At 60.9% G+C, this 115,343-nt stretch carries 94 protein-coding genes (1 of these 94 running past the window's edge); 49 read left to right on the top strand and 45 right to left on the bottom strand.

Features of this window, described 5'->3' with window-relative positions:
- The 25 genes from gyrA to PMI16_RS03100 all read left to right on the top strand — a co-directional run.
- Positions 1–1,918, top strand: partial view of a DNA gyrase subunit A gene (gene gyrA, locus PMI16_RS03220; protein ID WP_007876354.1) — the 3' portion only. Its footprint begins 758 nt before the window's first position; only the last 1,918 of its 2,676 coding nucleotides appear in the window; its start codon lies beyond the left edge, outside the window; its stop codon occupies positions 1,916–1,918.
- A 171-nt stretch (positions 1,919–2,089) separates the two neighbouring features.
- Positions 2,090–3,187 carry a 3-phosphoserine/phosphohydroxythreonine transaminase gene (gene serC / locus PMI16_RS03215; protein ID WP_007876353.1) on the top strand — a complete coding sequence of 366 codons (1,098 nt, stop codon included), beginning with the start codon at positions 2,090–2,092 and terminating at the stop codon, positions 3,185–3,187.
- Positions 3,188–3,322: 135 nt separating this feature from the next.
- Positions 3,323–4,396, top strand: a complete 1,074-nt coding sequence (gene pheA / locus PMI16_RS03210; RefSeq protein ID WP_193365712.1) for a prephenate dehydratase — start codon at positions 3,323–3,325, stop codon at positions 4,394–4,396.
- An 18-nt stretch (positions 4,397–4,414) separates the two neighbouring features.
- Positions 4,415–5,521 carry a histidinol-phosphate transaminase gene (gene hisC, locus PMI16_RS03205; RefSeq protein ID WP_007876350.1) on the top strand — a complete coding sequence of 369 codons (1,107 nt, stop codon included), beginning with the start codon at positions 4,415–4,417 and terminating at the stop codon, positions 5,519–5,521.
- A gap of 12 nt (positions 5,522–5,533) precedes the next feature.
- Positions 5,534–6,430, top strand: coding sequence for a prephenate dehydrogenase (locus PMI16_RS03200; RefSeq protein ID WP_007876348.1), 897 nt, complete (start codon positions 5,534–5,536; stop codon positions 6,428–6,430).
- Between the two features lie 99 nt (positions 6,431–6,529).
- A complete protein-coding gene (gene aroA, locus PMI16_RS03195; protein ID WP_007876346.1) occupies positions 6,530–7,861 on the top strand; it encodes a 3-phosphoshikimate 1-carboxyvinyltransferase in 1,332 nt (443 codons plus the stop codon).
- A gap of 35 nt (positions 7,862–7,896) precedes the next feature.
- The gene (gene cmk, locus PMI16_RS03190) at positions 7,897–8,559 is read left to right on the top strand and encodes a (d)CMP kinase (protein ID WP_007876344.1); all 663 of its coding nucleotides are present in this window, start codon (positions 7,897–7,899) and stop codon (positions 8,557–8,559) included.
- 194 nt (positions 8,560–8,753) lie between these two features.
- Positions 8,754–10,469 carry a 30S ribosomal protein S1 gene (gene rpsA / locus PMI16_RS03185; RefSeq protein WP_081493360.1) on the top strand — a complete coding sequence of 572 codons (1,716 nt, stop codon included), beginning with the start codon at positions 8,754–8,756 and terminating at the stop codon, positions 10,467–10,469.
- Between the two features lie 13 nt (positions 10,470–10,482).
- Positions 10,483–10,788, top strand: coding sequence for an integration host factor subunit beta (locus PMI16_RS03180; protein ID WP_007876341.1), 306 nt, complete (start codon positions 10,483–10,485; stop codon positions 10,786–10,788).
- 242 nt (positions 10,789–11,030) lie between these two features.
- Complete coding sequence (locus PMI16_RS03175; RefSeq protein ID WP_007876339.1) at positions 11,031–11,357, top strand: LapA family protein; 327 nt, start codon at positions 11,031–11,033, stop codon at positions 11,355–11,357.
- An 11-nt stretch (positions 11,358–11,368) separates the two neighbouring features.
- Positions 11,369–12,544, top strand: a complete 1,176-nt coding sequence (gene lapB, locus PMI16_RS03170; RefSeq protein ID WP_007876338.1) for a lipopolysaccharide assembly protein LapB — start codon at positions 11,369–11,371, stop codon at positions 12,542–12,544.
- Positions 12,545–12,576: 32 nt separating this feature from the next.
- Complete coding sequence (locus PMI16_RS03165; protein WP_007876335.1) at positions 12,577–13,953, top strand: UDP-glucose dehydrogenase family protein; 1,377 nt, start codon at positions 12,577–12,579, stop codon at positions 13,951–13,953.
- 4 nt (positions 13,954–13,957) lie between these two features.
- Positions 13,958–14,887, top strand: coding sequence for a D-glycero-beta-D-manno-heptose-7-phosphate kinase (gene rfaE1 / locus PMI16_RS03160; RefSeq protein WP_007876333.1), 930 nt, complete (start codon positions 13,958–13,960; stop codon positions 14,885–14,887).
- Positions 14,888–15,029: 142 nt separating this feature from the next.
- Positions 15,030–15,404, top strand: a complete 375-nt coding sequence (locus PMI16_RS03155) for a ComEA family DNA-binding protein (protein ID WP_007876331.1) — start codon at positions 15,030–15,032, stop codon at positions 15,402–15,404.
- A gap of 326 nt (positions 15,405–15,730) precedes the next feature.
- Positions 15,731–16,699, top strand: a complete 969-nt coding sequence (locus PMI16_RS03150; protein ID WP_007876329.1) for a sensor domain-containing diguanylate cyclase — start codon at positions 15,731–15,733, stop codon at positions 16,697–16,699.
- Positions 16,700–16,754: 55 nt separating this feature from the next.
- Positions 16,755–18,200 (top strand): mannose-1-phosphate guanylyltransferase/mannose-6-phosphate isomerase, encoded by a 1,446-nt coding sequence (locus PMI16_RS03145; protein WP_007876327.1) that lies wholly within the window; start codon positions 16,755–16,757, stop codon positions 18,198–18,200.
- Between the two features lie 117 nt (positions 18,201–18,317).
- Positions 18,318–20,345, top strand: a complete 2,028-nt coding sequence (locus PMI16_RS03140) for a DNA polymerase III subunit gamma/tau (protein WP_007876325.1) — start codon at positions 18,318–18,320, stop codon at positions 20,343–20,345.
- 93 nt (positions 20,346–20,438) lie between these two features.
- Positions 20,439–20,765, top strand: coding sequence for a YbaB/EbfC family nucleoid-associated protein (locus PMI16_RS03135; RefSeq protein ID WP_007876323.1), 327 nt, complete (start codon positions 20,439–20,441; stop codon positions 20,763–20,765).
- Between the two features lie 67 nt (positions 20,766–20,832).
- On the top strand, positions 20,833–21,135 hold the full coding sequence (locus PMI16_RS03130) for a YciI family protein (RefSeq protein WP_007876321.1): 303 nt from the start codon (positions 20,833–20,835) through the stop codon (positions 21,133–21,135).
- Positions 21,132–21,728 carry a recombination mediator RecR gene (gene recR, locus PMI16_RS03125; protein ID WP_034379011.1) on the top strand — a complete coding sequence of 199 codons (597 nt, stop codon included), beginning with the start codon at positions 21,132–21,134 and terminating at the stop codon, positions 21,726–21,728. The genes PMI16_RS03130 and recR overlap by 4 nt, the downstream gene beginning before the upstream one ends.
- A gap of 134 nt (positions 21,729–21,862) precedes the next feature.
- Entirely contained in the window at positions 21,863–23,107 is a 1,245-nt protein-coding gene (locus tag PMI16_RS03120) for a CaiB/BaiF CoA transferase family protein (protein WP_007876318.1), read from the top strand.
- 85 nt (positions 23,108–23,192) lie between these two features.
- On the top strand, positions 23,193–24,230 hold the full coding sequence (locus PMI16_RS03115; protein WP_007876317.1) for an ABC transporter substrate-binding protein: 1,038 nt from the start codon (positions 23,193–23,195) through the stop codon (positions 24,228–24,230).
- A 140-nt stretch (positions 24,231–24,370) separates the two neighbouring features.
- A complete protein-coding gene (locus PMI16_RS03110; protein WP_007876316.1) occupies positions 24,371–25,180 on the top strand; it encodes an ABC transporter ATP-binding protein in 810 nt (269 codons plus the stop codon).
- A 42-nt stretch (positions 25,181–25,222) separates the two neighbouring features.
- Positions 25,223–26,074, top strand: a complete 852-nt coding sequence (locus tag PMI16_RS03105; protein ID WP_007876313.1) for an ABC transporter permease — start codon at positions 25,223–25,225, stop codon at positions 26,072–26,074.
- Positions 26,075–26,304: 230 nt separating this feature from the next.
- On the top strand, positions 26,305–26,685 hold the full coding sequence (locus PMI16_RS03100; RefSeq protein ID WP_007876311.1) for a DUF3597 domain-containing protein: 381 nt from the start codon (positions 26,305–26,307) through the stop codon (positions 26,683–26,685).
- 86 nt (positions 26,686–26,771) lie between these two features.
- Here the strand turns inward: PMI16_RS03100 and tal are convergent, their stop codons facing one another.
- The 5 genes from tal to pgi all read right to left on the bottom strand — a co-directional run bounded on the left by tal (position 26,772) and on the right by pgi (position 33,117).
- On the bottom strand, positions 26,772–27,713 hold the full coding sequence (gene tal, locus PMI16_RS03095) for a transaldolase (RefSeq protein WP_007876309.1): 942 nt from the start codon (positions 27,711–27,713) through the stop codon (positions 26,772–26,774).
- Between the two features lie 55 nt (positions 27,714–27,768).
- On the bottom strand, positions 27,769–28,998 hold the full coding sequence (locus tag PMI16_RS03090; RefSeq protein WP_007876307.1) for an AGE family epimerase/isomerase: 1,230 nt from the start codon (positions 28,996–28,998) through the stop codon (positions 27,769–27,771).
- 71 nt (positions 28,999–29,069) lie between these two features.
- Positions 29,070–29,924, bottom strand: coding sequence for an SIS domain-containing protein (locus PMI16_RS03085; RefSeq protein ID WP_007876305.1), 855 nt, complete (start codon positions 29,922–29,924; stop codon positions 29,070–29,072).
- Between the two features lie 23 nt (positions 29,925–29,947).
- A complete protein-coding gene (gene zwf / locus PMI16_RS03080) occupies positions 29,948–31,417 on the bottom strand; it encodes a glucose-6-phosphate dehydrogenase (RefSeq protein ID WP_007876304.1) in 1,470 nt (489 codons plus the stop codon).
- 53 nt (positions 31,418–31,470) lie between these two features.
- Positions 31,471–33,117, bottom strand: a complete 1,647-nt coding sequence (gene pgi / locus PMI16_RS03075) for a glucose-6-phosphate isomerase (protein ID WP_034379009.1) — start codon at positions 33,115–33,117, stop codon at positions 31,471–31,473.
- Positions 33,118–33,379: 262 nt separating this feature from the next.
- On the opposite strand from pgi, the gene edd reads away from it, so the two are divergent.
- The gene (gene edd, locus PMI16_RS03070; RefSeq protein ID WP_007876302.1) at positions 33,380–35,230 is read left to right on the top strand and encodes a phosphogluconate dehydratase; all 1,851 of its coding nucleotides are present in this window, start codon (positions 33,380–33,382) and stop codon (positions 35,228–35,230) included.
- Entirely contained in the window at positions 35,227–35,850 is a 624-nt protein-coding gene (gene eda, locus PMI16_RS03065; protein ID WP_007876301.1) for a bifunctional 4-hydroxy-2-oxoglutarate aldolase/2-dehydro-3-deoxy-phosphogluconate aldolase, read from the top strand. The genes edd and eda overlap by 4 nt, the downstream gene beginning before the upstream one ends.
- Positions 35,851–35,969: 119 nt before the next feature.
- Here the strand turns inward: eda and lgt are convergent, their stop codons facing one another.
- Together lgt and PMI16_RS03055 are read right to left on the bottom strand one after the other, a co-directional pair.
- Positions 35,970–36,782, bottom strand: coding sequence for a prolipoprotein diacylglyceryl transferase (gene lgt, locus PMI16_RS03060; RefSeq protein WP_007876300.1), 813 nt, complete (start codon positions 36,780–36,782; stop codon positions 35,970–35,972).
- Between the two features lie 39 nt (positions 36,783–36,821).
- Positions 36,822–37,730: a LysR substrate-binding domain-containing protein gene (locus PMI16_RS03055; RefSeq protein WP_007876298.1), complete on the bottom strand. Its 909-nt coding sequence runs from the start codon at positions 37,728–37,730 to the stop codon at positions 36,822–36,824.
- A gap of 169 nt (positions 37,731–37,899) precedes the next feature.
- Here PMI16_RS03055 and ilvD point away from each other — a divergent pair, with 169 nt between their 5' ends.
- Together ilvD and PMI16_RS03045 are read left to right on the top strand one after the other, a co-directional pair.
- A complete protein-coding gene (gene ilvD, locus PMI16_RS03050; RefSeq protein ID WP_007876296.1) occupies positions 37,900–39,570 on the top strand; it encodes a dihydroxy-acid dehydratase in 1,671 nt (556 codons plus the stop codon).
- Positions 39,571–39,757: 187 nt separating this feature from the next.
- Positions 39,758–40,078: a c-type cytochrome gene (locus PMI16_RS03045; protein ID WP_007876294.1), complete on the top strand. Its 321-nt coding sequence runs from the start codon at positions 39,758–39,760 to the stop codon at positions 40,076–40,078.
- Between the two features lie 151 nt (positions 40,079–40,229).
- Here the strand turns inward: PMI16_RS03045 and PMI16_RS03040 are convergent, their stop codons facing one another.
- On the bottom strand, positions 40,230–41,372 hold the full coding sequence (locus tag PMI16_RS03040) for a branched-chain amino acid ABC transporter substrate-binding protein (RefSeq protein WP_007876293.1): 1,143 nt from the start codon (positions 41,370–41,372) through the stop codon (positions 40,230–40,232).
- Positions 41,373–41,693: 321 nt separating this feature from the next.
- Here PMI16_RS03040 and PMI16_RS03035 point away from each other — a divergent pair, with 321 nt between their 5' ends.
- The 3 genes from PMI16_RS03035 (at position 41,694) to rpiA (ending at position 45,237) form a co-directional block, all read left to right on the top strand.
- On the top strand, positions 41,694–42,203 hold the full coding sequence (locus tag PMI16_RS03035) for an Lrp/AsnC family transcriptional regulator (RefSeq protein ID WP_007876291.1): 510 nt from the start codon (positions 41,694–41,696) through the stop codon (positions 42,201–42,203).
- A 564-nt stretch (positions 42,204–42,767) separates the two neighbouring features.
- Complete coding sequence (locus tag PMI16_RS03025) at positions 42,768–44,531, top strand: cation:proton antiporter (RefSeq protein WP_007876289.1); 1,764 nt, start codon at positions 42,768–42,770, stop codon at positions 44,529–44,531.
- Between the two features lie 34 nt (positions 44,532–44,565).
- On the top strand, positions 44,566–45,237 hold the full coding sequence (rpiA, locus tag PMI16_RS03020) for a ribose-5-phosphate isomerase RpiA (protein WP_007876287.1): 672 nt from the start codon (positions 44,566–44,568) through the stop codon (positions 45,235–45,237).
- A gap of 545 nt (positions 45,238–45,782) precedes the next feature.
- Here rpiA and PMI16_RS03015 read toward each other — a convergent pair.
- The 3 genes from PMI16_RS03015 to argA form a co-directional block, all read right to left on the bottom strand.
- On the bottom strand, positions 45,783–48,533 hold the full coding sequence (locus PMI16_RS03015; protein WP_007876285.1) for a M16 family metallopeptidase: 2,751 nt from the start codon (positions 48,531–48,533) through the stop codon (positions 45,783–45,785).
- A 251-nt stretch (positions 48,534–48,784) separates the two neighbouring features.
- Positions 48,785–49,060, bottom strand: a complete 276-nt coding sequence (locus tag PMI16_RS03010) for an oxidative damage protection protein (RefSeq protein ID WP_007876284.1) — start codon at positions 49,058–49,060, stop codon at positions 48,785–48,787.
- Between the two features lie 118 nt (positions 49,061–49,178).
- Positions 49,179–50,507, bottom strand: coding sequence for an amino-acid N-acetyltransferase (gene argA, locus PMI16_RS03005; protein WP_007876283.1), 1,329 nt, complete (start codon positions 50,505–50,507; stop codon positions 49,179–49,181).
- A 144-nt stretch (positions 50,508–50,651) separates the two neighbouring features.
- Here argA and hrpA point away from each other — a divergent pair, with 144 nt between their 5' ends.
- Both hrpA and dcd read left to right on the top strand, forming a co-directional pair.
- Entirely contained in the window at positions 50,652–54,728 is a 4,077-nt protein-coding gene (hrpA, locus tag PMI16_RS03000) for an ATP-dependent RNA helicase HrpA (RefSeq protein ID WP_034379031.1), read from the top strand.
- Between the two features lie 105 nt (positions 54,729–54,833).
- The gene (gene dcd / locus PMI16_RS02995; RefSeq protein ID WP_007876281.1) at positions 54,834–55,400 is read left to right on the top strand and encodes a dCTP deaminase; all 567 of its coding nucleotides are present in this window, start codon (positions 54,834–54,836) and stop codon (positions 55,398–55,400) included.
- A gap of 89 nt (positions 55,401–55,489) precedes the next feature.
- Here the strand turns inward: dcd and PMI16_RS02990 are convergent, their stop codons facing one another.
- Positions 55,490–56,413, bottom strand: coding sequence for a LysR family transcriptional regulator (locus tag PMI16_RS02990; protein WP_007876280.1), 924 nt, complete (start codon positions 56,411–56,413; stop codon positions 55,490–55,492).
- 186 nt (positions 56,414–56,599) lie between these two features.
- Here PMI16_RS02990 and PMI16_RS02985 point away from each other — a divergent pair, with 186 nt between their 5' ends.
- Entirely contained in the window at positions 56,600–57,178 is a 579-nt protein-coding gene (locus tag PMI16_RS02985) for a chromate transporter (protein ID WP_034379029.1), read from the top strand.
- The gene (locus PMI16_RS02980) at positions 57,175–57,699 is read left to right on the top strand and encodes a chromate transporter (RefSeq protein WP_007876278.1); all 525 of its coding nucleotides are present in this window, start codon (positions 57,175–57,177) and stop codon (positions 57,697–57,699) included. Before PMI16_RS02985 ends, PMI16_RS02980 begins: the two co-directional genes overlap by 4 nt.
- 147 nt (positions 57,700–57,846) lie before the next feature.
- Here PMI16_RS02980 and PMI16_RS02975 read toward each other — a convergent pair whose 3' ends face one another.
- Positions 57,847–58,116 (bottom strand): hypothetical protein, encoded by a 270-nt coding sequence (locus tag PMI16_RS02975; RefSeq protein WP_007876277.1) that lies wholly within the window; start codon positions 58,114–58,116, stop codon positions 57,847–57,849.
- 57 nt (positions 58,117–58,173) lie between these two features.
- Here PMI16_RS02975 and PMI16_RS02970 point away from each other — a divergent pair, with 57 nt between their 5' ends.
- Together PMI16_RS02970 and PMI16_RS02965 are read left to right on the top strand one after the other, a co-directional pair.
- Positions 58,174–60,993 carry a hypothetical protein gene (locus PMI16_RS02970; protein ID WP_007876272.1) on the top strand — a complete coding sequence of 940 codons (2,820 nt, stop codon included), beginning with the start codon at positions 58,174–58,176 and terminating at the stop codon, positions 60,991–60,993.
- Between the two features lie 5 nt (positions 60,994–60,998).
- Positions 60,999–61,628, top strand: coding sequence for a hypothetical protein (locus tag PMI16_RS02965; RefSeq protein WP_007876271.1), 630 nt, complete (start codon positions 60,999–61,001; stop codon positions 61,626–61,628).
- A gap of 93 nt (positions 61,629–61,721) precedes the next feature.
- On the opposite strand, the gene PMI16_RS02960 is transcribed toward PMI16_RS02965, so the two are convergent.
- Together PMI16_RS02960 and PMI16_RS02950 are read right to left on the bottom strand one after the other, a co-directional pair.
- Positions 61,722–63,986, bottom strand: a complete 2,265-nt coding sequence (locus PMI16_RS02960) for an arginine/lysine/ornithine decarboxylase (protein WP_007876265.1) — start codon at positions 63,984–63,986, stop codon at positions 61,722–61,724.
- A gap of 362 nt (positions 63,987–64,348) precedes the next feature.
- The gene (locus PMI16_RS02950) at positions 64,349–64,852 is read right to left on the bottom strand and encodes a dihydrofolate reductase (RefSeq protein WP_007876263.1); all 504 of its coding nucleotides are present in this window, start codon (positions 64,850–64,852) and stop codon (positions 64,349–64,351) included.
- A 454-nt stretch (positions 64,853–65,306) separates the two neighbouring features.
- On the opposite strand from PMI16_RS02950, the gene PMI16_RS02945 reads away from it, so the two are divergent.
- The 4 genes from PMI16_RS02945 to PMI16_RS02930 are packed head-to-tail and all read left to right on the top strand — an operon-like array spanning position 65,307 to position 72,150.
- Entirely contained in the window at positions 65,307–66,854 is a 1,548-nt protein-coding gene (locus PMI16_RS02945; protein WP_051994569.1) for a glucan biosynthesis protein G, read from the top strand.
- Positions 66,827–69,391, top strand: coding sequence for a glucans biosynthesis glucosyltransferase MdoH (gene mdoH / locus PMI16_RS02940; RefSeq protein WP_007876255.1), 2,565 nt, complete (start codon positions 66,827–66,829; stop codon positions 69,389–69,391). The genes PMI16_RS02945 and mdoH overlap by 28 nt, the downstream gene beginning before the upstream one ends.
- Entirely contained in the window at positions 69,388–70,638 is a 1,251-nt protein-coding gene (locus PMI16_RS02935; RefSeq protein WP_007876253.1) for an efflux RND transporter periplasmic adaptor subunit, read from the top strand. The genes mdoH and PMI16_RS02935 overlap by 4 nt, the downstream gene beginning before the upstream one ends.
- Before the next feature lie 24 nt (positions 70,639–70,662).
- Entirely contained in the window at positions 70,663–72,150 is a 1,488-nt protein-coding gene (locus PMI16_RS02930) for an efflux transporter outer membrane subunit (RefSeq protein WP_007876252.1), read from the top strand.
- 61 nt (positions 72,151–72,211) lie between these two features.
- Here PMI16_RS02930 and PMI16_RS02925 read toward each other — a convergent pair whose 3' ends face one another.
- The 9 genes from PMI16_RS02925 to PMI16_RS02885 form a co-directional block, all read right to left on the bottom strand.
- On the bottom strand, positions 72,212–72,451 hold the full coding sequence (locus PMI16_RS02925) for a hypothetical protein (protein WP_007876250.1): 240 nt from the start codon (positions 72,449–72,451) through the stop codon (positions 72,212–72,214).
- A gap of 165 nt (positions 72,452–72,616) precedes the next feature.
- Entirely contained in the window at positions 72,617–73,315 is a 699-nt protein-coding gene (gene aqpZ / locus PMI16_RS02920) for an aquaporin Z (RefSeq protein WP_007876247.1), read from the bottom strand.
- A gap of 401 nt (positions 73,316–73,716) precedes the next feature.
- On the bottom strand, positions 73,717–74,511 hold the full coding sequence (locus PMI16_RS02915) for a thymidylate synthase (RefSeq protein ID WP_007876246.1): 795 nt from the start codon (positions 74,509–74,511) through the stop codon (positions 73,717–73,719).
- 191 nt (positions 74,512–74,702) lie between these two features.
- Complete coding sequence (locus tag PMI16_RS02910) at positions 74,703–75,635, bottom strand: 3-keto-5-aminohexanoate cleavage protein (protein WP_007876243.1); 933 nt, start codon at positions 75,633–75,635, stop codon at positions 74,703–74,705.
- Between the two features lie 518 nt (positions 75,636–76,153).
- Positions 76,154–77,134 (bottom strand): 3-hydroxyacyl-CoA dehydrogenase, encoded by a 981-nt coding sequence (locus tag PMI16_RS02905; protein ID WP_157212507.1) that lies wholly within the window; start codon positions 77,132–77,134, stop codon positions 76,154–76,156.
- Complete coding sequence (locus tag PMI16_RS02900) at positions 77,115–77,897, bottom strand: SDR family oxidoreductase (RefSeq protein WP_007876239.1); 783 nt, start codon at positions 77,895–77,897, stop codon at positions 77,115–77,117. Before PMI16_RS02900 ends, PMI16_RS02905 begins: the two co-directional genes overlap by 20 nt.
- 36 nt (positions 77,898–77,933) lie before the next feature.
- A complete protein-coding gene (locus tag PMI16_RS02895; RefSeq protein WP_007876237.1) occupies positions 77,934–80,456 on the bottom strand; it encodes a branched-chain amino acid ABC transporter ATP-binding protein/permease in 2,523 nt (840 codons plus the stop codon).
- Positions 80,457–80,571: 115 nt separating this feature from the next.
- Positions 80,572–81,447 carry a branched-chain amino acid ABC transporter permease gene (locus PMI16_RS02890; protein ID WP_007876235.1) on the bottom strand — a complete coding sequence of 292 codons (876 nt, stop codon included), beginning with the start codon at positions 81,445–81,447 and terminating at the stop codon, positions 80,572–80,574.
- Positions 81,448–81,604: 157 nt separating this feature from the next.
- Positions 81,605–82,879: an ABC transporter substrate-binding protein gene (locus tag PMI16_RS02885; RefSeq protein ID WP_007876233.1), complete on the bottom strand. Its 1,275-nt coding sequence runs from the start codon at positions 82,877–82,879 to the stop codon at positions 81,605–81,607.
- A 438-nt stretch (positions 82,880–83,317) separates the two neighbouring features.
- Between PMI16_RS02885 and PMI16_RS02880 the strand changes: the two genes are divergently transcribed.
- Positions 83,318–84,025, top strand: a complete 708-nt coding sequence (locus PMI16_RS02880; RefSeq protein ID WP_034378994.1) for a GntR family transcriptional regulator — start codon at positions 83,318–83,320, stop codon at positions 84,023–84,025.
- On the opposite strand, the gene PMI16_RS02875 is transcribed toward PMI16_RS02880, so the two are convergent.
- Positions 83,976–84,227, bottom strand: coding sequence for a hypothetical protein (locus PMI16_RS02875; RefSeq protein WP_007876230.1), 252 nt, complete (start codon positions 84,225–84,227; stop codon positions 83,976–83,978). The genes PMI16_RS02880 and PMI16_RS02875 overlap by 50 nt on opposite strands.
- A 299-nt stretch (positions 84,228–84,526) precedes the next feature.
- Between PMI16_RS02875 and PMI16_RS02870 the strand changes: the two genes are divergently transcribed.
- Together PMI16_RS02870 and PMI16_RS02865 are read left to right on the top strand one after the other, a co-directional pair.
- Complete coding sequence (locus PMI16_RS02870) at positions 84,527–85,729, top strand: serine hydrolase domain-containing protein (RefSeq protein WP_007876228.1); 1,203 nt, start codon at positions 84,527–84,529, stop codon at positions 85,727–85,729.
- Between the two features lie 114 nt (positions 85,730–85,843).
- Complete coding sequence (locus PMI16_RS02865; RefSeq protein ID WP_007876227.1) at positions 85,844–86,485, top strand: DedA family protein; 642 nt, start codon at positions 85,844–85,846, stop codon at positions 86,483–86,485.
- A 134-nt stretch (positions 86,486–86,619) separates the two neighbouring features.
- Here the strand turns inward: PMI16_RS02865 and PMI16_RS02860 are convergent, their stop codons facing one another.
- The 8 genes from PMI16_RS02860 to folD form a co-directional block, all read right to left on the bottom strand.
- On the bottom strand, positions 86,620–87,690 hold the full coding sequence (locus tag PMI16_RS02860; protein WP_007876226.1) for an asparaginase: 1,071 nt from the start codon (positions 87,688–87,690) through the stop codon (positions 86,620–86,622).
- Between the two features lie 247 nt (positions 87,691–87,937).
- Positions 87,938–88,978, bottom strand: coding sequence for a GGDEF domain-containing protein (locus PMI16_RS02855; protein ID WP_007876225.1), 1,041 nt, complete (start codon positions 88,976–88,978; stop codon positions 87,938–87,940).
- A gap of 549 nt (positions 88,979–89,527) precedes the next feature.
- The gene (gene lpxO, locus PMI16_RS02850) at positions 89,528–90,427 is read right to left on the bottom strand and encodes a lipid A hydroxylase LpxO (protein WP_007876224.1); all 900 of its coding nucleotides are present in this window, start codon (positions 90,425–90,427) and stop codon (positions 89,528–89,530) included.
- 242 nt (positions 90,428–90,669) lie between these two features.
- The gene (locus PMI16_RS02845) at positions 90,670–91,977 is read right to left on the bottom strand and encodes a D-amino acid dehydrogenase (RefSeq protein ID WP_007876223.1); all 1,308 of its coding nucleotides are present in this window, start codon (positions 91,975–91,977) and stop codon (positions 90,670–90,672) included.
- Between the two features lie 149 nt (positions 91,978–92,126).
- On the bottom strand, positions 92,127–92,666 hold the full coding sequence (locus PMI16_RS02840; protein WP_007876222.1) for a hypothetical protein: 540 nt from the start codon (positions 92,664–92,666) through the stop codon (positions 92,127–92,129).
- Positions 92,667–92,677: 11 nt separating this feature from the next.
- Positions 92,678–93,097: a DNA polymerase III subunit chi gene (locus PMI16_RS02835; RefSeq protein ID WP_007876221.1), complete on the bottom strand. Its 420-nt coding sequence runs from the start codon at positions 93,095–93,097 to the stop codon at positions 92,678–92,680.
- Positions 93,098–93,343: 246 nt separating this feature from the next.
- Complete coding sequence (locus tag PMI16_RS02830; RefSeq protein WP_007876220.1) at positions 93,344–95,431, bottom strand: M3 family metallopeptidase; 2,088 nt, start codon at positions 95,429–95,431, stop codon at positions 93,344–93,346.
- 8 nt (positions 95,432–95,439) lie between these two features.
- Positions 95,440–96,285 (bottom strand): bifunctional methylenetetrahydrofolate dehydrogenase/methenyltetrahydrofolate cyclohydrolase FolD, encoded by an 846-nt coding sequence (gene folD, locus PMI16_RS02825; RefSeq protein ID WP_007876219.1) that lies wholly within the window; start codon positions 96,283–96,285, stop codon positions 95,440–95,442.
- A gap of 183 nt (positions 96,286–96,468) precedes the next feature.
- On the opposite strand from folD, the gene gshA reads away from it, so the two are divergent.
- Positions 96,469–98,073 carry a glutamate--cysteine ligase gene (gene gshA, locus PMI16_RS02820; RefSeq protein WP_007876218.1) on the top strand — a complete coding sequence of 535 codons (1,605 nt, stop codon included), beginning with the start codon at positions 96,469–96,471 and terminating at the stop codon, positions 98,071–98,073.
- A 113-nt stretch (positions 98,074–98,186) separates the two neighbouring features.
- Here gshA and PMI16_RS02815 read toward each other — a convergent pair whose 3' ends face one another.
- The 12 genes from PMI16_RS02815 to PMI16_RS02760 form a co-directional block, all read right to left on the bottom strand.
- A complete protein-coding gene (locus tag PMI16_RS02815; protein WP_007876217.1) occupies positions 98,187–99,407 on the bottom strand; it encodes an aminotransferase-like domain-containing protein in 1,221 nt (406 codons plus the stop codon).
- 148 nt (positions 99,408–99,555) lie between these two features.
- Entirely contained in the window at positions 99,556–100,605 is a 1,050-nt protein-coding gene (locus PMI16_RS02810; RefSeq protein ID WP_007876216.1) for an ABC transporter substrate-binding protein, read from the bottom strand.
- An 81-nt stretch (positions 100,606–100,686) separates the two neighbouring features.
- Positions 100,687–101,853 (bottom strand): NAD(P)/FAD-dependent oxidoreductase, encoded by a 1,167-nt coding sequence (locus PMI16_RS02805; RefSeq protein ID WP_007876215.1) that lies wholly within the window; start codon positions 101,851–101,853, stop codon positions 100,687–100,689.
- On the bottom strand, positions 101,850–103,259 hold the full coding sequence (locus PMI16_RS02800) for an FAD/NAD(P)-dependent oxidoreductase (protein WP_007876213.1): 1,410 nt from the start codon (positions 103,257–103,259) through the stop codon (positions 101,850–101,852). Before PMI16_RS02800 ends, PMI16_RS02805 begins: the two co-directional genes overlap by 4 nt.
- Positions 103,256–103,570: a (2Fe-2S)-binding protein gene (locus tag PMI16_RS02795; RefSeq protein WP_007876211.1), complete on the bottom strand. Its 315-nt coding sequence runs from the start codon at positions 103,568–103,570 to the stop codon at positions 103,256–103,258. Before PMI16_RS02795 ends, PMI16_RS02800 begins: the two co-directional genes overlap by 4 nt.
- Positions 103,567–104,373, bottom strand: coding sequence for an ABC transporter permease (locus PMI16_RS02790; protein WP_007876208.1), 807 nt, complete (start codon positions 104,371–104,373; stop codon positions 103,567–103,569). The genes PMI16_RS02795 and PMI16_RS02790 overlap by 4 nt, the downstream gene beginning before the upstream one ends.
- Positions 104,374–104,388: 15 nt before the next feature.
- Positions 104,389–105,267 (bottom strand): ABC transporter permease, encoded by an 879-nt coding sequence (locus PMI16_RS02785; protein WP_007876206.1) that lies wholly within the window; start codon positions 105,265–105,267, stop codon positions 104,389–104,391.
- Positions 105,260–106,336, bottom strand: coding sequence for an ABC transporter ATP-binding protein (locus PMI16_RS02780; protein ID WP_007876201.1), 1,077 nt, complete (start codon positions 106,334–106,336; stop codon positions 105,260–105,262). The genes PMI16_RS02785 and PMI16_RS02780 overlap by 8 nt, the downstream gene beginning before the upstream one ends.
- 92 nt (positions 106,337–106,428) lie before the next feature.
- Complete coding sequence (amaB, locus tag PMI16_RS02775; RefSeq protein ID WP_007876199.1) at positions 106,429–107,949, bottom strand: L-piperidine-6-carboxylate dehydrogenase; 1,521 nt, start codon at positions 107,947–107,949, stop codon at positions 106,429–106,431.
- A 349-nt stretch (positions 107,950–108,298) separates the two neighbouring features.
- Positions 108,299–109,183, bottom strand: coding sequence for a transcriptional regulator GcvA (gcvA, locus tag PMI16_RS02770; RefSeq protein WP_007876197.1), 885 nt, complete (start codon positions 109,181–109,183; stop codon positions 108,299–108,301).
- 135 nt (positions 109,184–109,318) lie between these two features.
- Positions 109,319–110,725: an FAD-binding oxidoreductase gene (locus PMI16_RS02765; protein WP_007876195.1), complete on the bottom strand. Its 1,407-nt coding sequence runs from the start codon at positions 110,723–110,725 to the stop codon at positions 109,319–109,321.
- Positions 110,715–111,791 carry a DUF1338 domain-containing protein gene (locus tag PMI16_RS02760; RefSeq protein WP_007876193.1) on the bottom strand — a complete coding sequence of 359 codons (1,077 nt, stop codon included), beginning with the start codon at positions 111,789–111,791 and terminating at the stop codon, positions 110,715–110,717. The genes PMI16_RS02765 and PMI16_RS02760 overlap by 11 nt, the downstream gene beginning before the upstream one ends.
- Here PMI16_RS02760 and PMI16_RS25670 point away from each other — a divergent pair.
- The 3 genes from PMI16_RS25670 to PMI16_RS02750 form a co-directional block, all read left to right on the top strand.
- Positions 111,790–112,113, top strand: coding sequence for a hypothetical protein (locus PMI16_RS25670; RefSeq protein WP_157212506.1), 324 nt, complete (start codon positions 111,790–111,792; stop codon positions 112,111–112,113). The genes PMI16_RS02760 and PMI16_RS25670 overlap by 2 nt on opposite strands.
- A 97-nt stretch (positions 112,114–112,210) precedes the next feature.
- The gene (aceE, locus tag PMI16_RS02755) at positions 112,211–114,907 is read left to right on the top strand and encodes a pyruvate dehydrogenase (acetyl-transferring), homodimeric type (RefSeq protein WP_007876191.1); all 2,697 of its coding nucleotides are present in this window, start codon (positions 112,211–112,213) and stop codon (positions 114,905–114,907) included.
- 146 nt (positions 114,908–115,053) lie between these two features.
- The coding region (locus PMI16_RS02750) for a biotin/lipoyl-containing protein (RefSeq protein ID WP_007876190.1) at positions 115,054–115,343 on the top strand (290 nt) is incomplete at its 3' end.

Raw genomic sequence — 115,343 nt, 5'->3', positions numbered from 1 at the left:
TGAAGGCCGTACCGCGATCATCGTCGACGAGCTGCCGTATCAGGTCAACAAGAAGGCCTTGCTGGAACGTATCGCAGAACTGGTGCGCGACAAGAAGCTGGACGGCATTTCCGACCTGCGCGACGAGTCCGACAAGTCCGGCATGCGCGTCGTCATCGAACTCAAGCGCGGCGAAGTGCCCGAGGTCGTGCTGAACAATCTGTACAAGCAGACCCAGCTGCAAGACACCTTCGGCATGAACATGGTGGCGCTGGTGGATCGTCAGCCCAAGCTGCTGAACCTGAAGCAGATGCTGGAGTGCTTCCTGTCGCATCGCCGCGAAGTCGTTACCCGCCGCACCATTTTCGAACTGCGCAAGGCGCGCGAACGTGGTCACGTGCTGGAAGGTCTGGCCGTTGCGCTGGCCAACATCGACGACTTCATCGCGATCATCCGCGCGGCGCCGACGCCGCCGGTCGCGAAGACCGAACTGATGGCGCGCGCCTGGGATTCGTCCATGGTGCGCGAGATGCTGGCGCGCACCGGCGCAGAAAACACCGGCGGCATCAATGCCTTCCGTCCGGAAAATCTGCCGACGCACTACGGTATCCAAAACGACGGCCTGTACAAGCTGTCCGACGACCAGGCGCAGGAAATCCTGCAAATGCGTCTGCAACGTCTGACCGGTCTGGAGCAGGACAAGATCGTCAACGAGTACAAGGAAGTCATGGAGCAGATCGCCGACTTGCTGGACATTCTGTCCAAGCCGGCTCGCGTTACTGCCATCATCACCGACGAACTGAACGCCGCCAAGAACGACTTCGGCATCGGCGCCAAGGACGAGCGTCGTTCGACCATCGAACTCAACGCCACCGACCTCGGCACCGAAGACCTGATCACGCCGCAAGACCTGGTCGTGACCTTGTCGCACACCGGCTACATGAAGTCGCAACCGGTCTCCGAATACCGCGCGCAAAAACGCGGCGGCCGCGGCAAGCAAGCCATGGCGACCAAGGATGACGACTGGATCGATCAGCTGTTCATCGCCAACACGCACGATTACATCCTGTGCTTCTCCAACCGCGGTCGCATGTACTGGCTGAAGGTATGGGAAGTGCCGCAAGGCTCGCGCAATTCGCGCGGCAAGCCGATCGTCAACATGTTCCCGCTGCAAGATGGTGAAAAGATCACGGTCATCCTGCCGGTCTCCGGCGAGAACCGTACTTTCCCTGAAGACCGTTACGTCTTCATGTCGACCAGCCTCGGCACCGTCAAGAAGACGCCGCTGTCCGACTTCAGCAATCCGCGCAAGGCCGGCATCATCGCGGTCGACCTCGACGAAGGCGACTTCCTGATCGGCGCTGCGCTGACTGACGGTCAGCACGACGTCATGCTGTTCTCCGACTCCGGCAAGGCAGTGCGCTTCGACGAAAACGATGTGCGTCCGATGGGCCGTACGGCACGCGGCGTGCGCGGCATGAACCTGGAAGATGGTCAGCAAGTCATTGCCTTGCTGGTCGCTGAGAACGAACAGCAATCCGTCCTGACGGCAACCGAAAACGGCTTCGGCAAACGTACGCCGATCACGGAATACACCCGTCACGGTCGCGGCACCAAGGGCATGATCGCGATCCAGACCAGCGAGCGCAACGGCAAGGTTGTTGCTGCGACATTGGTGGAAGCCAGCGATGAAATCATGCTGATCACCACCGGCGGCGTGCTGATCCGTACCCGTGTCGCGGAAATCCGCGAAATGGGTCGTGCGACACAAGGCGTGACGCTGATCGCAGTGGAAGACGGCACCAAGCTGAGCGGTCTGCAGCGTGTGGTTGAGTCTGATGCCGAAGAAGACAAGGCCGAAGACGACGTCGAAGGTGCAGTTGATGCCGAAGGCGGTGATGCAGCTGCCGCCGGCGAAGGCGACGCACCTGCGGAATAAGCCGGGCTGAACAGAAAATGACCGGCTGATGGCCGGTCATTTTCATCCTGCTGCGTTTGTTTATTTGTTTCGCCAGCTTGTTCTGCCTGTTTGTTCGGTCTTCTGTTCCTGTCCTTCCTGCTCGTATTCTTGTATCGTTGCTTGGTCTTTTCTTTATTTTTACCCTGGATCATGGTCTACAATTTTTCCGCTGGCCCGGCCGTATTGCCGAAAGAAGTGTTGCAGCAAGCTGCTGACGAAATGCTGGACTGGCACGGCAGCGGCATGTCCGTGATGGAAATGAGTCATCGCGGCAAGGAATACATGTCGATCATCGAAGCAGCATTGCGCGATATGCGCGAGCTGTTTGCGGTTCCCTCCAATTACAAGATCCTGTTTTTGCAAGGCGGCGCCATCGCCGAGAACGCCATCATTCCGATGAATCTGGCGGCGCTGCGCGGCAAAACCGGCGTTGCCGATTACGTCAACACCGGTTCGTGGTCGACCAAGTCGATCAAGGAAGCGCGCCGCTATTGCGAGGTCAACGTCGCCGCATCGTCAGAGGCTGAGAAATTCGCCAGCATTCCTGCGCGCGAGTCGTGGAAGCTGTCGCGCAACGCCGCCTACGTTCACCTGTGCACCAACGAGACCATCGACGGCGTCGAGTACCAGTTCACGCCGGACGTCGCTGCCGACACCGACAATGCGCCTATCGTGGCGGACATGTCGTCGCACATTCTGTCGCGCGCGGTGGATGTCTCCAAGTACGGCGTCATCTACGGCGGCGCGCAAAAGAACATCGGTCCGGCCGGCCTGACCATCGTCATCGTGCGCGAAGACCTGCTGGGCCATGCCTTGCCGATTTGCCCTTCCGCGTTCGACTGGAAGATCGTGGCCGACAACGATTCCATGTACAACACGCCGCCGACCTACGCGATTTACATCGCCGGCCTGGTGTTCCAGTGGCTCAAGCGCCAGGGCGGCGTGGTCGAGATGGAGCGCCGCAACATCGCCAAGGCGGACTTGCTGTACAACTATCTGGATAGCACCGAATTTTATACAACCCGCATTGCCAGGGATTGCCGCTCGCGCATGAACGCGCCGTTTTTCCTGCATGACGACGCACTGAACGAGACATTCCTGACCGGCGCCAAAGAGCGCGGTCTGCTGCAGCTGAAAGGCCACAAGTCGGTCGGCGGCATGCGCGCATCGATCTACAACGCGATGCCGATAGAAGGTGTTGAGGCGCTGGTGGCGTATCTCCGCGACTTCGAACAAACTCACGGCTAAGAGGCCGCTGCAAAACAAATCTGGCGTCGTTGCAACGTCTTGCCGTGCTGACGCACTGTCTGCGATGCTGCGCCTGGCCAGCTTTGCTTTGCAATAGCCTCTTGATGAGGCAAACGCGTAATAAGAAAGACCATGATGAGTGACGATAAACTCTTGCCCCTGCGTCAGAAGATCGACGCCATCGATGCGCAAATTCTCGATTTGCTGAACCAGCGCGCCCGCGTTGCGCAGGAAGTCGGCCACGTCAAGGCCGAGACCAACGCGCCGGTGTTTCGCCCCGAGCGTGAAGCCCAGGTGCTGCGCAAGGCTGCCGAGCGCAATCCCGGTCCGCTGCTCGGTACCGATATCCAGACCATTTTCCGGGAAGTCATGTCGGCTTGTCGCGCGCTGGAAAAGCGCGTCGTGGTTGCTTATCTCGGCCCGGAAGGCACCTTCAGCGAACAAGCCGTGTACCAGCAGTTCGGTCATGCGGTCGAGGGTTTGCCCTGCGTTTCGATTGACGAAGTATTCCGCGACGCTGAAGCCGGCACTGCCGATTTCGGCGTGGTGCCGATCGAGAATTCTTCCGAAGGCGTGATCAACCGGACGCTGGATCTGTTGCTGCAAACCACGTTGCGCATCAGCGGCGAGATTTCGATTCCCGTGCATCACAGCCTGATGACCAAAAATGGCGGCATGCAAGGCATCACGCGCATCTGCGCGCACTCGCAGGCGCTGGCGCAATGCAACGCGTGGCTGAATCAGAACTATCCGACCATCGAGCGTCAGGCCGTGGCGTCGAATGCCGAAGCTGCGCGCATGGCTGGTGAAGATATCACCGTGGCCGCCATCGCCGGCGAAATTGCGGGGCAGAAGTACAGCCTGCAAACCGTCAACGCGCATATCCAGGACGATCCGCACAACCGCACCCGTTTTGCCGTCATCGGCCGCCTGCAAACGGCGCCGTCGGGACGCGATCAGACCTCCATCGTACTGTCGGTGCCGAACAAGGCCGGCGCCGTCTACAACTTGCTGGCGCCGTTGGCCAGGCACGGCGTGTCGATGACGCGCTTCGAGTCGCGCCCGGCGCGCATGGGGGCGTGGGAATACTATTTTTACGTCGATCTCGAAGGTCACGAACAAGACGAAAAAGTCGCCAAGGCGCTGGCCGAATTAAAAGAGAACGCTGCTTTCTTCAAGCTGCTGGGCTCCTATCCTTTCACCGTTTAAGTCATACTAAGGTTCATTATGTCCACACAATTTGGTCCGGAATATGTGCGCGCGCTCGCGCCGTACCAGGCAGGCAAACCGATCGCCGAAGTCGCGCGTGAATTCGGCCTGGAAGAAAGCAAGATCATCAAACTGGCATCCAACGAAAACCCGTTGGGCATGCCTGAGTCGGCCAGGCTGGCCATGCAGAAGGCGGTCGCCGATATCGGCCGCTATCCCGATGCCAACGGCTTCGACCTGAAGGCGGCCATCAGCGCCAAGTACAACGTCCCGCAAGACTGGATCACGCTCGGCAACGGCAGCAACGACATCCTGGAGCTGGCGGCGCATGCCTTCGTGCAGCCGAAGCAATCGGTGGTCTACGCGCAATACGGCTTCTTGGTCTATGCGCTGGCGACGCAAGCGGTCGGTGCGCGCGCGATTGAAGTCAAGGCCAGGGATTTCGGCCACGACTTGTCAGCCATGGCGGCTGCCATCGCCGACGACACGCGCCTGATCTATATCGCCAATCCGAACAACCCGACCGGCACCTTCTTGCCGCCGGCGGAGCTGGATGCCTTCCTCAAGGCTGTGCCGCAACACGTGGTGGTGGTGATCGACGAGGCCTACAACGAGTATTTGTCGGCCGATCTGCAATACGAGTCGACCGACTGGGTGCGCACCTATCCGAACCTGATCGTCTCGCGCACCATGTCCAAGGCTTATGGCCTGGCCGGTTTGCGCGTCGGCTTTGCGATTGCGCAGCCGGGCGTGACCGATTTGCTCAATCGCATCCGCCAACCGTTCAACGTCAATTCGCTGGCGCAAGCAGCCGCGGTCGCTGCGCTCAACGACAAGGCATTCCTGCAAAAGAGCGCCGAGATCAATGCGCAGGGCTACCGGCAACTGATCGCCGCGTTCGACGTGCTCGGCCTGAAGTATGTACCGTCGTACGGCAACTTCGTGCTGGTCAAGGTGGGGGATGACGACGGCGCCGGTGCGCGCGTCAACCTGGCCTTGCTGAAGAAGGGCATCATCGTGCGCCCGGTCGGCAACTACGGCTTGCCGCAATGGCTGCGCATCACCATCGGCCTGCCCGAAGAAAACGCTGCGTTCATCGACGCATTGAAAGTCGTTCTGGGCTGAAGGCTGAGCATAGTGAAGAAAATTGTTGTCTTTGGCGTCGGCCTGATCGGCGGTTCGTTCGCACTGGCCTTGAAAAAGGCCGGTGCCGCAGAACATGTGGTCGGTGTCGGCCGTAGCGAAACATCGCTGTTGCGTGCAAAGGAACTGGGCATCATCGATGAGCTCAGCACCAATGTTGCCGATGCCGTGCAAGGTGCGGATCTGATCATGCTGGCGGCGCCGGTCGCACAGACCGGTGCGATTCTGGCAAGCATCGCGCCACATCTGCAACCGGGCACCGTCGTGACGGATGCCGGCAGCACCAAGGCCGACGTGGTTGCCGCCGCGCGCGAAGCATTGGGCGACAAGATCGCGCAATTCGTGCCGGGACATCCGATTGCAGGTCGCGAGCAAAACGGTCCGGACGCGGCCTTGGCGGATCTGTACGTGGGCAAGAAAACGGTGATCACTTCCTTGCCGGAAAACACCGAGCAGGACATCGACCGCGTGGCGCAATCCTGGCAGGCCTGCGGGGCGCTCATTCATCGCCTGACTCCGCAAGAGCATGACGCCGTCTTTGCGTCGGTCAGTCATTTGCCGCACTTGCTGGCGTATGCGCTGGTGGACGACATCGCGTCGAAGCCGCACGCGCCTGTCCTGTTTCAATACGCCGCCAGCGGTTTCCGCGACTTCACGCGCATTGCGGGTTCTTCGCCGGAAATGTGGCGCGATATTTCGCTCGCCAATCGCGCGGCCTTGCTGCACGAGCTCGACGCGTATCTGGTCCAACTGATCCGCATGCGCAAGATGCTGGTCGAGCGCGACAGCGAGGGCCTGGAAAAAATTTACGCAAATGCCCAGCAGGCACGGCACAATTGGTCTGTAGCCATCGAAACGGCCGAGCGGCAAAGCAAAGAGGGCGGCGACTAAGCTGCTTGTCAACAGTATTTGCCGCCATTGCCGGCCCGAAGTACTTCCGCTGTCAGTCCGTTATTAATTCGCTATTAACCTTGTGAGCAACGAATTCCGATGAAGCAAGCCTCCTATCCACATCACATCGATCTGGCGCCTGTCGCCCACGTACAAGGTACGGTCAAGTTGCCGGGCTCCAAGAGCATCTCCAACCGCATCCTTCTGTTGGCGGCCTTGTCGCGCGGTACGACGAAAATCATGGATCTGCTGGCCTCCGACGATACGCTGGTGATGCTGATGGCCTTGCAGCAGCTTGGCGTCAAATGGGAGCAGGTCGACGGCACGCAGGATTACATCGTGCATGGCGTGGACGGCGCGTTGCCGGTGCATCAGGCGGATTTATTCATGGGCAATGCCGGTACGGCGATTCGCCCGCTGACGGCGGCGCTGGCGGTCATCGGCGGCGACTACACCTTGCACGGCGTGGCGCGCATGCACGAGCGTCCGATCGGCGATCTGGTCGATGCCCTGAACGACGTCGGCATGCAGATCGAATACACCGGCAACGCCGGCTATCCGCCGTTGCATATCCGCCGCGGCATGCTCAACGCACATCGCATGAAGGTGCGCGGTAATGTGTCGAGCCAATTCCTTACGGCGCTGCTCATGGCTGCGCCCTTGATGGCGAAGAGCGAGCCGATGACGATCGAAGTCGTCGGCGAGCTGATTTCCAAGCCTTACATCGAAATCACCCTGAACCTGATGCGTCGTTTCGGCATCGAAGTGCAGCGCGACGGCTGGCAATCGTTCACGGTTGCGGCCGGACAGCACTATCAAAGTCCGGACGTCATCCACGTCGAAGGCGACGCTTCTTCCGCGTCCTACTTCCTGGCGGCCGGTGCGATTGCCGGCGGACCGATCAGGGTGGAAGGCGTCGGCAAGGACAGCATCCAGGGCGACGTGCGTTTCGTCGAGTCGCTGCGCCAGATGGGCGCGACCATCACCATGGGCGACAACTGGATCGAGGCCTCGTCCAATGGCGTGCTGAAAGCCATCGATACCGACTTCAACCACATCCCCGACGCCGCCATGACGATCGCGGTGGCGGCCTTGTACGCCGACGGCACCAGCGTCCTGCGCAATATCGCCAGTTGGCGCGTCAAGGAAACCGACCGTCTGGCCGCCATGGCGACCGAACTGCGCAAGCTCGGCGCGACCGTGGAAGAGGGCGCCGACTACCTCAGCGTGACGCCGCCGGCGCAGCTGACGCCCGCGACCATCGATACCTATGACGACCATCGCATGGCGATGTGTTTCTCCCTGGCATCCCTGGATGGCGCGGCGCGCCAAGGCACGCGCGTGCGCATCAACGATCCGAAATGCGTGGCCAAGACTTTCCCGGATTACTTCCGGGTGTTTCAGCATATTGCCGAACAGACACTGATTTGATTGAGCAGAATTTTGACTAAAAAGCGGGGATTCCCATGAACGCGGCAACTATTCCCGTCATTGCCATCGACGGCCCGACTGCCTCGGGCAAAGGTACGGTGGCGCAAAAAGTAGCGCAGCATCTCGGCTTCCATTACCTGGACTCGGGGGCCTTGTATCGGCTCACGGCCTTGTCCGCGATTCGTCGCGGCGTTGCCATGAATGATGAGCATGGCCTTGCCAAGAGTGCGGAGCATTTGCATTGCCATTTCGACGGCGGCCATATTTTTCTCGCCAATGAAGACGTCACGCAGGCGATCCGGGCGGAAGAGGTGGGCAACACGGCTTCGAAAATTGCCGTTCTGGCAACGGTTCGTCATGCCTTGTATGGCTTGCAGCTCAGTTTTCGCAAGGCACCGGGACTGGTTGCCGACGGCCGCGACATGGGCACGGTGATCTTCCCGCATGCCCCCTTGAAGGTCTTTTTGACCGCCAGCGTCGAAGCCAGGGCGCAAAGACGCTATAAGCAATTGATTGACAAGGGTTTTCCTGCTAATATGGAAGACCTCTCGAAGGATTTGAGGGAGCGTGACGCACGGGATATGAATCGTGCGTCGGCGCCTCTCAAGCCGGCGGAAGGGGCATATCTACTGGATACATCCGACATGACAGCCGATGAGGCGGTCAAGCAGGTGCTCAGTTGGTATACAGCTTTATAAGCGCGTTATAAGCATTTGTTGTTGTTTTATTTGTTGTTTTTGTAGCCCATTGGTGCTCGCCAGATGCAAAGTCCGGCGAGTGTTGATAAACCTAAACCCAATATTCATCGCCCTTTGCGTGCATCGTTAGCAGTCTGAGCAATCTGACGTAAGCGAATCGCGACCGGATACTGGCCAACACCTTTCTTAAATCTATGTCTACCACTACTGTCCTGGCTCCTGGAGCCGCTGGCGCTGATGCATTTGCAGCGCTGTTTGAAGAATCGCTGTCACGTCAAGACATGCGTTCTGGTGAAGTCATTTCGGCTGAAGTCGTCCGCCTCGACCATAACTTCGTTATCGTCAACGCCGGTCTGAAGTCCGAAGCCTTCATTCCTATCGAAGAATTCAAAAATGACAACGGCGAACTCGAAGTCAACGTCGGCGATTTCATCTCCGTTGCGATCGAATCGCTGGAAAACGGTTTCGGCGACACTATCCTGTCGCGCGACAAGGCCAAGCGTCTGGCATCGTGGCTCTCGCTCGAAAAAGCGATGGAGTCCGGCGAGATCGTCGTTGGTACTGTCAATGGCAAGGTCAAGGGCGGTCTGACCGTTCTGACCAACGGTATTCGTGCCTTCCTGCCAGGTTCGCTGGTGGATACACGTCCGGTCAAGGATACAACGCCTTTCGAAGGCAAGACCCTGGAATTCAAGGTCATCAAGCTGGATCGCAAGCGCAACAACGTCGTGTTGTCGCGTCGCGCCGTCATCGAAGCATCGATGGGCGAAGAGCGTCAAAAGCTGATGGAAACCCTGAAAGAAGGCACTGTGGTTACCGGTGTCGTCAAGAACATCACCGACTACGGCGCGTTCGTGGATCTGGGCGGCATCGACGGCCTGCTGCACATCACCGACCTGGCATGGCGTCGTGTGCGTCACCCATCGGAAGTGCTCACAGTCGGTCAAGAGATCACTGCCAAGGTCCTCAAGTACGATCAAGAGAAGAACCGCGTTTCGCTGGGCGTCAAGCAACTGGGCGACGACCCATGGACAGGTCTGTCCCGTCGTTACCCGCAAGGCACACGCCTGTTCGGTAAGGTCACCAACCTGACAGACTACGGCGCATTCGTCGAAGTCGAGCAAGGTATCGAAGGCCTGGTGCACGTTTCCGAAATGGACTGGACCAACAAGAACGTCGCGCCTAACAAGGTTGTTCAGCTGGGCGACGAAGTTGAAGTCATGGTTCTGGAAATCGACGAAGAGCGTCGCCGTATCAGCCTGGGCATGAAGCAATGCAAGCCGAATCCTTGGGATGATTTCGCGATCAGCCACAAGAAGGGCGACAAGGTCAAGGGCGCCATCAAGTCGATCACCGACTTCGGCGTGTTTATCGGCCTGACCGGCAACATCGACGGCCTGGTTCACCTGTCCGACCTGTCCTGGACTGAAACCGGCGAAGAAGCTGTCCGCCGCTTCAAGAAGGGCGACGAGCTGGAAGCCGTCGTTCTGGCAATCGACGTCGAGCGCGAGCGCGTTTCCCTGGGCGTCAAGCAACTGGAAGGCGATCCGTTCAACAACTTCGCTGCAATGAACGACAAGGGCGCACTGGTTACCGGTACCGTCAAGTCGGTCGAGCCTAAGGGCGCAGTGATCCAGTTGTCCGACGAAGTCGAAGGCTACCTGCGTGCATCCGAAATCTCGCGCGACCGCGTTGAAGATGCGGGTACCCACCTGAAGGTCGGCGACAGCGTTGAAGCACTGGTCATCAACATCGACCGCAAGGCGCGCAGCATCCAATTGTCGATCAAGGCAAAGGACAATGCCGAGACCCAAGAAGCAATGCAAAAGATGTCTTCGGACTCCAGCGCTGCTTCCGGCACCACCAGCCTGGGTGCACTGCTGAAGGCAAAGCTCGACAACAAGAACTGATCAGTCGAGCATAATGACCAAGTCTGAGCTGATCGCTCGCCTGGCCGAGCGTTATCCGCAACTTGTCGCCAAGGATGCGGATTACGCGGTCAAAACCATCCTCGATGCAATGGTCGATGCACTTGCAACCGGCCAGCGTATCGAGATCCGTGGTTTTGGCAGCTTTGCGTTAAATCGCAGGCCGCCTCGCATCGGTCGCAATCCCAAGTCGGGCGACAAAGTGATGGTGCCGGAAAAGCGCGTACCTCATTTCAAGCCCGGCAAGGAATTGCGTGAGCGTGTCGACGCCATGGTGGGGCAACCCATCAAGGAAGACTAAGTTGTTGCGCCTGCTGCAGGGCAAGCGGGACCGTTGAGCGCATCAAGTTGTATGGAGTGTAAATAGCGCTTAACAAATTAAACGGCATCTTTGGATGCCGTTTTTTTTCACGTACAATTTCAACTCTGCCGTATTGGCGATCCGATTGGATGTGTTTCCTGTCGTTTGGTCGCCCGTGCAGCATGCTGTACCTTATCGCCAAGCCATCGAGGCCGGCCAATACATCAAAAAGGATTAGCGCCATGAAGATAATTTCAAGACTGATTGCGGCCATCCTGTTTATTCTTTTCTTTTTCTTTGCGCTGAAAAACACGCAAGAAGTCACACTGCATTTCTTCCTCGGCTATGAACGCACCGATCCGCTGGTGCTCGTGTTGCTGGTCTGCTTCGTCGGCGGCGCCATTCTCGGCGTGCTGGCCATGACGCCGATCGTGTTCCGTCATCGTCGCGAAGCCTCCAGGCACAAGAAAACCGTTTCGACGCTGCAGAAAGAACGTGAAGCCCAGCAACTGGCGCAAATCCAGCCGCCGCAGCCGGACAGCGTCGTTCCTCCCCAGCATCTCATCTAAAAAAGACTTCTATGGAATTTGAATTCTGGTGGCTGCTCGGCATCCCCGTGTTTTTCGGTCTCGGCTGGATTGCGGCGCGTGTCGATATCAACCAGTTGATTTCCGAATCGCGTACCTTGCCGCGCGGTTATTTCAAGGGATTGAATTTCCTTCTGAACGAACAGCCGGACAAGGCGATCGATGCGTTCATCGAAATCGTCAAGCTCGACCCGGAAACCGTCGATCTGCATTTTGCGCTGGGTAACCTGTTCCGCCGCCGCGGCGAGACCGAGCGCGCGATTCGCGTTCACCAGAACCTGCTGGCGCGCCCCGACTTGCCGGCGGAGCACAAGGCGCATGCGCAGTACGAACTGGGGCAGGATTACCTGAAAGCCGGCCTGCTGGATCGCGCGGAAGAAACCTTCCATCTGCTCAACGACACGCAATACGGCGCCCAGGCCGGCCGCGCCTTGCTGGAAATCTACCAGCGCGAAAAAGAATGGGCGCGCGCCATCAAAGCCGCGGAGACCCTGCAAGCTTCCGGCGCCGGCGGGCGACAGAAAGAAATCGCGCAGTTTTATTGCGAACTGGCGGAGGACGAACTGGTGCACACCCATCCCGACGCCGCCATGAACATGCTGGAAAAAGCGCTGGCCACCGATCGCAAGAGCGTACGTGCCAACATCTTGCTGGGCGATGTGTATCTGGCCAAGGGCGACGTCGAAGCGGCGTTGCTGGCCTGGCGCCGCGTCGAACACCAAAGCGTGCCGCATGCCGCCCTGGTGGCGCAGCGTTTGCTTGATGGTTATCAGGCGGTAGGTCGCATGAAGGAAGGTTTGAATCTGCTGCGCGCCTATCAGGCGGAAGCGCCCTCCATCGATTTGCTGGAAGTGGTGTTCAAGGCAGTGCTGGAGCTGGAAGGCGTGGACGCTGCCAATCAGCTGGTCAGCGATGAGTTGCGCAGGACGCCGACCCTGCTGGGGCTGGATAAATTCCTGGAGGCGCGCATGCTCAATGCCCCGGCGGAAATTCGTCCCGAGCTGTCCGTGGTCAAGACGCTGGTGCACAGTTATACGCAAAAGCTGGCCAGATACCAGTGCACGCATTGCGGCTTCAAGGCGCGCCAGTTCTACTGGCATTGCCCGGGATGCAATCATTGGGAAACCTACCCGCCGCGCCGTACCGAAGAACTGAATGTAATGAACTAGGGCGCTCCGGCGCTCGCATCCGTAGGAATACTATGAAAATTACCATCATCGGCACCGGCTATGTCGGGCTCGTCACCGGCGCCTGCCTGGCGGAGCTGGGCAACGACGTGTTTTGTCTCGACGTCGACCAGTCCAAGGTCGACATTCTCAACAATGGCGGCATTCCTATCCATGAACCCGGCCTGGAAGATGTCGTGGCGCGCAACCGCGCGGCCGGCCGCCTGACGTTTTCGACCGACGTCGCCGCCAGCGTGGCGCATGGCGACGTCCAGTTCATCGCGGTAGGCACGCCGCCCGATGAAGACGGCTCCGCGGACTTGCAGTACGTTCTGGCGGCTGCGCGCAACATCGGCAGGCACATGACCGGTTTCAAGGTCATCGTCGACAAATCGACGGTGCCGGTCGGCACGGCTGACCGCGTGCACGCTGCGGTTCAGCAGGAGTTGGAGCAGCGCGCGGTGAAGGATGCTGCGTTTTCGGTGGTCTCCAATCCCGAGTTCCTCAAGGAAGGCGCGGCGGTCGAAGACTTCATGCGTCCGGATCGCATCGTCATCGGTCACGACAACACGCCGGAAGGGCAACGGGCCTATTCGACGATGAAGAAGCTGTACGCGCCGTTCAACCGCAATCACGAACGTACTTACTGGATGGATGTGCGTTCCGCCGAGTTCACCAAATACGCGGCGAACGCCATGCTGGCCACGCGCATCTCGTTCATGAACGAACTGGCCAATCTGGCGGACAAAGTCGGCGCCGACATCGAAGCCGTGCGTCACGGCATCGGCTCCGATCCGCGCATCGGCCACAGCTTCCTGTACGCCGGTTGCGGCTACGGCGGCTCCTGTTTTCCGAAGGACGTGCAGGCGCTGGAGCGCACGGCGCGCGACTATGATCAGGAGCTGCATATCCTGCGCGCCGTGGAGCAGGTCAACAACAACCAGAAGCATGTGCTCGGCAAGAAAGTCGTGACGCGTTTCGGCGAGAACCTGCAAGGCAGGCATTTTGCAATCTGGGGGCTGGCGTTCAAACCGAATACCGACGACATGCGCGAAGCGTCTTCGCGCGTCTTGCTGGGCGAGCTGATCGAGCGCGGCGCCACTGTCGCCGTGTATGATCCGGTGGCCATGAAGGAAGCCAGGCGCGTCCTGGCGCTGGATTTTGCCGGCAACGACGAGGCGCTGTCCCGCATACGCTTCTGCGAAACCCCGATGGACGCCTTGCAAGATGCGGATGGCCTGGCCATCGTGACCGAATGGAAGGCGTTCAGAAGTCCGGACTTCGACCAGCTCAAGGCCAAGCTCAAGACGCCGGTTATCTTCGACGGCCGCAATCTGTTCGAACCGCAAGTGATGGCCGATATCGGCGTTGAATATCACGGCATCGGCCGCTCCATTCTGACCAAGGCATAAGTTCATGGCGACAACACTTCCTTCCACCGACAACGCCCGCATCCTGATCGTCGGCGACGTCATGCTGGACCGTTACTGGTTCGGTGAAGTCAATCGCATCTCGCCTGAGGCGCCGGTGCCGATCGTGCGTGTCGAACGCCGTGAAGAACGCCTGGGCGGCGCCGCCAACGTGGCGCGCAATGCCGCGACCCTCGGCGCGCAAACCGGCCTGTTGGGCGTCATCGGCCAGGATGAGGCGGGCGCCGTCGTCGAAGGCTTGCTGACCGAACTCGGCATCGACAGCTATCTCAACCGCGATCAGGCCATCTCGACCATCATCAAGTTGCGCGTGATCGGCCGTCAGCAACAGCTGGTGCGCGTCGATTTCGAAGATGCGCCGACCGACACCGTGTTGCGCGACAAGCTGACGCAATACAACGCGCTGGCCGGCAACTACGACGTCATTATTCTGTCCGACTACGCCAAAGGCAGCCTGGTCAATGTCGCCGACATGATCGGCGTCGGTCGCAAGCTGGGAAAACGCATCCTGGTCGATCCCAAGGGCGATGACTTCTCTCGCTACAAAGGCGCTTCCATCCTGACACCCAACCGTTCCGAACTCATCCGGATCGTCGGCAATTGGAAGACCGAAGACGAACTCACCGCCAAGGCCCAAAACCTGCGTCGGGCGTTGGAACTGGAAGCGCTGCTGCTGACGCGTTCCGAAGAGGGCATGACGCTGTATCTGGAGAACGAAGTCGTGAATTTCCCCGCCGTTGCGCGCGAGGTATTCGACGTCTCCGGCGCCGGCGACACGGTGATTGCGACGCTGGCCGTGATGCTCGGCAACGGCGTCGCCTTGCCGGAAGCGGTCAGGATCGCCAACCAGGCCGGCGGCATCGTGGTCGGCAAGCTGGGCACGGCGACCGTCACGCGCGAAGAGCTTTCTCTCTAATTTATTTCAGGTTTATTTCGTTTCTATTTTGTCAACTTTTGTTCCGAGGCATCGTTAAATCATTCAGCCAGCCGATTTTGCTCGCTGACGTTGTACTCAATGATTTATTCAATGACTTAACGCTTACCTCGAAAGGAACATCATGTTGAAAAAAATCTTGCTGGCAATCTGCGTATTTGCCATGAGCGCCGGCCTGGCATTTGCCCAGGCTGACGTCAACAAGGCGGATCAGGCCGGACTGGACGGCATCAAGGGCATCGGCCCGGCGATGTCCAAGCGCATTCTCGATGAACGCAAAAAGGGCGACTTCAAGGACTGGACCGACTTTGAAACCCGCGTCAAAGGCGTCGGCGACAAAAGTGCAAACAAGTTGTCCGACGCCGGCCTGACGGTGAACGGCCAGCCGCGCAGCAAGTCGCTGGTTACCAGCAAGGGCGAGGCGAAGCCTTTCCCCAAAAAGATGAAGGAGCAGGAAGCCAAAGCGGACAAACCGGCCCCTGCCGCCGCCAAGAGCTGATGGCGCGCCATCCTGCAGCACACTGAACTTGCTCGTCGATAAACCCCGCTTTTGCGGGGTTTTTTGTTTTGGCGCGGGTAAGTCGTCATCTGGCCCGATGGCCGCTTGCGAATAAAAATAATCGGCATTACAGTCATAGAGCCTGTTAACAATTAATAAAAAGCTTTGATTTGCCGATATGGCAATGATCCGTACGGCAATTGCGCGTCATTGCATGAATGCGCGACGGACAAGGCGGAGGAAAAGGCGCCGGCAACGCGGTGCGTGCTTGCGCCGCAATTCTGCATGTCAACGAGTTCTGTCAATGACTGGGCAAAAAAGGACTTATGAAAATCGCTGATATTCCCGTTGACGAGCAGGCGCGCGTCGCCGAGTTGCATTCCTTGCACATTCTGGATACCCCGCCCGAGGAACGCTTCGATCGCCTGACCAGACTGGCGCGCCGTTTGTTTGCAGTGCCGATTGCCGTGGTGAGCCTGGTGGATGCCAAGCGGCAGTGGTTCAAGTCGCGTATCGGCGTCGAGCCCCATGAAACAGGCCGCGATGTGTCGTTCTGCGCGCATGCGATCTTGCGCGATGATGTCATGGTGGTGAGCGATGCCCTGGAAGATCCGCGGTTTCAGGATAACCCGCTGGTCGTGGGCGATCCGTTTGTCCGCTTCTATGCGGGATGTCCGATCCGCAGTCCGCAGGGGCACAAACTGGGAACCTTGTGTCTCCTCGATACGATTCCGCGCGAATTCAACGACGATGACCGGATCATGCTGGCCGACCTGACGCGCATGGTCGAGCAGGAAATGGCGGCGGTGCATCTCGCGACCATGGACGAACTCACCAAGCTGTCCAATCGCCGCGGGTTTGAATCGCTGTCCCAACATGCCCTGAATATGTGCAAGCGCCTGGGCCGGCCGGCGTCCTTGCTGTATTTCGACCTCGATCTGTTCAAGCAGATCAATGACCGCTTCGGCCATGCCGAAGGGGATCGGGCGTTGGTCAATTTCGGTCGGATCCTGATGGCCAATTTCCGCGAGTCGGACGTGATCGGCCGTCTCGGCGGCGACGAATTCGCCGTGTTCCTGACCAATACCGCGGGGCAGGAAACCGCGACGGTGCTCGCCCATCTGGACGCCGCGATCAATGAATACAATCATGCCGGCAAGCGCGGTTACGACCTGCTGTATAGTGTCGGCTTCGTTGAATATAATCCGGCCATGCATGATACGATTGGTGACCTGATGAACAGCGCCGATGCCCTGATGTATCAGCACAAGAAGCGTCGTCGCGAAGCGCCGTGATTCTCTTTGCCCGAGACGCGGGGACATCTGCCTCCCAATAAACAGCGATAGAGTAATGACATATCTGCAGCCAGTAATTCTCTCAGGCGGTTCCGGTACACGCTTGTGGCCGCTTTCCCGCGAACAATATCCCAAACAACTGTTGCCGCTGGTCGGCGCCGATACGATGCTGCAGGCGACTGCCTTGCGTATCCAGGACGGCGGCGACGACTATGCGTTGATTGAGGAGCCTGTTGTCGTCTGCAATGAAGAATACCGTTTCATCACTGCCGAGCAATTGCGCGCGGTGGGGCGTCCGAGCAAACATATCGTACTGGAACCGTTTGGACGGAATACTGCGCCGGCGCTGACGCTGGCGGCTTTGCTCGCGCATCGGGACAAGGGCGATCCGATTTTGCTGGTGATGCCGGCAGACCATGTCATCCGTGATGTCGATGCCTTTCAGGCCGCGATCAGGAAAGGCATTCCTCACGCAGTTGCAGGCGCCATGGTGACATTCGGCATTGTCGCGGATCATCCCGAAACCGGTTACGGCTACATCCGGCGCGGCAAAGCAGTGGACGGTGCATATGCCATCGACAGCTTTGTGGAAAAACCGGATGTCGCCACGGCCCAGCGCTACATCGATGCGGGCGATTACCTCTGGAATAGCGGCCTGTTCATGATGCGCGCCAGCGTCTGGTTGCGCGCAATGGACCATTTTCAGCCGGCCATGGCGGAGGCTTGCCGCACCGCATTCGACGGCGGCAGGCAAGACCTCGACTTTTATCGTATCGACAAGGCTGCCTTTGAAGCGTGTCCGGCAGACTCCATCGACTACGCCGTCATGGAAAAACTGGCTGGAGCATCGGCACTTGGCATTGAAGGCCGCATCATTCCGTTGGCGGCAGGATGGTCCGATGTCGGCGCATGGGATGCGCTGTGGGAAGTGTCCGAGAAAGATGCCGCGGGCAACGTCGCGCGTGGCGACGTCATGCTGGTTCAGGCTTCGAATAACCTGGTGTTTGCACAGGAACGTCTGGTTGCCTGTGTGGGCATCGATAATCTGGTGATTGTCGAGACCTCCGACGCCGTCATGGTTGCCGATAAAGGCAATATGCAAGAGGTCAAGCAGATTGTTGCCCGGTTGAAGGAGCAGGAGCGCGGCGAAGCCGTGACGCATCGCAAGATTCACCGTCCCTGGGGCTGGTATGACTCCATCGACGCCGGCGAGCGTTTCCAGGTCAAGCGCATTGTGGTCAATCCCGGTTGTACGCTGAGCTTGCAGATGCACCATCATCGCGCCGAGCACTGGATCATCGTCAAGGGCACGGCGCGCATTACGCGCGGCGAAGAGGTTTTCCTGCTGTCCGAAAACCAGTCGACTTATATTCCGCTGGGCGTTACGCACCGGCTCGAGAATCCCGGCAAGTTCCCGTTGGAAATGATCGAAGTGCAGTCGGGCAGTTATCTGGGGGAAGACGATATCGTCCGCTTTGAAGACACCTACGGCCGGAAATAATCCGCTTCTCTCCCAACGCTATCAGGTCCGACAAGCCAATTCCGCGATAGTCGGTTAAGACGGGCCCGAAATAGAATAAAATGCCCGTCTGACCCAACGCCTAAGCCCCCTAAGTTTATGTCCTACCAAGTTCTCGCCCGTAAATACCGCCCCCGCAGCTTCGATACGCTGGTCGGGCAGGAACACGTCGTGCGGGCGCTGACACATGCGCTGGATCAGCAGCGGCTGCACCATGCCTACCTGTTTACCGGTACTCGCGGCGTAGGCAAGACCACGCTCTCGCGCATCCTGGCCAAGTCGCTCAATTGCCAGGGCCCGGACGGCAACGGCGGCATTACCGCGCAGCCCTGCGGCGTGTGCGAGGCCTGCGTTGCCATCGATGCCGGCCGCTTTGTCGACTACATTGAAATGGATGCCGCCTCCAACCGCGGCGTCGATGAAATGGCGCAGTTGCTGGAGCAGGCGATTTACGCGCCGTCCAACGCTCGCTTCAAGGTCTACATGATCGACGAAGTGCACATGCTCACCAACCACGCCTTCAACTCGATGCTGAAGACGCTGGAAGAACCGCCCGAACACGTCAAGTTCATCCTGGCGACGACCGATCCGCAAAAGATTCCCGTGACCGTGCTGTCGCGTTGCTTGCAGTTCAATCTGAAGCAAATGCCGCCGGGCCACATCATCAGCCACCTGGACAACATCCTCGGCCAGGAAAACATCGAATTCGAAGCGCCGGCGCTGCGCCTGCTGGCACAAGGCGCACACGGCTCGATGCGCGACGCGCTGTCGCTGACCGACCAGGCGATTGCCTACGCCGCCGGCAAGGTCACGCTGGAAGCAGTGCAGGGCATGCTCGGTGCGCTCGATCAGTCGTATCTGATCCGCGTGCTCGACGCGCTGGCGGCGCAAGACGGCGCCGCCTTGCTGTCGGTTGCCGATGAAATGGCCACGCGCAGTTTGTCGTACAACGCTGCCTTGCAGGATCTGGCAACGCTGCTGCATCAGATCGCTCTGGCGCAAACGGTGCCGGCTGCGCTGGCGGAAGACGTGCCGCAGCGGGAAGACATCGTGCGCCTGGCGTCGCAATTCAATCCGGAAGAAGCGCAGCTGTTTTACCAGATCGCCGTCCACGGCCGCAACGAATTGGGTCTGGCTCCGGACGAATACGCCGGCTTCAGCATGACCTTGTTGCGCATGCTGGCGTTTCGTCCGGTTGCCGCAGGTGCGGCCGGTGCCGTGGGCAGTGCGCCGGCAGCGCCCGTCGCGAGACCGACAGCCGCACCGGCCCGGTCCACGCCCGCAGCCGCTCCCCTGAGCGCAGCGCCGCAAGTGGCGACGGCCAGTGCGCCCGTTTCGCGTCCGCCAGCCTCCTCGGTCCCGGCAGCAGGTCCCGCCAACTCGGCGCGCGCCGCCGCATTGGAAGCCGCCCGTGCCGCCTCGGGCAAGAGTGCGCCGCGTCCTGCGGCAGTTGCTTCCGCGCCGATGCCGGTTCAGGCCGCTCCTGTCGCTGCCCCGACACCTGCGCCGGCAGCCATGTCCGACGACACGCCGCCCCCCTGGGATGAAGAGCCGGCCGGCGCCGACGCTCAAAAAAAAACTGAACAGTATTCAGCCGACAGCGTAAACGCTGCGGCCTCAGTGGCAATTTATACTGCAGCCGACAACGCGGAAGACGCCATTGTCCTCGCGCCGCCGGTTGCGCCCGCCAGTACGATCACTCCCGCGATGCAGGCCCAGACCGCGCAGGTGGCTGCCGAACTCGGTTGGGACGGCAACTGGCCGCATCTGGCCGCCGACTTGCCGCTGCGCGGCATGGTGCAGCAGATGGCGCAACAGAGCGAACTGGTACGATGCGAACTGACCGGAAATACCGTTTGTTTCCATTTGCGCATCCCGGTAGAAACCTTGCGCGCCTCCGGCAACGTCGACAAACTGGCGTCCGCCCTGGGTGAGCGTTTCGGCAAGAGCGTCAGGGTGGAAACCGAAATCGGCCTGGTGGCGCACACCGCCAACGCCAAAGCCGAAGCCGATCGTGCCGACCGGCAACGCGAGGCGGAAAAGACCGTGCAGAACGATCCCTTCGTGCAAGTCATGATGCGCGAGTTCGGCGCGTCCATCGTGCCGGGGTCGATCCGGCCGCTGTAACGGACAATACACGGACAGGCGGAAGGCGCCGATGTGCCATTTCCGCCACGGCATGCGAAAGATGAATCAACTTAGTTACCAAGGAGTACGACCATGATGAAAGGCCAACTGGCAGGCTTGATGAAGCAGGCTCAAGCGATGCAGGACAACATGAAAAAGATGCAAGAGCAGCTTGCATTGATCGAAGTCGAAGGACAGTCGGGCGCAGGACTGGTCAAAGTCGTGATGACCTGCAAGAATGACGTCAAGCGCGTCTCTATCGATCCTTCGCTGCTGGCTGACGACAAGGACATGCTGGAAGATCTGGTTGCCGCCGCCTTCAACGACGCAGTGCGCAAGGCCGAAGCAACCTCGCAGGAAAAAATGGCGGGCATGACTGCCGGCATGCCGTTGCCGCCAGGGTTCAAGATGCCGTTCTAAACCCGTATCGGTATGATGTGGCAACGCGCTGTCGATGCGGCAGTGCTTGCTTTCTGAAGGAGGCATCATGTTCGTTATCTCGATTACCTATACCAAGTCGGCAAGCGAAATAGACGCGCTGCTGACTGCGCATAAGCAATTCCTGAACGAACAGTATGCCGACGGCGTGTTCCTGATGTCGGGCCGCAAGGTGCCGCGCAGCGGCGGCATCATCATCGCCGACGCTACCGACCGCGCCGAAGTCGAAGCCATCATCGAAACCGACCCGTTCTACATCGGCGGCGTCGCAGAATATGAAATCACCGAGTTCGTTCCATCCATGACGGCCGAAGCGCTTTCCGTCTTCCGGCATATCTCAGACAGAAATTGAAAACCCCGTCCAGTCTTACCCTTCTTACGGAATCCCTGCGCACCCTTCCAGGCATCGGTCCCAAATCGGCGCAGCGCATGGCCTACCATCTGCTGCAGCATGATCGCGACGGCGCCCTGCAACTGAGCCGCGCGCTTGCCCAGGCGGCCGAAACGATCCGCCACTGCGCCTTGTGCAACACCTTCACCGAACAAGTCATCTGCGACACCTGCCAGGACGGCGAGCGCGACACCACCGTGTTGTGCGTGGTCGAAACGCCCGGCGATCAACTGATGATCGAGCAGACGCTGACCTTCAAGGGTTTGTATTTCGTGCTCATGGGGCGCCTGTCGCCGCTGGACGGCATCGGTCCCAAGGACATCCATCTGGAAAAACTGATCACGCGCGCCACCGACGGCGTCGTGGCGGAAGTGGTGCTGGCCACCAATTTCACCAACGAGGGAGAAGCCACGGCCCACTACATCAGCGAAACGCTCAAGGCGCGCGGCCTCAGGGTCAGCCGTCTGGCGCGCGGCGTGCCGGTGGGCGGCGAACTGGAATACGTCGATGCAGGCACCATTGCACGCGCCATGCTGGACCGGCGCGCAACGTAGTTCGAACATGCAGCAGAAGCAAGGCACGACATAACAAAGCAGGAGAGGAGATTCGGGACACGCCGGCATCGGAAGCAAATGAGATCGACTCCAGTCGATACCCTGGCCGCAGCCACTGTCCCGACAATAAAAGTATGGAAAAGAAACCCACAAGCGGCCCCTTGGCCGGCATCAAGGTACTCGAACTCGGCACGCTGATCGCCGGCCCGTTCTGCTCGCGCATGCTGGCGGAATTCGGCGCCGACGTCATCAAGGTCGAAGCGCCCGAAGTCGGCGACCCGCTGCGTCAGTGGCGCGTGCTCAAGGACGGCACTTCGCTGTGGTGGTCGGTGCAGGCGCGCAACAAGAAAAGCCTGACGCTGAACATGAAGGATACTCAGGCGCAGGACATCGCGCGCCGTCTCGCGCTGGACGCCGACATCATCATCGAGAACTATCGTCCCGGTGTATTGGAAAAGTGGAACCTCGGTTACGAAGCGCTCAAAAAATTGAATCCCGCCACCATCATGGTGCGCTTGTCCGGCTATGGCCAGACGGGTCCGCTCAAGGATTTGCCGGGCTTTGGCGCCATCGGCGAATCGATGGGCGGCATTCGTTATGTCTCCGGCCATCCCGATCGGCCGCCGGTGCGCATCGGCATTTCCATCGGCGACTCGATTGCCGCCTTGCACGGCGTCATCGGCGCGATGATGGCCTTGCGCCATCGCGACGTCACCGGCGGCCGCTGGAACGGCAAGGACGGCGAGCTGTGCGTGGCAGGGCAGGGCCAGATGGTCGACGTCGCGTTGTACGAATCGGTGTTCAACATGATGGAGTCGCTGGTGCCGGAATTCGACCAGGCCGGCGTGGTGCGCGAACGCACGGGCGGCGCCTTGCCCGGCATCGTGCCGTCCAACACCTACACCACCGCCGACGGCAAGAACATCGTCATCGCCGGCAACGGCGACGCCATCTTCAAACGCCTCATGATCGCCATCGGTCGCAACGACATGGCCGACGATCCGCAACTTGCGCGTAACGACGGCCGCGTGCCGCGCACCGAAGAAATCGACCGGGCCATTCAGGCCTGGTGCGATACCCGGACCATCGACGATGCGCTGGCCATCCTGCAGGCGGCGGACGTCCCGGTCGGCAAGATTTACTCGGTGCGCGACATGATGACCGACCCGCAATTCCTGGCGCGCAACATGTTCGAGCAACACGCCTTCGCCGACGGCACGCCGATCAAATTGCCGGCCGTCACGCCCAAATTGTCGGAGACGCCGGGCGGCACGAAATGGATAGGTCCAGGGCTCGGCGAGCATAACGCTGAAATCTTGCGTTCGCTGGGGTATGATGACGCACAAATTACGCAGTTGCGGCAAGACAAGGTCATCTGAAGACCGTCATTCCAGGACGGCCTGAAGTCAAGCAACAAGTCAGCGTAAGCAAGCACAAATAAGCACGCTCATAGGAGGAGACCGCATGAAGTTCAACCTGAAGCAATTCGCCATCGCCCTGGCCCTGTTCCTGGCCGGCTACCTGACCTTCAATAGCAATCTGTTCGCGCAGACGCTGGAAAAACCGAAGGTATCCATCGCCGTCGGCGGCAAGAACCTGTTTTACTATCTGCCGTTGACCGTGGCCGAGCAACTGGGTTACTTCAAGGATGAAGGCCTGCAAGTCGAAATCTCCGACTTCGCCGGCGGCGCCAAGGCGCTGCAGGCCATGGTGGGCGGCAGCGCGGACGTGGTCTCCGGCGCTTACGAGCACACCATCAACATGCAGGCAAAGAACCAGTCCATCGTCGCTTTCGTCTTGCAAGGCCGCGCACCGCAAATCGTGTTCTCGGTCAACAACAAGACCATGCCGAACTACAAGACCATCGCCGACCTGAAGGGCAAGAAGATCGGCGTGACGGCGCCGGGTTCCTCGACCAGCGTCATGGCCAGCTTCGTTCTGGCCAAGGCCGGGCTGAAGCCGACTGACGTGTCCTTTATCGGCGTCGGTGCAGCGGCAGGCGCCTTGTCCGCCATCCGTTCCGGCCAGATCGATGCGATCGCCAACCTGGATCCGGTGATCGCCATGCTGGAACAAAAGGGTGAAATCAAGACCATCGCCGACACCCGCACGCTGAAGGACACCAACGAGGTCTTCGGCGGCCCGATGCCGGCAGCGACCTTGTACGCGCCGGAAGCCTTCATCAAGAAATATCCGAACACCACGCAAGCGCTGACCAACGCCATGGTGCGCGCGCTGAAATGGATCCAGAAGGCGGGTCCTTCCGACATCATCAAAGCCGTTCCGGAAAGCTATCTGCTGGGTGACCGAGCGCTGTACATTGCAGCCTTCCTGAAGGTGCGCGAAGCGATTTCTCCGGATGGCGTCTTCCCGGATGCCGGCCCTGCGATTGCCTTGAAGACGCTGCAAGCCTTCGAGCCTGACCTGGCCAACAAGAAGATCGATTTGTCCAAGACCTACACCAACGATTTCGTCAAGAAGGCCAACGCCAAGTACAAGTGAGCGACCTTCATCAGTGACAACACACGGGCGCCTTCGGGTGCCCGTCTGCAATTTGCAGTCCCGTATATCGTATCCATCATCTTTGTTTTGATGCTTTCTCTCAACGCACCAACATTCGGCCTGGCCGGAAAATCCTCGCTATGACGCCAGCACTTTTTCTCGACGACATTACCTGCACCTTTGTTTCCAAGGACGACCGCACGCAACGCTACACCGCCGTCGCCAACACCACGCTGGCGATCGCGCCGGGCGAGTTCGTCTCCGTCGTGGGACCGACCGGTTGCGGCAAATCGACTTTGCTCAATGTCGGCGCCGGCTTGTTGCAACCATCCTCGGGCAGCATCAAGATCTTCGGCGAAGAGCTGGCCGGCATCAACAAGCGCGCCGGCTACATGTTCCAGGCCGAAGCGCTGATGCCATGGCGCAGCGCGCTGGAGAACGTCATCGCCGGCCTGCAATATCGCGGCATGGATGATCGCGAGGCGAAAGAGCTCGGCGAACAATGGCTGGCGCGCGTCGGCCTCAAAGGCTTCGGCGACCGCTATCCACATCAATTATCGGGCGGCATGCGCAAGCGCGTGGCGCTGGCGCAAACGCTGATCATGGATCCGGACATCATCCTGATGGACGAACCGTTTTCCGCACTCGACATCCAGACCCGTCAGCTGATGGAAAACGAAGTGCTCGATCTGTGGAACGCCAAGAAAAAAGCCGTGCTGTTCATCACGCATGACCTCGACGAAGCCATCGCCATGTCCGACCGCGTAGTGGTGCTGTCGGCCGGGCCGGCCACGCATCCCATCGGCGAATTCACGATCGACCTGCCGCGTCCGCGCGACGTCGCCGAGATTCGCACGCATCCCCGTTTTGTCGAACTGCACCAGCAAATCTGGTCGGTCCTGCGCGACGAAGTGCTCAAGGGATATCAGCAACAAAAAACCGCGGCCTGAGTCCTCAGCCGGCCGACACAGAAAACTGAACAAAGAATCGTCATGTGGAAACTCCTCAAACCAAGTCATAAAAATCTGCGCTTCTGGCAACTGCTGGTGCTGGTCGTCGTGCTCGGCGTCTGGCACATCGCCACGCGCAATGAGCAGACCGCGTTCTTCTTCGGCGAACCGCTGAAAGTCGCGGTGCGCATCTGGCAATGGTTCACCGTCGGCAGCGGCTCGCTGGAAGTCGGCTTCGGCGACACCACCTTCTTTACGCTGACTTTCCCGGCAGAGATTTATTCGCACCTGCTGGTCACGCTGACGGAAACGGTGCTGGCCTTCGGCATCGGCACCGTGCTGGGCCTGGGCATCGGTCTCTGGCTGGCGCTGTCGCCGGTGGCGTCGGCCATCCTCGATCCTTACGTCAAGGCCGCCAATTCGATGCCGCGCGTGATCCTGGCGCCGATCTTTGCGATGTGGTTCGGCCTGGGCATCTGGTCCAAGGTCGCGCTGGCGGTGACGCTGGTGTTCTTCATCGTGTTCTTCAACGTCTATCAGGGCGTAAAGGAAGTCAGCCCGGTGGTGCTCGCCAATGCGCGCATGCTCGGCGCCAACGCGCGCCAGCTGTTGCGCACGGTCTATCTGCCGTCGGCGACGTCGTGGGTGTTTTCCAGCTTGCATACGTCCATCGGCCTGGCCTTCGTCGGCGCGGTGGTGGGCGAGTACCTCGGCTCGGCGCGCGGCGTCGGTTATCTGATTTTGCAGGCGGAAGGCAGTTTCGACATCAATACGGTGTTTGCCGGCATTGTGGTGCTGACGGCCTTTGCGCTGGTGCTGGACGTCGCGGTCGGCGTGATCGAAAAGCGCCTGATGAAGTGGCAGCCTAAATCGGGCGAGACCGAAAAGCTGTAATCGCGCATACGACCGGTGGACAGTAATTTGGTGAAAGAAAAGAGGCGGATATCCTGCCTCTTTTTATTTATGTTTCGCGAAAAGCTGCGGGCACGATTGAAGTTCTTCGGCATGCACGCTACTTGTCATTGCGTTACAAAATGCGCAGGAACTTCACCTGAACAGGGCTCTCTCAGCTGGCTGTTGTCTCTTCGGGCAACAGCTTTGTTTATCCCTTTCAGGAGAACGCCATGGGCATTCTGAGTACTATTTTCAGCAAGATATTTCCTTCTTCTCATCCCACCCAGAATGATGCCGCTAATACCACCGCGCCTGCATCGGACACCGGCGTCGTCGCGGGACAGGTAACACCCCTGGTCGACGTGGAAGCCATCCTGAACGACATGGCCGCGAAGAATCCGCAGAAACTGAACTGGCAGACTTCCATCGTCGACCTGATGAAGTTGCTCGATCTGGACAGCAGCCTTGCTGCACGCAAGGAACTGGCAACGGAATTGCTGTATCAGGGCGACACCAACGATTCGGCTGCCATGAACATCTGGCTGCACAAGCAGGTCATGGCCAAGCTGGCGGAGAACGGCGGCAAGGTGCCGGATGCGCTGAAGAACTAAAAGTCGGTAGCGCGATCATTCCTGGCAATAAAAAAGAGGCGTTGTTGCGCCTCTTTTTATTGGATTGATTTCCGAGCGTAGATGCGTTACATGGCAGAGCGCATCTCATCAATCATTCTGTTCAGCGTGCTGGTGTCTGCGCAGAACAGGCGGATGCCTTCCGCCAGTTTTTCCGTCGCCATGGCGCTGTCGTTCAACTGGAGGCGGAAATCCTTTTCCGAAGTCGGTGGAGGATGGCCGCCTTGATCTTGCGCCGCTTCGCGGGTCAGCTTGCGTGTCACCGGCTCGTTGCTTTCGGTGAGTTTTTTCAACAGATCGGGGCTGATCGTCAGCAAGTCGCAGCCTGCCAGTTCGAGGATTTGCGATGTATTGCGGAAGCTCGCGCCCATCACCTCCGTCTTGTAATCGAAATAGCTGTAGTAATCGTAAATGCTGCGCACCGACTGCACGCCAGGATCGTCGGAACCGGTGAATTCCGTGCCTTCTGCCTTCTTGTACCAATCGTAGATGCGGCCGACAAAGGGTGAAATCAGGCGGACTTTGGCTTCTGCGCAGGCGATTGCCTGCGGTATCGAAAACAGCAAGGTCATGTTGCAACGAATGCCCTCGCGCTCCAGGACTTCGGCCGCGCGGATACCTTCCCAGGTGGAGGCAATCTTGATCAGCACGCGCTCTCTGGGGATGCTGGCGCGGCCATATAAATCGATGAGCTTGCGGCCTTTGTCGATGGTGGCCTTGGTGTCGAACGACAGGCTGGCGTCGACTTCGGTAGAAACGCGGCCAGGCACGATCTTCAGAATTTCTACGCCGAACGCCACCAGCAAATGGTCCATGATCTCATGCTGATTCCAGCGGTTGTCGTGCACCGCCTTTTCCAGCAGAGGCTTGTATTCATCCTTCTTCACCGCTTTCAGGATCAGTGAAGGATTGGTGGTCGCGTCACGCGGCGCAAATGCCTTCATGGACTCGAAGTCGCCGGTGTCGGCAACGACCGTGGTGTACTGCTTGAGCTGTTCTAACTGGTTCATGGCAGGCGATCTCTTGTGAATGGGCCAAATGGCATTTTACGTAAATTTTCGGGTGCTATCGCTTTTTCGGCAATGGCGCACCGACAGCATTCAGCGATTCCAGATAAGCGCCGAGCGGATGGTAGAAGTCGGTCTTGCCGTGCGGCGGTTTTTCGGGGCCGTAGCGCGTGTTGTCGCGTTGCAGGATGCGGTACCAGCCGCCGCGCTCCTGATCGATCAGGTGCTGCATGCTGTATTGCCAGAGTTGGTCGTAGACTTCCCAGTAGATCGCCTCGCCGGTGCGTTGCGCCAGCAGGGCTGCGGTGGCTAGCGATTCGGCCTGCACCCAGAAATACTTGTCGCCGTCGCATACGCTGTTGTCGGGTGCGATGCCGTAGAACAACCCGCCGTGTTCTTCATCCCAGGCGACGGGAATCGTGACGTCGAACAAGGCGCGCGCGCGCGGCGCCAGCCAGCTCGCGTCATCCTGCAGATGCTCGGCATGGCGTTCGAGGATCAGCAGCAGCTTGGACCATTCCGTCATGTGGCCCGGCTGGTAACCCCAGGGGCGGAACATGTTGGTGTTGTCGTGGCGGTTGTATTCCCAGTCGATCTTCCAGTCGGCGGTGTAGTGTTCCCAGATCCAGCCGTTGGCGAGCGCCGCCTGGCGCACGGTGATGTTGCGCGCCAGCCGTTCCGCGCGATGCAGGAAGCGGATGTCGCCGGTGGCTTCGTAGGCTGCCAGCAAGGCTTCGCAGCTGTGCATGTTGGCATTCTGGCCGCGATAGGACGACACCACGCCTTCGGGCGTCGCTTCGTCGGCGTAAAGGCCGTGCTGTTCGGACCAGAACAGCTTTTCCATGTGATCGAAGGTGGCATCGATATGCGCCCGAGTTTCTTCCACGCCGATGTCATAGGCATGTGCATACGCCAGCAGCACGAACGCCAGGCCGTAGCAATGTTGCGTGCGGTCGACCGGCACGCCGTCCTTGAGCACCCAGGCGTAGCCGCCGTAACTCGGTTGCCGGTGCTGTTCCTGCAAAAACTTCAGGCCGTGGCGCACCGCATCGCGGTGCATTTCCTTGTCGGTGAAGCGATATGCCAGCGCATGGCAAAACACCATGCGCGTGCTGTTGACCAGATGGCGGCTGTTGTCGTACACGCTGCCGTCATCATTGAGATAATGAAAGAAGCCGCCGGCCGGATCGAACGCATGCTGCGTGAAAAAATCGATGTCGCGTTGCAGGCGCTGATGCAGGAAGGCCGGCTCGCGGAAGGAAGTTGTCGGTGTCGTTGCAGAAGTCATGGCCAAGCTCAACGAAAGATCGATGGAAAGAGGGCGGGAAATTCGCCCTCAAGAGTAAAGGAAAGATTCGCTCAACGGAAGAACGAATCGAACTGCATGTCGAATTTTTGCAGGGATTTTTGTGCGTTCTGCATCTTCTTGCGGAATTCCGGACCGCGGCGCAGGGCCAGGCCGACCGCGAGGATGTCGATCACCACCAGATGCGCCAGGCGCGCCGAGATAGGCGTGTAAGGGTCGATGTTGAAGCTCAGGTCGATCGGCACCAGCACGGTCGCCAGTTCCGCCAGCGGCGTGCCGCTCGGCCCCAGCACGATGATGTCGGCGCCGCCCTTGCGCGCCAGCTGTACGCTGCGCAGCAGCGCCGCATTGCCGCCGCGCTGCGAGATCGCCACCACCGCGTCGCCGGGCTTGAGCAGCGATGCCGCGATACTGTGGATGTGCGGGTCGGAATAAGCAACGGTCGGCACGCCCGAGCGGAAGAATTTGTGCTGGGCATCGTTGGCGACAATACCTGAAGTGCCCTGGCCGTAGAATTCGATCTTGCTGGCGCGCGTCAGGACGTCGAGCGCCAACTGGATGGCGTCGGGATCGAGATGATTGCGCAAGTCGAGCAGGGTGTTGATCGAGCGGCTGCAGATTTTATTGACGAGGTCGATCGCGAGGTCGTCCTGTCCCAGCGACTCGTTGGCACCGGGCAGGGCGAGCGCCAGGCTTTGCGCCAGCTTGAGTTTGAAATCGTGCCATCCCTCGTAGCCGATGGCGCGGCAAAAACGGATCACGGTCGGCTCCGACACTTCGGCATTCTTGGCCAGCGCCGTCAGGTTCTCTTGCAGCGCAAGCTGCGGATTGGCGAGGATGGCAGCCGCGACCTTCTTCTCCGATTTGGAGAGCGAATTGATATGCGTGCGGATGGAGTCGAGTAGCATGGGGCTTCTGTTCAGTCTGTAAATTAAACTTCCGGCAGCGCTTCTTCGCGCCATTGCAAACCGTCGCGGCCGATCAGCGCGCTTGCCGCCGCCGGGCCCCAGGTGCCGGCGCTGTAGGGGATAGGATCGCTTTCTTCCTGATCCCAGTGTTCGAGGATGGGCTCGACCCATTCCCATGCCGCTTCCAGTTCGTCGCTGCGCATGAACAGCGTCAGCTGGCCGCGCAGCACGTCGAGCAGCAGGCGCTCGTAGGCTTCCATGCGCGGCGTCTTGAATTTTTCGCGGAAATCCAGTTCCAGTTCGACCGGCTTCAGGCGCATGCCGTCGCCCGGCGTCTTGGCCATCAGGTTCATGTGCAGGCCTTCGTCCGGCTGCAGGCGGATCACCAGGCAATTCGGCGTGCTGCTGTTGTTCTGCGTGAAGATCGAATGCGGCACGCTCTTGAAGCGCACCACGATTTCCGCCAGCTGGTCGGCCATGCGCTTGCCGGTACGCAGGTAGAACGGTACGCCGGCCCAGCGCCAGGTATCGATCTCGGCCTTGACCGCGACAAAGGTCTCGGTGCGCGAATCGGGATTGGCGTCTTCTTCCTTGCGATAGCCCGGGACGGCGACGCCGTTGACGTGACCGGCGCGATACTGGCCGCGCACGACGTTCATCGCCAGCGTGGTCGGCGTGAAGCGCTTGAGCGAACGCAGGACCTTGAGCTTTTCATCGCGCACGGAATCGGCCGAGTTGGATACCGGCGGTTCCATGGCGACGATACACAGCAGTTGCAGCAAATGGTTTTGCAGCATGTCGCGCAGCGCGCCGGAGGTATCGTAATAGTCGAAGCGGCCGCCCACGCCGAGTTCTTCGGCGATGGTGATCTGCACGTCGGAAATCCACTCGCGGCGCCACAGCGGTTCGAACAACACATTGCCGAAACGCAGCGCCAGCAAATTCTGCACCGCTTCCTTGCCGAGGTAGTGATCGATGCGGAAGATCTGCGATTCGCTGAAGTAACGGCCGACTTGCGCGTTGATGTCCTTGGCGCTTTCGAGGTCGTGGCCCAGCGGTTTCTCCAGCACCACGCGGGCGTTCGGCGTCGCCAGTCCGGCTTGCGACAGGTTGTCGCAGATCATCGAGAACAGCGTCGGCGGCGTCGCCAGGTAGAACACATGTGAGATCGCCGGATCGTTGCGCAGGGCGGCGACCAGGTTCTGGTAGGTCGCGGTTTCCTTGGCGTTGAGCGACACGTACTGGATGCGGCCGCAGAAGCGCAGCCAGACATCGGCGTCCATGGTCGCGCTGCTGATGTGCGGCTTGGCGTTCTGTTCGACGATCTGCAGGAAGTCTTCGTTGCTCTTGTTGTCGCGGCCGATGCAGATGATGCGCGCGGTCGGCACGAGATCGCGCGCGCGGTCGCGGGCGTACAGCGCCGGCAGCAGTTTGCGCATCGCCAGGTCGCCGGTGCCGCCGAATAAAACCAGGTCAAAATCCGAAATAGCCATAGCAGTCTTCTTGTCTCAGTCAGTTGTTCGTAAATAATGTTCGGTTTTCCGCTTCAGGACAAAGCCTGTTTCGCCAATGCGATCAGTGCATTGGTCGAGCAATCGTGGCGCGCCGGCACGGCTTCGCCGGACAGCTCGGACTGGATGGTCTTGGCCAATACCTTGCCCAGTTCCACGCCCCATTGATCGAAGCTGTTGATGCCCCAGATGGTGCCCTGGACGAAGGTCTTGTGCTCATACAAGGCGATCAGTGCACCCAGCGTCGCCGGCGTCAGCGCATCGAGCAGCAGCGTGTTGCTCGGACGATTGCCGTTGAAGGTCTTGTGCGGCAGCAGGAAATCGATCTCGTCTTCCTCCACGCCTTGCTTGCTCAGGTCTGCGCGCACTTCTTCGGCTTGCTTGCCGCGCATGAAGGCTTCCGACTGCGCGAAACAGTTCGCCAGCAGCACCGCGTGATGGCCGGGCAAGTCGTGCGTCGGTTTGAGCACGGCGATGAAATCGATGGGCGTGATATCGGTGCCCTGGTGCAGCAATTGGAAGAACGCATGCTGGCCGTTGGTGCCGACGTCGCCCCAGATGAACGGACAGGTCGCCACGCCGACCGCCGTGCCGTCGCGCGTGATGCGCTTGCCGTTGCTTTCCATCTCCAGCTGCTGCAGATACGCAGGGAAGTGGCGCAGGTCGTGGTGGTAGGGGGCGATCGACAGCGATTCGCTGTTGAAGCAGTTGCGGTTCCAGATACCGATCAGCGCCTGGATGACCGGCATGTTTTGTTCCAGCGGCGCTTCGCAGAAATGCTTGTCCATCGCATGCGCGCCGGCCAGCAGGTCGCTGAAGTGCTTGAAGCCGATCGCCAGCGCAATCGACAGGCCGATCGACGACCACATCGAATAGCGTCCGCCGACCCAGTCCCAGAACGGAAACATGTTCTCGGGATCGATGCCGAAGGCGCGCACGGCGTCGGTGTTGGTCGACACCGCGACGAAGTGCTTCGCCAGCTCGGCCTCGCCTGCGCGCTGCAGGAACCAGTTGCGCGCCGAGCTGGCGTTCATCATGGTTTCCTGCGTGGTGAAGGTTTTGGAGGCGACGATGAACAGTGTTGTGTCGACGTCAACTTGTTGCAGCACCTCATCCAGGTCATGGCCGTCGACGTTGGAAACGAAATGCATTCTCAGGCGCGGATGGGCGAAGGTGCGCAGCGCCGTGCAGGCCATTTGCGGTCCCAGATGCGAGCCGCCGATGCCGATGTTGACGATGTCGGTGATCGCCTTGCCGCTGCGCCCCAGCCACTGGCCATCGCGCACGCGCTCGACAAAGCCGTGAATGCGATCCAACACGGCATGAACATCCTCGCCGATGTGCTGTCCATCTACTTGCAGGCTTTGGCCGCGCGGTGCGCGCAGGGCCGTGTGCAAGACGGCGCGGTGTTCGGTGAAGTTGATCTTGTCGCCATTGAACATGGCGGCGCGTTGCGTTTCGACGCCACGCTCGCGCGCCAGCTCGAACAGCAACTTGAGCGTAGTATTGTCGACACGGTTCTTGGAGTAATCGAACAGGATGCCGGCGGCCTTCACGGTCATGTGGTCGAAGCGCTTGGCGTCGGCGGCGAACAGGTCGCGCATGTGCCGCTCGCGGACGTCGACATGGTGAGACAAAAGTGCCTGGAAGGCTGCGGTCGCTGTGAGTGCTGTGTGCGGCATATTCTGCAATCTTGGCTGAAAGTGGAAGGATCGAGAAGAATCTTTACTATACATGAATTACTGATTTTATAGTAATTTCACTACAATACTCGCCGCGTCATTCAGCCTTGAAATCGACTTGTAACGCAGTTGTCATAGGTTAGTAAGGAAAATCGGCAATTGGTTTCATTTGTAGTTCATCCCAATAAAACAAGTAAAAGAAGAAGTTTTATTTAAAGTTTTGTAGTAAAATTACATTTGTCAACGCTATCAGGAACCCAACATGTCTCTCAACGCTACCTTAGCCAGCGTCACGCGACGCATCGCCGAACGTAGTCGGCCTTATCGCACTGCCTATCTGGCGCGCCTCGATGCTGCGCGTCATGAAGGAGTACAACGCGGTGCGCTGTCCTGTACCAATCTGGCGCACGGCTTCGCCGCATTTCCCGCCAACGACAAACTGAAACTGAAACAGGATCGCGCGCTGTCGGTGGCGATCGTCTCGTCCTACAACGACATGTTGTCGGCACATCAACCTTTCGAACGTTTCCCGCAAATCATCAAGGACGCCATCCGCGAAGACGGCGGCGTGGCGCAATTCGCCGGCGGCGTACCCGCCATGTGCGACGGCATCACGCAAGGCCAGACCGGCATGGAGCTGTCGCTGTTCTCGCGCGACGCCATCGCCATGGGCACCGCAGTGGCGCTGTCGCACAACATGTTCGACGCCGCGCTGTACCTGGGCGTGTGCGACAAGATCGTGCCGGGCCTGCTGATCGGCGCACTGCATTTCGGCCACATTCCTGCCGTGTTTGTTCCCGCCGGTCCGATGACCAGCGGCATGACCAACAGCGAAAAGGTCAAAATCCGCCAGTTGTATACGGAAGGCAAGATCGGTCGCGCCGAATTGCTGGAAGCCGAATCGAAGTCCTACCACGACGCCGGCACCTGCACCTTCTACGGCACCGCCAACAGCAACCAGATGCTGATGGAAGCCATGGGCCTGCATCTGCCGGGCGCCGCCTTCATCACGCCAAATACGCCGATGCGCGACGTGCTGACCGCCGCTGCCGCCAAGCAGGCGCTGAAGATCACCGCACAAGGCCGGCAATACACGCCGGTCGGCCGTCTGGTCGATGAAAAATCCATCGTTAATGCCATCGTTGCCTTGTTGGCAACAGGCGGCTCCACCAACCACACGCTGCACCTGGTCGCCATCGCCAAGGCCGCCGGCCTGGTGATCGACTGGGATGATTTCTCCAAGCTGTCCTCGGTGGTGCCGCTGGTGACCCGCATTTATCCGAACGGCACCGCCGACGTGAACCACTTCCACGCCGCCGGCGGCACCGGTTTCGTGCTGCGCGAGTTGATCGACGCCGGCCTGATGCACGACGACGTCATGACCATCCTCGGCCAGGGCCTGCGCGCGCATTGCACCGAGCCGTTGCTGGAAGACGGCAAAGTGACCTGGAAGGCGACGCCGAAGGACAGCGGCGACGACACCGTGCTGCGTCCTGCAACCAATCCTTTCTCCGCCGATGGCGGCCTGAAACTGTTGCAAGGCAATCTGGGCCGTTCGGTCATCAAGGTTTCCGCGGTCAAGCACGAGCATCGCGCCGTGCAGGCGCCGGCCATCGTGTTCCACTCGCAGGAAGCCTTCATGAAGGCCTTCAAGGCCGGCGAGCTTGACAAGGATTTCGTCGCCGTACTGACGTTTCAAGGGCCGCGCGCCAACGGCATGCCGGAATTGCACGCGCTGACGCCGGCGCTGGGCATCCTGCAAGACAAGGGCCGTCACGTCGCGCTGGTGACCGATGGCCGCATGTCGGGCGCATCGGGCAAGGTGCCGGCGGCGATCCACGTGACGCCGGAAGTATTGGCCGGCGGACCGTTGGGTTTTGTGCGCACCGGCGATATGATTCGTCTGGATGCCGAAGCCGGCATCCTGGAAGCGCTGGTGTCGGAAGCCGAATGGGCTGCGCGCGTATCGGATACCGCCAACCTGGCGGGCAACCAGACCGGCATGGGCCGTGAATTGTTCAGTGTCTTCCGCGCCAACGTGAGCGCGGCGGAAGAAGGGGGCACCAGTTTCGGCCTGCCACCAATCTTGGAAAATGAGAAAGCGACAGTATGAATATCCTGGAAATCATGCGTACTTCGGCGGTCATCCCTGTGATCGCCATCGACAAACTGGAACATGCCGTGCCGCTGGCCAAGGCGCTGGTCGCAGGCGGCATCCGCGTGCTGGAAGTGACGCTACGCACCGAACACGGCTTGCCGGCGATCCGCGCGATTGCCGATCAGGTGCCGGGCGCCATCGTCGGCGTCGGCACGCTGACCAGCCCGGAAGAATTCGCCGCCTCGCGTGATGCGGGCGCCGTGTTCGGCGTTTCACCGGGCCTGACGCCGGCGTTGATCGCCGCGGCCAAATCCAGCGGCCTGCCGTTGCTGCCGGGCGTGATGACGCCATCGGAAGTGATGGCGGCGCGCGAAGCAGGTTTCCGCCAGTTGAAGCTTTTCCCGGCGGTGCCGGCCGGCGGCATCGGCATGCTCAACGCGATTGCCGGCCCTCTGGCCGACGTCACCTTCTGCCCGACCGGCGGGATCTCGCAAGAGACCGCGTCGCAATTCCTGGCGTGCAAGAACGTGGCTTGCGTCGGCGGTTCCTGGCTGACGCCGAAGAACGCCATCGAGATCGGCGACTGGAACAAGATCACAGCACTCGCCAAAGCCGCCAGCGCGCTGCGTCCTTGATCGATTTCACGGTTTGAGGGAATGCTGTTCCGGCGGCATTGCTTCAAAAAGCACAATGCCCTTGCTGTCGCCGGCAAGGGCATTGTCGTTTTCGGGTCCGGGTGGTTTCTTCGCAGCCGTCAGGCCGTCGACATTGCCGCGCTTTTTTTCTTGTAAGCGACAATCAACAGCACAATGCCCAACACGATCATCGGCACCGACAGCATCTGCCCTGCCGAGATGGTGATGCCACCGAAGCTGACGTTGTAATCGGGCGTGCGGAAGTATTCGGTGAAGAAGCGCGCGCAGCCGTACAGCAGCGAGAACATGCCGGCAACCGCCATGCGCGGACGCGGCTTGCGGGCAAAGAACCACAGGATGATGAACAGCAGGATGCCGTCCACCAGCATCTGATAAATCGGCGACGGATGGCGCGGCAGGTTGTCGACGTTGGGCCAGATCATTGCCCATGGCAGCGACGGATCCGCCAGGCGACCCGGCAGTTCGGCGTTGATGAAATTGCCCAGGCGGCCGGCGGCGTAACCGAGCGGCACCATCGGCGCGATGAAGTCCATGATATCCATCAGATGGCGGCCGCGCTTGCGGCCCCAGATGTACATGGCAATCAACACGCCGAGGAAGCCGCCGTGGAAGGACATGCCGCCTTTCCACACCGCGATGATGTCGGCCGGGTTGGCGAAGTAGTAACTCGGGTTGTAGAACAGCACCTCGCCGAGACGTCCGCCGATCACCACGCCCAGCACGCCATAGAACAACATGTCGTCGAGGTCTTCCTTCTTCCAGCCGACGGCGGCGATGTGCGGCTGCTTGATGCGCAGGCGGCCCAGCGCGATGAACTGCGCAAAGGCCAGCAGATACATCAGGCCGTACCAGTGCACCTGCAGCGGGCCGATGGAGAAGGCGATCGGATTGGGCATCGGGTGTATCAGCATGTGAACTCTTTCAGAACGAATATTGGGAAACCTATAGCGTTACGTCGCCGGCGGCGTCGCCACCATGTCGAGAAACGCGCGCAACACCGGTGAAGCACTGTCGCGCCGCCAGGCCAGCCCGGTTTCGATCAGGGGCGTCTTGCCGGTCAGCGGGCGGTAATCGACGCCGGGGCGCTGCAGGTTAGACACGGATTGTGGCACAAGTGCCATACCCATGCCAGCCGACACCAGGCCGACGATGGTTTGCATCTGAATCGCCTCCTGGCCGATGTGAGGCGTCACGCCGGCATCGCGGAAGCAGCTCAGGATGGTGTCATGAAATGCCGGCGAGATGCGGCGCGGGAAGATGATCAGCGGCAGCTCGCGGATGCTTTTGAGCGCAATCGCATTCTTGCCGCGCACCACGCCGCTCGGGATTGCCGCCACCAGCGGCTCGGACAGCAGCGGCAGATAATCGAGCGCGCTCTGCGCCTTGTCCGGCAAGGGCGGCAACAAGAGGCCGGCGTCGATCTTGCCTTGCATCAGGTCTTCCAGCTGGATGTCGGTGGTGGCTTCGCGCAGATCGATCTGCACCTGCGGATAACGCGCCCGGAATTGTTGCAGCAAGGGCGGCAAGATACTGTAATCCGCGGTCGAAATGAACGATAGCGAGAGCAGTCCCGAGGCGCCGCTGGCGGCGCGGCGCGCCAGGTCGGGCAGGGCGCCGGCCTGTTGCAGGATGCGTTGGGCTTCCGGCAGCAAGGCCAGCCCGGCCGGCGTCAGGGCGACGCTGCGCTTGGTGCGCGCAAACAGCGGCGTGCCCAGCATTTCCTCCAGTGTCTGGATGGTCTGCGACAGCGGCGGCTGGGTCATGTGCAACCGGATGGCGGCGCGGCCGAAATGTTTTTCTTCGGCAACCGCAACGAAGTAGCGCAATTGGCGCAACTCCAGTCTGGAATCTGCACTCATATGTGATCCGTCTTAATTGATGACGAATCATATATTTGACAGAAGGCAATGTGCAAGGCAATCTAACTAGTTAACTCGTAGCCAGAACTACGTCCGCACTGTAGATGGACAGGTTCGCGCCAGTGTCGCTCCTGGTGTGGGCCGCAATGAAATCAACCAGGAGACACGCATGCCATTCAACCGCCGCTCAAAGAACATTACCCAGGGAGTTTCGCGCAGCCCGAACCGCTCGATGTACTACGCCCTGGGCTATGAAAAGGAAGACTTCGACAAGCCGATGATCGGCGTCGCCAACGGTCATTCCACCATCACGCCGTGCAACTCCGGCCTGCAAAAGCTGGCCGACGTGGCGATCTCCGCCATCAAGCAGGCCGGCGCCAATCCGCAGGTGTTCGGCACGCCGACCATTTCCGACGGCATGTCGATGGGTACGGAAGGCATGAAGTATTCGCTGATCTCGCGCGAAGTCATTGCCGACTGTATCGAGACCGCCGTCAACGGTCAATGGATGGACGGCGTGGTCGTCATCGGCGGCTGCGACAAGAACATGCCGGGTGGCATGATCGCCCTGGCGCGCACCAACGTGCCGGGCATCTACGTCTACGGCGGCACCATCAAGCCGGGCAACTGGAAGGGCAAGGACCTGACCATCGTCTCCGCCTTCGAAGCCGTAGGCGAGTTCTCCGCCGGCCGCATGTCGCAGGAAGACTTCGACGGCATTGAGCGCAACGCTTGCCCGTCGTCCGGCTCCTGCGGCGGCATGTACACCGCCAACACCATGTCGTCGGCGTTTGAAGCGCTGGGCATGGGCTTGTTCTATTCCTCGACCATGGCCAACCCGGACGACGAAAAGACCGGCTCTGCCGCCGAGTCGGCGCGCGTGCTGGTCGAGGCCGTCAAGAAAGACATCAAGCCGCGCGACATCATCACTCGCAAGTCGATCGAGAATGCCGTGTCGCTGATCATGGCCACCGGCGGTTCCACCAACGCCGTGCTGCACTTCCTGGCCATCGCCCACGCGGCGGAAGTCGAGTGGACCATCGACGACTTCGAGCGCGTGCGCCAGAAAGTGCCGGTCATCTGCGACCTCAAGCCGTCCGGCAAATACGTCGCCACCGACCTGCACAAGGCCGGCGGCATTCCCGCCGTGCTGAAGGTGTTGCACCAGGCCGGCCTGCTGCACGGCGACTGCCTGACCATTACCGGCAAGACCCTCTCCGAAGAACTGGAAAATATCCCCGAGCTGCGCGCCGACCAGGACGTCATCCGTCCCATCGACAAGGCTTTGTACCAGCAAGGCCACCTGGCCATCCTCAAGGGCAACCTGGCGCCGGAAGGCTGCGTCGCCAAGATCACCGGCCTCAAGAATCCGGTCATCACCGGCCCGGCGCGCGTGTTCGACGACGAATACAGCGCCATGGACGCGATCCTGGCCGACAAGATCCAGTCGGGCGACGTGCTCGTGATGCGCTATCTGGGGCCGAAAGGCGGACCGGGCATGCCGGAAATGCTGGCGCCGACCTCCGCGCTGATCGGCAAAGGCCTGGGCGAATCGGTCGGCCTGATCACCGACGGCCGTTTTTCGGGCGGCACCTGGGGCATGGTGGTCGGTCACGTGGCGCCGGAAGCCTTCGTCGGCGGCGTCATCGGCCTGGTCGAAGAAGGCGATTCGGTCACCATCGATGCGCGCCAGCTGCTGATCCAGCTCAACGTGCCGGAAGACGAAATCGCCCGCCGCCGCGCCAACTGGAAGCAGCCCGCACCACGCTATACCCGCGGCGTGCTGGCGAAATATGCAACGTTGGCGTCGACTGCAAGCAAGGGGGCTGTGACAGGTTGATCGCCGCGGTTGGAAACGATAAAAAAGCCGGACCGATCCGGCTTTTTTATCGCAGCCGATTTTTATGAATGCATCTCACTTTCATCTTTGAAATGAAGCGCTGGAAACATGATGTTTATATGCGCCGGCCCATACAAGCGACCTTGCAAAGAGTTGTAGAATACGCAGAACTTCTTGGAGGGTAACAATGAAACAGTCTTTATTCATCGCCTCGGCCGTGTTGGCATTCGGCTTCTCCGCCCAGGCTTTTGCGCAGGCGGCGCCGGCCGATCTGGCCAAGTCCAAAAACTGCATGGCCTGTCACGCGGTGCAGACCAAGATCGTCGGCCCGGCGTTCAAGGACGTGGCGGCAAAGTACAAAGGCCAGAAAGACGCCGAAGACAAGCTGACGCAAAAAGTATTGAAGGGCGGTTCCGGCGTATGGGGCGCGATCCCGATGCCGGCCAATGCGCAGGTTTCCGAAGCGGAAGCGCGCACCCTGGTGAAGTGGGTGCTCACGCAGAAGTAATCGTACGACGGCATCTCGCAGCACAATTGAAAAAGCGCCCATCGGGCGCTTTTTTGTTGCCTGCTCCCGATCGTTGATGCCGCGAACGGAACGGTCAATAAAAAACGCGCCTGACTTTCATCAGGCGCGTTCTTCATGGTGAAGCGGAAGCTTACTTGACCACAGCCAGCAGGGTGCGCTCACCCTTCTTGTATGTGTACAGCGTCAGCGAACCGTTCTTGATGTCGCCCTTGTCGTCGAAAGCGATGGTGCCGGTCACGCCCTTGTGGCTGATCTTGGCCAGTTCAGGCAGGTACTTGGCCGGATCGGCCGAGTTTGCCTTCTTCATCGCGTCGGCGACAGTCATCGTGGCGTCGTAAGCGTAAGCAGCGTTATAGACGACTTCGATGCCGAACTTCTTCTTGTACGCTGCGCGGAAGTCGTCCATGCCCTTCTTGCCGGCTGTGTCGACACCGCCGGCTTCAGCACAGACCACCTGATCGTCGATCAGGCCGTCGCCGGCCAGGCCCGGCAGGGAGCCGGTGCAGATGCCGTCGCCGCCCATGAACTTGGCATTGATGCCCAGTTGCTTCATCTGGCGCAGCATCGGGCCGCCGACAGCGTCCATGCCGCCGAAGAACACGACTTCAGGCTTCTTGGCCTTGATCGAAGTCAGGATCGCGTTGAAGTCGGTTGCCTTGTCGTTGGTAAATTGTTTGCCGACGATGGTGGCGCCCGCGCCTTGCGCGCCCTTGGCGAATTCTTCAGCAACGCCCTGGCCATATGCAGTACGGTCGTCAATCACGGCGACGTTCTTGGTCTTCAGTGCCGTCACAGCGTATTTGCCCAGCACGGCGCCCAGTTGGGCATCGTTGGCGACCACGCGGAAGGCGGTCTTGAAGCCTTGTTGCGTGTACTTCGGATTGGTAGCCGATGGCGACACTTGCGGGATGCCGGCGTCGTTGTAAATCTTGGAAGCAGGGATGGTGGTGCCGGAATTCAAGTGACCGATAACGGCGGCAACCTTTTGGTCGACCAGCTTGGTCGCAACGGCAGTGGCTTGCTTCGGATCGGAAGCATCGTCTTCACCGACCAGTTCGAATTTGACTTTCTTGCCGCCGATGGTGAAACCCTTGGCGTTGAGTTCGTCGATGGCCATGCGGGCGCCATTTTCGTTGTCCTTGCCCATGTGGGCGTTAGGACCGGAGAGAGGGCCGACGTGAGCGATCTTGACGACTTCCTGCGAATAAGCTGCGCCAGCGAAAGCCAATGCGATTGCGCCAGTTAATGGAATAATTGTGCTCTTGAGTTTCATAAATTCCCTCTGTAGATTGAAATAAACTACGCTTGCCATGACACTGAATTGCGACTGGTGAACACCGGGCCGGCGCGCATCCTTTGGGTTCTCCTCCGAAGCGACCGGTTATCCCGATTTTGCAACAGCCCCTTTTTTGCTTATTCAGAGACGCTTCACAGACATCGCTTCATAGAGCTGTTTTCAGACCTATTTCACAGACTATAAAACACGCTGTACTATTCAACGTCGGTTTCCGAATAATGCAGACGGTACAACATAAGAAACAGCTTGCAAAGGCTTTTTGAGTGCCTGACTAAAAAAAATTGAACTTTCGTTTTTATGCCCAAATACCATACGCTCGATAAGGTCGACCGCAAGCTCCTGAACTTGCTGCAGAAAGACAATCAGATTCCGACCCGTATCCTGGCGGAGAAATTGCACATCTCGCAACCGACCTGCCTGCGCCGCATCCGCGAGCTGCGCGAGGCCGGCATCATCAACGCCGAAGTGGCGATGGTCGACCCGTTTGCGCTCGGCTACGGCATGCTGGCCTTCCTTGAAATTTCGCTCAACAACCAGTCCGACGAGCACATGCAGGAGTTCGAGCAGCGCATGGCCAAAGAGGCCGAGGTGATGCAGTGCTATTTCGTGTCGGGCGAATATGACTATTTTCTGGCAGTGCATGTGATCGATATGGATGCGTACTATCAGTTTGTGCGTCGTGTCATTTCCGGCTCCGGCAATGTCCGCCACTTCCAGTCGCGTTTTCCGATGAAGCGCGCCAAATTCGCCACACGGATCACGTTCGACGAAAAGGCTGCAGAAATTCAGGTGCGTGTGCCGGAGTAGGGCAAAGCAACAAGAAGGCTTATTAGCACGTTCTGTGCCTGCCCTCGAATGCCGATCGGATGCAGGCGGCCGGATGGTTCTTTCCCGCGCCGGCTTTGCTTATCTCCGCGCATCTCCGCATATTTTCCCTGTGCCCATGCCAAGATAAAATTTGCAGCCACCATGTCGTCTGTGCTAACTTTGCGCCTGCCAGCGACGATACGGTGCAGCAACTTTATCCGGTGCACCAAATCCAATCGTCGTAGTCTATCGGCTGCAACTGCGTTTTCAGTACGCTGAAGATATGTTGACCAAGCCGAACCCGCAGAAACAAGCTGACACAGACCGAAATGTCGCCGCCGTCCGCTAACCAACGAAGCAAACTCAATCGGGGCAGCCTGCCAGTCTGCTGCTTGTCCTGGCAAGAGGGCTCATCCATTTTCCACGTACCGACGCATTGCCGCACAGAGGGCAAGCATCGTGCGTCCAATCCGAAACTGGTCCGGCATCTGCCTCAAACCAGTCGCCAGTCGTACATCGTCAACCAGGCCGCCCGTCGGCCAGCCTTTAAGGGGAATACACCGCATGCATGCTGTTGAACTGTTTATCCAGGACCTTGCCGTGATCATGCTGATCGCCGGCGTCGTCACCGTCGTGTTCAACCGCTTCAAGCAACCGGTGGTGCTCGGCTATATCGTGGCCGGCGTCATCATCGGCCCGCACACGCCGCCGTTCAATCTGATCCAGGACGACAAGACCGTCCACATCCTGTCCGAGCTGGGCGTGATCTTCCTGCTGTTTTCGCTGGGCCTGGAATTCAGCCTCAAGAAACTCGCCAAGGTCGGCGCCACCGCCGTGGTCGCCGCCGTCGCCGAAATCATGCTGATGATCTGGATCGGTTACGAGATCGGCATCTACTTCGGCTGGAAAACCATGGATGCCGTCTTCCTTGGCGCCATGCTGGCGGTGTCGTCGACCACCATCATCGTCAAGGCGCTCAACGAGCTGGGCATGAAGAACGAGAAGTTCGCCCAGATCATCTTCGGCATCCTGATCGTCGAAGACATCCTCGCCATCGGCATGATCGCGCTGCTGTCCGGCATCGCCACCAGCGGCTCGGTCGATTCCGGCGAAGTGGTCAATACCGTCGGCAAGCTGCTGCTGTTCATGATCGTCTCGCTGGTGGTCGGCATCCTGATCGTGCCGCGCCTGCTCAACTACGTGGCGCGCTTCAAGAGCAACGAGATGCTGCTGGTCACCGTGCTCGGCATCCTGTTCGGTTTTTGCCTCTTGGTGATGAAGCTGCAATACAGCGTCGCGCTGGGCGCTTTCCTGGTCGGCGCGGTGATGGCCGAGTCGCGCCAGATCCATCGCATCGAACGCCTGATCGAATCGGTCCGCGACATGTTCAGCGCCATCTTCTTCGTCGCCATCGGCCTGCTGTTCGACCCGAACGTGCTGGCCCAGTACTGGCTGCCGATCCTGGTGATCACGCTCGCTGTCGTGTTCGGCAAACTGTTCAGCTGCGGCATCGGTACCTTCCTGGCCGGCCACGGCGGCCGCACGCCGATGCGCGTGGGCATGGGGCTGGCGCAGATCGGCGAGTTCTCCTTCATCATCGCGGCGCTCGGCGTGAGCCTGAAGGTCACCAGCGATTTTCTTTATCCGATCGTGGTGGCGGTGTCGGCAGTGACCGCGTTGCTGACGCCTTATCTGATCAAGGCGGCGGATCCCTTGTCGAGCAAAGCGGTCTCGCTGGTGCCGAAAAAAATCTCCGGCATCCTCGGCATGTATTCGGGCTGGCTGGAAAGCCTGCAGCCGCAGGGCGAGCGGGCCGAGATCAGTAAAATCATCCGGCGCATCCTGTTGCAGGTGCTCGTGAACATTGCGCTGGTGGTGGCGATTTTCCTGTCCGGCGCCTTCTTCGTCGATGGCATCAGCCACTGGCTGTCGGCCTGGATCGGCGACCGGCAAATCCACAAAGCCGTGATCTGGGGCGGCGCTCTGGTATTATCGCTGCCTTTCCTGATCGCGACGTACCGCAAGCTGCAGGCGCTGGCGATGCTGCTGGCCGAGGTCGGCGTCAAGCCGGAATTCGCCGGTTCGTACACCTCGGGGGCGCGGCGCGTCATCTCCGAAGTGATCCCGGTGATGTCGATTGTCGGTATCATGTTGCTGATCTTCGTCCTGAGCGCCAGCATCTTGCCGCCGCTCAACCTGCTGGCCTTCGTGCTGCTGGGAGCGGCAGGGCTGCTGTGGTTGTTGTGGAGCAAGCTGGTCAGGTTGCATTCCAGGCTGCAGATTGCCCTGTTCGAGACGCTGGACGAAAAACCGGAAGATTCGCACTAACCCCGATTCGCTTTAACTTTTTTCTTACTCTGTCATGACTCAAGACGAACTCAAACAAGCGGTGGCGCGTGCCGCCATCGAATACGTGGTCGACGGTGAAATCATCGGCGTCGGCACCGGCTCGACCGCCAATTTCTTCATCGATGAACTGGCCAAAATCAAGGACCGCATCAAGGGCGCCGTGGCTTCTTCGGAAGCGACCGCCGAACGCCTGCGCGGCCACGGCATCAAGGTCTTCGATCTCAACGACGTGGAAACCATGCCGGTCTACATCGACGGCGCCGACGAGATCAACGCTGCGGGCGCGATGATCAAGGGCGGTGGCGCGGCGTTGACGCGCGAGAAGATCGTGGCGTCGGTGGCGCAGAAGTTCGTCTGCATCGCCGACGGCTCCAAGCTGGTGGACGTGCTGGGCAAGTTCCCGCTGCCGGTGGAAGTGATTCCGATGGCCACCAGCGTGGCGGCGCGCAAGTTGTCGGCGCTGGGCTGCGAGGCGAAGTTGCGCATGAAGGATGGCAAGCCCTTGGTGACCGACAATGGTTGCAATATTCTGGATGCGGTGGGGTTGAGCATCACTGAACCGGCGGAGATTGAAGCCGCGATCAACAATATCGTGGGTGTTGTGACGGTTGGTCTGTTTGCGCGTCAGGGTGCGAATGTATGTTTGTTGGGGACTTCGGAAGGCGTCAAGAAGTTGGAGTTCTGACGACTTTCGTTTTCCTCTGCGTTTGTGAAAAAAGCCGCCTTGTTGGGCGGCTTTTTTATTTCGGAGAATCTTGAATGTTTCTCCGTCGTCCTGACGGAAGTCAGGACCCAGTGGCGTTCGTTGTTTCGGCTGGTTGTTCGTCTGTAGCTGATTCTGTTCTTTCTGCGCGCAATCGGGGTTGCCGGGGGCGGCCCGGCAGCCGCTCACTTTTCTTGCTCCGCCAAGAAAAGTAAGCAAAAGAAGGCGGCCGCGGGATCCAGCCCCCTTCGGGGGTGCCCGGTGCTGCGAAGCAAAAAATGGGAAGGAAAAAAACTCGCTTCGCTCAAACAGTTTTTCCTTCTTAATCCATTTTTCGCATCGCATCACCGGCTGGCTCCAAGCGGAACTGCCGAACCGGCTCGCTTCGCTTTGCCTGGGGGAGCTCGCCTTCGGCATCGTGCTTGCTATCTTTCGTGATAGGCACTTACTCCGTCGTCCCAGCGAACGCTGGGACCCAGTGACGTCAGCGCATCTGCAGACGCCCGTTCACGTCAACAAAACATCGCTCAAGGCTGCTTCGCCTTGCTCTCATCCCGCGCAATCACGACACTCATTTTGTCGAGCGTGAGGCGTTTGCGCACGACGTCGTTGATTTGATCCAGCGTCAATGCCGCAATACGCTGATCCAGCTGCGCCGCCCACGCATAGGTGCGATCCAGGTCCAGCAGATTGACCCAGCCGTTGCTGATGGTGTCGTCTTGCGCGCGTGCCTGTTCGCGTTGCTGGCGGATGCCGGATTTGGCGCGGTCGAGTTCCTCTTGTGTGAAACCGTCCTTGAGCACGCGCTGCAATTCTTCGCGAATGGCGGCGTCGACCTTGGCCAGATTCTGTGGTGCGGCGATGGCGCCGATGCCGATTTGCGCCGCGTTGCTGATGGCGCTGACCGACAAGAATGAACTGATGCTGTACGACAGACCTTCACGCTGGCGCACGCGGTCGGCCAGGCGCGATTTGAGGCTGGCGCCGCCGATCAGGTAGTTGGCGACGACCAGCGCCGGATAGTCGGGGTCTTCGTCGCGCATGTCAAGGTTGAGGCGGGCGATGAAGGTGCCGTTTTCCTTGTCCGGGGTATCGATCGTCAGGCGCGCCGGCGCGATGTCGGCATAGTCTTGCAGCACGCGCTGATAAGGCGCTGCGCTGGTCCAGTTGGCGAGACTTTGCTGGATGGTGCGCGCGGCGGCGTCGGAGTCGAAGTCGCCGACGATGGCGATTTCGCCCGAGGAGGCGCCGTAGAAATCGCGATGGAAGGCTTTGACGTCATCGAGCGACAGCGCTTGCACTGCGGCGATGCGTTGGTCCAGCGAGCGTGCTGCGCGCCAGTCGCCGGCCGGATAGTGGTCGAAGTGCTTGGCCAGCGCTTCCTGCGCGCGCGAGGTCGGATCGTTGCGCGAGGATTCCAGGCTGACCAGGGTTTGCTTGCGCAGCTGTTCGAACTCGGCGGCGTCGAAGCGCGGATGCTGCAGGACGTCGGCCATCAGGCGCAGGGCGGCGTCGAGGTTGCCGCGCGTGGTCTGGAAGTTGTAGACGCCGCCGCTGATCTTCAGACGGGCGAATTCATCGGCCAGTTGTTCGCGCGTCATCGATTGGCTGCCGCGTCCCAGCATTTCGCCGGTGATGCCGGCGACGGTCCGCTTGCCGAACAGGCTTTGGGCGTCGCCCCAATCCAGTTTCATGCTGACCGACACGCTCTGGCCGCGCGTTTTCTTCGGCAGCAGCGCCAGCTTGAGTCCGCCGACGCGGATGTGCTGGGTGCGCCGGTCCAGATTGGCCGGTGAGGAATCGAAGGCTTCGCCGGTGGCGATGGCGGCGCGCGGCTGGTAATTCTGCAGCACGCTGTCGATGCCCGGCGCTGCCGGAATGTCGCTGCGCTGCGGCTGGTCTTCGGGGATGAACAGGCCGACGGTGCGGTTGTCGCGACGGAAATAGCTTGCCGCCGCGGCGGCGACTTGCGGTGATGTCATCTTTGCGATCTGATCGCGGCCGGCAAACAGCAGGCGCCAGTCGCCCAGCGCCAGCACGTTGGACAGGGCGATGCCGATGCGCTGGTGGTCGCTCAACAGTTTTTCGTAAGCATTGGCGTTGCTGATGCGCACGCGCGCCATCTCGGCTTCCGTCGGCGGCGTGGCGGCGAAGGATTCGATGGCGTCGGTCAGCGCCTGGCGCACCGGTTCCAGCGCTTCGCCTTTCTTGACCACGGCGCCGATGATTTGCAGTCCCGGCGCATAACCGCCCAGCTGGAATTGCAGGATGGAGCTGGCCTTGCCGGTCTCCACCAGCAGCTTGTGCAGGCGACCGTTGGGCGTGTCGGCCAGGATGTCGGCCGCAATGCCGATGGCGTCCGAATCGATGTGCAGGCCTGCCGGGATCTTGTAGCCGACATAGACCAGCTGCACGTCGCCGCTGCGACGGATGGTGAACTGGCGTTCGCCGTCCTGGGTCGGTTCCACCGTCCAGAAGTCGGGCAGCGTGCGCGCCGGTTTCGCCATCTTGCCGAAGCTTTGATTGACCCATTCCAGCACCTTGGCAGGATCGAACTTGCCGGCGATCAGCAACACCGCGTTGTCGGGCTGGTAGTAAGTGCGGTAGAAGGCTTGCAGGTTCTCGATCTTGACGTGCTCGATGTCGCTGCGGTTGCCGATGGTGGCGTTGCCGTAGTTGTGCCAGTCGAAGGCGACGCTTTGCATGCGCTTGACCATGACCGAGCTGGGCGAATTTTCGCCGCTTTCAAATTCGTTGCGCACCACCGTCATCTCGCTGTCCAGGTCCTTGCGCGCGATGAAGGAGTTCAGCATGCGGTCGGCTTCCATGACTATGGCCCATTGCAGGTTCTCGTCGCCGGCGGGGAAGAATTCGTAATAGTTGGTGCGGTCCAGCGAGGTGGTGCCGTTGAAGTTCATGCCGCGCTTGCTGAATTCCTGCGGGATCGCGCCGTGCTGCGGCGTGCCTTTGAACATCAGATGTTCCAGCAGATGCGCCATGCCGGTCTCGCCGTAATTCTCCTGGCGCGAGCCGACCAGATACGTCATGTTGAGGGTGACGGTCGGTTTGCTGGCGTCGGGCATGAGTAAAAGCTTGAAGCCGTTGCCGAAGCGGTATTCGCTGATGCCTTCGGCGGACGGCCCTTGCGTGACGCCGGACGGCAGTGCGACAGGCGCATCGGCAGCTTTGGCCGCGGTGGCGGCAGCAAGAGTCAGGAGTAGCGGAAAGGTATAACGGGCAATGCGACGAGAAAAGGATGCGGGACGGAGCAGAGGCATGTTTTCCTGAATGGATGATCAAGGGGACGGAAAGTCAGCGGCGGTCAGCAGTGATGCGTATTCTATCGATTGTCGCATGAAGGCGGAATGACGGCGGCATGATGAGGATAGGCCGGACAAACCGGCAAACGACGCAAAAAATCCGTGGCGCTCAGGAGCCGACGAAGAGAATGGTGATGAAGCGGACGGGAGAACGGCAAGGGAGGGGAGAAACGGTTCAGGCGGCGGACGCGCCTGAACCGGAGAACAACTTACTCGCTTGGCGGTGGGACGTAGCCTTGCGCCGCATCAGCGCCTTCGCCGAAGAAATGCTTTTCCATCTGCACGGCCAGGTATTTGCGCGCGCGCGCATCGGCCAGCATCAGGCGGTTTTCGTTGACCAGCATGGTCTGGTGCTTGAGCCAGCCGGCCCATGCTTCCTTCGACACGCTTTCGTAAATGCGCTTGCCCAGTTCGCCCGGGTACGGCGGGAAGTCGAGGCCTTCGGCTTCCTTGTTCAGTTTGATGCAATGGATCATGCGTGCCATGTTGATTCCTTGTGTGAAACAATTGAGTAATTCAGGGGGCGGACATGAGAACCATGTGACTTCGGGAAGAGGCTCAGCGGTTGAGTGCGCTCTGCAATCTCACGTCCTGACTTCATCATTATAGATTCTTGATCAGCACCAGCGACTTGCGTTGCCAGTTATACATGTGTTGCCTGTCCTTGGGCAGGTCGTCCACCGTCGCGAGCACGAAGCCGCGCCGCATGAACCAGTGCGAGGTGCGCGTGGTCAGCACGAACAGTTTGGTCAGGCCCGATTCGCGCGCGCGCGTTTCGATGTGCTTGAGGATGCGCTCGCCGTCGCCTTGTGCCTGGACTTCCGGATTGACGGTGAGGCAGGCCATCTCGCCCATTCTTTCCTTCGGGAAAGGATAGAGCGCGGCACAGCCGAAAATCACGTTGTCATGCTCGATCACCGAGAAGTAATGGATCTCGCGTTCGATCAGTTCGCGGCCGCGCTTGACCAGCGTGCCGTCGGCTTCCAGCGGCTCGATCAGCTTGAGGATGCCGCCGACGTCTTCGATGGTGGCTTCGCGCAGGCTTTCCAGATTCTCGTAGGTGATCATGGTGCCGATACCGTCATGGGTAAACAGCTCCAGCAGCACCGATCCGTCGGTGGCGAACGGCACGATGTGCGCGCGCGACACGCCGGCGTTACAGGCCTTGACGGCGTTCTTCAGGTAGAAGGCGGCGTCCGGCGGCAGGAAGTTGGCCAGCAGCACGGCTTCGGCCTGGTGCGAGGACAGCTCGCGGATGTCGGTGCCGCCGGCATCGTGCATCAGCGGCGTTTCGCTCAGGAAAATCAGTTTCTCGGCGCGCAGGGCGATGGCGGCGGTTACCGCCACGTCTTCCATCGCCAGGTTGAAGGCTTCGCCGGTCGGCGAGAAACCCAGCGGCGACAGCAGCACGATGCCGCCCGCGTTGAGGATGGGGTGAATGGTGTCGGCCGCGACTTTGCGGACGATGCCGGTCAGTTGCAGGTCGGCGCCGTCGATCACGCCCATCGGGCGCGCCGTGACAAAGTTGCCGGAAATGACTCGGATCGCCGCATGCGCCATCGGGGTGTTCGGCAAGCCCTGGCTGAAGGCGGCCTCGATGTCCAGGCGCAATTCGCCGGCGGCTTCCTTGGCGCATTCCAGCGCGGCCGGGTCGGTGATGCGCAGGCCGTTGTGGAAGCGCGCTTCCACGTTACGCAGCGCCAGTTGTTCTTCAACCTGCGGTCGCGAGCCGTGCACCACGACAATGCGGATGCCGAGGGCGTGCAGCAGGGACAAGTCCTGCGCCAGCACGGCCAGGCCGCCTGCCGTCACCAGTTCGCCCGGAAAGGCGACCACGAAGGTCTTGCCGCGAAAGGCATGTACATAAGGTGCGACGGAGCGCAGCCACGCCACGAAACTGGCGTAATCGGTGTCATTTTCCATGTTGCGCATTATAACCATCCATGGGAAATCTGGTGCTGCTCCATGCAGGTGCATCCCGCACGGGTAGTGGCTGACAACAACACTGCCGCGATAGCGGGCGGAGCGGGCTCGTACCACAAGGATGCCCCAGCGGCAGGTATAATGCCGCCTGTCATGTCCGTCACGAATCCACCCCCCAAAAATCCGCCCCCTTCGCCAAGCAAGGAAGCCCGTCGTCCCGAGCACGGCGAACGCCAGCAAAAGCCGCAAGGCCAACGTACTCAGCAACGCCCGGAGCGCGCGCAGTCCGCGCCGCCCGCACCACCTGTACGCAACCCGCTGCCCGAGATCACCTTCCCCGAAGAGCTGCCGGTTTCCGGCCGCCGCCAGGAAATCGCCGACGCCTTGCAAGCCAACCAGGTCATTATCGTCAGCGGCGAGACCGGTTCCGGCAAGACCACGCAGTTACCGAAAATCTGCCTGCAGCTCGGCCGCGGCGAAAAAGGCCTGATCGGCCATACCCAGCCGCGCCGCATCGCCGCGTCGTCGACCGCCAAGCGCATCGCGCAGGAACTCGGCACGCCGCCGGGCGAACACGTCGGCTTCAAGGTGCGCTTCAACGACACGCTGACCAAGGGCGCGTGGGTCAAGCTGATGACGGACGGCATCTTGCTGGCGGAGACGCAGACCGATCCGCTGCTGCGCCAGTACGACACCATCATCATCGACGAGGCGCACGAACGCAGCCTCAACATCGACTTCCTGCTCGGCTACCTGAAGCAATTGCTGCCCAAGCGTCCCGACCTGAAGGTCATCATCACCTCGGCGACCATCGACGCCGACCGTTTTGCGCGCCACTTCGGCACCGAGGTCAAGGGCGAGCTGAAGCCGGCGCCGGTGATTGAAGTCTCGGGCCGCCTGTATCCGGTCGAGATCCGTTATCGCCCGGTCGACAATGCCGACCGCAGCAACCTCGCCCCGGAAGTGGCCAACGCTCGCGCCCGCGCCGAAGGCCGTGCGACGCAAGCACAGAAGGACCGCGAGCAACGCGACCTGATGGACGCCGTGGTCGACGCCGTCGACGAACTGGCGCGCATCGGCTCCGGCGACGTGCTGGTGTTCTTGCCCGGCGAACGCGAAATCCGCGATGCCGCCGAAGCGCTGCGCAAGCACCATCCGCCGCACGTGGAAATCCTGCCCTTGTTCGCGCGCCTGTCGGCGCAAGAGCAGGAGCGCGTCTTCAAATCCAGCAACGCGCGCCGCATCGTGCTGGCGACCAACGTCGCCGAAACTTCGTTGACCGTGCCCGGCATCCGTTACGTGGTCGACGCCGGTCTGGCGCGCGTGAAGCGCTACAGCTATCGCAACAAGGTCGAGCAGCTGCAGATCGAAGCGGTCGCGCAATCGGCCGCCAACCAGCGCGCCGGCCGTTGCGGACGTGTCGCCGCGGGCGTGTGCATCCGCCTGTACGACGAGCAGGATTACCTGCAACGTCCCAAATTCACCGAGCCGGAAATCCTGCGCTCGTCGCTGGCGTCGGTCATCCTGCGCATGAAGTCGCTGCATCTTGCTGACGTCGAGACTTTCCCCTTTATTGAGCCGCCGCTGGGCCGCGCGATTGCCGACGGCTACCAGTTGCTGCAAGAGCTGGGCGCCGTCGACGAATTCAACCAACTGACGCCGCTCGGCAATCAGCTCGCCAAGCTGCCGCTCGATCCGCGCGTGGGCCGCATGATCCTGGCCGGACGCGAGAACGCCTGTTTGTCGGAATTGCTGATCATCGCCTCGGCGCTGTCGGTGCAGGATCCGCGCGATCGCCCGATGGAAGCGCAGGCCGCCGCCGACCAGGCGCACAAGAAATTCGCCGACGAGAAGTCCGAATTCCAGAGTTACCTCAAGATCTGGAAATGGTTCGAAGAAGCCATCGAGCACAAGAAATCCAACCGCCAGTTGCAAGACCATTGCCGCGCCAACTTCCTGTCGCAGCTGCGTCTGCGCGAGTGGCGCGACGTGCATTCGCAACTGCTGACCATCGTGCGCGAGCAGGGCTGGCGCATGAACGAAGCGCCGGCGACCAACGAACAATTGCATACGGCCTTGCTGACCGGCCTGCTTGGCAACGTCGGTTTCAAGTCGGATGAGGATTCCCATTACCTTGGGGCGCGTGGCATCAAATTTCACATCTGGCCAGGTTCCAGCTTGCAAAAAAAGGCAGGCAAGTGGATCGTTGCCGCCGAGCTGGTCGACACCTCACGCCTGTATGCGCGTTGCGTGGCGCAGATCCAGCCGGAATGGCTGGAGCGCATCGGCGGTCACTTGCTCAAGAAATCCTGGGGCGAACCGCGCTGGGAAAAGCGCAGCGCCCAAGTCACCGCATCCGAGCGCGCGACCTTGTACGGTCTGGTCGTGTACAGCCAGCGCCGCATCAACTTCGGCCTGATCAATCCGCAGGAAGCGCGCGAAATCTTCATCCGCGACGCGCTGGTCGGCGGCGACTTCGAGACGCGCGCGCCGTTCTTCGCGCACAACCAGAAGCTGGTGCGCGAGATCGAAAACCTCGAACACAAATCGCGCCGCCTCGACGTGCTGGTGGACGACGAACTGATCGCCGCCTTCTACGACAAACTGATTCCGGCGGACATCTGCAACGGCATTGGTTTCGAGAAATGGCACAAGGATGCGACTGCGGCCGATTCCAAGCTGCTGTTCCTGAATCGCGACGACCTCATGCGTCACGAAGCGGCAGGCGTGACCACCGAGCTGTTCCCCAAGACCATGACGGTGGCGGGTTTGTCGATGGCGTTGTCCTACCACTTCGAACCCGGCACGCCGCGCGACGGCGTCACGCTCACCGTGCCGTTGTATGCGCTGAACCAGGTCTCCGCCGCACGCTGCGAATGGTTGGTGCCGGGCATGCTCAAGGAAAAGGTGCATCTGCTGCTCAAGTCCTTGCCGCAAAAGTTGCGCCGTCACTGCGTGCCGTTGCCGGACTACGCCGCCGGTTTCTGCGACCGCATGGAGGCGCGCCATCTGTTCGGCAAGGGTGAGCTGATCGATGCGCTGATCGCCGACATCCGCGAGCAGATCACGATCATGGTCAAGACCACGGATTTCAAGCAAGAGACCTTGCCCGCGCATCACGCAATGAATTTCAAGATCGTCGACGAACACGGCCGCCAGCTGGAAATGGGCCGTAACCTCGGCAGCCTGCAAGCCGAATTCGGCGGCCAGGCGCGTGAACAGTTTCAGAAGCTGGCCGAGCAGACCGCGATTACCGGTATTGCCACGCCGACGGCGGCTGTCGCTGCTGCGGCGCCCGCCAACGGCAAGCCGGCTGCTCCAGCCGCAGCGTCGGCGGCAAGCGCTACTTCGGTTTCCGAGTACGGCAACCTCACCAACTGGACCTTCGGCGAACTGCCAGAACTGCTGGAAATCCAGCGCGGCGCAGTCGGGCAAAACTCGGGCAAGTCGCAAACGCTGATCGGCTTCCCGGCGCTGGTCGACAAGAAGACGCATTGCGACCTCGAAGTCTTCGACGATCCCGCCGACGCCGCGCGCCAGCACTTCGCCGGCCTGCGCCGCCTGTTCGCGCTGCAACTGAAAGAGCAACTCAAGTATCAGGAAAAGAACATCCCCGGCCTGCAGCAGATGGGCATGCAATTCATGGCGCTGGGTTCGCAGGAAGAACTGCGCGACCAGATCCTGTCCGCAGGCCTGGAACGCGCCTTCATGCAAGAGCCGCTGCCGCGCAACGCCGACGAATTCAATCGCCGCAAGGAAGAAGGCAAGGCGCGCTTCGGCCTGCTGGTCAATGAAATCGCGCGGCTGGCCGGGCTGGTGCTGATCGAGTACTACACGCTGCCGAAGAAGCTGCAGACCATCAAGGCGCATGCGCAGGCTTCGGCCGACATCCAGTCGCAGTTGCAGAACCTGGTCGGCAAGCGCTTCATCGCCGACAACGACTACGACAACCTGATGCACTTCCCGCGCTACCTCAAGGCGATCAACGTGCGTCTGGAAAAGCTGCGTGCCGATCCGACCCGCGACACGCGCCTGCTGTCCGAATGGATGCAGGTCGCCGCACCGTGGCAGCGCGCGCAAAAGGACCGCGGCGCCGGCGATCCCAAGATGCAGGAATTCCGCTGGCTGCTGGAAGAATTGCGCGTGTCGTTGTACGCGCAGGAGTTGCGCACGCCGATGCCGGTATCGGTCAAGCGCCTGCAGAAGGTGTGGGAGACCATGCAGCGTTGAACCCGCTGAACCGCCGAATTTCCTGTGGCTGCAGATTTGAGGGAACGATGTTGCATTTAGCGTAGAATTGCAGCACTTTTATCGCAATCTATTTCCAAAAAGACAATGGCAATCAAATCCGACAAATGGATCCGCCGCATGGCGGAAAACGAGGGCATGATCGAGCCCTTCGAGCCCGGTCAGGTCCGCGAGGCCAACGGCCAGAAGATCGTTTCCTACGGCACTTCGTCGTACGGCTACGATATCCGGTGCGCCAACGAATTCAAGATCTTCACGAACATCAACTCGACCATCGTCGATCCCAAGAACTTCGATGAAAAATCTTTCGTCGATTTCCATGGCGACGTCTGCATCATCCCGCCGAACTCGTTCGCGCTGGCGCGCACGGTCGAATACTTCCGCATCCCGCGCAGCGTGCTGACCATCTGCCTGGGCAAGTCGACCTACGCGCGTTGCGGCATCATCGTCAACGTCACGCCTTTCGAGCCGGAATGGGAAGGCTACGTCACGCTGGAGTTTTCCAACACCACGCCGCTGCCGGCCAAGATCTACGCCGGCGAAGGCTGCGCGCAGGTGCTGTTCTTCGAAAGCGACGAGATCTGCGAGACTTCGTACAAGGATCGCGGCGGCAAGTATCAGGGGCAGCATGGCGTGACTTTGCCGAAGACCTGATTCGACTTAGACAGCTAAGCCAGTCATGAAAACAGCCGCATGTTCTCGGAACATGCGGCTGTTTTCGTTGGTGCGTTCCCCGTGCGTGCTCAGTGTTTCTTGCCAGCCTTCGCACATTTCCTGGCTTCGCCGATAAAACGCTTCACCGCCCCCGACTGGCCACTGTCGCGATAGGCCAGATGCAGCGGGGCTTTCAGGTCGGGGGCATCTTCGATGTTGAGGTAGGCGACGGATTCCAGTTCTACATGGCGCATCGACGCCGGGATGATGGAGATGCCGAGTCCCGCCGCAACCAGACTCAACGTCGACAGATTCTTGCGCGCCTCCTGTTCCACGCGTGGACTGAAACCGGCGGCGCGGCAGGCGGCGATGATGGTGTCGTACAAACCCGGACCGCTGGGGCGGCGGTTGAGGACGAAGATTTCTTCCGCCAGGGCTGCCAGCGGCACGCTCTTGCGCCGCTTGTTGCGCACCAGCGGATGCCCCGAGGGCAGCGCGACGATCATTTCCTCGATCATCATGGTTTCAATCGTGATGTCGCTGACATCGCCTACCGGCGAACGGATGAAGGCAACGTCGATGCGGTTCTGGCTCATCAGTTCGACCAGATCGTTGGTGTTGCTCTCTTCGACGGTCAGCGTCACGTCGGGCGCGATGTCGCGAAAGGCGCGGATCACCGTCGGCACGAACGGATGCAGCGACGCCGACTCGGTGAAGCCCACCGCGATGCGGCCCAGTTCGCCGCGCGCGATGCGCCTCACGCCGGCCACGGTGGAGTCGACCTGGGCCAGGATCGTGCGCGCGTCGGTCAGCAGGGCATGGCCGCTTTCGGTCAGCTCCATGCCGCGCGGCAGGCGGTTGAACAGGGTCACGCCCAGTTCATTCTCCAGCGCCCGTATCTGCTGGCTCAGCGGCGGCTGCTGGATGCCGATGCGTTGCGCGGCCTTGGTCAGATGGCCTTCTTCGGCGACGGCGATGAAGTAGCGCAGCAGGCGCAAATCGATGGATGACATATGATTAAGATATGAATGATGTGCTTGCCATATATTAGACAAAATAACCCTGCAAGAGTAGCCTTTCGTTTGTGGCGGCACAAGTCCTGTCGCAGAAGGCGAATCATCATGCACAATCAAAATAATCCATCAGAATCCAACGCAGCAACAACGCCCGGAAAAAGCGCCGCTCCCTTGACCGGCGCCATGGACGGCCACGACGACCGCGCCTCCGGTCGCGTGATTCCGACGTCGAAAGAACTGTTCCTCGGCTTTCTCGGCCTCGGCATGACGGCCTTCGGCGGCGCCTTGCCGCTGGCGCATCGCATGGTGCTGGAACGTCATCGCTGGCTCACCGAAGCCGAATTCGTCGAGTTGCTGGGGCTTTGCCAGTTTCTGCCGGGCGGCAACATCATCAACCTGTCGGTGGCGCTGGGCATGCGTTTTCGCGGCGTCAAGGGCGCGGTGTCGGCGATCTTCGGCCTGATCGCCGTGCCGTCCATGGTGGTGGTCATGCTGGGCATCCTCTACCAGCACTATCAGCACGACCCCAACATCAAACACCTGTTCGCCGGGCTGGCTGCCGCCGCGGCCGGCTTGCTGATCCAGATGGCGGTCAAGATCGCGCTGCCGTTGCGCAAGAACCTGGTGCTGGCGGCATTGGCCACGGTCTGCTTCATCGCCATCGCCTGGCTGCGTATCCCGTTGTTGTGGACCATGCTGGTGATGACGCCGGTGAGCGTGGTGATCACGGCTAAATTCGCAGAGAAGGGGACTGTAAAATGAGCGAGACCCTGATCGCCCTTGCCCTGATTTTTTCCGAACTGTCGGTGCTGGCCTTCGGCGGCGGCAACACCATCCTGCCGGAGATGCAGCGCCAGGTGGTGGAAGTGCACCACTGGATGACGGCGGAAGATTTCAGCGCCTTGTTCGCCCTGGGGCAAGCTGCTCCCGGCCCCAATCTGATGATCGTGACGCTGGTCGGCTGGCACGTGGCCGGCTTCTACGGCATGCTGGTGACGACGCTGGCCAAGTTCGGCCCGTCCTCGCTGGTGACCATCGTGATGCTGCACGTCTGGGAGCGCTTCAAGGACAAACCATGGCGTCGCCATGTGCAGGCCGGCCTGATGCCGGTGACGGCCGGTCTGGTGGCCGCCAGCGCCGCGCTGATTGCGCATGCCTCGATCAGCAACGGCATTCTTGCGGTGATCACGGCCGCGACGGCGGCCATTTCCCTCAAGACCAAAATTCATCCGCTGTGGCTGCTGTTCGGCGGTGCTGCGGCAGGGATGATCTTCCTGCAGTGAACACCGCTCGTTGTCGCATCCGGCCGTGCAGTGTCTGGGATAAAAAGTAAGACCCCGTTTCTTTATGAAACGGATTCTAAGTCTGAATGAAAAAAGCCGATACCGGCAATACGGTATCGGCTTTTTTCGTTTGTCCGTGAGGGCAGTTTATTGACGCACGAAATCCACAAAGTAATCGCGGCGGCCGTTCACTTCACGCTTGACCAGACCATGCACGTCGGTTTCGAAGCCAGGGAATTTCTCGTTGAAATAACGGGCGAATTTCACAGGTAGTCGACGATGGTCTTGTTGACGCGTTCGCCCGGGATCAGCAGCGATGTGCCCCGTACTGGCGGCGATCGCGGCGGCGGGCTTTTCCTGCTTCGGCAACTTCTGACGCCAGCCGGCTGGAACCGAACCGCCGCTGCTGCCACTCATTGCCCACAGCCTTGGGTTTCCCAAGGTCCGTTTGCATTTTTTGTCGGCGGATAAAACATGGGCGGCATTTCGTTTAGCAACATCAAGGCTTGGTTCCACAGCAACGAGCCGGAGCAACCGGCGGCGCGCGCGCAACCCAGGCCTTTGAAAGGCCTGGCGCCAATCGCGCCGCAAGCCCGTGCGGCCATGCAGCGCGCTGGCGATCAGTCCAGTCGTGCCAAGTTGTTCAAGCTTCCGCCGCAGGCCATGCTGGACAAGCAACGGCGCAACATCCTCGCCACCGGCAAGCAATGGACGCAACGCGCGATGCAAGCTGTGCCGTCCCAATCGCTGGAGGCCGACGCCGGCCTGTCCGGCTTGGGTGAACGCGCGCGCCGGTTGCTGGAGCCGCATGCGCAATTGCGCCGGCAGCTAGACGCGATGGTCGCGCGAGGCTGGACTATCGAAGAGAAAAAACTGAGACCGGCCACCGACCTGAGCGGGCACCGGCGTATCGCCATCGATTCCAATCTGGCGGCGCGCGATCCGGCCATGTTCCTTTCTATCCTGGCCCGCCATGCGGGCGCGGCCATTTACGACAAGCCCATGTCGCTGGCCTCGCGCAAGCAGTTCGAGCTCAGTTTCCTCGCGCGCGAGGCGGCCGGCGCGCTCAATGTGCTCGAGTTGAGCGAATCCCTGGCGCTATCCTCCCCGAAACAGCCCCCCTCATTGCACGTGGCAGCATCCATGATCCAGGCGTATGACGAATTGCGCGCGGAGAACGGTGGCGCCAAGCCTTCTCCGGCGGAGATGGCTGAGCGCGTGCACCAGAATTTCCAGGCGCAAGGGCAGTTGGGTATGCGACAGTCCGGCCAGCGTCGCGATCCTCTGGCCGAGGAAATGCAGCTGCAATACGAGGCCTTCGGCATTCGCGGCAATACGCCGGCCGCCGATATCGAGCGCGCCGCGCAATGCCTGAACCGCACCGGCGTGGCGATCGCGCCGTCCAAGCTGGCCGCGTTCGCGACCAATCAGGCTGGAGAAAGTTATTGGCTGGACCGCAAGAGCCTGGCCGGCAGCATCCGGCAAAGCAGTGCGAGCTTCACACGGTTGGGTATCACCGAGCACCAGATCGGCGGGCTGGTGGAGCACACCCTGGCCAGCGGTCAATATCGCCAGTGGGGCGACGCCAAGCGCTTTGCCGTGACTTGCCACGACCCGGAGCGCGGCCAGGCCGTGCAACTCTTCGTGACCTTGGGCGACAAGCCGGGTGAAGTTAGCGCGGTTACGGCCGGGGCGATGAATTGGGGGCATTTCGCGCGTGGCGAGGACGGGCGCGAGCGTTGGTTCAGCATGGCCCAATGCGATCCCGCGCTGACTTCGCAGTCGGCCCAGGCCTGCGCCAGTCACGGCATCGACCCGCAGTTCCTGCCGGAAGTCATCCACACCGCCATGCTGAGCGGTAAGCAGAACACGTTGCCGTCGGATCCTGCCGACCCGACCGTAACGCGCACCGAATATAGTTTTACCTATCGCCACCAGCCGATGACGGCGGTGCTGCATACCCGTGACGGCAGCGATTACCTGACCGGTTTCGAACTCAAGCCGCGCGTCCAGGTTCAGGCCCAGGCGTCGGAAGTGGAGGTGGCGCCCGACCTGGCCTCGCGCATGGGCCAACAGGGGTGGCAAGCCTTGGCGGCCCACGCCGCTGGCTTCATGCTGCCGCCCAGCACTTTCTTGACTACGGTCGCCAAGTCGGAAAACCTGCACATGGCCAGCGTGGAACATCCGGGTTTCTTTCAATACCGCACGCAATTGGGCGGCCAGGAGGTTTCTTTGCTGGCACGCATGGAGAACGGCATGGTGGTGGATGTCCGCTCGCCGTCGGAATTCGACCGCATGCTGCAAGCCTCTCCCACGCAAGAAGAGAATCTGCGCGAGCTACAGCGTCAGGGGTGGCAGATCGGCATGGGCAAGGAGGGCGAAGGCGTGTATTGCAATTCTGGACTTAAGCGCATTTCGCTGGGCAATCCCGCGTACAGTCACGGGGCATCCTTGTTCAATTCTCTGGTGCATGAAATGGCGCATGCACGTTACGGCAACAACCCCGACATGCGGTCGGAGGACAGCTACGCCGCGTACGAGGCTGGCAATGAGGGGAATTCGCTGCTGACCGAATACGAGGCCCTGAAACAGTTCGTTCCCGGCCCTTCGCACGACCAGTATCTCGAGTATTTGTCGCGTTCCACGTGGTATGCCCAGGCCATGCCGGTATACGAAACCATGCAACAGAAGATGGCGCTGACCAATAGCCCGCAAGAGCAGGCCAGTGTCCGCGCTACCGCGCAAACCGAGATGGGCCAGATTATCGCTCGTCTAAACCCGTCCGGTGTGCCACACCACGTTACTTACGAGATGAACTGGCGGGCATTTCACCAAGAGCATCACGGCAGCCAAGGCAAGGCCAGCCGCATCGACACGCTGCGCCAGGAGCAGCCCGATTTGACCGTACCGGCCGCGGCGGGCGGCTTCGAAGCGCCCAGCACGGCCAATATCGCATTCATCAAGGCGTTGCCGGCGCGACCCGACGGCACATTGGGAAAACGCCCCGGCCAGTTGTTCATCACGCCGTCAACCTTGCTGGATCAAAGCACCGGCGGCGACTTGCGCGTGTTCGAGAACGTGGTGCAGTCTGCCGTCACTCATTGCGAACCGGAGATCACTGCGGTCGGCAGCGTCGCCGAGAAGGCCACCTTTCGTTTCGACCTGCAAGGCAGCGGCCATGAAATCACCATGCACCTGGACAATGCCGGCCGGGTGTTCGACATCAAACACATTACCGGCCCGGTCGGGCAAGTATCTTCGAATCCCCTCCCGACCGCGCCGCAAACCGAGTAAAAGACATGAGAATTTCTCTTCTTCCCAATCCGGCGTCTGCGGGCGCCGATAACACGCAAGCACCGCAGCAGCAGTTACCTGCCTTGGCATCGCCATCGGGCGCCGACACCCAGGCGGCCAGCGGCCGGCGTCACCATTCCAACAGCATGGCATTCCTGCGCCTTCATACAGGCAACGCGGATGCCGCCCAAGCCACGCCATTGACCGGCCTGACCGATGGCTTATGCGCCGCAATGAGCGCGACCGACGTCTTGGCCGAACTGAAGCGCTTGCTGCCGGCCGCCTGGTACCAGCCACCCCCCATTCTCCCCGGCGGGCAAGTGGTGGTACGCCAGACCTGGCCTTTCACGGTCGGGGAGTGCAACATCACGCAAGCCCGCATGGATTGCGATGCCGGCGATGGCAGTCTGCAGCAGCTGCATTTGTCTTGTGAAGGCCTGTCGCTGGACCTGGCGCTGCTGCAAAAGAAGTATGGGCAGGCGCAAGCCAGCCCGGCTTACCGGGACGGCGACGGCGGCGACGTGCAGCTCTCGTTCCGCCAGCCCTGGGGCCGGCTGAGCGTGGTGGTGGATGGCGCGCAGACCATGTGCCGCGCGATCTTGCTGGAGCCGGATGCGGTTCGGGCGGACCCTTAAGAAGCGCTTCGCGGCCGCAGGTCGCCGCCAAGAAAAAAGCCGGGACCTGGCATCGGTCCCGGCTTTGCTTGCTTGTCTGAGGTAGAGACCTTGTTACTGCTTCACGCAATCCACGAAGTAATCGCGCCGTCCATTGACCTCGCGCTTGACCAGACCATGCACGTCGGTTTCGAAGCCAGGGAATTTCTCGTTGAAATCACGGGCGAATTTCAGGTAGTCGACGATGGTCTTGTTGAAGCGTTCGCCCGGGATCAGCAGCGGGATGCCCGGTGGGTAAGGCGTCAACAGGATCGAGGTGACGCGGCCTTCGAGTTCGTCCAGCGGCACGCGGTCGATTTCGCGGTGGGCCATCTTCGAGAATGCATCCGACGGCTTCATCGCCGGTTGCATGTCGGACAGGTACATTTCCGTCGTCAGGCGCGCGACGTCGTAGGCGCGGTAGGTTTCGTGGATTTGCTGGCACAGGTCGCGCAGTCCCAGGCGCTCGTAGCGCGCGTTGCGGCCCTGGTTCGCGGCGGCGAACTCCGGCAGGATGCGCCAGATCGGCTGGTTCTTGTCGTAGTCGTCCTTGAACTGCTGCAGCGCCGTCACCAGGGTATTCCAGCGGCCCTTGGTGATGCCGATGGTGAACATGATGAAGAACGAATACAGGCCGCACTTCTCGACGATCACGCCGTGCTCCGCCAGGTACTTGGTGACGATCGATGCCGGGATGCCGTTCTCCCCGAACTGGCCGTCCAGCGACAGGCCGGGGGTGACGATGGTCGCCTTGATCGGGTCGAGCATGTTGAAGCCCGGCGCCAGGTTGCCGAAACCGTGCCAGTCGTCTTCCGCCTTGATGACCCAGTCTTCGCGCTCGCCGATGCCGTCTGCGGAGAAGCTGTTCGGCCCCCACACCTGGAACCACCAGTCCTTGCCGAATTCCTGGTCGATCTTCTTCATGGCGCGGCGGAAGTCCAGCGCTTCGAGGATGCTTTCTTCCACCAGCGCGGTGCCGCCCGGCGCTTCCATCATGGCCGCGGCGACGTCGCACGAGGCGATGATCGAATATTGCGGCGAAGTCGAGGTGTGCATCAGGAAGGCTTCGTTGAAGGCGTCCTGATCGAGCTGCACGGTTTCCGATTCGCGCACCAGGATCTGCGAGGCTTGCGACAAACCGGCCAGCAGCTTGTGGGTCGACTGGGTCGAGAAGATCATCGACTTCTTGGCGCGCGGCCTGTCCTTGCCGATGGCGTGCATGTCCTTGTAGAAATCATGGAAGGTCGCGTGCGGCAGCCAGGCTTCGTCGAAGTGCAGGGTGTCGATTTCGCCGTCCAGCATTTCCTTCAGCGTCTCGACGTTGTACACCACGCCATCGTAGGTCGATTGCGTGATGGTCAGGATGCGCGGCTTCTTGTTCACGGCTTCGCGCGCGAACGGGTTGGCTTCGATCTTCTTGCGGATGCTTTCCATCGTGAACTCTTCCAGCGGGATCGGTCCGATGATGCCGAGGTGGTTGCGCGTCGGCATCAGGAACACGGGAATCGCGCCGGTCATGATGATGGAGTGCAGGATGGATTTGTGGCAGTTGCGGTCGACCACGACGATGTCGCCGGGCGCAACCGTCGAGTGCCAGACCATTTTGTTGGAGGTCGAGGTGCCGTTGGTGACGAAATAGCAGTGGTCGGCGTTGAAGATGCGCGCGGCATTGCGTTCCGAATCGGCGACCGGGCCGGTGTGGTCGAGCAGCTGGCCGAGTTCTTCGACGGCATTGCAGACGTCGGCGCGCAGCATGTTTTCGCCGAAGAACTGGTGGAACATCTGGCCGATCGGCGACTTCAGGAAAGCCACGCCGCCCGAGTGGCCGGGGCAGTGCCACGAATACGAACCGTCCTGTGCGTAGTGCACCAGCGCGCGGAAGAACGGCGGCGCCAGGCCGTCGAGATAGGACTTGGCTTCGCGGATGATGTGGCGCGCCACGAATTCGGGCGTGTCTTCGAACATGTGGATGAAGCCGTGCAGTTCGCGCAGGATGTCGTTGGGGATGTCGCGCGAGGTGCGGGTTTCGCCGTACAGGTAAATCGGGATGTCGGCGTTCTTGTGGCGGATTTCGCTGACGAAGGCGCGCAGCGATTTGAGCGCGAAGTCGGTTTCTTCGGACGAGCCGGCGCCGAATTCTTCATCGTCGATGGACAGGATGAAGGCGGAAGCGCGCGATTGCTGCTGGGCAAACTGCGACAGGTCGCCGTAGCTGGTCACGCCCAGCACTTCCATGCCTTCTTCCTTGATGGCGTCGGCGAGGGCGCGGATGCCCAGGCCGGAAGTGTTTTCAGAGCGGAAATCTTCGTCGATGATGACGATGGGGAAACGGAATTTCATAGGTTCTCCAGGAGAACGCATGGGGCAGAGTGATCATGCGTTCAGTTCAGTTAAAACTGCGACTGCGCCTGGGCGAAAAGCTTACGCGCTCGGACGGTTGCTGTCGGGGTGAGCCTGGCAAACCGGTCAAACAATGTCGCTGCAAAAGAGAAAGCGCGATGGATTTCATACGCCTTCCGGGCTAGCAGAACCTTCACGAACCTGTCGGTCACGCCGCCGTGCCGGATCGCGGCTGGACAGCGGAGGGAGCAGGTTCTAAAAAAGAAGCCGAATTTTCGCAGAAATCGAGAAATGGTGGGGCGAAAACTCATGCCGATTTTGTTGAAAATCAGGGAAAAACAACAAAAAGTCCCCGGACTCTTTCAGCGTCTTTCGTATGTCACAAATGCGTAGTCAAATTCCTGACTTTCCGAGCGGTACGTTTCACGCGCCGCTTCTTGCCACAGTTGGGGGTCGATCGCCGGAAAGAAAGCGTCGCAGTCGAAGCTTTTGCCGATCTCGGTGACGATCAGGCGCGTGGCCAGCGGCAGGGATTCCGCATAAACCTGGGCGCCGCCGATGATGAAGGCGTCCGTGCCCGCCACCAATGCCGCCGCATCTTGCAAGGATGACACTGTTTCGACGCCGGCGTGCGACCACTCGCGATTGCGCGTGATGACGATATTACGGCGATTCGGCAAGGGGCGTCCGATGGAGTCGAAGGTCTTGCGGCCCATGATGATGGGGTGGCCGGAGGTGGTGCGCTTGAAGTGCGCCAGGTCTTCCGGCAGATGCCAGGGCAGGGTGTTGTTGATGCCGATGCCGTGCTTGCTGTCGGTGGCGACGATGATGCACAGTGCGCCGGAGGCGGAAGGTGTAGGTGACATGCCGATACTTGTGTAGGATTGCCGGAAGTCGGCGGGCGCCGTGTTGCGCCGCACCGGTACTGAGGGCGTTATGTTACAGGACGCGTCCTCGATGATGGAACTTTCTGGGAAGGAATTGCCCTTATAAAGGTATCCCCGGTAAGCAGAGGACCTGGCCAGCCTGGCGTCAGCGATGGTTCTCTTTGGCAATAGTTCTGCAATTGCGCGGCAACTGGCGGGAAGTTTTGTCGGGAAGTTGCCGGATGCTGCGCCGCCATGGCGTTTCGAGGGTATTGGGGTTTATCCGGCCGGAGTTCTGGGCCAACTTGTGCAACATTGGGTAAACTACGCCATCTTTCGAAATGCCCGAAGGGCGTTATCGGATAAGAAAAACTGCATGTCAGACGGAAATCCAATGTTTTTTACTTTGTACCGGCGAGGCGCCTTGAAAGCTTCCGCCAAATCGTCCCGTCTCATGGGGCAAGCTGTTCACGCTATTTTGCCGGCGGCGTCGACGCTGTTGCTAGCGTCATTGCTGGCCCTTTATGGAAACAATGCGGCGGCGTTCGACTTCAACGACGTCGCCGTGCGCGCCAAGGCGCTGGCGGGCAAGTCGTACAAAAAGCCCGCCGACAAGCTGCCCAGGGAAATCAAGGAGCTCAGTTACGAGCAGGCCAACCAGCTGCATTTCAAGCAGGACCGCGCTTACTGGCGTCCCGAGAAGCTGCCGTTCGAACTGTCCTTCGTCCATCAGGGCGGCGCCTACGTGGAGCCGGTGCGCATCAATGAAATCGTCGGAGGCGGCGTGCGCGAGATCGTGTTCAATTCGGGCCTGTTCGATTACAGCCATACGCGCATCGATCCGCGCCGTGTGCGCAACATCGGCTTTGCCGGATTCCGCATCCGCTACCCGGTCAATTCGACCAAGGAAAAGGACGACGTCCTGACCTTCCTCGGTGCGAGCTATTTCCGCGCCATGGGCAAGGGCCAGGGTTACGGCATCTCGGCGCGCGGCCTGGCGATCGATACGGCGCTGTATTCGGGAGAGGAGTTTCCGCGCTTCACCGAGTTCTGGCTGAGCCGTCCCAATCCGGGCGACAAGGAACTGACGATTTACGCACTACTGGATTCGCCGCGCGCGACCGGCGCCTATCGCTTCGTGCTGCGCCCCGGCGTGGATACGACGATCGACGTCAAGGCGCAGTTGTATCTGCGCGCCAACGTCACCAAGCTCGGCATCGCGCCGCTGACCAGCATGTTCTTCTTCGGCGAAAACCAGAACGGTCCGGCCGACGACTTTCGTCCGGAAGTGCATGACTCCGACGGCTTGTCGATCCAGTCCGGCACCGGCGAGTGGATCTGGCGGCCGCTGGTCAATCCGAAGCGCTTGCTGGTGACGGCGTTCAGCCTCGATAATCCGCTCGGCTTCGGCCTGATGCAACGCGATCGCCAGTTCTCCAGCTATGAAGACCTGGACTATCACTACGAAGCGCGTCCGAGCACCTGGATCGAGCCCAAGGGCAAATGGGGCGCCGGCCGCGTCGAGCTGGTGCAGATTCCGACGCCGGACGAAACCAACGACAACATCGTCGCCTACTGGATGCCGAACAGCATGCCCAAGCAAGGCCAGCCGTTCAACGTCGAGTACAAGATGTACTGGCAAAAGGAAACAGAGAAGAAACCGCCGCTGGCCTGGGTGGCGCAAACGCGCTTCGGTCACGGCTACCGCGCCAAGAGCGACGATACGATAGGCATGTCGATAGACTTCGACGGCACGGCACTCAAGAAACTGCCGGCCAATGCCAGGGTGGAGGGGACGGTGGAAAGTGACGGCAACGGCAAGGTGGTCAGCGTGACGACCCGCCGCAACGACGTCACCGGCGGCTGGCGCATGGAGTTGAAACTGCGCCGCAACGAAGATAACAAGCCGGTCGAACTGCGTGGCTTCCTCAGGAACGCTGCACAGAACGGTCCCGGCGCAACCCTGTCCGAAACGTGGAGCTACATATTACCCCCCAACTGAGACAAGCCTCCGAAACGTCGCAACAACTGGAGCGCTATCTCGACCGCCTGCCGCTGACGCCTGAACAGCGCCAGGACCTGGCCGCCCGCGCGGGCGAGTTGGACTCCGGCGACGCCATCCGCGATTTGCACGGACTGCTGGCGGGCGGGCGCGGCTTGTCCGGTAAAGACTCCGGCAATCCGGCGCACGACTCCGTCGCTGCCCGGCTTGAACTGTTGTATCCGCAAGCCGCCGCCAAGGCCATCGCCATGCAGATGCCTGCGGCCGGTGCAGGGATAAATACTGCAGTGCCCGGTCCGGGCGACGACATCAAGGTCGCGCCGCCGCTCAATCGCAAATCCATGGTGCCGCGTCCCTGGGGCACGCTCAATCCGCTCTCGCGCTGGGTCGAAGAAGCCACGCGCAAGTTCGAGCAGCGTGCTGCGCGCCGCAAGGGCCTGCCGCCCAAAGAGGCGGTCTTTGTGGAAGACACGCTGGACCTGCCCGACTCGCCCGATCCGCGCGGCTACTGGACCCACAGCGGCAATGTGCGTCGCGTGGTGCTGTTGATCCTGATGCTGATGCAAAGCGCGCTGGCGACCTACTTCATGAGCGACGTCCTGCCCTATCACGGCGAGAAACCGCTGGAGATGGTGGTGCTGGGCCTGTTCGCCTTGCTGTTCTGCTGGGTGTCGGCGGGATTCTGGACCGCCATGACGGGTTTCCTCGTGCTTATGCGCGGCGACGATCCGTATCTGATCTCGCATGAGCAGGCGGGGCCGAAATGGATCGCGCCGCAAGCGCGCACCGCCATCGTCATGCCGATCTGCAATGAAGACGTGGCGCGCGTGTTTGCCGGTTTGCGCGCGACCTACGAATCGGTACAGCGCCACGGCGACCTCGACCGGTTCGACTTTTTCGTCCTCAGCGACAGCGGCGAGTCCGACATCTGCGCCGCCGAGACGCAAGCCTGGGCCAACCTGTGCAAGGCAGTCGGCGGCTTCGGCCGCATCTTCTATCGTCATCGTCGCCGCCGCGTCAAACGCAAGAGCGGCAATATCGACGATTTCTGCCGCCGCTGGGGCGCCGATTATCGCTACATGCTGGTGCTCGACGCCGACAGCGTGATGAGCGGCCAATGCCTGTCGACGCTGGTGCGCCTGATGGAGGCGCACCCGAGCGCCGGCATCATCCAGACCGCGCCGCGTGCGGCCGGGCGCGACACCTTGTATGCGCGCATCCAGCAATTCTCGACGCGGGTCTACGGCCCCTTGTTCACTGCCGGCCTGCATTACTGGCAACTGGGCGAGTCGCATTACTGGGGCCATAACGCCATCATCCGTCTCGAACCGTTCATGAAACATTGCGCGCTGGCGCCGTTGCCCGGCGACGGCAATCTGTCCGGCCCGATTCTGTCGCACGATTTCGTCGAAGCCTCGTTGATGCGCCGCGCCGGCTGGTCGGTGTGGATCGCCTACGACCTCGACGGCAGCTATGAAGAAATGCCGCCCAACCTGCTCGACGAACTCAGCCGCGACCGCCGCTGGTGCCAGGGCAACCTGATGAACTTCCGCCTGTTCCTGGCGCGCGGCATGCACGTGGTGCATCGCGCGGTGTTCGTCACCGGGGTGATGGCTTATTTGTCGGCTCCGCTGTGGGCTTTGTTCCTGGCGCTGTCGACCGTGTTGCTGGCGACGCATACGCTGATCGATCCGCAATACTTCGTCGAGCCGCGCCAGCTGTTTCCGATCTGGCCCGAGTGGCATCCGGAGAAAGCGCTGGCGCTGGTGTCGGCCACGGCCACCATCCTGTTCCTGCCGAAGATCCTCAGCATCCTGCTGATCATCGCCAAGGGCGCAAAAGGATACGGTGGGGCATTGCGCGTGACGCTGAGCATGTTCCTCGAACTGTTGTTTTCGATGATGCTGGCGCCGGTGCGCATGCTGTTCCACACGCGCTTCGTGCTCGGCGCCTTCCTCGGCTGGGCCTTGAGCTGGAAGTCGCCGCCGCGCGCCGACAACGAAACCGGCTGGGGCGAAGCCTTCCGTCGCCACGGCGTGCATTCGCTGCTGGGAGTGGCCTGGGGCGCGCTGGTCTATTGGCTCAATCCGGCTTTCATCTGGTGGCTGATGCCGATCGCCGGTTCGCTGGCTTTGTCGGTGCCGTTGTCGGTGTTGTCGAGCCGGGTGTCTTTCGGCCGTTTGTTCCGCCGTTCCAAATTGTTTTCGATCCCGGAAGAAGTGGATGCGCCGCGCGAATTGCGCGACACCGTCTCGCACCTGAATGCGACCGCGCCCTTGCCGGGCTTCGTTGACGCCGTCGTCGATCCGTCCGTCAATGCCTTGGTCTGCGCCAGCGCCCACGGTCATCCGCGCCTGCCGGCCGCCAGCCGCAGTGCGGGCGACTCGCTGGTGCTGCAAGCGTTGCGCCGCGGCCCGGACGTGTTGACCGAGAGGCAAAAGCACACGCTGCTGGATGATCCGCGCCTGTTGTCGGAGCTGCATCTGGCGGTCTGGAGTCAACCGGCGCGGCACTCGTCCTGGATGGCGGCGAAATGAGGAGAGACGACGTGGAAGACATGTCCGGCATGACCGCAGAAAATCGCAACCTGGCGACGCCTGTTTCCGCGCCCGCCGAGCGCCGGCGCAAATTGATCCGTCGCGGCTGGATGGCGCTGGCCTTGCTGCTGGCGGTCTCGGCCGGCGTCGTCGGCTGGTACGGCTATCGCCAGCGGCATCCGCAGCCGGTGCCGGTCAAACTGGAAACCGTCATCGCCGAACGCGCCGACATCGAGCAGGTCGTCAATGCCACCGGCAACGTCGCCATGCAGAGTTATGTCGACGTCGGCACCAAGGTCACCGGGCAGATTTCGGACGTCTACGTCGGCATCGGCGAAGCGGTCAAGGAAGGCAGACTGCTGGTCGCCATCTCGCCGGTGGTGCAGGCCGGTCGCGCCGAAAACAACCGCGCCCAGATGGCGCGCCTCAAAGCCGAACTGGCCGGACAAAACGCTCAGCTCGATTTCGCCCAGCTGCAATTCCAGCGCCAGACCCAGCTGAAGGCCGAGAACGCCACCCGTGAAGAAGCCTTCGAATCCAGCCGCATGGGCATGTATTCTGCGGCCGCCAAGGTGGACGCCATCAACGCGCAGATCCAGCAGCTCGACGCGACCATGAAGGAAGACGAAGCGGTCCAGAAGCAGACCAAGATCGTCGCGCCCATCAGCGGCACGGTGGTGGCCTTGTCGGCGCGCATCGGCCAGACCCTGTCGGCCAATCAGGACGTGCTCATGCGCATCTCGGATCTCAGCAAGATGAGCGTGCAGGCGCGGGTGGCGGAAGAAGACGTCACCCAATTGCATAAAGGCATGACGGCCTATTTCAGCACGCCCGGCTATCCCGGCAAGCGCTGGGCCGGCAAGCTGCGGCAGATCATGCTGCTGCCGGCGGACGACACCGGCAAGCAAGGCAAGAAAGCGTATTACACCGTGCTGTTCGACGTCGCCAATCCCAGCCGCGAGCTGATGGCCGGCATGACGGCGGACGTCTTCTTCGTGCTGGCCAAGGTGGAGCATGCCGTCACGATTCCCGCATCGCTGGTCGTCAAGCCTGACAACAAGGGCATGCAAAAGCTGAAGATTTTGCGCGCCGACGGCTCGCTCGAAACGCGCGACGTCAGGATCGGCATCCGCAACGCCGACAAGGCGCAGGTGGTTTCCGGCTTGACTGAGGGCGAGCAGGTGCTGTTGCCGGCCGTAGCGCCTGCGCCTGCATCCGCAACACGCAACGGCGACAAAGCCGGCTAGTTCTTTTTCGCGACAGGTTTCTCCATGGCGTTTTTTTCCGGTGAATATTCGATGAAGCCCATCAGCCTGGCAGTGCTGACACTGATGCTGGCCGGTTGCGCAGCAACCCAGGTCGACGTCGAGCCCGTGCAAAAAGTGGACGTGCCGAAACAGTGGAGCGATCCTTCCGTTGCCGCATCGGCTGCCGGCGCCGACAGCGCCGGGCAGATCGTCCTCGATGCCGACTGGTGGAAGCAGTTCGGCAGCGCCGAGCTGAGCGGTCTGGTCACCGAAGGGCAAAAGAACAATTTTGAAATCGCGGCCGCCATGTCGCGCGTGCGCCAGGCCGAAGCCAATGCCCGCATCGCCGGTGCGCCGCTGCTGCCCGACGCCGACATCGCCTCCAGCGCCAACCGCAGCTTGCCGCTCAGCGGCGGCACCGCGACCACGACCGCCAGCGGCATGCTGGAGATCAATTACGAAGTCGATTTCTGGGGCAAGAACAAAGCCGGCCTGGCCGCCGCCGAAGCCTCGCTGCGCGCCAATATTTACGACCGCGAAACCGTCGCGCTGACGGTGACCAGCGGCATCGTCTCGACCTTCCTGCAAGTACTGTCGCTGCGCGACCGTTTGCAGATCGCGCAACAGAACGTCGCCAATGCCCAGCGCGTGCTGAAACTGGTCGAATCGCAAAGCCGCGCCGGCGCCGCATCGCCGCTCGACCTGGCGCGCCAGCGTTCGGCGCTGGCGAACCAGCAGGCGGCGATCCCCGACCTGATGCAGCAAGAGCGCGACGCGCAGACCGCATTGGCAACCTTGCTCGGCCGCCCGCCGCAAAGCTTCGTCGTCAATGAAAAAGGACTGGCCGCGATCCAGATGCCGAAGATCGCCCCGGGCTTGCCGTCGGAATTGCTGACGCGCCGTCCCGACATCCGTCGCGCCGAAGCGCGTCTGGCCGAAGCCAACGCCAACGTCGCGGTCGCGCGCGCGGCCTTGTTCCCGAGCATCCGTCTGACCGGTTCCACCGGCGCGCAAAGCAATGCCTTGCTGTCGCTGTTCGACGGCCCCAATCTGCTGGCCAACCTGGGCGCCTCGCTGACGGCGCCGATCTTCGACGCCGGTCGCCTGAGCAGCCAGCGCGACCTGGCCATCGCACAGAAGCAGGAACTGGTGCAGGTCTATCGTTCGGCGGTCGTCAGCGGCTTGTCGGAGGTGGAAAAATCCTTGGGCGCGATTCGCAGTCTGGAAGAGCGCTATCGCCTCAAGAACCAGGAAGTCGACCAGGCGCGTTTTGCTTTCGAGCTGTCGGAAATCCGTTATCGCGTCGGCGCCGAAGATTTGATGGTGGTGCTGGACACGCAACGGATTTTGTCCGAGGCGCAAAACCAGCTGGGGCAGATCAAGCTGCAGCGCCTGCAGGCGACGGTCTCGCTCTACAAGGCCTTGGGCGGGGGCTGGAAGGATGATGCGCAATACGGCAATCCGGCCACGGGTTCCGGCGGCACGCCGGAGAAGGTCCAGGGGGCGTCCTGAGTTTTTGCTATTGTCCGGCGCAGCGTCCGGACCGGCTTCAATGCAATGCGGCAGTCGCCGCTTAGAACAGAAGGGCGGTCGTCGCCGGGCCCACATCGACTTCCTGCATGTCGCGGCGCACGCTGCGACCGATATCGCTATGCTCGCGGGATAGCGCCCACGGATACAGCAATCCCAATCCCGCCATCGCCACGGAGGCAGCAAACGCAAAGGCGTCCCACTGCGACTGGCCGGGCAACGCCAGGATGGCGATCACGCTGAAGGATGTCAGAAGAGCAATCGATTTTGGAAGGTTGCGCATGACGGAATCCCTGTGAATGGCCTGTCATGCACTATAGATGCTGCAGTGCGGGAAGTGAAATAACTATTACAACTTAGCTAAGCACGGATTCGACTTAACGCCGTCAATCGACGACGGTGTTTGCGAGAGGAAGGAGCCGCGGCTACCGTGCGGCTCCTTCAGCGATTATTTCTCTTCCGTCATGAAGGGATAGACGACGCCGGCAATCACCGCGCCGACAATCGGGGCGACCCAGAACAGCCACAACTGTTGCAATGCCCAGTCGCCCACGAACAGCGCCGGACCGGTTGAACGGGCCGGATTCACGGAGGTATTCGTCACCGGGATCGAGATCAGATGGATCAGCGTCAGGGCCAGGCCGATGGCGATAGGCGCAAAACCTGCCGGCGCGCGCTTGTCGGTGGAGCCGAGGATGACGATCAGGAAGACGAAGGTCAGCACCACTTCCGTCACGAAAGCCGCCGCCTGCGAATACTGTCCCGGCGAGTGTTCGCCGAAACCGTTGGCGGCGAATCCGCTCGCCACCAGGTCGAAGCCAGGTTTGCCCGAGGCGATGTAGGCGAGCACGGCACTGGCGATGATCGCACCGATCACTTGCGCGACGATGTAAGGGACGACCTCCTTGGCGGGGAAGCGACGGCCAACCGTCAGACCGATGGTCACCGCCGGATTGAAGTGGCCGCCCGATATGTGACCCAATGCATAGGCGCCGGTCAACACCGTCAGGCCAAAGGCCAGCGACACGCCGACAAAGCCGATTCCCAGGCTCGGAAACCCCGCGGCGAGTACGGCACTGCCGGTTCCGCCCAACACCAGCCAGAAAGTTCCGAAGGTCTCTGCCGTCATTCTTTTGAGTATATTCACGTGCTTTTCCTTTCCAATAGCGCAAATAAAAACCGGCTGCGTGAGCCGGCGTCGTTGAGTCGGATTTTGCTGTCGATGTCTGGCGGACGCAAGGGCATCTTGCCGACTTTAGGTCAAAATCCTGCGCGAGTATAGTTTTTTCGATTGCACCGGAAAGCCGGATTTACGCGTTGTTACCGAAAGGCAGAGTTTTCGCGATGGATGTCGAATTTTCTTGTCTTTGATGGGTGAAGCGCATCGATGCGTACGCCAATTTTTTGCTGAATTATTTTTCTGGAAAGCTGGTTCGGAAATCGCTCTGGAGAAGGAAGAGCGATTTCCGGCATAGGTGCTTTCTGCGCGCGGAAACAAAAACGCCTGCAAAGATGCAGGCGTTTTCAGATAAAACGAGAATGCATGGATCAGACCGCGACGGGCGCCTTGATATGGGCCTGGGCTTCATAGTCGGTGATTTCAAAATCTTCAAACTTGTAATCGAAGATGCTTTCCGGTTTGCGCTTGATTTGCAATTTCGGCAACGGTCCCGGCGTGCGGGCCAGTTGTTCCCGCACCTGTTCCATATGGTTGGAATACAGATGGCAATCGCCGCCGGTCCAGACAAAGTCGCCGACATCGAGTCCGGTCTGCTGCGCGACCATGTGCGTGAGCAACGCGTAGGACGCGATGTTGAACGGCACGCCGAGAAAAATATCGGCGCTGCGTTGATACAGTTGGCAAGACAGCTTGCCGTCGGCCACATAAAACTGGAAGAAAGCATGACAAGGCGGCAATTTCATCTGCGGGATGTCGGCCACGTTCCATGCCGACACGATCAGGCGGCGCGAATCAGGGTTGTTCTTGATCTGGCTGACGACTTGCGCGATCTGGTCGATGTGCTCGCCGTTCGGCGCCGGCCAGGAGCGCCACTGATAGCCGTAGATCGGTCCCAGGTTGCCTTCCGGATCGGCCCATTCATCCCAGATCTTGACGCCGTTTTCTTTCAAATAGGCAATATTGGTCGAGCCGGCCAGGAACCAGATCAGTTCATGGACGATGGACTTGATGTGCAGCTTCTTGGTGGTCAGCAGGGGAAAGCCTTCCTGCAGGTTGAAGCGCATCTGGTGGCCGAAGACGGAACGCGTGCCGGTGCCGGTGCGGTCGGTTTTTTCGGTGCCATGTTCGTAGACATGACGCATGAAATCGAGATATTGGCGCATGGGGTTTGGTGCTGATGGAATGACAGGGATTGTAACTTATTTGGGAGGACGGACCGGGATTGGGCCGGTAGCGGCGAGATGCAAAGAGTGTTTGTCATGGCAACGACAAAAACGGCGCTCGCAACATCGTGCGGCGCCGTGGGAGACAAAAGAAGCGGCTCTTGCAATGAAGCAGGAGATCCTTGATGAAATCAGAACGCCACGTTGTTGCCGCCCTTGAGCTTGAGCATGTCGCGCGCATCGTCGGGCGTCGCCACTTCCAGCGACAGCGCCTCGATCACGGTGCGGATGCGTTTGACTTGCGCGGCGTTGCTTTCGGCCAGCTTGCCGGGGCCGTCCCACAGCGAATCTTCCAGGCCGACGCGGGTATGGCCGCCCATCGCCGCCGACATCGTGGCGATCGGGATTTGGCCGCGCCCGGCGCCGAGCACGGACCAGAAGTAGTCGTCGCCGAACAGGCGGTCGGCGGTGCGCTTCATATGCATCACGTCTTCGACGTCGTTGCCGATGCCGCCGCGCAGGCCGAACACCGACTGGATCAGGAAAGGCGGTTTGATCAGGCCGCGGTCGATGAAGTGGGCGGCGGTGTAGAGATGGCCGATGTCGTAGCACTCGATTTCGAAGCGGGTCTGGTTGGCGCTGCACGATTCGAGGATGTAGGCGATGTCCTTGAAGGTGTTACGGAAGATGCGGTCGTCGGATTCGGCGAGGTAGGGTTTTTCCCAGTCGTATTTGAAGTCCTTGAAACGGTGCAGCATTTCATACAAGCCGAAGTTCATCGAGCCCATGTTGAGCGAGGCGACTTCGGGTTTGAGTTGCAATGCAGGTTGCAGGCGTTCTTCCACGCCCATGGTGGGGGCGCCGCCGGTGGTGAGATTGATGACGACGTTGGACCTGGCTTTGATCTGGGGGAGGAATTTGCGGAATTCCGCCGGGTCTTGCGTCGGTTTGCCGTTGTGCGGGTCGCGGGCGTGGAGGTGGACGATGGCGGCGCCGGCTTCTGCCGCACCCAATGCTGCGTCGCGGATTTCGTCCGGGGTGACTGGCAGGTAGGGGGACATGGAGGGGGTGTGGATGGCGCCGGTGACGGCGCAGGTGATGATGACTTTTTTGGGTTTGCTCATTTGGTTCTCCTGGTGATTGTTGGTTTGTGGGGCTTGTCTATATGTATAACTTTTCAAGTCCATCTGTCCTCCTGACGGAAGTCAGGACCCAGTGGCGTTCGTTGTTCCGGCTTGTCGTTTGTTCGTTGCTTAAGCTGTTCTCTCTTCGATCAACCCTTCGCCGGGGGGCTGAAGCACTGCTTCAGCAAGCGGCAGCCGCTCACTTTCTTTGCTTCGCCAAAGAAAGTAAGCAAAGAAAGGCGACCGCGGGATCCAGGCCCTTCGGGCTGCCCGGTGCTGCGAAGCAAAAAATGGGAAGGAAAAAAACTCGCTTCGCTCAGACAGTTTTTCCTTCTTAATCCATTTTTCGCATCGCATCACCGGCTGGCTCCAAGCGGAACTGCCGAACCGGCTCGCTTCGCTTTGCCCGGGGTGGCTCGCCTTCGGCATCGCGCACTTACACATTCTCTGTAACTAATTAGCCCGTCGTCCCAGCGAACGCTGGGACCCAGTGGCGTGCCGTTGCCGGCATTTCTCTTTTAAGTCGCTTGCTTCTTCTTATGCGCCACCAATCCCATCAAGCGGTTATCACGCCAGCGCGATCTTTCTTGCAACTGATCCGCACGCAGCACCTCGCGTCGTTCTCCTTCAATCTCTTTCAGCGTCTCCGTATTCCACTCATTCGGCAACTGCGTCTTCGCCACGTCGCGATACGTGTGGCCGTAGCGTTTTGCATAATCGATCACGCCTTCCGGCGCATTGAGGTCGATGGTTTCGAACGGACCCATGAAGGACCAGCGCAACCCCAGGCCGTCCTTCAATACCTTGTCGAGATCTTCCGACGAGGCGTAGCCATTTTCGTAGAGGTTCAGCGCTTCGTTGAGCACCGCGCCCTGGATGCGGTTGAGCAGGAAGCCGGTGATTTCTTTTTTCAACAACACCGGCGACTGGCCGGCGCGGGTGTAGATGTCGTGGGCGCGCTTGACTGTCTCTTCGGATGTCCACGGCGCAGGTGCCAGTTCGACCAATGGGACGAGGTAGGGCGGATTCACGGGATGGGCGACCAGGATGCGGTGGCGGCCGGGGAGGTGTTCGGAGAACTCGGACGTCGGGATCCACGAGGTCGAGCTGGTGAGAATGGTGTCGGGCGCGGCCAGCTTGTCCATCTCGGCGAAGATCTGGCGTTTGACTTCGACGGTTTCCTTGACGTTTTCCTGCACCAGCGCCGCGCCCTTGAGTGCTTCGGCCAGGCTGTCGACCGGCGTGATGCGGGCCAGCACGACGTCGGGTGTTTCGTTGATCAGTCCATGTTTGGCGAGGTCGCTGATGTTGTCGTGCAGGAGCTTGCGGCAGGTGTTGAGCGCTTCCGGCACGGCGTCGTAGATGGCGACGCTGCAGCCGGCGCGGGCGAAGACGATGGCCCAGGCGCGGCCGATCAGGCCGGCGCCGATGACGGCGATTTTTTCATTCATGGTGTCTCCTTCGTTGGCTTCATCGGCTTCAGCCGAGATGTTCGACATTACCGCAGACCGACAAACTTTGCCCGCTGACGGCGGATCCGGCCGGCGAGCAGATGTAGATGATCTGGTTGGCGATGTCTTGCGCGGTGACCATCTTGCGCATCGAGACCTTGGACAGCAGGCGCTCGCGCATCGCTTCATGGTCGATGCCATAGGACGCCGCCTTGGCGGCGATCACGCGTTCCTGGCGCTCGCCGGCGACGATGCCGGGGAGGATGGCGTTGACGCGGATGTTGGAAGGGCCGAGTTCCATCGCCCAGCTTTCGGTCAGGCCGATCACGCCGAATTTGGAGGCGGAGTAAGGCGTGCGCAGCGGGAAGCCGAGACGGCCGGCCGCCGACGAAATATTGACGATGGAACCGCCGCCGGCTTTTTTCAGCAGCGGTACCGCCCGGCGCGTGCAGAGGAAGGGGCCGGTCAGGTTGACGGCAATGGTCTGGTCCCAGGCCGACAATTCGGTCTCTTCGACTTTGGCGGTCGGGCCGGCGATGCCGGCGTTGTTGACCAGCACGTCGAGCGCGTCCCAGCGTTGCGCCAGTTCGGCGAACATGGCGTCGACCTGCGCTTCGTTGGCGACGTCGGTCTTGCTGAAGCTGACCGGCGCGCCGGCGAACTGCTTGCGCGCGCTGCCGAGGAAGTCGTCGCTGACGTCGCAGATGTGAACCTGCGCGCCCGCCGCCACGAACGATGCGGTGATGGCCAGGCCGATGCCTTGTGCGCCTGCGGTGACGACGACGCGTTGATCTTTCAAACTGGTGTTCATGTAAATGTCCTTGTTGCTTGTGTCAGAAGTAAAAAGTTAAAGCCAGAGAATTTGCTTGCGATAGCTCAGGTCGGTCAGCAGCGGTTCGGCCGGGCCGGTGTGGAAGACCGCGCCGCGTTCCAGCGCAAACACGCGGTCGGCCAGTGCCAGCACCAGGTCGAGGTTGTGCTCGACGATGACGATGGAGACTTCCTTGCGCAGTTGATCGAAGACGGTGAACAGCTCTTGAACCACCGCTGGCGCCAGACCTTCGAAGGGTTCGTCCAGCAACAGCAGCCGGACGTTGCCCGACAGGGCGCGCGCCACCGCCACCATCTGTTGCTCGCCGCCGGAGAGGAAATCGGCTGGCGTGTGGAGGCGTTCTTTCAGGCGCGGGAAGTAGTGCAGGATTTTTTCTTCGCTCCAGGCGATGCCGTTGCTGCTGTCGGTCTTGCGCGCGAGGCGACCCAGCGAAAGATTTTCGGCTACGGTCATGCCGGCAAACAGGCCGCGTCCCTGCGGCACGTAGCCGATGCCCAGACGCGCGATGTCGGGAGCGCTCAGGCCGGCAATATCCTTGCCGTTGTAGCGGATGGCGCCCGAGGCCGGTTTCAGCAAACCGGTCAGCGCTTTCAGCAAGGTCGACTTGCCGGCGCCGTTGCGGCCGAGCAGGGCCACGATCTCGCCTTCGCGCACTTCCAGCGTGGCGTCGTTGAGGATGTGGCTCTTGCCGTAGAAGGCGTTGACCTTATCGAATGCCAGCAGTTGCGGACGTTCCTGCGCGTCGCCGGCAACGCGTCCGGTGACCGGCGGCGTGCCGGTGCCGGTGTAGATTTCCTGCACGCGTTGATCCGCGCGCGCTTCATCCGGCGTGCCGGACATCAGCACGCTGCCCTGGTTCATCACCGTAACCTGATGCGAGAAGCCGAGCACGCGGTCGATGTCGTGTTCGACGATCAGCACGGGAATGTTGTCGGCGATGATTTTCACCAGCCGCGACACGCGCTCGCGCTCGGCGGCGGCGAGACCTGCAAGCGGCTCGTCCATCAGCAGCACGTGCGGCTTCGATCCCAGCGCGATGCCCAGATCGACCAGGCGCTGTCCGCCATAGGACAAGGCGCCGCCTTCGATGTCGTCGATACCCTTGAGGCCGAGGAAGCGCATCAGCTCGTCGGTCTCGGCGTGGATCTCGGGATAGCTGTCGATGTCCTTCCACATGTTGAAGCGCGAGGCATGGCGCGCCTGCAGCGACAGCCGCAGGTTTTCGTAGATGCTCAGGCCCTTGAACAGATTGGTGATCTGGAATGAACGCGCCAGGCCGCGCTGACAAATCTGTCCCGGCGTCAGGCCCTGGATTTCTTCACCGTTCAGCTTCACCGTGCCGTGGTTCGGGATGAACATGCCGGAGATCAGATTGAAGGTCGTGGTCTTGCCCGCGCCATTGGGGCCGATCAACGCGTGGATCTCGCCGGCATGCAGATTGATCTGCGCACTCTTGACCGCCTGGATGCCGCCGAAGCGGATGTCGATGTCCTTGACTTCCAACACCAATCCATCCTGCCGCGGTGATTGCAGGAAAGCAGGCAAAGGCAAACCGTCGACGATCTGGCGCTGGCTCATGGCGGCGCCGACTTCAGCCGGCGGACGCAGCCGGCGCTTGATCTGTTGCCAGATGCCCACCAGGCCGGTCGGCGAAAACAGGATGAAACCGACGAAGGCGAGGCCGAACCACAGCAGCCAGTTCTCGGTCCAGATCGACAGGCATTCGCGGAACAGGATGTAGAACAACGCACCCAATGCCGGGCCGAGGAAGCTGCGCATGCCGCCGATCACCACCATCGCCAGCAGTTCGCCGGAGAAGGCGACCGAGGTCGGTTCGGCCGAGGCGAAGCGGTGATGGAAGGCCAGCAAGGCGCCCGCCAGACCGGTCACGCCGGCCGACACGATGAACATGATCAGCTTGTAGACGATGGTGCTGTAACCCTGGAAACGCGCGCGCTGCTCGTTCTCGCGGATCGCCACGATGGCGTGGCCGAAGGGTGAGCGGATCACGCGTTGCAGGACGAACAGCACGATCAGCGCGATCACGCTGACGAACACGAGGAAGGGGATAGCCTGATCCAGATCGATGCCCGCCACGACCGGACGCACGACATTGCCGAGTCCCGATTCGCCGCCGGTGAAGTCGGTCCAGCGGAAGGCAATCGCAAACGTCAGTGCCGACAAGGCCAGCGTCAGCAGCGAGAAGTACACGCCGCGCCGGCGCAGGATCAGGAAGCCGACGATCGCCGCCGATGCCGCGATGAACACGATCGTGAACAGCATCGGCGCCACGATCTGGCCGGGGAACCAATATTTCTGCGACAGCGCGGCGGCATACGCGCCCACGCCGAACCACGCGCCGTGGCCGAACGAGGTCAGGCCGGTGTAGCCGACCAGCAGGTTCAGGCCCATGGCGGCGATGGCGTAGATGACGACGTCGGTGGACGAACTGGTGGTCAGGCCCAGCAGCTGCAGCAGGATGGGAACGATGATCAGCGCCAGCGCGCCGATCCACAGGGATTGATATTTGTTATACATACTTACAGGCACCTTAGAGTGGCTGAAAAATGGCGCTGGCAAGGCACGCCGACGCAGACAGTACGGAGGTACGGCAAGGCGGCGTAACGCCGCCAGCGGCTTTTTTCAGCCGCTCTCATTCAAAACGTTCGATGCGTTCGCCTAGCAGGCCGCGCGGACGGAAGATCAACACCAGCAGCATCAGCAGATACATCGATGCTTCGCCGGCCGGCGCATAGAACTGGATCGTGATGCCGCGCACCACGCCCACCAGCAAGGCCGCCAGCACCACGCCCCAGAAGCTGCCGAGCCCGCCGATCACCACCACCACGAAAGCGGCGGTCATGATTTCCGCGCCCATGGCCGGATGCACGCCGGAGATCGGCGCGAACAGCACGCCGGCCAGTGCGGCGAGACCGACGCCCAGCATCACGATGGCGGTCATGTAGGGTTGCAGCTTGATGCCCAGCACCGCCACCATGTCGGGCTTTTGCACGCCGGCGCGCACCACGCGGCCGAACGAGGTCTTGTTGAGCAGCAGCCAGATCAGCGTCAGCGCGACCACGACGGCCGCCAGCATCAGCAGGCGGTATTTGGAATACATGAAATCGCCGACCATGATCTGGCCCTTGAAGGCCGGCGGGATCGACGCCGGCAGCGGCGACGCGCCCCAGAAGATGCGGATGACCTGTTCCGCCACCATCGCCAGCCCGAAGGTCAGCAGCAGCCCGAGGATGGGATCGGCCGAATAAAATCTGCGCAGCAGGAAGCGCTCGAACAGGATGCCGATCAGCGCCACCAGCAAAGGGGACAGAATCAATGCGCCGCCGAAGCCGAGGTATTTGGTGATTTCCACCGCGAGGTAGGCGCCGATGGCATAGAAGGCGCCGTGCGCCAGGTTGACCACGCCGCCGAGGCTGAAAATCAGCGACAGCCCGAGCGCGATCAGCAGGTAGTACCCGCCGACGAGAATGCCGTTGAGGATTTGTTCCAACAGGAAAACGATTTGCATTGCTGCTCCGGAGTGGAGGACAGGAAAAAACGGAGATGCACGATCATTCGCCGTCGTCCCGGCGAATGCTGGGACCCAGTGTCGTTACACCGATGGCGGTGAGTGAAAAGACACTGGGCTCCAGCGTTCGCTGGAGCGACGGAGAGTAGGTGACGGCTTAGGTGAAGGTGCAGGCGTTCTCTTGCATCGTCGGCGCCAATACCTCCAGCGACTCGCTCGGTCCCGGCACCGATGCCCCCAGCAACATGAAGTCCCACTTGTCCTTGATCTGCGCCTTCGGCTTGGGCGTGACCGTGTACATCTCTTGCAGCAACTGGTGATCCCACGCGCGATAAGTGCCCTTGCGCGCCTTCAGTGCATCGATGGGCGCGCCCTTTTCGAAGTACTCGATCAGCCTGGCGGTGTCGAGCGATTTGGTTTCAGTGACGGCTTGCACGATGGAGCGGAAGGCGACGTATTCGCCCCAGGCCTGGTTCTCCGGCGGTTTGCCGAATTTCTTGGTGAAGGCGGCGACGAAAGCCTTGGCCGACGGCGCGTTGACGTCGTGGTGCCAGGTGGTCGGCCAGGTCCCGGCAAAATTGTCGGCGCCTGCGCCCCATGCGACGGCGGTGTCGAAACCGAAACCGGCGATCGGGAAGGGCAGGCCGAATTCCGAATACTGTTTGATGAAGTTGGTGATCTGGTTGCCGGCGAGATTGGAGATGACCAGGTCGGGTTTGGCCTGGCGGATCTTCAGCAGGTAAGGGCTGAAGTCGGTGGCGTCGGTCGGCACCAGCTCGTCATTGGCGATCGTGCCGCCGTTGGCGGAGACGAAGGATTTGGCGGCGCGCAGCAGGTCGTGGCCGAAGGCATAGTCGGCCGACAGCGCGTACAGCTTCTTGCCCTTGATCAGGTTGTCGTGCAGCAGCGAACGGCCGCAGGCCTTGACGTAGGTCGAGTTGGCGGCCTCGATGTGGAACATGTACTTGTTGCAGCTCTTGCCGCGCAGCTCGTCGGAGTTGCAGCCGGTATTCATGAAGAGCTTCTTGTTGCGTTGCGCGACTTGCGCGATGCCCAGCGCTGAAGCGGACGAGATCTCGCCGATCAGCACGGCGGCGCCGTCGCGTTCCAGCAGGCGTTGCGCCTTGGAGGAAGCGGTCGGCGGATTGACCGAGTCTTCCGAAATCAGGGTGAGTTGGCGACCCAGCAGGCCGCCGGCCTTGTTCTGTTCTTCCACTGCCAGCGTGATGCTCATGACGGCGTATTCGCCCAAGGGGCCGAGGAAGCCGGTGCGCGGGGTCAGGTGGCCGATGATGATTTTGTCCGACTGCGCCTTGACGATGGCGGGGAAGCCCAGCGCCGAAGTAGTGGCGGCGACCGCGCCTGCTTTCAAAATGGTGCGACGGCCAGGCGACAGGATCCGGCTGCCAACTTTGTTATCGTCTTGCTCCATGGTGCAAACCTCCTAATGGTCCGGCGCGAGCCGGGTGTCTCGATGGAAGCCGCCACCTGCCGCGGCTTGCTTTCTTATATGAGCGCTTGTTTGCAGAAGGGGAAAGGTCCGTCCGGCTTGAACAAGCCGGCTTGTCTCCGTCCGTGTTTTTTGCAACAGCCTCTTTTTTATGTCATTTATTTGACATGTGATCAAATGTATTCGATAGAATCAAGGTGTGTCAACCGGCGATGCAGCAGCAAGGAATGTTGCCCGACGTCATGCCGGTGCGCCAGAAGAAGGGGGGCAGTCGCATGGGAAATCGCCGCAAAGGGAAGTGTGGCGCTGCATTCGGCAGACAGGGCGGAAAAGCGCGACTGCTATAATCCGCGACAATTTTGAATAACAGATGCATTTCATCGGCACGGATGAAATGGTTTCAAGCGAGAAACCGGGGACATGGAACACACGATACTTGCGGACCTTTCGCAAATGCGCAAAATCACGCACGCCACGCTGTCGCAGCGCGTGTATGAGGATTTGCGCGAGCTGCTGCTGGCAGGGCAAGTCCGCCCCGGTCAAAAACTGACCTTGAAGAGTCTGTCGGAGGCCTTGGGCACCAGTCAGATGCCGGTGCGCGAAGCGATTCGCCAACTGGCGGCGGAAGGGGCGCTGGAAATCCTGCCCAATCGCGCCGTGCGCGTGCCGCTGATGACCAAGGACAAATTCCGCGAGCTGCTGAAGATCCGCCTGGCGCTGGAAGGCCTGGCGGTCGAGCACGCCGCGCAGAACATTTCCGCCGAAGGCTTGCGGCAAGTCTCGGACTTGCACGACACGCTGTGCGTCGAGATGCATCGCAAGAAACCCAACGTCGACCTCATCATCCGCCTCAACAAGCAATTGCACTTCGCCGCCTATGAAGGATCAGGCATGGCGACGCTGGTCGGCCTGATCGAAAGCCTGTGGCTGCAGGTCGGGCCGGTGATCAACCTCGACCTGCGCGCCGGTTCGCGCCGCCTGTCGGAAGCGCCGGCGCTGGTGCACCATGCGGCGCTGCTCAAGGGCTTGCAGGACAAGTCGCCGGAGCAGGCGCGCGCCGGCCTGTCGGGCGACCTGCTCAGCGCCGCGCAGATGATTCTTGCCGGGGACGGTTTGCCTGATGCTTAGTTTGACGCTTGTCTTGCGGTGCAGGCGTGCGACTGAAGCAGCTAGCCAGCAAGAGGCTCAGCAGCGGTATTCCCGCGGCCAGCAGTTCCAGGATGCCGGTGCTTTGCTCCAGCTGCTCCAGGCGAATCTTGTAGTGCGTGGCGAAGGCCATCAGTAAAAACAGGAATGCGGCGCTCAGCCCGGCTATCAGTTTCAGTCGCATAGTCATCTCCTTCATCACTCTTTCTTCACATGACGGCTGCAGGCGCCGTCGCCAATGCCGCTGCAGATGCAACGGCGCATTTCCTGCATGTCAGACAAGTGCTATATCGACCGGCGACGACGGACGTTGATGGTGGCGGCCGGTAAAGAAGCGTAAGTTTGTGTAGGCGTTTGTCATGGCGGGCTGACACGGTGTTCAGGGAGGCGCGTGCGATTCCGGAGCAAGGTTTCGGCAAGACGGCGACACGCGGGATCGTGTACCCTCTCGGTGAAAACAATATATTCAGGCGAGGGAACTTCATGGCTTTATTCAACAAGAGCGGGCTGCGCAAGATCATCGGTCGCGCGGCTTTTTTATCTGTCCTTGCCGCCGCCGCAATGGCGCCGTCGCTGTCGCACGCGCAGACGTCGCTGGACGACATGCTGAAACCCTATCTGGAGCAATATCGTCTGCCCGCCGTGGCCGCAGCCGTGGTCAAGGACGGCAAGATCGTCAGCGCCGGCGCGGTGGGCGAGCGCAAGTTCGGCTCCGGCATCCCGGTGACGGTGAATGACCGTTTTCATATCGGTTCCGACACCAAGGCATTCACGGCGACGCTGGCCGGCATGCTGGTCGATCGCGGCGACATGACGTGGGCGACGACCATCGGCGAGGTCTTTCCCGAACTGGCGCCGCAAATGGATGCGGGTTTCCGCAGCATCACGATCAGCCAGCTGTTGTCGCATACCTCCGGCATTCCGGCCGACAATGCGGAGTTCGTCGAGTTGCTGGCCAAGTCGACGTTTGAAGAGGGCAACCTCGACGACCTGCGCTACTGGCTGCTGGAGCAATGGATGAGCAAGCCGCTGCAGGCGCCGCCGGGACAGCGCTTCGCCTATTCCAACATGGGTTACACCGTGGCCGGCGCGATGATCGAGCGCGTCGCCAAAAAGAGCTGGGAAGAACTGATCCGCGAATGGATCTTCGATCCGCTGGAACTGAAAACCGCCGGACTCGGCTCGCAAGCGACTCTGGGCCGCATCGATGCGGCGCTCGGGCATGGCATCCTCGACGACGGCAAGATCAAGGCCTTCATGGCGGGGCCGGGCGACGACAATCCGCAGATCATCGGTCCCACAGGCCTGGCGCATATGTCAGTGCTCGACTTCGCGCGCTGGGCCGGCTGGAATGCCGGCGAAGGCAAGCGCGGTCCCTCCTTGCTGAAGCCGGAAACGCTGAAGCTCCTGCATACGGCGGTCGTCGACATGCCGTCGGCGAAAAACCCGGCGCCGGGAACGCCGTCCAGCGGCAAGTACGGGCTGGGCTGGGTGATCGTGACGACCGACTGGTCGCCGCAGCCGCTGGTTTTCCACGGCGGTTCCAACCAGAAGAACCTGGCGCATATCTGGTTCAGCCCCGGGAAGGATTTCGCCATGGTGGTCGTGACCAATATCTCCAGCGCCAAGGCCAACGATGCCTTGTTCGATATCGCCGATAAATTGTATAAACAGTTTGCGCCGTGATGGCGGGTTGACGCATCTGTTCTTCGGCATCATTTCCAGCGCCGGATTGCAGGGTGGAAACGCGGCTATTGATACAATGCGCGTTTTCCCTTGTTCCTCTTTCTGGCGGGCTCCATGGATTTTCTTCTATTTCTGGTTGACTTCATTGTTCACATCGATCGGCACCTGGCCGAAATGGCCGTTTCCTACGGTCCGTGGCTGTTCCTGATCCTGTTCCTGATCATCTTTGCGGAAACCGGCCTGGTGGTGACGCCCATCCTGCCGGGCGATTCGATGCTCTTCGTCACCGGTGCGATTGCCGCCACCGGCGCGTTCGACATCCACCTGATGGTGCTGACGCTGATCGTTGCCGCCATCCTTGGCGACAGCGTGAACTATCAGATCGGCAAGGCCATCGGCCTGAAGGTGTTCGACAATCCGAACTCAAGGATCTTCAAGCGCGAATATCTGGATAAAACCCATGCCTTCTACGAGCGCCACGGCGGCAAGACCGTGATCATCGCGCGCTTCGCGCCCATCGTGCGCACTTTCGCGCCGTTCGTCGCCGGCGTCGGCGCCATGACCTACCCGCGCTTCTTCGCCTATAACGTGATCGGCGGCATCCTGTGGGTGGCGAGCTTCTCGTATGCGGGTTATTTCTTCGGCAATCTGCCGGTGGTGAAGCAGAATCTCAGCCTGCTGATCCTGGCGATCGTGGTGTTGTCGATTCTGCCGGGCGTGATCGCTTATCTGCGCCAGCGCATGAAGTTGAAATAAACATCGCGGTTCAGCCGGACAAAGAAAAAAGCCGTTCAGTTTGCACTGAACGGCTTTTTATTTACTGCTGCAGAAATGAACTACAGAGATTGCCTCCAGAGGTCACACAGTAAATTTGGTACGCACATCCGCAATCAATACTTCCACAAAATCTTTTGCAGTTCCTTGCTGTCGTTGGTCTTGGTCAGCGCCAGCGCGGTCAGGATGCGGGCTTTCTGGGCGTTCTGGTCGTCGGTGACCACCCAGTCGAACTTGTCGTCGTTCTGTTCGCCGTTGCGGATCACGACGCCGCTGCCGGTGCGTGTTGCGCGGACCACTTGCAGGCCCTTGCTGCGCACTTCCTGCAGGACCGGGACGATCTGTTCGGCGACGCTGCCGTTGCCGGTGCCGTCATGAATGATGGCCTTGGCGCCGGCGGTGACGAAGGCGTCATACGCGGCGCGGCTGACGTTGCCGTAGTTGTAGACCACGTCCACGCGCGGCAGGCTGTTGATCTTGTCGATGTCGAACTCGGTCTGCGTGGTGTGCGGACGCGCCGGCAAACGGTAGAACATCAGCTTGCCTTCGACCACGTAGCCCAGCGGGCCGTAGGGCGAGCGGAAGGTTTCGACCTTGAACGAGTTGGTCTTGGTGACGTCGCGGCCGGAATGGATCTCGTCGTTCATGACCACCAGCGTGCCTTTGCCCGCCGCTTCCTTGCTGGAGGCGACCAGCACCGCGTCGTACAGGTTCAGCGCGCCGTCCGCGCCCAGCGCCGTGCCCGGACGCATGGAACCGACCACCACGACGGGTTTGCTGCTCTTGAGGGTCAGGTTGAGGAAATAGGCGGTTTCTTCGATGGTGTCGGTGCCGTGGGTGATGACGATGCCGTCGACGTCATTCTGCTTGAGCAGTTCGGAGACGCGCTTGCCCAGTTTCAGCAGGCGCTCGTCGTTGAAGCTTTCGCTGCCGATCTGGAAGATCTGTTCGCCGCGCACGTTGGCGATCTTCGCGATTTCAGGGACGGCGGCGATGATCTTGTCGACCGGGACGACCGCCGATTGATAGGCCGCGGTATTGACGCTCGAGGCGCCGGCGCCGGCAATGGTGCCGCCGGTGCCGATGACGACGACGTTGGCTTTCTTTTCTTGCGCCTGTGCGGACAGCGACATGGCGGCGGACAGCAGCAGTACGCCACCGAGTTGTTTCAGCTTCTGATGTTGCATGAAGGTCTCCTGAGCAATCATTAGATCATTGGATGGTCGCGCCGTTGCGATCGGTCATGAAAGTCACTTGATGCGCATAACGGCGACATGCGTGCCAATCATTTTGCGTTTTGGTAATGGCACACGGGAATCTTACGGAAGTGTGCCGGCGATGTCCCATGCTTTTACGGCATGGGATTGCACAGGTTATGCAGCGGATGCATGACCTTCCCGCAGGCTTTCATCAATCAAAAATCGGGTGGGATTTTTAGAAGAATTCGACGATGTCATTCGTCGAAATTTCCGGGCTGAGCACGCCGGAAGTCACCAGCTCTTCGTAGTAGCAGATGCGGTTGCGGCCGTTTTCCTTGGCGTGATACAGGGCCTGATCGGCATGGCCGAGGATGACCACCGGCGTTTCGTGCGAGATGCCGACGAAGCCGAGGCTGACGGTGACGTTGCCGACTTGCGGGAAATCATAGTCCTGCACGTGCTGGCGGAAGCGGTCGAAAATCTTGCGCGCGTCGTCCACCGTCGTCGAGCGCAGCAGGATGACGAATTCTTCGCCACCGAAGCGGAAAATACGATCATGCGAACGGAACGAAGTGCGCAGGATGTTGGCGACCAGGATCAGCACTTCATCGCCGTAGAGGTGGCCGTACTGGTCGTTGACCTGTTTGAAGTGGTCGATGTCGACGACCGCCAGCCAGTGCGATTTGGCGTCGCCCGAATGACGGCGTTCGTTGTTGTCTACCGAGTGCGCCTCATGCGGCGCGATGGCGAAGGCGTGGCGCGAGAACTGTTCGTCGAAGGTCTTGCGGTTGAACAGGCCGGTGAGGGCGTCGCGCTCGCTGTAATCGAGCAGGCTCTGATAGTTGCAGTAAATCGCGAAGACGCCGTCGATCATTTCGCGCATGGCCGCGTCGTAGGCGTGCGGGTGACGGATTTCGATGCAGGTGTTGACCTTGCCGTGCAGCCACACCGGCAGCCACAGCACGTGCGTGCCGTCGGCGACGATTTCGTAGTGTTCGTTCTTGTGCTGGCGCATGCATTCCGCGATGGCGGGGAAGTTGCTCAGCGGTTCTTTGGGATCGTCGTCGGTGTGTTCGGCGATGGTGCTCAGATGCCCCTCGTCGAGGAACATTTTTTCCTGAACGAACAACTCATCGCGCAGTGCAAAAATGTCGTGCACGCGGATCTGGCGGACTTTGGTCAGTTGATGCAGGGCCGTGATGACGGATCCGGCAAGACGCGTGTTTTCACGTTGCGCCGTGATATCTACCAGGTTCTTTAGAAGCAGTTTCATCATCCGGATGTCGACTCCTGCGTGAGCACATTGTTCTATGTCTAGTGGGTACTCTGTGGAACACGATAAACGCGTTCTCGTTGGCTTTACCATTCATAGAATGCATAAGAACATTACGCAAGAATCAAGCCATGAATCAAGCCGGGAATCTCGGGATTCTACACTCAGCTTTACAGAACAGCTATTGAGTTAACACAAATCGTCAGGAAAAATTTTCTTTCATTTCCGAATGGAAATGTTGTTGCCGTGAGCGTCGCCTTGTCCATGCCGGCATGGTACTCAACGTCTCGCCTGAGACGTTGTCGAGGTGAAATTTCCAGGCTGGATTTACCATTTTGTGCGAAGGATGCGGATGCGTTTCCGTGCCGACGACAGGCAATGATTGTGCCGGCAGAAACTATTTACGCATTTCGGCTGTTGCTGCCGGCAACGTGCATGTGTACTGCTGCAGTGCATCAGCCGGCGGGATGCGATTCCTTTTTTTAAGGTGCGGGAAAACTTGCAGGAAGAGAGACGCGCCGTGTCGCTGACGGCGCGTCGGCAGGAAGGAAATTACAGATAAATGATGGCGAGCGCCACGGCGATGATGAGACCGAACTTGGTCGCGCGATAGGCGTTGCGATTCCAGTTCTTGAACTTGCGGCGGTATTGACCGGCAATCCAGACGAAGCGGAACAGCTTGTTGATGCGACCGGTCTGGTCGCCGGTTTCGTTCGGCGAGCTGGCGGCGGTCATCATGGTCTTGCCGAGCCACTTGTTGATGGTTTGCGCCCAGCGATAACGCAACGGACGCTCGACGTCGCAGAACAGGATGATGCGATTGGTGTCGGCGCCGTTTTGCGCCCAGTGAATGAAGGTTTCGTCGAACACCACGCTCTTGCCGTCGCGCCAGCTGTAGCGCTGGCCGTCGACTTCGATGAAGCAACGGTCGTCGTTGGGCGTGACCAAGCCCAGGTGATAGCGCAGCGAGCCGGCGTAGGGATCGCGGTGCGGATTGAGCGTGCCGCCCGGCGCCAGTTCGGCGAACATCGCGGCCTTGACGCAAGGAATGTTGCGCAGGATTTCGACGGTCTTGGGGCAGAACTGTTCGGCCGACGGATGGCTGGCGTCGTACCACTTCAGGTAGAAGCGCTTCCAGCCGGCCTTGAAGAAGGAGTTGAAGCCGGCGTCGTCGTTCTTTTCCGCAGCCTTGATCTTGGAGATGTTTTGCAGGTTGACGGCCTCGGCCTTGATGGTTTCCCAGTTGTCGTCAAGCAGGTGCAGGTTGGGGAAATCCTTGACGGCCGGATACGGCACCGCCGGCACGCGCGAGAAGGCGTACATGAACAGATTGATCGGCGCCATGATCGAGGAATGGTCGAAGAATTGCCGGAAAAACGGCAGTCTCACCTTTCCGCGGAAATGGATGAAAAAGATGGAAAAAAGATAAATGCCGACAACGACCCACTTCATTGCAATGTCCTCATGATGATGGCTATAACGTACGGCCATCTCGCATAGATAAGCGCCTCGGGCGCAATATCAACGCCTGAATATATTCTGGAGATGCGACGATTTCGTCGCAAGGGATGGGCCTGATTCTACACCAAGGCGATTTGGGGAGCTTTACGACGGATCGGTGAAGAAATGTAAAACATAAAGACCGGGCCCGCTGGACGGGACCCGGTCTTTATCGGTAAGCAGCCTGAACGCGTTTATGCAGGCTGCGCAGCCAGCTTGCCCGGCGCGATGCGCGGCATGCCGGTAAAGCCGAAGTCGATTTCCGGTTGACGTCCGGCAATGATTTCCGCGATGGCGCGACCCGAACCGCAACCCATGGTCCAGCCCAGCGTGCCGTGACCGGTATTGAGGAACAGGTTGCTGAACTTGGTCTTGCCGACGTAGGGGATGTTGGACGGCGTCAGCGGGCGCAAGCCGGTCCAGTACACCGGATTGTCGTAATCGCAACCGTCAGGGAACAGCTCGCGTGTGCGGCGCGTGATGGCGTCGCAACGGGTGCTGTTCAGTTCGCGGGTATAGCCGTTCAGCTCGCAGGTTCCGGCCACGCGCAGGCGGTCGCCCAGGCGCGAAACGACCAGCTTGTAGCCGTCGTCGGTCAGCGAAACGGTCGGCGCCGCATCCGGATTGGTGACCTTGTAAGTGGCCGAATAGCCCTTGCCCGGGTACAGCAGCAGGTTGATGCCCAGCGGGCGCAGCAGCGGCTCCGAGAAGCTGCCCATGGCGACGACGAACTTGTCGGCGCGCAGGGTCTTGTGGCGGCCGGCGCCGTCGATGACTTCCACGCCGGTGATCTTGGCGGAAGCGCCGGTGCCTTCGGTCAGCAGGCGGGTGATGGTGGTGTTGAACTGGAAGTCGACGCCGGCGTCTTCCGCCTTTTGCGCCAGGCCTGTGGTGAGCTTGTAGACGTCGCCCGATTCATCGCTGGCGGTAAAGTCGCCGCCGACGATCTTGTCGCGGATGCCGGCCAGCGCCGGTTCGATCTTGACGACTTCGTCGGCGCTGATGGAATCGCGCTGGCAACCGAGGTCGCGCATCAGCTTGGCGGCCGGCAGCGACAGTTCGAATTCCTTTTCCTCCGTGTAGAAGTGCAGGATGCCGCGGGTCAGGTGGTCGTACTGGATATTGGTTTCGGCGCGCAGGGCCACCAGCGTCTGGCGGCTGTATTCGCACAGCGCGACGATCTGGCGGATGTTGGCGTCGGTGCGCGCCGGCGTGCATTCGCGCAGAAAGTTGACGGCCCATTTCCATTGCAGCCATTCGGGACGGAAGCGATACAGCAGCGGGGCGTCTTCTTTGCCCAGCCATTTCAGGACTTTGAGCGGAGCGGAAGGATTGGCCCACGGCTCGGCGTGCGAGACGGAGATCTGGCAGCCGTTGGCGAAGCTGGTTTCTTGCGCTGCGCCGGGTTGGCGATCGATGACGGTAACGTCGTAACCTTCACGCTTCAAAAACCACGCGGACGCGGTGCCGATGATGCCTGCTCCCAATACGATGACTTTCATCACATTCTCCTTGATTACATATTCCCTGAATGGGTGAAATTGTAAGAAGTAATCGGTTTTTTAGGTAAGCAATCAGCGTGCCTGTATTTCTATTTTTAAATAGAAATAGGCTTTATGTATTCAAAAAAGAAAATAATTTTACGAAAAGCTTAATATTTTGGATTTTCGAACTTCGCCATTTCCTCGGCCAGCGCCTGCGTGACGCTTTCCGTCAGCGCCTGTTCCAGGCTGGCGCGCACGCGGGTCTTCAGGATGTCGGCCATGTTGTCCAGGATGACGGCCAGGTGGTCCTGCAGATGCTGGTGCAGGACGTTGTCGACCTGGCCCAGCATCTTTTGCATGATGTTGTCCTGGATTTCCTGGCGGATTTGCCGGAGTTGCTCTTCCGTAGGAACCGGCGCGACGGCGGGCAGCGGCGGGCTGACCGGCACCGGCACGGGCGGCGCATCGTATGTCGGCTGATACAGCGGTTGGTACTGGGGTTGATGGAGCGGCTGAAAGGTTTGCTGGTCAGGCTGATAGTGCTGATGGTAGTCGGGAGCTTGTTGCCGGCCGTCGTTATGCGGCTGATGCGGCTGCATGGACGTATCTTCCCAGTACAGCGTACCCGGCGCCGGTGTTTCCGGCACAGCCGGCGTGGCGATGACTTCGGTCAGGAGCGGGATGCTGTTGTCGGAGGACTGGCTCATGGCGTTACGCCTCAATCCGCGACGAAGTGGCTCAAGGGATATCCGCGTTCTTTATAGAAGCGGTAACGATCGCGCCCGGCAGCCTTGTCGGCTTCGTCGGACGAAATGATCTCGAACATGCGCTCGAAGCGGGCGAAATGCTCGGGCGTGTTGCCCGACAGATTGATCAGCACATGATGATGCGGCAACTCCACGGCTTCGCTGTCGGTCAGGATCACCGGCGTTTGTGCCGCCAGCGGATCGCCGGCGCGCACGTGCGGCAGGAAATCCTGTTCCGAGAACGACCACAGCAGCTGATCGAGCTGGGCCAGTTCGTTGCGATCCTTGCCGAGCAGCACGATCTTGCATTGCGCGGCGCGCGCCTTGCGCACCAGGCGGCAGGCGTAGGCGAGTTTGTTGGGGACGTTGCTGTGGAAATCGATGCGGGTCATGGACGAAGTATAGACATATCCAGAGGTGAGGAAAACCCGAAGCGGGAATTTAAAGCCGTTACATCAAGGCGGTGAATCCCGAGGGAAGGGGGCGGAGACAAGCAAACGCCAACTCCATCACCCGTCGTCCTGACGAAAGTCAGGAGCCAGTGTCGTGTCGACCGTTGTCACGACACTGGGTCCCAGCGTGCGCTGGGACGACGATGAATTTCAATGGAGGGGCCTTGGGCCGCTCTTCAATCCAGATTACGCCGCCATGCCGCTATGGCGCAGCAGAGCGTCGATGCTCGGCTCACGACCGCGGAAGGCCTTGAACGATTCAATCGCCGGACGCGAACCGCCGACCGCCAGGATTTCCTTCTGGAAGCGCAGGCCGGTTTCGATCGAGACCACGTTGTCGCCCTTGGCCGCGGCTTCTTCAAACGCGCTGTAAGCGTCGGCGGACAAGACTTCCGCCCACTTGTAGCTGTAATAGCCGGCCGCGTAGCCGCCTGCAAAAATGTGGCTGAACGAGTGCTGGAAGCGGTTGAATTCCGGCGGACGGATCACGGCAAACTTGTCGCGCACGGCATTCAGGACGGATTGCACGCTGTCCTTGCCGGAAGCGTCGTAGTCGTAGTGGATGTGCATGTCGAACAGCGAGAATTCGACCTGGCGCAGCATCTGCAGACCGGACTGGAAGTTTTTGGCCGCGATCATCTTGTCGAACAGTTCGCGCGGCAGCGGCGCGCCGGTGTCGGCGTGGGCGGTCATGTGTTGCAGTACGTCCCATTCCCAGCAGAAGTTTTCCATGAACTGCGAGGGCAGTTCGACTGCATCCCATTCCACGCCCGAGATGCCCGACACGCCGACTTCGTCGACTTGCGTGAGCATGTGGTGCAGGCCGTGGCCGGATTCGTGGAACAGCGTGATCACTTCGTCGTGCGTGAACAGCGCCGGCTTCCGGACGCCTTCGACGGTCATCGGTTCGGTGAAGTTGCACACCAGATAAGCGATCGGCGTCTGCACGCCGTTGGCGGTCATGCGGCGCGCGCGGGCATCGTCCATCCAGGCGCCGCCGCGTTTGCCGTTGCGGGCGTACAGGTCGAGGTAGAACTGGCCGACCAGCTTGCCGTCGCGCTCGATGCGGAAGAACTTGACGTCCGGATGCCAGACCGGCGCGCTGTCGGGTTTGATGTTGACGTTGAACAGGCGCTGGATGACCTGGAACAGGCCTTCGACGACCTTCGGTTCCGGGAAGTATTGCTTCACTTCCTGTTCGGAGAAGGCGTAGCGCTGTTCGCGCAGCTTTTCGGCGGCGTAGGTCATGTCCCAGGCTTCGAGCGTGTCGAGGCCGAGCTCGTCGTGCGCGAAGGCGCGCAGTTCGGCCCAGTCCTTTTCTCCATAGGAGCGCGCGCGGCGGCCCAGGTCTTCGAGGAAGCCGATGACTTCTTGCGGCGATTGCGCCATTTTCGGCACCAGCGACAATTCGGCGAAGTTCTTGAAGCCCAGCATCAAGGCTTCTTCGTGACGCAATTGCAGGATTTCCTGCATGTTGGCGGTGTTGTCCCATTCCGGCTTGGCGCCGAGCTCCGAGGCCTTGGTGGCGTTGGCGCGGTAGATCTGCTCGCGCAGGCTGCGGCTGTGCGCGTATTGCAGGATAGGGAAGTAGGACGGGAAGTGCAGGGTGAATTTGAAGCCCGGCGTACCGTCTTTTTCGGCAGCGGCGCGCGCGGCTTGCTTGACGTCGTCAGGCAGGCCGGCCAGCTCGGATTCGTTCTCGACGAACAGGCCGAAGTCGTTGGTGGCGTCGAGGATGTTTTCCGAGAAGCGGGTGGTCAGCGCGGCTGATTTTTCCTGGATCTCGGCGAAACGCTCCTTTTGGTCGTCAGGCAGTTCGGCGCCCGACAGGCGGAAGTCGCGCACGGCGTTGTCGATGACTTTCTTGCGTGCGGCCGACAGCGAAGCGTATTCCGGGCCGGTTTGCACTGCCTTGTATTTTTCGAACAGCGCCAGGTTCTGGCCCAGCGCGGTCCAGAACTCGACCAGGCGAGGCTGGTTTTCGTTGTAGGTGGCGCGCAGTTCCGGCGTGTCGACCACCGAATTCAGATGGCCGACGATGCTCCAGGCGCGACCGAGCTGTTCGGTGGCGTTTTCCAGCGGTTCGACGAAGTTGGCCCAGCTCACCTGCGCCATCGGCGCTTCCAGTTCGGTGACCAGCTTGCCGGCCTTGGCCAGCAGGGTGTCGACAGCGGGCGTGACGTGCTCGGGCTTGATCGCGTCGAAGCGCGCCAGGCCGGAAAAGTCCAGCAACGGGTTGTTCTCGGGGGCGATCGTGGTATCTGTGGTGGTCATAGGTGGACTCAGGTTCTTTCAGCAGCTTCAATAGTGTTGACCAGCAACATGGTGATGGTCATCGGCCCCACGCCGCCAGGCACGGGGGTGATGTAACCGGCGACTTCCTTTGCATTGGCGAAATCCACATCGCCGCACAACTTGCCGTTATCGTCGCGGTTCATGCCGACATCGATGACGACGGCGCCGGGCTTGACCATGTCGGCCGTGACGATGTTGCGCTTGCCGGTGGCCACCACCAGAATATCTGCCTGGCGGGTATGGTGGCCCAGATCGCGGGTCTTGGAATTACAGATAGTGACGGTTGCCCCGGCTTGCAAGAGCAACATGGCCTGCGGCTTGCCGACGATGTTGGAGGCGCCGACCACCACGGCGTTGGCGCCGCGCACGGGATAATTGATCGATTCCAGCATTTTCATGACGCCGTAGGGCGTGCATGGGCGGAACAGCGGCTGGCCGGTCATCAGCAGGCCGGCGTTGCTGACGTGGAAACCGTCGACGTCCTTTTCGGCGGCAATCGCTTCGATCACCTTGTGGGCGTCGATGTGCGCCGGCAGCGGCAATTGCACCAGGATGCCGTTGATCTTCGGATCCTTGTTGAGCGCATCGATGCGCGCCAGCAGATCGGCTTCGGTCAGCGTGGCGTCGTACTTTTCCAGCACCGAATGCAGGCCGTTGTCTTCGCAGGCCTTGACCTTGTTGCGTACATACACCTGGGACGCCGGGCTGTCGCCGACCAGGATCACCGCCAGGCCGGGCTGTTTGCCCTGGGCGGTGAGGGCGGCGGCGCGTTTGGCGACGTCGGCGCGCAGTTGTTGGGAGAGCAGGTTACCGTCGATTAATTGTGCTGGCATGGTGGCTGAGGCTGAAAAGAGGGAAATAAAGCGACATTATAAAGGTCTCGGGACGACAGGGCGGGCGACTTGAATGCGAGCAAAAAACGACTGTCGGCGGATTGAGTCGTCCGACGACGCGGATTTTAATTTTCGGTTATGCTCCGCCAACCAATCGAATTGAGTGACTCCCGAGGACCTTGCATGACCGATCTGCTCACCCGCCGCTTAGCCCTTTTTGCCAGCCCGGAAAACCGCGCGCTGCTTGGCCAGGGCTTGCGCGGCGTGGAACGGGAAACCCTGCGCGTGACCCCGCAGGGACGGCTGGCGACCACGCCGCATCCGGCCGTGCTGGGTTCGGCGCTGACCAACGAGCAGATCACCACCGACTATTCGGAATCCTTGCTGGAATTCATCACGCCGGCGGAACACGACATCGCCGCCGCGCTCAAGCGGCTCGATGAAATCCACCGCTTTGTCCACGCCAACCTGGACGGCGAGCTGCTGTGGAACGAGTCCATGCCTTGCGTGCTGCCGCCGGAGGAAGAGATTCCCATCGCCTGGTACGGCACCTCGCACATCGGCACGCTGAAACACGTCTACCGCCGCGGCCTGGCCTTGCGTTACGGCAAAACCATGCAATGCATCGCCGGCATTCATTACAATTTTTCGCTCAATGAAGGCGTCTGGACGCTATTGCGCGAACTGGACGACCGCGAGCAAAACGTGGAGCCGTCGTTTTCGGCGCGCGATTACCAATCAGAAAGTTATATTGCGCTGATCCGCAACTTCCGCCGCTACAGCTGGCTGCTGATGTATCTGTTCGGCGCATCGCCGGCGCTGGCGACCAATTTCCTGCGCGGCCGCCCGCACAAGCTGGAGACGCTCAGCGACGACACGCTTTACTTGCCCTACGCCACCAGCCTGCGCATGAGTGATCTCGGCTATCAGAGCAACGCCCAGGCCAACATCACGCCGCATTACAACAATCTGCACAGCTATATAAGAAGCCTGTCGCAAGCCGTCAGCCAGCCGTATCCCGCCTATGAGGAAATCGGCACCAAGCGCGACGGCGAATGGGTGCAGATCAACACCAATATCCTGCAGATCGAAAACGAGTACTACTCGGCGATCCGTCCCAAGCGCGTGATCTACAGCGGCGAACGTCCGGTGCAGGCGCTGGCCGCGCGCGGCGTCCAATATGTCGAAGTGCGCTGCATGGACATCGATCCTTTCGAGCCGCTCGGCATCAGCCTCAAGACCTCGCGTTTCCTCGACGTGTTCCTGCATTTCATCGCGTTTGAAGAAAGCTCGCTGACCTCGGATGCAAGCGGCGCCGAAAGCCGCTGCAATTTCGCCAAAGTGGTCAAGGAAGGGCGCCGCCCCGGCCTGCAGCTGGAACAGGAAGGCAAGTCCATCGGTTTGCAGGACTGGGGGCTGGCATTGCTGGAACGCATGCAACCGATTGCGACCTTGCTTGATGCGCAAGCCGGTAGTGAAGAACATGCGCAAGCCTTGCAGGCCCAGCGCGAAAAACTGCGCGACGTCGAACTGACGCCGTCGGCGCGCGTGGTGAGGGAAGTACGCGCAGCGGGCAATTCGTTCGCCGCGTTTGCGTTGAAACAAAGCAGCGAGCAGGCGGCGCAATTCCGTGCGCGTCCGCTGAGCGAAGCATTGACGGCGGAATTCAAAGCCGTCGCCGCCACTTCCATCGAACAGCAAGAGTCGATCGAACGCATGCAGACCGGCGATTTCGATACTTTCGTTGCGGCTTATCGCGCCAGTACGCTGGGCAATATCAGCGTCTAGGCCGCATACCTACTGTCTTGTTGCCGTCGTCCCAGCGAACGCTGGGACCCAGTGGCGTCATGACGGTCGATACGACGCTGGGTCCTGACGTTCGTCAGGACGACAAGTGCTTTTCAATCTTGTAACTTGTCCCGCAATTTCCCATGCGCCGTCCGCAGTCGCGTCATCCCGGTTCTGATCTCTTCCGGCGAGGCCGTGGCGAACGACAGGCGCAATCGCGCCGGATCGGCCGCACTGGCGTAGAAGGCGCCGCCCGGCACATACATCACGTTTTCGATCACTGCCTGTTGCAATAGCGTGGTCGCTTCGGTGCCGTCGCGCCAGCGCGCCCAGATGAACATGCCGCCTTGCGGCACGGTCACTTCCAGACTCTCGCCAAAACATTCCCGCAGCGATGCCAGCATGGTTTCGCAACGGTCCTTGTACGTCGCAATGATCGTCGGCAGATGCCGCGCGAGGCAGCCGTCGCGCAGATAGCGCGCCGCGGCAAGTTGCATCCACGGCGCCGTGCACAGGTCGCCGGTCTGCTTGGCGATGACGGCGCGCCGCAGGATTTCGGCGGGGCCGCACATCCAGCCGATGCGCAAACCGGGCGCGACTATCTTCGACAGGCTCGACAGATACACCAGCCAGTCGGCGCCGCCCGGCACGTCGTCGGCGACTTCCAGCAGCAAGGGCTGCGGTGCGCCGGCAAAGCGCAGTTCGCCGTAAGGATCGTCTTCAATCACCAGCATCCGGTAGCGCACCGCCAGCTCCAGCAGATGGCGGCGGCGCACCGATGGCAGGGTCGCCCCGGTCGGATTGGCGAAGGTCGGCACGACATACAACAGCTTGGGCCGTGCGCCGGCGAGCAGCAATTGTTCCAGCGCCTGCGTATCCATGCCGTCGCCGTCGCTGGGAATTTCCAGCATCTCGGCGTTGGCCAGCCGCAGCGCCTGGATCGCCGCCGGGTAGGCCGGTCGTTCTATCGCCACGCAATCGCCGGGGCCGACCAGCACGCGTAGCAATAGCTCGAAAGCTTGTTGCGAGCCGGTCGTGACCAGCAGGTTTTCCGCCGCCGCCTTGCCGCCGGTGCGTTGCTGCGTGAGCGCGCGCAGTGCTTCGGTCAGCGCCGGCACGCCTTCGGTCGCGCCGTATTGCAGGCACGCGGTCGGCGATTCGCGCAGCACGGCCGCGCCGCTGTGCGCCAGTGCATCGGCGTCGAACAGCGCCGGCGAGGGATAGCCGCCGGCAAACGAGATCATGCCCGGCTGCTGGGTGTACTTGAACAGCTCGCGGATAGGAGAACCCTGCGGCGTCTGAAACGCGGGGTTAAAACGATAGGCTGGTTTCATCGGCGTGTGCGGAATTCGGGAGGGGAGGAAAACAGAAACAGGCCGGCGGGCGCGCCGTCGGTTCCTGATAAATCCTGATGGAACGAGGACATCAAAGGCGCGCGTCGGACCTGCAGAGGCCCGACGCCAGCATAGTGACTAAGCGTGATTACTGCTCGACCATGCGGTTCCAGCGGTTGTTCCACTCGGTGCGCTTTTCGTTGACGACATCCCAGTCGATGGTGTTGAGACCCTTGGTCAGCACTTCGGTCTTGCCGCCGAGTTTGGCCTGTGCAGCGTCGCTCAGCTTGACGTTGCGATTGACCGGGATCGAAGCGGCCATTTCCATGCCCTTGGTTTGCGCCGGCACGCTCAGCAGATACTCGATCAGCTTTTGCGACAGGTCGGGTTCGCTGTTGTTCTTGAGCGCACAGGCGCCGACCATCAGCAATACGCCGCCTTCTTTCGGCGTGACGAATTCCGCCGGGATGCCCTTGGCCTTGAGGTTGGCGATGGCGGTCACCGTCAGCGGGAAGATCGCGGCCTCATTGGTTTGGATCATTTCCGAAATCTTGGCCGAGCTCGACAGGTATTCGAGCACGTTGGGACCGACCGTAGTAGGCCACTTCTTGAAGCCCGGCTCGACGTTCTTGTCGGTGCCGCCGACCAGGCGGTTGTACATCATGAAGCCGTACAGGCCGAAGGTGCTGCTGGAGATGGACTGGAACACCACCTTCTGCTTGTACTTCGGATCGGCGAAATCCAGCCACGAAGTCGGTGCAGGCCAGTTCTTTTCCGTGAACATCTTCTTGTTGTAGCCGATGCCGACCACGCCCATGTCGACCGCCACGGCCTGGTCGTTGGCCAGGCGCGCGAACGGGTAGAGGTCCTTGAGCACCGGGGTGTCCCTGACCTTTTCGCACAGGTTCATGTTGACCGCGCGGTACATCACGCCGTCGTCGAGGAAGACCACGTGCATTTGCGGCTTGTCTTTCTGCGCCTGCATCTTGGCGATGATGTCCGACGAGGTGCCGGGCACGACCACGACCTTGACGTTATTGGCCTTCTCGAAATCGGGGAAGATGCCGGTGGTGTAATTCTTTTCCATGGTGCCGCCGTTCATGCCGACGTACAGGGTTTTGGTCTGGGCCTGGGCAGGCGACCACACGCCGAGGACGGAGGTCAGCATACAGGTCAGCGTCAGATATTTCATGTTCATTTTTGGATCTCCTTGGCGGTAAAAACGACCCCCGGAACCTTAGGCGCCGGGGAATTCAAACTTTTCAACTTGAACGGATGGTTAAACCTTTGACTCTTCTTGTTTCGATGCCTGCTCTTGCGAGGCGGCAAAGCGCCTGATTGAAAACGCCTCAATCGGGGTGCTGCTTTCTCCTTTGGTGACCAGTTCGGCGAGCACCTCGCCGACGGCCGGCGCAAGCTGAAATCCCGCGCCCGAAAAACCGAATGCATGCAACAGGCCGGGCGTGGTGGCGCTCGGGCCGATGACCGGCTGGTGATCGGGTGTTTCGCCTTCGACGCCGCTCCAGGTGCGGATCACCAGTGCGTTGCGCAGCGCCGGCACCATCTCGGTCAGCGCGGCCAGGGCCTTGAAGCTTGAACTGGTGCGCGGCCGCGTGGCGTCGAGCGCCAGGTTGCCGTCGCCGCGACCGCCGCCGAGCACGACGTTGCCGCGTTCGACCTGGCGCGCATAAAACGCACCGCCGACTACTCCCAGGCTCAGGCTCATCAAGGGCGGCAGCGGCTCGGTGACGCACATGTTGGGATAGATCGCCTGCTCGGAAACGGTGTCGCCGAAACGTTGTGCGATTTCCTTGCCCCAGGCGCCGCTGCAATTGAGCAGGAAACGGCTGCGCACGCGCACGCCGCGGCTGTTTTGCAGCAGGAAATAATTGCCGTCGAAGCGAAAGTCTTCGACCGCGCTCTGTTGCAGCAGCCGCGCGCCGGCCTGTTCGGCGGCACGTGCAAAGGCAGCGGCGATCAGGCGCGGATTGGCGTGGCCGTCTTCGGCGCACAATGATGCGCCATGGGCCTTGTCGCCGATCCAGGGATAGCGGCGGCGCAGGGCGTCGGGTTCGAGCAGTTCGAGTTCCAGTCCGTAGGCGGCCGCCATGTCGCGATAGGCGATCAGCTCTTGCATGTCGGCGTCGCTGCGCGCCAGTTTCAGATGACCGGAGGCGATGTATTCGCCGTCGCTGCCGATGGTTTGTCCGAGCCGCCGCCAGATCGCGTGCGCGCGTTGGGACAGCGGCAACTGGCAGGCGGCGCGGCCCTGGCGGCGCACTCCGCCGTAGTTCACGCCGCTGGCCTGCGCGCCGCACCAGCCTTGTTCGAGCACCACCACCGAGCGTTGCTGGCGACGCAGTTCCAGCGCCGCCGACGTGCCCATGAGGCCGCCGCCGATGATGGCGACGTCGGTGTCGATGACGTTGTCAGTCAGCTTGCTCATGCCTGCTCTTCCGCAGCCAGCGCCACGCTGACCGGTATCGGCTTGACAGGGGCCTGCACGCGCAGGCGGCCTGCTTCGGCGACGCTGACGCCGGTCGCGTGGGCCAGAATTTCAGCGGCCGCGGCGCCGCACATGCGACCCTGGCAGCGACCCATGCCGACGCGCGTCAACGCCTTGAGCCGGTTGATTTCAACGGTGCCTTCCTGCTGCACGCTGCGGCGCAATTGTCCGGCGGTGATTTCTTCGCAGCGGCAGATCACCAGATCGTCGGCGCAATCGCGCGCCCAGTGCACGGCGGTCGGGAAGGCGGTTTCCAGCCCCTGGCGGAATTGCAGGTTGCTGCGCAGGGCGTGCGCCAGCCGGCGGCTTTCCTGCTCCGCCGCAGCTTTGGCGGCGGCGTTCGCGGGCAGTCCGAGGTCTTGCAGCAAGGCCAGTGCGGCGGCGTGTCCGCTCAGTTCGGCGGCGTCGGCGCCGGCGATGCCGCTGCCGTCGCCGGCCAGATAGACGCCGGGCACGCTGCTGCGGCCGACGTCATCGCGCTGCGGCAGCCATTGCTGGTTGAGTTCGTTGAAGACGAAACGGCAGCCGGCCAGTTCGGCCAGCTGGGTTTCCGAGCGCAGGCCGAAGCCGGTTGCGAGCGCATCGCAGGCGATTTCGGTGGTCTTGCCCTTGCGTGTCCAGCGCAGGCTTTGGATGGTTTGCTTGCCGTCGGCGGCGATGTCGTCGACGCCGTCGAACAGCGGAATGCCCCTGGCGCGCAACCAACCCATGAAGTACAGGCCTTTGGCGAAGGTCGCCGGTTGACGCAGCAGCGCAGGCAGTGCGCGCAGCTTGCCGCCGAAGCGGGCGGTGTCGAGCACCGCGACGACGTCGGCTCCCGCCTTGGCGTATTGATAGGCCAGCAGATACAGCAGCGGACCGGAACCGGCGACGACGACGCGGCCGTCGAGTACGCAGCCCTGCGCCTTGAGCGCGACCTGGGCCGCGCCCAGCGTGTAGACGCCGGGCAGCGTCCAGCCGGGGAAGGGCATGACGCGGTCGAGCGCGCCTGTGCACAGGATCAGGTGCGTGTACGGTTGCTCGGCATGGCGCTGCGCATGCAACAGGTCGAGTTGACTGGGCGTGCAGTTCCACACCAGCGTGTCGGGACGGTAGTCGATCTTTGCGCGCAATTGCTCGAAGCTGCCGTGCAGCGCTTCGGCCTTGGCGGCTTCGAAACCGTAGAGTTCTTTTTTGGAGCGCACGAAACCCGGCGGCGGCTGGCGGTAGATCTGGCCGCCGGCGCGACGGTTTTCGTCGATGACGATCGGGCGCAGGCCGGCTTCCGCCAGCGTTTGTGCCGCGCGTACGCCGGCTGGTCCGGCGCCGACGATGACGATTTGCGGGGATGCCGGGGACGCGCTCACTTGGCCTCTCCCGCGTTTTCTCCTGTTATCGGAGCCACGCCGCTGAGCAAGCGCATGCCTTCCGCAATCTCGGTGGTGCAGGCGCGCACGGCCTGGCCGTCTTCGCAACGCATCCAGCAATCCTGGCAACAGCCGATCAGGCAAAAGCCGGCGCGTGGCGCGCCGCTGAATTCGGTGCGGCGCAATTGCCCGGCCTGCGTCAGCACCGCCGTCAGCACGCTGTCGCCGGCGCGGGCGCTGAGCGCCTTGCCGTCGAGCCAGAACGAAACGCTTTTGCGCTCCTGTTCCGCAACGCGCTTCAGCAGGCTCATACGCGTTCTCCGATGAGAATCTTGTCGAGGCCGTACAGGCGATCAAGGATCAGCATGGCGCCGCCGGTGATCAGGATCATCAGCGCCGACACCGACGCCATCATCGGATCGATGGACTCCGTCGCGTACATGTACATGCGCACCGGCAGCGTCACGGTGGCCGGCGTGGTGACGAAGATCGACATCGTCAGCTCGTCGAAGCTGTTGATGAAAGCCAGCATCCAGCCGCCGCTCAGGCCCGGCAGGATCGCCGGCAGCGTGATGCGGCGAAACACCGTCCACGGTCCCGCGCCCAGCGACTGCGCCGCTTGTTCACTGCTGCGGTCGATGCCCATCACCGCCGCCAGCACCATGCGCAGCACATAAGGCGTGATGACCACGGTGTGCGCGACGACCAGCCAGAAGAACGAACCGGTGATGCCCATCACCGAAAACATGCGCATGAAGGCCACGCCCAGCACCAGCGAAGGAATGATCAGCGGCGACAGGAACAAGCCGTTGAGCGCGTCGCGTCCGGGGAAGCGATAACGCCCCAGCGCCAGGCCGGCGGGCAGCGCGATGCACACCGACAGCGTGGCCGACATCAGCGCCAGTTGCAGGCTGTTGTAGAAGGATTGCAAAAAGTCGGGATGGTCGAACACCGCCTTGAACCAGCGCAGGGAAGCGCCGTATCCGGCAGTGAAGGGCAGGGACAGCGTGTCTTGCGCCGTGAAGGCGACCAGGCATACCAGCACCAGCGGCGCCAGCACGAAGATCACGACCAGCGTGTGAAAGAGGAGGGCAATCGGACCGTTGCGTCGCATGTTCTTGTGTCTCCGTCAGCCCAGGGTCTTGGAATAGCGGCGTTCCAGGATCCGGTTGTAAGTCATCATGATGATCAGATTGGCGACCAGCAGCACGATGGCGATCGATGCGCCCAGCGGCCAGTTGAGCGAGCCGAGGAATTCGTCGTACACGGTGGTGGCGACCATCTTCAGGCGACGTCCGCCCAGCAGGCCGGGAATCGCGAAGGCGCTGGCGCTCAGGCCGAATACGATGAGGCTGCCCGAGAGCACGCCGGGCGCCACCTGCGGCAGCAAAATCCGGCGCAGCACGGTGGCCTGCGAGGCATTGAGCGACAAGGCCGCGTGTTCCACGGTCGGGTCCAGCCGCTGCAGCGCGGTCCAGACCGGGATCACCATGAACGGCAGCATCACGTGCACCAGCGCCACCACGATGGCGCCGGAGGTGTAGAGCATCTTCACCGGCGCCATGCCCAGGGCTTGCAAGGCGTGGTTGATGAGGCCGTCGGCGCTGAGCAGCATGCTCCAGCCGAACGCGCGCACCACCACCGACACCAGCAGCGGCGCCAGGATCACGATCAGGAAGAAGGCCCGCCATTTGCGGCCCATGCGGCTGAGCACGTAGGCTTCCGGCGCGCCGACGACGATGCAGATCAGCGTGGTCAGTCCGGCGATCCAGAAGGTGCGCCAGAAAATGCGCAGGTAATAGTCGTCGCCGAAGATCGCCAGGTAATTGTGCAGGTCGTAGGTGGACTTGATGCCGACGCTGTCGTCGTAGCTGTTGAGCGCGAGCAGGGCGGTCAGCAGCAGCGGCACCAGCACCATGGTGACGAACAGCAGCGTGGCCGGGGCCGTCAGTACATACGGCAGCGAGCGCTTGGGCCGGTTGGGTTTGGGGACCGCGCTCTTAAACATGAGCGCTCCGCGTTGACTCCGGCCCGACGGCGCGCATGGCGGACGTCGGCCAGCGCAGCGACACGCGCTGGCCCGGCTGACAGGAAGTCTGGCCGTTGTTCTTCAGGATCACCAGGATGTCGCCGCAATCGGTCTCGAAGCGATACAGCCATTGATTGCCGAGGAAGAAGCTGGATGCGACGACACCGCCCAGTTGTTCTTCCGCCTCGGTACAGCATTCGATTTTTTCGGGACGGATGCACAGCGTGGTGTGCTCGCCGACCGCGAGGGACGTGCCTTGCACTTCCAGCACATGGTTGCCGACGCGCACGCCGGCGCCGCCGTCCCTGACCCATTCGACCGTGCCGGGCAGCAGATTGGCCTTGCCGACGAATTGCGAGACGAAGGCGTTGACCGGGTTTTCATAGGTCTCCAGCGGCTTGCCGATCTGCACGGCGTGGCCGGCTTCCATCACCACCACGCGGTCGCTCATGGACAGCGCCTCGGATTGGTCATGCGTGACCATGATGGTGGTGGTGCCGACCTTGCGCTGGATTTCACGCAGTTCGATCTGCATTTCTTCGCGCAGCTTGGCGTCGAGGTTGGACATCGGCTCGTCCAGCAGCAGGATCGGCGGCTGGATCACCAGCGCGCGCGCCAGCGCCACGCGCTGACGCTGGCCGCCCGACAACTCGCGCGGATAGCGATGACCGAATTTATCCAGATGCACCAGCGCCAGGGCCTGCTTGACGCGTTCGGCGCTTTCCGCCGCGCCGACCTTGCGCATCTCCAGCCCGAACTTGACGTTGTCGGCCACCGTCATGTGCGGGAACAGCGCATAGCTCTGGAACACGATGCCCAGTCCGCGCCGGTTGGGCTTCTCGTTGGTGATGTCGCGACCGTTGAGCAGGATGCGTCCGGCGCTGGCTTCGACGAAACCGGCGATCATCTGCAAGGTGGTGGTCTTGCCGCAGCCGGAGGGACCCAGCAAGGAAACGAACTCGCCTTTTTCGACGGTCAGGTCGAGGTTTTCCACGGCGGTGAAATCGCCGTAGCGCTTGGACAGGTTTTCCAACTTGAGGAACGACATCAATGCATCTCCGGTGGCTATATGTATTGCTGATCTGGTGCTGATCTTGCGATTGTTTATTCTTCTATGGCGCGGTGACGGGCAAGCGGCGTTCAGTCGATGTCGAACTTCACTCCCTGCGCCAGCGGCAAGGTCTTGCTGTAGTTGATCGTGTTGGTGGCGCGGCGCATGTAGTTCTTCCAGGCGTCGGAGCCGGATTCGCGGCCGCCGCCGGTTTCCTTTTCGCCGCCGAAGGCGCCGCCGATTTCAGCGCCGCTGGTGCCGATGTTGACGTTGGCCAGGCCGCAGTCGCTGCCGACGGCGGAGACGAAGGTTTCCGCTTCGCGCATGTCGTTGGTGAAGATCGCCGACGACAAGCCTTGCGGCACGGCATTGTTGAGCGCAATGGCGTCGGCCAGGTCGTCGTACTTCACGACGTACAGAATCGGCGCGAAGGTTTCGTGATGCATGATCGCGGTCTGGCCGGGCATGCAGACCAGCGCCGGGCGGACATACACGCCGTCGCCGAGCACGCCGAGCATGTCAACGCGTTCGCCACCGGTGACTTCGCCGCCTTGTCCGCGCGCCTGTTGCAAGGCGCTTTGCATGGCGTCGAAAGCGGCCTTGTCGATCAGCGGGCCGACCAGCGTATCGGCGAGCAACGGATCGCCGACCTTGACGCTGGCGTAGATGCGCTTGATCTGCGCGACCACCTGGTCATGGATACTGCTGTGGACGAACAGGCGGCGCAGGCTGGTGCAGCGTTGGCCGGCGGTGCCGACGGCGGAGAAGGTGATCGCGCGCAGCGCCAGGCTGAGGTCGGCCGAGGGCGCCACGATCATGGCATTGTTGCCGCCCAGTTCGAGCAGGCTGCGGCCGAGACGTTCGGCGACGACGGTGGCGACCTTGCGGCCCATGCGCACGCTGCCGGTGGCGCTGACCAGCGGCACCAGCGGCGAGCGCGACAGCACTTCGCCGATCTCGGCATGGCCGATCAGGATCTGGCACAGGTTGGCCGGCACGACGTTCGGATGTTGCGCGGAGAAACGCTCGACCGCCTTGGCGAACAGCGCCTGCACGGCGAGTGCCACGACCGGCGTTTTTTCGGATGGCTTCCACACCACGGCATTGCCGCAGATCAGTGCCAGTGCAGCGTTCCACGCCCACACCGCCACCGGAAAGTTGAAGGCCGTGATGACGCCGCACACGCCCAGCGGATGCCAGGTTTCCATCATGCGGTGGCCGGGACGTTCGGAGGCGATGGTCAGGCCGTGCAACTGGCGCGACAGGCCGACGGCAAAGTCGCAGATGTCGATCATTTCCTGCACTTCGCCGAGACCTTCGGAGAGGATCTTGCCGGCTTCCTGGGTGACCAGTTCGCCGAGCGCCTGGCGATGTTCGCGCAGCACTTCGCCGAGCACGCGCACCAGCTCGCCGCGCACCGGCGCCGGCACTTCGCGCCAGGCGAGGAAGGCGGCCTGGGCGTTGGCCAGCGCGGTTTCGGCCTGCGCCGTGGTGTGCGTCTTGAGGGTGGCAAGCAATTGCCCGTCGCGCGGCGAACGTATTGTCAGATCGCTGCCGGTATAGGCGGACAGATCGAAATCCAGGGTGGCGAAGAGACGGGAAGATGGCATGGAATTCCTTTGTGGCTGAGTGGGTACGAGCATTTGACGACCGAGTATAAGGAATAATGCGCGGTTTTTTAAAATCAAAAAATGTCACGACATCATTACATTTGCTAATGCACGAAAATGTTCGTCGGGAGGCGGGCGATGTGCGCTGCGATGGTGCGATGCATCAAATGCAATGCCGCGCTAAACGCCTTGCTACATAGCGTTGAGTGGTTTTTTCAGAAAGTGGCAGAGCGTTGTCGTCAGTCTTTTTGCACCACTTTAATGCATTGTGGAAATAGCATGTCCGGCTGTCTCAACATGACTTTTAGTGTGTTTGAGCCGATTTTCCCGAACCGGATGCAGGAGTGGATCAGCCGGCCTGCAATTCGCTCAGGATCCAGTCGCGGAATTTGATGACGGCGGGTTTGCTGGCGTTCTTTTCGGGATAGGCGAGGTAATACGATTGCGGGCTCTTGACCGCAAACGGGAAGGGCACGTGCAACTGGCCGAGGCTGATCTCGGTTTCGACCATGAACTTGGGCATCAGCGCCACGCCCATGCCGGCCACGGCCGCCTGGATCACCATCGCCAGTTGTTCGAAGCGCGGTCCCGCCAGCGCGTTGGGGCAATCCACGCCGACGTGGCGGAACCAGTCCTGCCAGGCTTGCGGCCGCGTGGTGTGCTGCAGCAAGGTGATGTCGGCCAGGTCGCTCACCGAGGAGATGCGGTCGTTCATGGCCTTGCTGCAGACCGGCAGCACTTCTTCGCCCATCAGGCGGACCATCACGGTATCGGGCCAGTCCGGCTCGCCGAAATGGATCGCCGCGTCGACCTGGCGCGTGTTGAAATCGAAGGGCAGCACTTCCGTGCTCAGGTTGAGCAGCACGTCGGGGTAGGCGGCGGCGAATTTGGTCAGGCGCGGGATCAGCCACTTCACGCCGAAGGTCGGCAGGATCGCGAGGTTGAGCACGCTGGCGAGGCTGTTGTAGGTCATCACCTGGAAGGTCGCCATCTCGATCTGCTTGAGGATGCTCGACACCTGCGACGCATAGTCGCGGCCCGGTTCGGTCAGGATCAGGCGGCGGTTGATGCGCTCGAACAGCTTGACGTTCAGATAGTCTTCCAGAATCGCGACCTGACGGCTCACCGCGCCCTGCGTCATGTGCAGTTCGTGCGCAGCCTTGGTAAACGACAGGTGGCGCGCCGACGTGTCGAAGGCGATCAGGCAGGACGTGGATGGGATGAATCGGCGCATGGAGCGGAATCCGCTGGAAGGATGACCTCGCACTATAGCAAAAGCGGTGCCAGCGGTGCCACCATTGCCATGAGTATTTGTCATGGCAACGCTCCCGTGTTCAACGCGATTGGTGAGGGCATGTCGCGGATGTGTTCAGCCGAAACGTGTATTGCCGAGCAGATAATGCGGATCGAACGCCGGCTGCAGACGTGCGGCCAATCGTTGCTGCGCCTGTCCCAGATAGCGATAGTAATAATGCTGGTTGAACGGCCCGATGCCGTGCTCGGCGCTGAAGCTGCCGCGATAGCCGTGCACCACCAGGTCGTAGACGGCGGTGCGCAGGGCGTCGATGCGCGGCGGCGGAAAGTGTTCCTGCCGCGCCGGCGCGATGGCGATGTTGAAATGCACGCCGCCGTCGCCCCAGTGGCCGAAGTCGTACACGTCGGCGCCGGCAAAGTCGCGCGCGATCAACGCCAGCGCTTCTTCGCGGAAGGCGGCCATGCGCGAGCGCGGCACCGAGATGTCGAAGGCGACCACTTTGCCTTCCTGTTTGACGCTGTCGCTGATGGCGTGGCGCAGGCGCCAGAGCGTCTCGGGTTTGTCCACCACGGCGTCGACGATGGCGTCGTCGAAATGGCGTTCCAGCCAGTTCATGAACAACTGGTCCAGATTGAAATGATCGCTGGCGGTGGCCGACGAACTCAATTCGATCAGCAGCGCATACGGCGGCGCGGGATGGAACGGCGCGACGGTTTGCGGCAGATGGCGCAGCACGGACTCCAGCGCATTTTGCGAGATGCCTTCGAAGGCGCTGAGGAAGTCGGCGAATTCACGTTCCGCGTCTTGCAGCAAGCGCAAGGCTGCTTCCGGTGAAGAAGGCACCACCAGCGCGGTGGCGCGCTGACGCGGCAAGGGATGCGCGCGCAGCACGGCTTGCGTGACGATGCCGTAGCTGCCGGCGGTGCCGATGAACAGTTGCTTCCAGTCGGGGCCGGTGTTGTTCTTGCGCAGGCGGTTGCCCAGTTCGAGCAATTCGCCAGGCGGCTGCATCAGCAACGCTTGCAAGCCCAGCGTGTTGTGGCGCACATCGCCGTAGCGGATCAGTCGCGCGCCGCCGGTATTGGCCGCGAGCATGCCGCCGACCGAGGGATCGGCGCCGAGATCGATGGGAAAGCACAGTCCGTGAGGTTCCAGCGCCTGATTCAGGTCCGATAGCCGCGTCCCGGCCCAGGCCTGGATCACGCCGTCGACCGGATCGATGTCGATGACGCCCCTGATGCGTTCCATGCTCAGCACCAGCTGGCGGCCGGAAACGTCGGGCGAGGCCGCGCCGACCAGGCCGGTGTTGGCGCCCTGCGGGACGATGCCGATTTTTTCGGCTGCGCACCAGCGCATCAGTTCGGCGGCTTCGGCGACGTCGGCGGGGCGCGCCACGCACAGCGCGGTGCCGGCGCCGTAGCGCGGGCCGTGTTCATAGGGCGCGCGTGCTGCGGGCTCGGTGATGCAGCCGTGCGGTCCCAGCAGTGCGGCGATTTTTTCCAGCGCCGACTCAGCAGACATTGTCGCCGGTTCCCGTTGCAACATTTTCTGCGGCGCCTGTCATCTTGAAAATACCCTGCGCGTTGCCGCTGTCGAACGTCAGGTCGAGCTTGCTGACGCCGGCGTCATCTATATAAGAGTCGCGCGAGATGAATTCGTAAAACGAGCCCGGCACGCTGACGTCGACCAGCGCACCGCCGGCGTCCTTGAGCCGGTAGCCGACCTTGCCGGCGCGGAAAGCGGTCTGGCGCACGCGGCCGTTGCGCGAGACTTCGACCTCGTCCTTGATCGGTCGGCCCAGTTGACGCTGGCGTTCGGCCGTGGCGACGACGTCGGCGACGCGGTCGGTGGCGTGGTTGAAGACATTGCCTTCGGTCGAGATCCAGGCCATTTCGGCCGATTCGGCGCGCAGCGCTTCATATTGCGGCAAGGTCGGCAGGTCATGGTGGCGGGCAAAGCAGCCCAGCATCGCAGGCAACAGGCGTTGCGCGGACGTGATCGGCAGGGCGCCGTCTGCGGCCAGTTGGTCGAGCAGGGCCAGCATGTCGGCGTGCAGCGGATCGCGCGAGGTCGCCAGCAGCGCATCGACGGTGTGCTGGAACGCGGGAGAGAATTTTTCCGGATGCAGTTCGCTGACGAAGAATTGGGCAATGTTTTCCGGATCGTCGATGTGGCTGTAGACGTGGCCGGTCATGTTGATGCGCGGCAGCGGATACAGGCCGGCCAATTGGTAGCCCAGCGGCAGCAGCATGCGCGTGAACAAGGCTTCGCCGTCGGGGAAGGACGATGCCTTGCCCTTGCCGCGCAACACGGTGCGCACCGCGCCATGGTCGAAGCAGATCCTGGTGCCGGCCGCCGCCGCATCGGCGACGTAGTCGCGTCCGGCCGGGACTTCCTGCAACAGTTTGTCGAACAGCAACATGTTCAGCGCCTGCGCCAGTTCGAGCCGCGTGACGCTGACCGACACGGGGAGCAAGGTCGATGCCGGCACCTCGAGCAGGTCGAACAGGCGCTGGACGGTGTTGTTGTTTTGATATGCCGAAGTTAGCAGGAGATGCAGATTGCTGTCGCGGGCAGGGGTAGTCATGGTCGTCTGCTGGCCTTCCTTGATGAGATGGAGGCATCTTAAGGCGCTCTTTGCGGCTTACAAAACGATTAATACTGATGTTCGAATGCATTTTTCTCATGCAAACAAAAAAGATGGAATCGGGCTTTGCGGGCAGTTTCGGTGCGCTGCAATAAAGCGTCGCAGCACGATTTTAATAGAGGGAGTCAAAAAACGCCTGGCAGGAGAGCGCCTGTTTATACCGCTTTGCAGCAATTTACCACAATATGAAATCAAATATCGCTATTTGAAAATGCAAAAAGCCCTGTTAAAATGCCTCGTCCACGCGGCACAAAGACCGTAAAGTATTGGCAAAAAGAATCGTGTGACGGCGTATTGCAACGTATTACAGCTTAACGATCCGGCTTCCCCGCCGATCCCCATCAACTCAGGAGACGTACATGTCAGCCCAAATCGACCAAGTCCTGGCGCAAGCCGCCAACGATCCCGACGTGATTGAAACGCAAGAGTGGCTCGACGCCCTCGAAGCCGTGATCGAGGCAGAAGGCCCGCAACGCGCACATTACCTGATGGAACGCATGGTCGATCTGGCCCGCCGTCGCGGCGCCCACATCCCGTTTTCCAGCAATACCGCTTACGTCAACACGATTCCCGCCGATCAGGGCGAACACTGTCCGGGCAATCTGGAATACGAAGAGCGCCTGCGCTCGTGGATGCGCTGGAACGCCATGGCGATGGTCGTCAAGGCCAACCGCGTCGACGGCGACCTCGGCGGCCACTTGTCCTCGTTTGCCTCGCTGGCAAACATGCTGGGCATCGGTTTCAACCACTTCTGGCACGCCCCGACCGAAGACCACGGCGGCGACCTGTTGTATATCCAAGGTCACTCCTCGCCAGGCATTTATGCCCGCGCGTTCCTGGAAGGCCGCCTGACCGAAGACCAACTGATCCATTTCCGCCGCGAAGCCGACGGCCACGGTCTGTCGTCGTATCCGCATCCGAAGCTGATGCCTGAATTCTGGCAGTTCCCGACCGTGTCGATGGGCCTGGGCCCGCTGATGGCGATCTACCAGGCGCGTTTCCTGAAGTACCTGCACGCACGCGGCATCGCCAAGACCGACAACCGCAAGGTCTGGGCCTTCTGCGGCGATGGTGAAATGGACGAGCCGGAATCGATGGGCGCCATCGGCATGGCCGGCCGCGAAAAACTGAACAACCTGGTCATCGTGGTCAACTGCAACCTGCAACGCCTGGACGGTCCGGTGCGCGGCAACGGCAAGATCATCCAGGAACTGGAATCCGATTTCCGCGGCGCCGGCTGGAACGTCGTCAAGGTCATCTGGGGCAGCGGCTGGGACGAGCTGCTGGCCAAGGACAAGGAAGGCATCCTGCAAAAAGTGATGATGGAAACCGTCGACGGCGAATATCAGAACTACAAGGCCAAGGACGGCGCCTTCGTGCGCAAGCACTTCTTCGGCAAGCATCCGAAGCTGCTGGAAATGGTCAGCAAGATGTCCGACGACGACATCTGGCGCCTGACCCGCGGCGGCCACGATCCGCACAAGATCTACGCGGCGTTCAAGGTTGCGCAGGACAGCAAGGACCAGCCGACCGTCATCCTGGCCAAGTCCATCAAGGGCTATGGCTTCGGCAAGTCCGGCGAAGCGCGCAACACCGCACACAACACCAAGAAGCTGGACGACGAAGCCATCAAGGCCATGCGCGACCGCTTCCAACTGCCGATCTCCGACGCCGAGCTGCCGGACATCCCGTTCTTCAAGCCGTCCGAAGACACGCCGGAAATGCAATACCTGCACGAGCGCCGCAAAGCCTTGGGCGGTTACCTGCCGCAACGCCGTCCGCAAGCCGACGAAAAACTGGTCGTGCCGGAACTGTCGGCATTCCAGGTCATGCTGGAGCCGACCGCCGAAGGCCGTGAAATCTCGACCACCGCGGCGTACTCGCGCGTGCTGACGGCGCTGTTGCGCGACGGCAGCCTGGGTCAGCGCGTGGTGCCGATCATGGTCGACGAATCGCGTACTTTCGGTATGGAAGGCCTGTTCCGCCAGATCGGTATTTTCAGCCAGGTCGGCCAGTTGTACGAACCGGTCGACAAAGACCAGGTCATGTACTACCGCGAAGACAAGGCCGGCCAGATTCTGCAGGAAGGCATCAATGAAGCAGGCGGCATGAGCTCGTGGATCGCTGCGGCGACCTCGTACTCGACCAACAACCGCATCATGATTCCGTTCTACACGTATTACTCGATGTTCGGCCTGCAACGTATCGGCGATCTGGCCTGGGCTGCCGGCGACATGCGCGCCCGCGGCTTCCTGATCGGCGGCACCGCCGGCCGCACCACGCTGAACGGCGAAGGCCTGCAGCACGAAGACGGCCACAGCCACGTGTTCGCTTCCGCGATCCCGAACTGCGTGCCTTACGATCCGACCTTCGCCCACGAAGTCGCCGTGATCATCCATGACGGCCTGCGCCGCATGGTCGGCAACCAGGAAGACGTGTTCTATTACATCACCGTGATGAACGAGAACTACGGCCATCCAGGCATCAAGCCGGGTCAGGAAGAGGGCATCATCAAGGGCCTGTACCTGTTGAACGAAAGCGGCAAGAAGAACAAGCTGCGCGTGCAACTGCTAGGCTCCGGCACCATCCTGCGCGAAGTCATCGCCGCCGCCGATCTGCTGCGCGACGACTGGAAGGTCGACGCCGACGTCTGGTCCGCACCATCGTTCACGCTGCTGGCGCGCGACGGCCAGGACATCGAACGCTGGAACATGCTGCATCCGGCCGACACCGCGCGCAAGGGCCACTTCGAGCAATCGATGGAAGGCACCGAAGGCCCGATCGTGGTCTCGACCGACTACATGCGCACCTACGCCGAACAAGTCCGCGCCTTCGTACCGAAGGGCCGTACTTACAAGGTGCTGGGCACCGACGGTTACGGCCGTTCCGACACCCGCGCCAAGCTGCGCGAGTTCTTCGAAGTCGACCGTCACTATGTGACCGTGGCTGCGCTGAAGTCGCTGGCCGACGAAGGCAAGATCAAGCCTTCCGTGGTTGCCGAAGCGATCGCCAAGTACGGCATCAATCCGGAAAAACCAAATCCAGTGACCCAATAATGTTGGAAATCTGCTGGGCCTGAATCATCCGTAAGGCGGCTTGTCATGTAATATCGGCAAGCCGCCTTCAACATGAGTGGACATAAATTCGACGCCGCGTATCCCCCATGCGGCGAACTGGATCCAGAACAAACGGAGCGCAAGAGATGAGTCAAATCGAAGTAAAAGTACCGGATATCGGCGATTTCAAAGAAGTCGAGGTCATTGAAGTCCTGGTCAAGGTAGGCGATACCATCAAAGTCGAACAATCCCTGCTGACTGTCGAATCCGACAAGGCCAGCATGGAAATCCCATCCAGCCACGCCGGCGTGGTCAAAGAAATTCGCGTCAAGCTCGGCGACAAGGTTGCCGAAGGCTCGGTGGTCGTGATCGTTGACGCCGAAGGCGCCGGCGCCGCAGCTGCGCCGGCAGCAGCTCCGGCAGCCGCCGCTGCAGC

It is taken from the genome of Herbaspirillum sp. CF444, assembly GCF_000282135.1.
In the GTDB taxonomy this organism is placed as follows: domain Bacteria; phylum Pseudomonadota; class Gammaproteobacteria; order Burkholderiales; family Burkholderiaceae_D; genus Herbaspirillum.
Note: the sequence above shows the minus strand (reverse complement) of the source record. Positions and strands in the feature narration are given on the sequence as shown.

Coding starts and splice junctions, on each gene's coding strand:
- serC (WP_007876353.1), top strand. CDS start 2,090: ATGGTCTACAATTTTTCCGCTGGCCCGGCCGTATTGCCGAAAGAAGTG.
- pheA (WP_193365712.1), top strand. CDS start 3,323: ATGAGTGACGATAAACTCTTGCCCCTGCGTCAGAAGATCGACGCCATC.
- hisC (WP_007876350.1), top strand. CDS start 4,415: ATGTCCACACAATTTGGTCCGGAATATGTGCGCGCGCTCGCGCCGTAC.
- aroA (WP_007876346.1), top strand. CDS start 6,530: ATGAAGCAAGCCTCCTATCCACATCACATCGATCTGGCGCCTGTCGCC.
- cmk (WP_007876344.1), top strand. CDS start 7,897: ATGAACGCGGCAACTATTCCCGTCATTGCCATCGACGGCCCGACTGCC.
- rpsA (WP_081493360.1), top strand. CDS start 8,754: ATGTCTACCACTACTGTCCTGGCTCCTGGAGCCGCTGGCGCTGATGCA.
- PMI16_RS03180 (WP_007876341.1), top strand. CDS start 10,483: ATGACCAAGTCTGAGCTGATCGCTCGCCTGGCCGAGCGTTATCCGCAA.
- PMI16_RS03175 (WP_007876339.1), top strand. CDS start 11,031: ATGAAGATAATTTCAAGACTGATTGCGGCCATCCTGTTTATTCTTTTC.
- lapB (WP_007876338.1), top strand. CDS start 11,369: ATGGAATTTGAATTCTGGTGGCTGCTCGGCATCCCCGTGTTTTTCGGT.
- PMI16_RS03165 (WP_007876335.1), top strand. CDS start 12,577: ATGAAAATTACCATCATCGGCACCGGCTATGTCGGGCTCGTCACCGGC.
- rfaE1 (WP_007876333.1), top strand. CDS start 13,958: ATGGCGACAACACTTCCTTCCACCGACAACGCCCGCATCCTGATCGTC.
- PMI16_RS03155 (WP_007876331.1), top strand. CDS start 15,030: ATGTTGAAAAAAATCTTGCTGGCAATCTGCGTATTTGCCATGAGCGCC.
- PMI16_RS03150 (WP_007876329.1), top strand. CDS start 15,731: ATGAAAATCGCTGATATTCCCGTTGACGAGCAGGCGCGCGTCGCCGAG.
- PMI16_RS03145 (WP_007876327.1), top strand. CDS start 16,755: ATGACATATCTGCAGCCAGTAATTCTCTCAGGCGGTTCCGGTACACGC.
- PMI16_RS03140 (WP_007876325.1), top strand. CDS start 18,318: ATGTCCTACCAAGTTCTCGCCCGTAAATACCGCCCCCGCAGCTTCGAT.
- PMI16_RS03135 (WP_007876323.1), top strand. CDS start 20,439: ATGATGAAAGGCCAACTGGCAGGCTTGATGAAGCAGGCTCAAGCGATG.
- PMI16_RS03130 (WP_007876321.1), top strand. CDS start 20,833: ATGTTCGTTATCTCGATTACCTATACCAAGTCGGCAAGCGAAATAGAC.
- PMI16_RS03120 (WP_007876318.1), top strand. CDS start 21,863: ATGGAAAAGAAACCCACAAGCGGCCCCTTGGCCGGCATCAAGGTACTC.
- PMI16_RS03115 (WP_007876317.1), top strand. CDS start 23,193: ATGAAGTTCAACCTGAAGCAATTCGCCATCGCCCTGGCCCTGTTCCTG.
- PMI16_RS03110 (WP_007876316.1), top strand. CDS start 24,371: ATGACGCCAGCACTTTTTCTCGACGACATTACCTGCACCTTTGTTTCC.
- PMI16_RS03105 (WP_007876313.1), top strand. CDS start 25,223: ATGTGGAAACTCCTCAAACCAAGTCATAAAAATCTGCGCTTCTGGCAA.
- PMI16_RS03100 (WP_007876311.1), top strand. CDS start 26,305: ATGGGCATTCTGAGTACTATTTTCAGCAAGATATTTCCTTCTTCTCAT.
- tal (WP_007876309.1), bottom strand. CDS start 27,713: ATGAACCAGTTAGAACAGCTCAAGCAGTACACCACGGTCGTTGCCGAC.
- PMI16_RS03090 (WP_007876307.1), bottom strand. CDS start 28,998: ATGACTTCTGCAACGACACCGACAACTTCCTTCCGCGAGCCGGCCTTC.
- PMI16_RS03085 (WP_007876305.1), bottom strand. CDS start 29,924: ATGCTACTCGACTCCATCCGCACGCATATCAATTCGCTCTCCAAATCG.
- zwf (WP_007876304.1), bottom strand. CDS start 31,417: ATGGCTATTTCGGATTTTGACCTGGTTTTATTCGGCGGCACCGGCGAC.
- pgi (WP_034379009.1), bottom strand. CDS start 33,117: ATGCCGCACACAGCACTCACAGCGACCGCAGCCTTCCAGGCACTTTTG.
- edd (WP_007876302.1), top strand. CDS start 33,380: ATGTCTCTCAACGCTACCTTAGCCAGCGTCACGCGACGCATCGCCGAA.
- eda (WP_007876301.1), top strand. CDS start 35,227: ATGAATATCCTGGAAATCATGCGTACTTCGGCGGTCATCCCTGTGATC.
- lgt (WP_007876300.1), bottom strand. CDS start 36,782: ATGCTGATACACCCGATGCCCAATCCGATCGCCTTCTCCATCGGCCCG.
- PMI16_RS03055 (WP_007876298.1), bottom strand. CDS start 37,730: ATGAGTGCAGATTCCAGACTGGAGTTGCGCCAATTGCGCTACTTCGTT.
- ilvD (WP_007876296.1), top strand. CDS start 37,900: ATGCCATTCAACCGCCGCTCAAAGAACATTACCCAGGGAGTTTCGCGC.
- PMI16_RS03045 (WP_007876294.1), top strand. CDS start 39,758: ATGAAACAGTCTTTATTCATCGCCTCGGCCGTGTTGGCATTCGGCTTC.
- PMI16_RS03040 (WP_007876293.1), bottom strand. CDS start 41,372: ATGAAACTCAAGAGCACAATTATTCCATTAACTGGCGCAATCGCATTG.
- PMI16_RS03035 (WP_007876291.1), top strand. CDS start 41,694: ATGCCCAAATACCATACGCTCGATAAGGTCGACCGCAAGCTCCTGAAC.
- PMI16_RS03025 (WP_007876289.1), top strand. CDS start 42,768: ATGCATGCTGTTGAACTGTTTATCCAGGACCTTGCCGTGATCATGCTG.
- rpiA (WP_007876287.1), top strand. CDS start 44,566: ATGACTCAAGACGAACTCAAACAAGCGGTGGCGCGTGCCGCCATCGAA.
- PMI16_RS03015 (WP_007876285.1), bottom strand. CDS start 48,533: ATGCCTCTGCTCCGTCCCGCATCCTTTTCTCGTCGCATTGCCCGTTAT.
- PMI16_RS03010 (WP_007876284.1), bottom strand. CDS start 49,060: ATGGCACGCATGATCCATTGCATCAAACTGAACAAGGAAGCCGAAGGC.
- argA (WP_007876283.1), bottom strand. CDS start 50,507: ATGCGCAACATGGAAAATGACACCGATTACGCCAGTTTCGTGGCGTGG.
- hrpA (WP_034379031.1), top strand. CDS start 50,652: ATGTCCGTCACGAATCCACCCCCCAAAAATCCGCCCCCTTCGCCAAGC.
- dcd (WP_007876281.1), top strand. CDS start 54,834: ATGGCAATCAAATCCGACAAATGGATCCGCCGCATGGCGGAAAACGAG.
- PMI16_RS02990 (WP_007876280.1), bottom strand. CDS start 56,413: ATGTCATCCATCGATTTGCGCCTGCTGCGCTACTTCATCGCCGTCGCC.
- PMI16_RS02985 (WP_034379029.1), top strand. CDS start 56,600: ATGGACGGCCACGACGACCGCGCCTCCGGTCGCGTGATTCCGACGTCG.
- PMI16_RS02980 (WP_007876278.1), top strand. CDS start 57,175: ATGAGCGAGACCCTGATCGCCCTTGCCCTGATTTTTTCCGAACTGTCG.
- PMI16_RS02975 (WP_007876277.1), bottom strand. CDS start 58,116: ATGAGTGGCAGCAGCGGCGGTTCGGTTCCAGCCGGCTGGCGTCAGAAG.
- PMI16_RS02970 (WP_007876272.1), top strand. CDS start 58,174: ATGGGCGGCATTTCGTTTAGCAACATCAAGGCTTGGTTCCACAGCAAC.
- PMI16_RS02965 (WP_007876271.1), top strand. CDS start 60,999: ATGAGAATTTCTCTTCTTCCCAATCCGGCGTCTGCGGGCGCCGATAAC.
- PMI16_RS02960 (WP_007876265.1), bottom strand. CDS start 63,986: ATGAAATTCCGTTTCCCCATCGTCATCATCGACGAAGATTTCCGCTCT.
- PMI16_RS02950 (WP_007876263.1), bottom strand. CDS start 64,852: ATGTCACCTACACCTTCCGCCTCCGGCGCACTGTGCATCATCGTCGCC.
- PMI16_RS02945 (WP_051994569.1), top strand. CDS start 65,307: ATGGGGCAAGCTGTTCACGCTATTTTGCCGGCGGCGTCGACGCTGTTG.
- PMI16_RS02935 (WP_007876253.1), top strand. CDS start 69,388: ATGAGGAGAGACGACGTGGAAGACATGTCCGGCATGACCGCAGAAAAT.
- PMI16_RS02930 (WP_007876252.1), top strand. CDS start 70,663: ATGGCGTTTTTTTCCGGTGAATATTCGATGAAGCCCATCAGCCTGGCA.
- PMI16_RS02925 (WP_007876250.1), bottom strand. CDS start 72,451: ATGCGCAACCTTCCAAAATCGATTGCTCTTCTGACATCCTTCAGCGTG.
- PMI16_RS02915 (WP_007876246.1), bottom strand. CDS start 74,511: ATGCGCCAATATCTCGATTTCATGCGTCATGTCTACGAACATGGCACC.
- PMI16_RS02910 (WP_007876243.1), bottom strand. CDS start 75,635: ATGAGCAAACCCAAAAAAGTCATCATCACCTGCGCCGTCACCGGCGCC.
- PMI16_RS02905 (WP_157212507.1), bottom strand. CDS start 77,134: ATGTCGAACATCTCGGCTGAAGCCGATGAAGCCAACGAAGGAGACACC.
- PMI16_RS02900 (WP_007876239.1), bottom strand. CDS start 77,897: ATGAACACCAGTTTGAAAGATCAACGCGTCGTCGTCACCGCAGGCGCA.
- PMI16_RS02895 (WP_007876237.1), bottom strand. CDS start 80,456: ATGTATAACAAATATCAATCCCTGTGGATCGGCGCGCTGGCGCTGATC.
- PMI16_RS02890 (WP_007876235.1), bottom strand. CDS start 81,447: ATGCAAATCGTTTTCCTGTTGGAACAAATCCTCAACGGCATTCTCGTC.
- PMI16_RS02885 (WP_007876233.1), bottom strand. CDS start 82,879: ATGGAGCAAGACGATAACAAAGTTGGCAGCCGGATCCTGTCGCCTGGC.
- PMI16_RS02880 (WP_034378994.1), top strand. CDS start 83,318: ATGGAACACACGATACTTGCGGACCTTTCGCAAATGCGCAAAATCACG.
- PMI16_RS02875 (WP_007876230.1), bottom strand. CDS start 84,227: ATGCGACTGAAACTGATAGCCGGGCTGAGCGCCGCATTCCTGTTTTTA.
- PMI16_RS02870 (WP_007876228.1), top strand. CDS start 84,527: ATGGCTTTATTCAACAAGAGCGGGCTGCGCAAGATCATCGGTCGCGCG.
- PMI16_RS02865 (WP_007876227.1), top strand. CDS start 85,844: ATGGATTTTCTTCTATTTCTGGTTGACTTCATTGTTCACATCGATCGG.
- PMI16_RS02860 (WP_007876226.1), bottom strand. CDS start 87,690: ATGCAACATCAGAAGCTGAAACAACTCGGTGGCGTACTGCTGCTGTCC.
- PMI16_RS02855 (WP_007876225.1), bottom strand. CDS start 88,978: ATGATGAAACTGCTTCTAAAGAACCTGGTAGATATCACGGCGCAACGT.
- lpxO (WP_007876224.1), bottom strand. CDS start 90,427: ATGAAGTGGGTCGTTGTCGGCATTTATCTTTTTTCCATCTTTTTCATC.
- PMI16_RS02845 (WP_007876223.1), bottom strand. CDS start 91,977: ATGAAAGTCATCGTATTGGGAGCAGGCATCATCGGCACCGCGTCCGCG.
- PMI16_RS02840 (WP_007876222.1), bottom strand. CDS start 92,666: ATGAGCCAGTCCTCCGACAACAGCATCCCGCTCCTGACCGAAGTCATC.
- PMI16_RS02835 (WP_007876221.1), bottom strand. CDS start 93,097: ATGACCCGCATCGATTTCCACAGCAACGTCCCCAACAAACTCGCCTAC.
- PMI16_RS02830 (WP_007876220.1), bottom strand. CDS start 95,431: ATGACCACCACAGATACCACGATCGCCCCCGAGAACAACCCGTTGCTG.
- folD (WP_007876219.1), bottom strand. CDS start 96,285: ATGCCAGCACAATTAATCGACGGTAACCTGCTCTCCCAACAACTGCGC.
- gshA (WP_007876218.1), top strand. CDS start 96,469: ATGACCGATCTGCTCACCCGCCGCTTAGCCCTTTTTGCCAGCCCGGAA.
- PMI16_RS02815 (WP_007876217.1), bottom strand. CDS start 99,407: ATGAAACCAGCCTATCGTTTTAACCCCGCGTTTCAGACGCCGCAGGGT.
- PMI16_RS02810 (WP_007876216.1), bottom strand. CDS start 100,605: ATGAACATGAAATATCTGACGCTGACCTGTATGCTGACCTCCGTCCTC.
- PMI16_RS02805 (WP_007876215.1), bottom strand. CDS start 101,853: ATGAGCAAGCTGACTGACAACGTCATCGACACCGACGTCGCCATCATC.
- PMI16_RS02795 (WP_007876211.1), bottom strand. CDS start 103,570: ATGAGCCTGCTGAAGCGCGTTGCGGAACAGGAGCGCAAAAGCGTTTCG.
- PMI16_RS02790 (WP_007876208.1), bottom strand. CDS start 104,373: ATGCGACGCAACGGTCCGATTGCCCTCCTCTTTCACACGCTGGTCGTG.
- PMI16_RS02785 (WP_007876206.1), bottom strand. CDS start 105,267: ATGTTTAAGAGCGCGGTCCCCAAACCCAACCGGCCCAAGCGCTCGCTG.
- PMI16_RS02780 (WP_007876201.1), bottom strand. CDS start 106,336: ATGTCGTTCCTCAAGTTGGAAAACCTGTCCAAGCGCTACGGCGATTTC.
- amaB (WP_007876199.1), bottom strand. CDS start 107,949: ATGCCATCTTCCCGTCTCTTCGCCACCCTGGATTTCGATCTGTCCGCC.
- gcvA (WP_007876197.1), bottom strand. CDS start 109,183: ATGCGCCGATTCATCCCATCCACGTCCTGCCTGATCGCCTTCGACACG.
- PMI16_RS02765 (WP_007876195.1), bottom strand. CDS start 110,725: ATGTCTGCTGAGTCGGCGCTGGAAAAAATCGCCGCACTGCTGGGACCG.
- PMI16_RS25670 (WP_157212506.1), top strand. CDS start 111,790: ATGGTCGTCTGCTGGCCTTCCTTGATGAGATGGAGGCATCTTAAGGCG.
- PMI16_RS02760 (WP_007876193.1), bottom strand. CDS start 111,791: ATGACTACCCCTGCCCGCGACAGCAATCTGCATCTCCTGCTAACTTCG.
- aceE (WP_007876191.1), top strand. CDS start 112,211: ATGTCAGCCCAAATCGACCAAGTCCTGGCGCAAGCCGCCAACGATCCC.